This is a genomic window from Vibrio sp. 1CM24A (assembly GCF_023161725.1).
GTDB classification, from domain to species: domain Bacteria; phylum Pseudomonadota; class Gammaproteobacteria; order Enterobacterales; family Vibrionaceae; genus Vibrio; species Vibrio coralliirubri.
In genome coordinates this window covers 1-115343 of sequence record NZ_JALNTS010000009.1, presented here as the reverse complement: position 1 = coordinate 115343, position 115343 = coordinate 1, and the positions used below count along the sequence as shown (strand labels likewise).

Here is a 115343-nt window from a genome sequence, read left to right as displayed (position 1 = left end):
CAACACCAGAATCATGAGAAGCTGGGGCAACAATGGCCATTCAGTGATCTCATCAACATCGAGATCTTGCAAACTCATCCTGTTTTGCCTACTAATCTTATTTTGAAGGTTAGCCATGATGCGCCCCCTTCTCTTTTCTGCTCGCGGTTGTGTTGTCTAAAGACACAGGGCTAAACACAAAAGAGACCTTGAAGGTCTGAAACTCTTTATTAAAGCGCTTGCGGTTATGAACGATAGAGTGCATCTCGACCCCTTTCAGGGAATCTGAACGCTCGAGGTTATCCAGCATGGTGGCGAGACGAGCAGTACTGTCGCTGATGCCCGACATTTCAATCTCCTGACCATTCATCTTTATCTTGTCGACATATACGCCCTCAGGAATTAGCTCCGGCATCAGGTTCATAAAGTCGGTGGTCTTATTGCGGCCAAGCTGCAGCGACTCCACTACATCAAGACGAGTCAGAATGGCTTTGTGTTCTTGCTCTGCGACTTTTAACGACTGAATTTGTCGGTCGAGTTCAGCAATGTACTGATTGAGATAATTAAGACGAGCTTGCTGCTTGGCTTGTTGGTCGTGAAAATAGTGACCAACCGCCCATTGCCCTATAAGCGCAATGATGACGCCAAGAATAATCAGATGGATAAAACGCTTCTTGTGCTGAGCACGAATCTCATCACGCCACGGCAGCAGGTTAATTTGATGCAACATGCTTCTCTCCCTGCCACTTGAGTCCACTCATCGCCATACCTGCCGCGATACCAAAGTGTTGCCAGTCCATCGGCAGTCGGCGTCTCTTGGCGACCTTATTCTCAAACAGAGACAAAGGATTCAATGACTCACAGCTCAGCTGAAAATGACGTTCTAGCTCTTCGGTTACCATAGGAATGCTGGCGCCCTCGCCCATCAGCCAGATCCCTGAGATAGGTTGCTGCGCATTTCCCGAGGAATAGAGCTGTAATTGACGCTTGAGCTTCTCAATCAGGTTAACGATGAATTGATGTGTCTCTTCCATAGTACCGAACACACTCTCGATATCATTCGGGTCATCTGAGCTGCGAAGATCTTGAGTGCCAAAGGCGATGTCTTTATAGAAAGGCGCCGAATTCTGCGGGATAACCCCTAGCGAGGTTTGGTCGACTCCAACATCCACCAGCAACCAGTTTTTCTTATCGGGATACAGACGCGAGGCCAATTGCCAGATATTCAGTAGCCCATGCGCCTGTGTATCCACCACCACAGGTTTAAAACCAGCCTTAGTTAGTGCATCCGCTCGGCTATCCACCACTTCCTTACGAGTGGCGTATACCTGATAACTGCTTGTCGAACCTTTACCAAATCGTTTGTCTTCCAGCTTTACAAAATCTAAACTCAGCTCCTCGATAGGAAAGGGAGATTGATGGGCGAAGGTTTGATAGATAGAAAACTCTTTTTCTCTGTCTTCTAACTCACTCTCTATTTGCAGTACTTTGCTGATCACTGTGTTATCAGGTACCGAAATGGCGACGTTGCGACAGCCAAAAGGCAGTCCTTTCCTAAGTTCTTTAAGTTTCTTAACAGTTTTCTGATACTCCAAAGTATGGTTAGCTGTAAAAATGTCGTCCGAAATCGGCAGCTCTTTGTATCCCACTAGGGCATACAACTCCCCCACGGGTTTTAGTACCACGGCTTTGATGCTGTGATGATTTATATCTATACCTGTAATTAATGATGAACCCATGTGACCTAGCTCCTGAAGTGCCAAGCATTTCGTTGATTATCTAGGGGTTGTGATTATTAGTTAAATAAGCGTTAATAAACGAAAGCTAAGTTTTTAGCCTAGAGTACAAGGGTTTGCTGCTTATCAGCCTTAACTAATCAGGGATTATCCGGTGAAGTTCATAAAGCGATTATTCATATTTACATTGATTTGCATGATTCTTGGAGTCAGTACAATTTTCGGGTTTTATTATTACGTAAAACCAGAGTTGCCTGATGTTGCCACTTTGCGCGACGTAGAACTCCAAACGCCGATGCAAGTCTTCAGTCAAGACGGTAAGCTGATCTCTCAATTTGGTGAAAAGCGTCGTAATCCAGTCACTTATGACGAGATTCCTCGCCACTTAGTTGAGGCTCTGATTGCCACCGAAGATAGCCGTTTCTATGAACACCCAGGTATTGACCCAATCGGTATCACACGTGCAGCACTCGTGGTTGCCATGTCGGGTTCAGCCAAACAAGGTGCGAGTACTATTACTCAGCAGCTTGCGCGTAACTTCTTCTTATCTAATGAGAAAAAGATCATGCGTAAGATCAAAGAGATCTTCATTGCGATCCACATTGAGCAGCTTTTGAGTAAAGAAGAGATCATGGAGCTTTACGTCAACAAGATCTTCCTTGGTCACCGTTCGTATGGTTTTGGCGCGGCATCACGTGTTTACTTCGGGAAGGATCTTCCTGATCTAACGCTAAGTGAAATTGCGACGCTTGCGGGTATGCCAAAAGCACCTTCGACAATGAACCCTATTTACTCTGTTGAGCGCGCGACTAACCGTCGTAACGTTGTATTGCGTCGTATGTTAGACGAGAAATACATCACTCAAGCAGAGTTCGATGACGCTCGTAGCGAAGAAATTATCTCGAAATACCACGGTGCAGAGATCGAACTAAGCGCACCATATGTTGCTGAAGTTGCACGTGCTTGGATGGTGGAACGCTACGGTGAAGAAGCTTATACATCAGGCATGAAGGTCTACACGACCGTGGATTCGAAACTGCAAAAAGCAGCGAACCAAGCCGCGATTAAGAACCTACTTGGCTACGATGAGCGTCACGGCTACCGTGGTGCTGAAAAAGTATTGTGGCAGACTGCGCAATCAGCGTGGGATCAAGAACAAATCGTTAAACACCTTAAGTCTCAACCAACCTATGGTGACTTGGTTCCTGCTGTTGTTACCGCGGTTGATTCGAAAAGTGCGCAAATTTGGGTTAAGAACCAAGGTGAAGGCACTATCGAATGGCAAGGCATGAACTGGGCGCGTAAATTCCTAACGGATAACCGCCAAGGACCAGCGCCTTCTCAAGCGAAAGAGATTCTGGCGGTTGGTGAGCAAATCTGGGTTCGCCATGAAGCCGTTACCGGCGATGAAGTCTCTGAAGAGCCGACAGAAGAGTCAGCGACGGCAGAATCAGAAACACCGATTGTATGGCGACTAAGCCAAGTACCGAATGCGAACACCGCATTTGTTGCAATGAACCCGAACAACGGCGCGGTATTGTCGATGGTCGGTGGCTTTAACTTTGTTCACAACAAGTTCAACCGTGCAACGCAATCTATTCGTCAGGTGGGTTCTGGTATCAAACCCTTTATCTACTCAGCAGCGATTGAGAAAGGCTTAACGCTAGCCTCACTGATCAACGATGCACCAATTAACCAATGGGATAAGAGCCAAGGTACAGCATGGCGACCAAAGAACTCGCCGCCGACTTACGTGGGTCCAACTCGTTTACGTATTGGCTTAGCTCAGTCTAAAAACGTAATGGCGGTACGTGTACTGCGCGAAGTCGGCCTAGATGATACTCGTAACTACCTAACTCGATTTGGTTTTGATATTGACGAAGTACCGCGCTCTGAAACCATTGCTCTGGGTGCGGGTAGCTTAACGCCAATGAAAGTAGCTCAAGGTTACTCAGTATTCGCTAATGGCGGCTACTACGTTGAACCTTTCTACATCAGCCGCATTGAGACACCATTTGGTGAGACTGAATTTGAAGCGACACCGAAAGTGGTTTGTAAAGACGATTGCCAACAGCAAATCACCTCAGATCCTATGGCTGATGAGTTTGCCGAGCAAGATGTGGATGCCAAAGTACAATACGCACCTCAAGTTATCTCTGAACAGAACGCATTCCTTGTTCGTGAAATGATGTACAGCAACATCTGGGGTGGCGGTGATTGGAGCGCAGGTACGGGTTGGAACGGTACAGGTTGGCGTGCACAGCCATTGAAGCGTCGTGACATTGGCGGCAAAACGGGTACCACCAACGATTCGAAAGATACTTGGTACAGCGGTTACGGCCCTGGCATGGTTGCAACGGTATGGGTTGGTTTTGATAACCACAACCGCAACCTAGGACGTACTAAAGCGAACTCGAACCTTGGTAAAAATCAGATTACTGGTGCAGAAGCTGGCGCGAAAACAGCAGAACCTGCATGGGTTGATTTCATGGGTACGGCGTTAGCGGGTGTTCCTGCTGAGCGTAAAGAGATTCCTGAGAACATCGTTCGTGTTCGTATCGACCGTGAAACTGGCTTACTGACCAACAAGTTCGATAGCTCATCAATGTTCGAGTACTTCGAGAAAGGCACTGAGCCAACCGAGTACATCACTGAACGTTTCAATGATGACATCTACTCAACCTCATCAGGTGAAGCAATAGAAGAGCTGTTCTAACTAGGATTTGTAGAACCTAGTAACATGAACCAATAAAAAGGGTTGATATGCATTCATATCAACCCTTTTTTTATATCTATATCTGACCAGACTAGGATCTAAACTCAAGCGCTAAGCCGTCTTCTCCAGTTGAGTGCGAATCGTCTCAGCCAGTTGCTCGAAACGTCCCTTCAATGGAGAGCCCGGACGGTAAGCCACGACAATTCTACGTGAAGGTGTAGGATTCACCGCAGGTACGTAACACACACCATCTTTCTGCTTTTCCTTTGGCACCGATAACTGAGGTAGCAAGGTAATGCCCGCCCCCGCCGCGACCATGTTACGCAGCGTTTCTAAGCTGGTTGCCTTAAAACGTTCGTCATCTTTGGCACCCGCAGCAAAACAGAAGCCCAAGGCTTGGTCTCTTAAACAGTGGCCGTCACCTAGCGCCAGTACGGTTTGTCCATTTAGCTGCAGCATATCGACAGTGTCTTGCTGAGCCCACTCGTGGTCACATGGAACGGCAACACTTAATGGCTCGTCATACACATCAATCTCTTTAAACACCGCCGTTTCATCAACTGCAGCCAGTACCAAGCAATCAAGCTTGCCATCTTCAAGTTGACTCACTAACTGGTGGGTCTGAGCTTCATGCAGGTAAAGCTCAAGATCTGGGAAGCTCTCTTTAAGATGAGGAACAATCTTAGGCAAGATGTAAGGACCCACGGTTGGAATAAAACCAATGTGCATTGGCCCCGTCATCGCTTCACCGTGTCCACTCGCCATATCTTTAAAAGTTTTCACTTCATTGAGAATGCGCTTGGCTTGTTCAACAAGTTGTAACCCTGATTCTGTAAATATTACCTTCCTTGGACTACGCTCGGTTAACTGAAGTCCAATTTCATCTTCTAGTTTGCGTATTTGACCGCTTAGTGTCGGCTGACTGACAAAGCACGCTTCTGCCGCTTTTCGGAAGTGTTTATGCTCTGCGAGCGCCACCAAGTATTCAAAGTCACGAATGTTCATGATCAGTCTCTTACCTCAGGTTTTAATAAGAACAAGGGTTCTAATAGAAACATTTAAAAGAAAAAATGCTCTTGATAGAATTTACCTATCAAAACCATAACATCAAACGATTAGAGCTATCAAAGGATTTATCTAATAATGGGCTCAACGAAACGAAACAGAGCGAAGAAAAACGTTAAGCTCTTATAGAACAAAATTAAAAATACTATTTAAGGAAATCAATATGTTTGCATCTAAAGAAGGTCAATCAATCCCTCAAGTAACATTCCCAACTCGCCAAGGTGATGCATGGGTTAACGTAACGACTGAAGAGCTATTCAAAGACAAGACAGTTATCGTATTCAGCCTACCAGGTGCGTTTACACCAACATGTTCTTCAAGCCACCTACCTCGTTACAACGAGCTACACTCAGTATTCAAAGAGAACGGTGTTGATGACATTCTGTGTGTTTCAGTAAACGACACATTCGTAATGAACGCTTGGAAAGCAGACCAAGAAGCGGAAAACATCACATTCATCCCAGATGGTAACGGTGATTTCACAGGCGGCATGGGTATGCTAGTTGAGAAAAACGACATCGGCTTCGGCAAACGTTCATGGCGCTACAGCATGCTGGTTAAAAACGGCGTGGTAGAAAAAATGTTCATCGAAGAAGACGTACCAGGCGACCCGTTCAAGGTTTCTGATGCTGATACTATGCTTAACTACCTTGCTCCTGAGCACAAAGAGCAAGAGTCAATCACAGTATTCACTAAGCCAGGCTGTCCTTTCTGTATGAAAGCAAAACAGAACCTAATCGACAAAGGCCTGAACTACGAAGAAGTGGTTCTAGGTAAAGATGCAACAACAGTCAGCCTACGTGCAATCTCTGGTCGTACAACGGTTCCTCAAGTATTCATCGGTGGCAAACACATCGGTGGTAGCGAAGAACTAGAAACTTTCCTAGGCTAATCGCTTCATCGCCGATATAGGCTTAGAAGTAGCAGCTAACCCACCCTCTTGTGGGTTAGCTATTCCAAACACTCTTATCTGAGTTTTGGGAAAAAGAATATAGCTGGTGACTCGCCTGTCTTTTACTAACCTATAGTTAGCAATAAAAGCAGAGTCACAAGCTAAACCTAATAAAACAGAATCACAAAACTGACCCGCTATCCTGACTCTCAAGAAATCACCAGAGTTGGAGGGGTTCGTTCAAACCAAATTTAGCCATTGCGAGAAAATTATTATGAAACAAGTCAATGTAGATGTAGCAGTTATCGGGGGCGGTACGGCAGGTTTAGGTTCTTACCGCGCTGCAAAAGCACACACTGACAGTGTCGTGATGATTGAAGGCGGACCTTACGGTACAACCTGTGCTCGTGTTGGTTGTATGCCATCTAAACTGATTATTGCAGCTGCGGAAAGCGTACACCAAATCGAGAAAGCTCCGGCTTTTGGCGTTCACCCACAAGGTGATATCGTGATTAACGGCCGTGAAGTTATGGACAGAGTGAAGTTTGAGCGTGACCGTTTTGTTGGTTTTGTTTTAGAAGGTGTTGATGAAATCCCAGAGCAAGACAAGATCTCTGGCTACGCAAAATTTTTAAACGACAACACACTACAAATTGATGACCACACGGTTGTCACCGCTAAACGTATTGTTATCGCGACCGGTTCTCGCCCTGCATATCCAGCGGTTTGGAATGAGCTTGGTGACCGTCTGATCATTAACGACGACGTGTTCAGCTGGGATGATTTACCAGAATCGGTTGCAGTATTTGGCCCTGGCGTTATTGGTCTTGAGCTTGGTCAGTCACTGCACCGCTTAGGTGTGAAGACCAAACTGTTCGGTTTAGGTGGTCAAGTTGGTCCAGTGACCGACCCAGAGATCATGGCTTACGCAGATAAAGCCTTCAATGAAGAGTTCTATCTAGATGCAGACGTGAAAATCGAAAGCATGAAGCGCATTACCACTGAATCGGGTGAAGCTCGTGTCGAAATCCAGTTCATCAATAAACAAGGTGAATTAGAAACTAACGTCGTCGAATACGTACTCGCAGCAACAGGTCGTCGCCCTAACACTGACAAGCTTGGTTTAGAGAATACGTCTCTAGAACTTGATGAACGTGGTGTGCCAATCGCAGACCACTACACGCTACAAACATCGCTACCATCAGTATTTATCGCTGGTGATGCGAGTAACCAACTGCCTCTACTGCATGAAGCAGCAGACCAAGCGCGTATTGCGGGTGACAATGCAGGTCGCTTCCCAGAGATTCGTGCAGGCTTACGCCGCTCTAAAATCTCGGCAGTATTCTCTGACCCGCAAATCGCGATGGTTGGTGAAACCTACAAAGAGATCACCACACGCTTAGGCACATGTGGCTGTTTCGCAACGGGTGAAGTGTCTTTCGAAAACCAAGGTCGTTCTCGAGTGATGCTGCGCAACAAAGGTATTCTGCACGTATACGGCGAGCAAGGTACAGGCCGCTTCCTTGGTGCTGAAATGATGGGACCAAACGCAGAACACTTGGCTCACCTATTAGCTTGGGCACACCAGAACAAGATGACGGTTTCTGAAATGCTAGACATGCCGTTCTACCACCCAGTGATCGAAGAAGGTGTACGAACAGCGCTGCGTGACCTCAATGCGAAACTGCACCTAGGTCCAGAGATGGTGAAACACTGTCTAGATTGTGGCCCTGGTTGTTAATCGCAGATCATCAGGAAAGATAGCAGCTTGCTCTATTAACAGAAACTAGATACTAAAAAAGGAAAGCCATTGGCTTTCCTTTTTGTTTTTGGCAACGAGTAAACTATAGATTCCCGATTACGCTCCTTCGTCGCTCTCGGGAATGACAGCAATTTTCATACACGTCTAGGCGAAGCTAACCAGAATAACGGTGCTTTTCAAAACGCGTCTAAACTGAAGCAAATCAAAGTGACGCATCAGCTAAACCAAAACTAAACTCGTCATTCCAGAACCGAGGGACGAGGTATCTGGAATCTCTTGAAGCCATTGCTTGTCGCTAAAGACTTAGCTATTACTTCTCAGCAGCAATCACAGAGATCTCAACAAGTAGCGCTTCACGAGCCATGTCGCCAGTCACACATGCGCGAGCTGGAGCGTGACCTTCAGGAACCCATGCATCCCAAACTGCGTTCATTTCTTGGAAGTCTTTCATGTCTTTCAAGTAAATCGTTGCTGAAAGCATGTGCTCTTTGTCGCTGCCTGCTTGCTCAAGTAGGGCTTCCACTTTATCTAGCATCGTCTGTGTTTGCTCAGTGATGTCTTTGGTTGCATCAGCACACACTTGACCACATAGGTAGATAGTGCCGTTGTGTTTAACAATACGGCTCATGCGTTGTTTGGTTTCTTGGCGCTCAATCATCGACTTTCTCTCTCTGCGTCACCGTGATCCAATATCTTGTGACGTGTTATTATCAGGGCAACAAGCATAACGCGAATCAAACCCAAGATGACATGCATTCATTGCAATAAAAGTGAAAAAATCCGTAACAAACTCGGTCGTTGCCAGCGTTGCATGAATCAGCTGATGGTGTTGTCGATTTTGAGTTGGGGAGTATGGTGGCTGTTTTTCAGAGAAGACCCAAAAACCATCAATGCCATCGCTTTGATGATGGCCGCTTTCGCGTTCAGTGGCTTGCTTTCGTTGCATTGGGTCATGAAGTTTGTGGTGCTACCGTTAAAGGGCAAAAAACGTTAGCTGGAAGTCTTTATTGGATAAAGAGTAGTGATTAGAGACAGGGCTAAATAATCCGATAATTCATCATGATTTTCGAGTTATTGTCATTTCCCAAACAGCAGATAGAAAAAAGCCCCAGAACCAATCGATTCTAGGGCTTTCTTAGAAAATTCTAAGAAAAAGCAGTGGTACTTTAATAGACCGGACTTTTCTTAGTTTGTTCCCAAAAAAGATCATATTTTTGATCTTTTTTTTAGGAACTATAAAATCAATGCCTTATGCAACATTAACCTTAGCAATAATCTGCTCTACCAAGTTCACTTCCAACGCCACTTCATCACATGCATGTTGACGAGGACACTGGTCACAATCTTTCAGTACCTTCTCAGGCAGCAGAGATTTCGATGTTGGTAAGAAATCATGCTTCATGAAGAACTCTGGAGTACGAGTCAGCACAAATACCTTCTTAATGGCCATTTGTCGCGCTTTCTCAACCAAGTGCTGCACAATTGCGGTACCTTGACCTTGACCTTGCCAGCCAGCCTCAACACCGAGCGAGCGAATTTCCGCTAAGCCAGAGTCATACACATAGAGTGATGCACAACCTGTCACCTCACCATGATGCTCTGCGACCGCAAACGAGCCAATATCACGCACCAGTTCATTACGAGAACGAGGTAGGTTTTCACCCATGTTCGCCCAGTAAGCGACCATACCTTCTAACGCTTCAATATCGGTCAGACGAGCAGGACGAACCTTGACGATGGAAGTGTCACGCTGTGATAAACGTTTCTCAGCTTGGTCAACCGCGTAAGCCACTTGCTGTGGAGATACACCGCCTAGCGCGCTACGTTTTTCAAGACACGATTCAATGGTCAGGATGTCATACACATCCTCTTCAATCACCTCAGAGAACTCTTTCATCTCTGCGATGGTTAATTCTTCTAATGCGCAGCCTTTGGCAATCGCCGCTACTACTGTCACACCAACAATATGGTGAGCTTCACGGAAAGGAATGCCTTTCGCTACTAAGTAATCAGCCAGCTCTGTTGAGTTTGCATAACCTTGCTTCGCCGCTTCAAGTGTACGTTCGCCGTTCACTTTAATGCCGTCAAAACAGAGCGCTGCCATTTCCATACAGTCATTCCAAGTATCTAAAGCGTCGAACAGACCTTCTTTATCTTCTTGCATGTCTTTGTTGTATGCCAAAGGCAGAGCTTTTACTGTCATCATCATTGCCGCTAATGAACCGTATACACGGCCAGTTTTGCCACGGATAAGCTCTAGCGCATCTGGGTTTTTCTTTTGTGGCATCAGAGATGAACCTGATGTCACGGTATCCGCTAACTCGATGAAGTTTGATTCACCTGAGTTGTAGAAAATCATATCTTCTGCAAGACGCGAAAGATGAAGCATAGAGATAGAAGCAATCGACATTAGCTCCATCACATGGTCACGGTCAGAGACTGAATCTAGAGAGTTGCGCGTTGCACGACGGAAACCTAAGTTGTGAGCTAACTCTTCACGGTCCATCGGGTAAGCAGTTCCAGCAAGGGCACCAGAACCCAGCGGACATGTATCTAGACGCTTAATCGCATCATTCAAACGTGAATAGTCACGCTCAAGCATTTCAACGTAAGCCAAGCACCAGTGAGCAAAAGTTACCGGCTGAGCACGTTGTAAGTGAGTGTAGCCAGGCAGCACGGTTTCTTGATGCTGAGAAGCAACGTTCACCATTTGGCTTTGTAGGCGATCCAGTGCCAATAGCAGCTGGTTACCTTGCTGACGACACCATAGTTTCAGGTCGGTCGCCACTTGGTCGTTACGAGAACGGCCAGTGTGAAGTTTTTTGCCCAAGTCACCGACTTTGCCGATAAGTTGCTGCTCAACCCAGCTGTGAATATCTTCTGCATCAGAACGTAGAATCTGTTCAGGATCTTCCATCACCTCAAGTTTTAGCTCATTCAGCGCTAACTCAAGCTTCTGTTGCTCTTCTTCTGTTAATACGTTGACCGACAGTAGAGCTTTAGACCAGGCAATTGAGCCCACAATGTCTTGCTCAGCCAATCGGTAATCAAAACGAAGAGAATCGTTAAAATCTTTGAACCGGGTGTCTGCTGCTTGGGTAAATCTACCGCCCCATAATGCCATTGTGTATCTCCTAATTGCACAGTGCTCACTGTTTTTGCAAATGATAATTCTGATTAAGATTCAGTATTTTTCTGATGGTTTAAACTTACGGCAATTCAAAATGAAAATAAAGTATTAATTCATTATTTTCACATATTTATTCATCAAAGATTCAATCCATTGATTGTTTTTAGTGTGGAGCGCGAATTATATGCCATCCGATAGGAAAAACCGAAGCTGATTTATTAGGCAAATAGAAAGTAAAAAGCCCATTCACTAATCAATAGTGAATGGGCTTTGCATAATAATGTCTGTTGACTGACCTTCAACCTTTCGCTAAAGGCTAGCTCACTAACTCATTGTTAGGGTTACTTTTGGCTATTCAGAGCACGGATACGGCTTGATAGCGAGTAAAGACGGATGAAGCCTTCAGCGTGGCTTTGGTCGTAAACTTCATCTTCACCGAAGGTTGCAAACTCTTCTGAGTACAGGCTGTTGTCAGAACGCTTCTGAGTCACCGTTGCATGGCCTTTGTAAAGCTTGATAACCACTTCACCATTCACATCTTGTGCTAGCTCTTCTGTCGCGGCAAGGATTGACTTACATAGCGGAGTGAACCAACGACCATCGTATACAAGGTGAGAAGCCTTAACACCTAGCTCTTCACGGAATTCGAATGCCGCTTTATCAAGAACCAATTGCTCTACTGCACGCAGTGCTTCCATCATGATTGTGCCACCCGGAGTTTCGTAGCAACCACGAGACTTCATGCCAACAAGACGGTTCTCTACGATATCGATACGACCAACACCGTGCTTAGCACCCTTCTCGTTTAGGTAAACCAGTGCGTTGTATGGCGTCATTGTTTCGCCATCAACCGCAACCACTTCGCCTTTTTCAACTTTAAGTGTCACTGTTTCAGATTCGTTTGGCGCTTGTTCAGGGTCTACAGTCCAAGCCCAGCAATCTTCGTTAGGTGCATTCCATGTATTTTCAAGAACGCCGCCTTCTGTTGAGATGTGCCATGCGTTTGCATCACGCGAGTAAATCTTAGTAAGAGAAGCCGTACAAGGGATGTTACGCTCTGCTAGGTAATCTAGACACTCTTCACGACTCACTAGATCCCATTCACGCCATGGTGCAATGACGTGTAGGTCTGGTGCTAGTGCAGCAAATGCGCCTTCAAAACGAACTTGGTCGTTACCTTTACCAGTACAACCATGACACAGTGCGTCTGCACCTACTTTACGTGCGACTTCAACCTGTGCTTTCGCGATGATTGGACGCGCCATTGACGTACCTAGTAGGTATTTACCTTCGTAGTAAGCGCCTGTTTTCAGCGTTGGATAGATGTAGTCAGCAACCATCTCTTCTTTAAGGTCTGCGATGTAACACTCAGATGCACCAGAAGCTTTTGCTTTCTCTTCGATACCAATCAACTCTTCGTCGCCTTGACCAACATCCGCAACAAACGCAACCACTTCACAGTCATAGTTCTCTTTCAACCATGGAATGATTACTGATGTGTCTAGACCGCCAGAGTAGGCTACTACAACTTTCTTTACGTTAACTTTGCTCATTTTCTTTCTCCTAGTTTCCATACTGCACATGGCGGTCAGCGTTGGAAATGACTTCATAATTATATGTTTATTTAATTTGTCTAAATTCTTTAAGTAGTGACTCGTTGTGAGACCTACTGAGGTAAAAACTGTGTTCCTATGCTTTTACCTGAAAACAGTTGTGTTAGCTTTTCTGGGTATCGCCAAGTGGCAACTTCGATTGGTCGTCCAAGGTCGTTAGCGGCTTCTAGTGCGGCTTGAACCTTAACGATCATGCCGTCGGTAATCACTTTGCCTGTAATAAGGTCATCGGCTTGTTGTTGGTTAAGGCTTGGAATGAGGTGGCCTTTGCCATCCAACACACCACTTACATCAGAAAGCAGTACCAATTCAGCATCAAGTGCGCCCGCAACGGCAACCGCAGCTTGGTCGGCATTGACGTTCATCAGTTGACCTTGCTCAGTCAGACCAATTGAGCTAATGATTGGCAGTGCGCCCGCATTAAGAATTGCTTGCAGAACGGTTGAGTCGCCCGGCTCCGCTTTTCCTACTGCGCCCAACTCAGGGTTCAGTTCACTCACTTTGCATAAACCACCGTCTGCAAGGCTCAAACCAACGGCATTGATACCGTCTTTAATCGCCTGACCTTGAAGTAATTTATTCGCCGTGCCCGCTAATGCACCAGCGATCACTGGGATCTGATCATAAGGAGTAACACGTAGCCCTTCTTTCTTAACGGTTTCGAGGTTCAACTTATTCATCAAATCATCAACAAGGTAACCGCCACCGTGAACAATCACGATTGGTCGTTGTGCCTGTTGTTGGTAAGCTGAGATAGCACCAAATAACTTGCTAAGTGTTTCACCACAAGATAGCGCAGCGCCACCTAACTTTATGATTAATGGTTGATTATTAAGGCTCATATCTAGATTTCCTTACACTAACGCAGTTAATGGCGCAAAACCATAACGTAAATTCAAACACTGCATCGCTTGGCTAGATGCACCCTTTAATAAGTTATCAATCGCTGAAACAACGATGATGTGTTGACCTTGAACCTTCCAACCTAAGTCGCAGAAAGGCGTATGTTCTACATCTTGAATTCTTGGCAATGTCTCTTCGAGTAATCTCACCGCAGGTTTACCTTGGTAAGCTTGCTCAAAGGCATCTTGTATCTGCTGTTCTGTCACGCCTTCAGCCAATTTCATGGTGATGGTCGCTAAAATACCGCGCTTAAAGTTGCCGAGGTGTGGAGTAAAAATCACATCACATCCTAAATGTGCAGCCATTTCAGGTTGATGACGGTGATTGAAGACGCCATAAGCTTGCAAGCTTACTTCGCAGAAGCTGTTAACCATCGTCGCCTTGCGGCCGGCACCAGTAACACCGCTAGTCGCGTTAATCACTGGCCATTGGTTTTCATCCAGTAACTTGGCCTCAACCAAAGGTTTAATCGCCAGTTGTGATGCGGTTGGGTAACAACCCGCTACCGCAACAAGCTGAGCTTCTTTAATTTCTTGTTCGTTCCATTCCGCTAAACCGTAAGCCGCTTTGTCTAGCCATTGTTCGTGTTGATGTTCAAAACCGTAAAACTCTTGATAGAAGTTTTCGCCTTTAACTCTGAATGCACCCGATAGGTCGAAGACTTGGCAATCGTTCTCTAGAAAGATTGGCGCTAGGTCATGACTGACTTCGTGTGCCGTTGCTAAGAAAATCACATCAGACTGTTTAGCTACTTCTTCCGGATTTGTTAAAGGTTGTACTGGCATATCAATCAAGCCAGCTAACTTACCGTGCAGTGCTGCAATAGGTTTACCTGCGTCTACACTATTGGCTGAGACATATAAACCTGATAGCGTGAGCTCAGGGTGTCTGTTTATCATTAGAGCCAGTTCTGCTCCTGTGTAGCCGCTTGCGCCAATGATCGTGGTTTTCAACATCTCAACACATCCATTTCTGAGGTAAGTTACATTTCAAATTTGACTATTCATACTTAATTTTTAGCTTTATTTGATTTCTTATGCATTAAATATGATTTAATATGTGTTTTACCGACTTATGGTTTTCCTGTCAATAGTAGAAGTGAAGTTATTATGCAATTACCGAGTTTTCTTGAGGTCTACAAAGGCCTAATTTCCACAGACTCTATTAGCTCGACCGATCCAAGCTGGGATCATGGCAACGAGAAAGTGATCGAAAAAATGGCTCAATGGTTTAAAGACGTAGGCTTTAGCGTTGAAGTCGTGGAAGTCGAACCCGGCAAGCATAATATGGTCGCTAAGATGGGATCGGGCGAAGGTGGCTTGCTACTCGCAGGACACAGTGACACAGTGCCATTCGATGAAGGACGTTGGAACTTCGACCCTCACGTACTAACAGAACACAACAATCGCTTCTATGGATTAGGCACAGCCGATATGAAAGGCTTTTTCGCTTTCGTTTATGAAGCGGCAAAGAAGATGGATTGGAGCAAACAGACCAAGCCTCTTTATGTATTGGCCACCTGTGACGAAGAGACCACCATGCTGGGTGCGCGTCATTTCACTGAGAATGCGCCATTTAAACCGGATTACTGCATTATTGGTGAGCCAACCAGCCTTGTGCCGATTCGTGGTCATAAAGGCCATGTTGCCAATGCAGTGCGAGTAACGGGTAAATCAGGTCACTCTTCTGATCCTGCATTAGGTGTCAACGCCATCGAGATCATGCATGAAGTGTTGTTCGCTTTAATGCAGCTGCGTGACAAGCTAGTTAAAGAGTATCACCACCCGGGTTTCGCAATTCCAAGCCCCACTCTAAACCTTGGTCATATTCACGGTGGCGACAGTGCCAACCGTATCTGTGGTTGCTGTGAGCTGCACTATGATGTACGTCCTTTACCAGGCATCAGCCTAGATGGCTTGGATAACATGCTGCGCAGCGCACTCAAAGAAGTGGAAGCAAAATGGCCGGGCAGAATTGAGATTACACCTTTGCATGAACCTATCCCTGGTTACGAGTGCCAACACGACCATCCATTTATCGGTGGCATGGAATCCGTTTGTGAGATTGAATCACAAACCGTGAACTACTGTACTGAGGCGCCTTTCCTTCAAGAACTTTGCCCAACCTTAGTGCTGGGTCCGGGCTCAATCGACCAAGCTCACCAACCAGATGAGTTCCTAAGCTTCGATTTTATCGATCCAACGATTGATGTTCTGAGTAAATCTATCCGTAAATATTGTTTCTAGTTATTACTTTTCTTCCAATATTTTCGTATAAAAGCCACCCGAAAAGGTGGCTTTTATTCTGCCATCCCTGACACAGCCTGATCTTGTAATTAAATTTCACTTTAATTCCGAACTATTGGAAAATTTACTTCTCCCGCATTTCGAAAACTAATAATTGCAAACTTAGAATGCTTTATTTGACTAGATACAGCACTTTTCGCTAGATTGTGTACTTAACAAGGAACAATGGATGTAATTTTTTTACGAGGCAGGATGACAATGAACGAGAAATACGCCGCTCTCAAGAGTAACGTAAGCATGCTGGGACGCTTGCTAGGTAACACAATCCAAGATGCACATGGTGACGTTATCTTAGAGAAAGTGGAGACTATCCGTAAACTTTCCAAATCCGCCCGCGCAGGCAACAAAGCTGACCGTGACAGCCTAGTTGAAGAAATCAAAAACCTGCCGAACGAACAACTCACTCCTGTTGCTCGTGCATTTAACCAATTTCTCAACCTCACCAACATGGCAGAGCAGTACCACACAATATCTCGCCACTGTGAGGAGCATGTTTGCGAACCAGACGTGCTGCAATCTCTATTTTCCAAATTAAACCAGAATGACATCAGCAAGCTAGACGCGGCTCAAGCCGTTCGCGACCTGAACATTGAACTCGTTCTGACTGCACACCCAACAGAAATCACTCGTCGCACCATGATCAACAAGCTAGTTAAGATCAACGAGTGTCTCTCTAAATTAGAATTAAGCGACCTATCACACAAAGAACGTGTCAAAACAGAACGTCGCCTAGAGCAACTTATCGCTCAAGGTTGGCACTCAGATGTGATTCGTCAGCAACGCCCTACGCCACTTGATGAAGCGAAATGGGGCTTTGCGGTTGTTGAAAACTCACTTTGGGAAGCTGTACCAGATTTCCTACGTGAAATGGATGGCCGACTAAAAGGCTACCTTGGTGAAGGCCTGCCAATTGATGCGCGCCCAGTACACTTCTCATCTTGGATGGGCGGCGACCGCGATGGTAACCCATTCGTAACACACACCATCACCAAAGAAGTATTGCGCCTATCTCGCTGGAAAGCAGCTGATCTTTACCTAGGTGACGTAAACGAGCTGATTACCGAACTGTCGATGACTAAGTGTAATGATGCCGTTCGTGAGCTAGCGGGTGACGAGCACGAAGCTTACCGAGCAATTCTAAAGAGCCTACGTACTCTGCTGAACAACACGTTAGAAGTGCTTGATGCAAAACTGCATGATGCTGAAGTACCGAAGAAAGAAACACTACAGAACATCGACCAACTTTGGACACCGCTGTACGCGTGTTACCAATCGCTGCACGAATGTGGCATGGGCGTAATCGCAGACGGTTCTCTACTTGATACCTTGCGCCGCCTAAAAGCATTCGGTGTACACCTAGTGCGTCTCGATGTTCGTCAAGAAAGTACACGTCACTCAGATGTGCTGTCTGAACTGACTCGCTACCTAGGCATTGGCGACTACGACCAGTGGAGCGAGCAAGACAAGATTGCTTTCTTAACCAATGAATTAAGCTCAAAACGCCCACTACTTCCTCGTGATTGGGAGCCATCTGAACAGGTTAAAGAGGTTTTAGACACCTGTAAGGTCATTGCTGCTCAACCGCGTGAAGCCTTCGGTGCTTACGTAATTTCTATGGCTCGTACTGCATCGGATGTACTGGCTGTTCACTTGTTGCTGCAAGAGTGTGGTTGCCCGTACCGCATGGACGTATGTCCACTGTTCGAAACGCTAGACGACCTGAACAACTCAGAAGCGGTAATGAAGCAGCTAATGAGCATCGACTTGTACCGTGGCTTTATCCAAAACCATCAAATGGTGATGATCGGATACTCTGACTCAGCAAAAGATGCTGGCGTAATGTCTGCAGGTTGGGCTCAGTACGATGCGATGGACAAGCTGGTTAAGGTTTGCGACGAAGAAGGCATTGAACTGACTCTATTCCACGGTCGTGGCGGTACAGTTGGTCGTGGTGGTGCTCCGGCGCACGCTGCTCTTCTCTCTCAGCCACCTAAGAGCTTGAAAGGCGGTTTACGTGTAACTGAGCAAGGTGAAATGATCCGCTTTAAGCTTGGCTTGCCAGATGTTGCGGTAAACAGCTTCAACCTATACGCAAGTGCGATTCTAGAAGCGAACCTTCTACCGCCACCAGAACCAAAACAAGAGTGGCGCGACCTAATGGAAGTGCTGTCTCAAGTCTCTTGCGAGGCTTACCGTAACGTGGTTCGTGGTGAAGAGAAGTTTGTACCTTACTTCCGTCAAGCGACGCCTGAACTGGAGCTAGGTAAACTGCCTCTTGGTTCTCGCCCTGCGAAACGTAACCCGAATGGCGGCGTAGAAAGCCTACGTGCAATTCCATGGATCTTCTCTTGGAGCCAAAACCGTTTGGTACTTCCTGCATGGTTAGGTGCTGGTGAAGCGATTCAATACTCAGTTGACCAAGGCCATCAAGCGCTACTTGAAGAGATGTGTCGTGAGTGGCCATTCTTCTCAACTCGTCTGGGTATGTTGGAAATGGTGTACTCGAAGTGCAACATGGAAATTGCGAAGTACTACGATCAACGTCTTGTTGACGAAGAGCTATTACCTCTGGGTGAGTTACTGCGTGAACAGCTACAAAAAGACATCAAAGCGGTACTGAATGTAGAAAATAACGAGAACTTGATGCAAAGCGACCCTTGGGGGCTTGAGTCAATTCGCCTACGTAACATCTACGTTGAGCCACTAAACATGCTTCAAGCAGAACTGCTTTACCGTACTCGTAAGTGTGAAACACCACCAGCAGAGCTAGAAGAAGCGCTAATGGTGACGATTGCAGGCATTGCAGCAGGTATGCGAAACACTGGTTAATTAGTGATTCCTACTATAAAAAGAACAAAAGGTCGCCACGCGCGGCCTTTTTATTTTGTAAAATAACCGCTAGTGAGTATTTTGTCAGTTTTTTGGGTTATTTTGTCCATGTATTCTACTTTATGCTTATTATTTAGATATACTACTGCTCCGCTGCGGAAACACTCCAAAAAAATAATCTGCAGCAATTTGACCAATAAACTGGTCAACCTAGGTGATAAACGGCTTTGTAAGGTGACATAACCAACCGATGAGTTGGTGCTACTTAGACATAACCAATATAACGTGCCATTAGAAGCACACTTGTTGTTTAAGTATTTGTTTACTGTTTACCATTTGGATTTCAGACATGTCATTACCACACGTAATTCTAACCGTTTTAAGTACACGCGATGCTACTGGTTACGATATCACAAAAGAATTCTCCGCAAGCATTGGTTACTTCTGGAAAGCTAGCCATCAACAAGTTTACCGCGAGCTAAATAAAATGGCTCAGAACGACCAGGTAACTTGCGTGCTTGAGCCTCAAGAAGGCAAACCTGATCGTAAAGTTTACTCTATCACTGATGCTGGCCGTGGCGCGCTAGGTGAATGGTTTGAACAACCAACTGCACACCCAACCGTTCGTGACGAGTTCTCAGCTAAGCTAATGGCTTGTGCTGTACAACCTTCTGACGCTTACCGTGTACAACTTGCTGAGCTAGTAGAAGAGTCTCGCAAACTGGTTTCTCACTACAAAGAAATCGAAGCAGCTTACTACGCAACGCCATCGACACTAGACAAGCAAGCACGCCTTGAGCGTCTAACACTTCGTCGTAACCTACTTATCCGTGAAGCATGGATTGTATGGGCTGAAGAAGTACTGCTTGAACTTGGCGCTCTAGCTTAAGTTAAGCTAGAAGCTAGAAGCTAGAAGCTAGAAGCTAGAAAAGCAAAAGGCTTGAACTCTATGAGTCCAAGCCTTTTTTGTATCTATAGGATTTGAAATGTTACTGCCAGAGGCTTTTTACAAGTGCTCAGGCTTTACTTCTTAGACTTTGCTTAAAGCGCAGCGACTTGCGGACGAACGCCTAGCGTATGGCAAAGTGCGTAAGTCATTTCTGCACGATTTAGCGTGTAGAAGTGGAAATCTTTCACACCTTCACGGCTCAGCGTACGAACCATATCGATCGCTTGGCTAGCACCTACTAACTGACGAGTGGTTGGATCATCATCCAAACCTTCGAACTGCTTCGCCATCCAGCCAGGTACTTTTACGTTGTTCATCGCTGCAAAGCGCGACGCTTGCTTGAAATTAGAAACCGGTAAGATGCCCGGAACAATCTCAACATCCACACCTGCCGCTACACAACGGTCACGAAAACGTAGGTAGCTTTCTACATCGAAGAAGAACTGAGTGATTGCACGGTTAGCACCCGCATCCACTTTACGTTTTAGGTTAATAAGGTCAGATTGAGCGCTTTTTGCTTCAGGGTGAACCTCAGGGAATGCCGCTACTGAGATATCAAAATCGTGGCGAGATTTAAGTAGCTCAACCAAATCAGATGCGTACATCTCTGGCGCGCCGCCGCCTGCTGGAATGTCACCACGCAGCGCAACAATACTCTCGATACCATTTGCCCAGTAATCGTCGGCAATTTGAATCAGCTCTTCGCGACTCGCATCAATACACGTTAAGTGCGGTGCAGCCACTAGGCCAGTTTGGTTCTTAATTTCTTTAATGATTGAGTGGGTACGGTCACGTTCGCCCGAGTTTGCACCGTAAGTTACCGATACAAATTTTGGTTGAAGTGTTTTAAGACGGTGAACAGAGTTCCACAGGGTCTCTTCCATCTTCTCACTGCTCGGTGGAAAAAACTCAAATGACACATTGATGTTGTCAGAAAGCTCAGCGATATTCTGATTTAAAGCGTCGATATGACTAGCGTGTGTGTATCCCATCTTACTCTCCCTGTGGCAAAAGCAACCACTAAAAACTCAAATCCTTAAACGACGTTTAGACGTCTATATGTCTGTAGAATGTATTGAATACGATTTAATGTCAACAGATCCATTATGAATTTTTCTCAAGTAGATCGTGAGTAAAACTCAAGTCGTTAGATGGGTCGCAAAGCAGAAATAATGTAGAAAAAAGGCTGAAAAACACATCGTGCTTTCAGCCTTATTTATCTTAGTGAATAGTATGCTATTTACGCGCTAAAACAATTGATCTGAGTATTAAACCAATCGATCTGAAAATCAAAACAGGCTAGACATTCTGTTTAAGTCAGATTGAATTGCGCCAGCAGTGACTTCACGTCCTGCACCTGGACCACGAATCACCAATGGATTATCTTTGTACCATTTGCTCTCAATCGCAAAGATGTTGTCGCAAGGCAACAGGTTCGCCAGAGCATGTTCTTTAGACAGTGCTTCAACGCCTACGGTTGCCTTACCGTTCTTCTCCAAACGCGCTACGTAACGCAGAACTTTCTGTTGAGAGTGCGCTTTCTCTAAGCGCTCAGCCAACTCTTCACTTAGCACAGAAGCTTTGTCGAAGAAGTCATCCACAGATAGCTCTTGCAGCTCTGCAGGTACGAGCGATTCCACTTTTACGTTTTCAGGTTCGATATCCAAACCCGATTCACGCGCCAGAATCACCAACTTACGCATGACGTCTGAGCCATCTAGGTCAGCACGCGGGTCTGGTTCCGTAAGGCCTTGTTGCCACGCTAAGTCGACCAACTCACTGAATGGTACCGTGCCATCAAACTGCTGGAACAACCAAGACAGCGTGCCTGAGAAGATGCCTGACAACGCAATAATGTCATCGCCGCTTTCACGCAGGTCTCGTACTGTGTGGTTAATCGGTAAGCCTGCACCCACTGTCGCGTTGTACAACCAATGACGGCTGATCTTAGCGAAAGCATCTTGTACTTGATGGTAATACTCGCTCGATGCAGAACCAGCCACCTTGTTAGCCGAAATCAGATGAATACCTTGTTGTGCAATTTGCAGGTACTTTGCTGCAAGCACAGGGCTTGCGGTGACATCGAGTACCACAGCTTCATCGTAACCCTGAATAGAACCCAAACGCTCTAACCAGTCGTTCCCATTGTTGGCAATCGCTTCATCGTCAAAGCGCTTGCTCACTGAGGTCGCATCAATGCCTTGATCGTCGAACCAATAGGTTTGACTATCAACCACGGCAACCAATTCAAAGTTCATTCCACGGCGCTTTTCAAGTTCCGCTTTTTGTTCAGCAAACAGACTTAACCAACTTGAACCAATGTTGCCCTTACCACATAAGGCAATCGCAACACGCTTCTGCGCTTGGAACAGTTGAGAGTGAATGCCTTTCACTAGGCTTGATGTTTCACTCTTACGAATCACAGCCACCAAGCTTAAGCCAGAGTTCGCTTCTGAGATGAACTCAACCGGTGAGCTCTTAAGCTGCTGGTAGAAGCCGTAGCAATGGTTCGGGTTCTTAGTCACACCCGCACCCACTGCAGCAATCAGAGAGAAACCTTCTTTTAGCTTAATCTCAGCTTCAATAGCATGGTCTTGGAGATATTCTAATGCACCACCAGCGATCTCTTCCGTGTAGGCAAGACGCAAACAGTGTTGATCCGGTTCAAGCTCATAAGCCAGCGGCTCAAGTTGAGCACGCTTAAGCCCTTCAAGCACTTCACTCTCTAGACGGTCGAAATCATGGCCGTGACCAAAGGTCAGTTGCACGATAAGCACTTCATCCAGAGAGGTAATTATTTTTGCGCCACGACCCGATGCCAGTACACGCTCTATCTGTGTAGAGCCCGCCTCCGGCTGATAGCTGCAACGTAAGCTGAGATCCATAGCACTTTGAGCCACAGGCTGTAGCGTTCGGCTATGAAGCACTGGAGCAGCAAGACGAGCCAATTCACTGGCTTCATCAAGGCGAAGTAGAGGCAGTAAACACGCATCTGAAACCAGACGAGGGTCAGCGCTGTAAACGCCCGCCACATCACTCCAAATCGTCACGCGTTCAACTTCAGCCAAAGCACCAATCACGGTTGCTGAGTAATCCGAACCGTTACGACCAAGCAGTACCGTTTCACCCTCGCAGTTCTGAGCCATAAAGCCCGTAATCACCACGCGGCAATGGGCATGCTGCGCCAGAGCTTCTTTAATCAGAGGGTAAGAACGTGCGCGGTCGACTTCAGGCTGAGCGCCTACTTCTGCACGTAAAAAAGCACGCGCATCTTGAGCAACCGCTTGTAAGTCATGCTGGCACAACAAAGCAGCGAGTAGACGTGAAGACCAAACCTCACCGTGTCCAAGCACTTTTGCTTTTTGTGCTTCGCTCAAGGGAGCCGTTAGCTCACCCAAAGCGGTAAATTCTTGTTGAATGGTTGCAGTAAGTTGTGCGGCTGATTCACCCTCAAGCAGTGCTTCAATCAGATCGAGTTGGAACTGACGAAGTGCTTGTAGGCATTCATGGGCAATACGACCATCTTTGTCGAGCGCTTCAACGAACTCAATTAAGCGGTTGGTTGTTTTGCCTGCTGCCGATACCACCACCAAATCAGATGCTGATGAGTATTCTCTAAGAATGTTGACCACACGTTGGTAACATTCAGGATTTGCTAAACTGCTGCCACCAAATTTATGTAGCTGGCGAAAGGTTGCCATTATTAACCCTCCCCTTCAGCGATAAAGCGCTGTGTTCTTTCAAACGCTTGCTTGAGGTCATCGATTAGGTCTTCTGCATCTTCAAGGCCAACAGATAGACGCAGTAGTTGCTGAGAAACACCGGCTTCTGCTAATGCTTCTTCGCCCATCGCGCGGTGAGTCATAGACGCAGGGTGACAAATCAGGCTTTCAACACCGCCCAATGATTCTGCCAAAGAAAACAGCTCTAACTTATCAACAAAGTATTTAAGCGCCACGAATGAGCCCGCAAACTCAAAGCTGAGCATTGAGCCAAAGCCCGATTGCTGTTTCTTCGCGATATCATGACCCGGATGTTCAGGAAGGCTTGGGTGGTAAATAGTGCCGACGAGATCTTGTTGCTGTAGAGACGCTAGAATCTCACGCGAACTTTCTTCGTGAACTCGCATACGCGCACCTAGCGTACGAATACCACGTAAAGTCATGTAGCTATCAAATGGTGTGCCGGTCGCACCAATACAGTTGCCCCACCATGCTAGCTCTTCAGCGTGCTCTTCTGTCTTAGTGACCACAACGCCACCAATCACATCTGAGTGTCCATTGATGTACTTGGTTGTAGAGTGGATAACAAAATCCGCACCCAGCTCTAAAGGCTTTTGGAACACAGGTGTCAAAAACGTGTTGTCGACAGCAACCAGAGCACCAACCTCTTTCGCTTTGCGGCAAGTTTCTGCAATATCAACCACACGAACCAGTGGATTCGATGGGGTTTCGATTAAGATCAACTTTGGCTTAAGCGCGATCGCCGCATCCAGTGCCGCTTGATCCGATTGATCAACGAACAGAACTTTGAAGTCACCTTTTAGCGAGCGAGTGTTAAACAGACGGTAAGTACCGCCGTAGCAATCGTGCGGTGCAATAATAAGATCATCGCCGCCTAAGAAAGCCGAAACCCATAAGTTAAGCGCCGAAGTACCACAGTTAGTCACAACCGCGCCTTTACCTGATTCAAGCTCAAACAGTGCCGTCTCTAATAAACCGCGATTTGGGTTACCAGAACGGGTGTAATCGTACTTTGGCACTTCACCAAAAGCGGGAAACCCATAGTTAGTCGAAAGATAAATGGGTGGGACAACGGCATGGTGTTGCGTGTCTGACTCGATACCAGTACGTACTGCGATTGTTGCTGGCTTCCGGCTGCTCATAGGTGCTTCCTTACAAGTTTTGCGTCTGAGAATCACAGCTGCTTGTCGGCATTTTGCGGCTGTGTTAGATATATGTTATTCACTTTACTTTCATAAACGTGAGACGTCAACACTTCTAGACGTCTATATGTCTTTGCTTATGGCAGTAAATCCCGCTAAAATCACCACTATTAATTTATTCTAACAACTAAAGTGATGAAGGTACGCAATGGCCGACTGGAATGGTGAATACATAAGCCCATATGCTGAGCATGGAAAGAAAAGCGAACAAGTAAAGAAAATTACAGTTTCTATCCCTCTAAAAGTGTTAAAGGTTCTTACTGACGAGCGTACTCGCCGCCAGATTAATAACCTACGCCATGCAACAAACAGTGAGCTACTGTGCGAAGCCTTTCTACATGCGTACACAGGCCAACCACTACCAACGGATGAAGACCTTCGTAAAGATCGTCCTGACGATATCCCTGCTGAAGTGAAAAAACTGATGACAGAAATGGGTATCGAGTTCGAAGCGTTTGACGAAGAATAAAAACAACTCAGTCACTGCCTTCATTATTGATTCGCTATAGCTGACCCTATTTATCACATCACGCATTGCGTTTTTATGACTGCGCTGTGAATGATAGACATAAAAAAACCGACTCCAGATGAGTCGGTTTTTTATTATTCTTTTTCGCTCAATAGAGCAACAGCTATTAAGCCATATAGTTAGCAGGCATCTCGATACGAGCTACGCCAGATTCAACAGCCGCTTCCGCAACTGCTCGTGCTACGCGAGGAAGTAGACGTGGATCCATTGGCTTAGGAATGATGTAACCCTTACCGAACTCCAGTGCAGTCTCGCCCGCAGCTGCTAGTACTTCAGCTGGAACTTCTTCTTTCGCCAGTTCACGAATCGCTTTAACCGCCGCCAGCTTCATTTCGTCATTAATTTCGCTCGCACGCACGTCTAGAGCACCACGGAAAATGAATGGGAAACAAAGTACGTTGTTTACTTGGTTAGGGTAATCACTACGGCCTGTACCCATGATTAGGTCAGAACGAACTTCGTGTGCAAGCTCAGGCTTGATCTCTGGATCTGGATTTGAACATGCAAACACAACAGGCTTATCAGCCATCAGCGTTAGTGCTTCAGCAGGCAGTAGATTAGGGCCCGATACACCCAAGAACAGGTCAGCGCCTTCGATAACATCTTCAAGCGTGCGCTTGTCAGTGTTATTTGCGAACAGCTCTTTATATTCGTTTAGGTCATCACGACGAGTGTGGATCACACCTTTACGGTCAAGCATGTAGATTTTTTCACGCTGAGCGCCACACTTAATCAGCAGTTCCATACAAGCAACCGCTGCTGCGCCAGCACCTAAACAAACGATCTTACACTCTTCAAGTTTCTTACCTTGAAGCTCGATCGCGTTCAGCATACCCGCTGCCGTTACAATCGCAGTACCGTGTTGGTCATCGTGGAATACCGGAACATCACAACGTTCAATCAGGCGACGTTCAATCTCAAAACAGTCTGGTGCTTTGATGTCTTCCAGGTTAATACCGCCGAATGTATCTGCGATATTCGCAACCGTATCAACGAACTCATCGATTGTGCGGTGTTTTACTTCAATATCGATAGAATCTAAACCAGCAAAACGCTTAAACAGGAGCGCTTTACCTTCCATAACTGGTTTAGAGGCAATAGGGCCAAGGTTACCTAGGCCAAGAATCGCTGTACCGTTAGAGATAACTGCAACCATGTTGCCTTTACCTGTGTACTTATAAACGTTATCAACGTTCTGTGCGATCTCGCGAACAGGCTCAGCCACGCCTGGGCTGTATGCAAGTGCTAGGTCTTCTGCAGAGTTTGCAGGCTTCGTCAGTTCTACGGCAATTTTGCCTGGAATTGGGAACTCATGGTAATCAAGAGCTTGCTGACGGAATTGTTCTTGAGGTGATAATTCTTGAGAGGATTGAGCTTGGCTGCTGTCTTCAGACATAGGTGTAGGTTCCTAGGATATTATTATTTGGGGGATCTTGTTCATGTTAATGGATGTACTTCAAAGTTCCTAGGTGGTTGAAGCCTCTGTCTCATTAAAAAACGAGATTTCACTACTAATAAGACCAGTGAGCAGTTGAAATTACTATCGCTTGTTGAAGTTTCGTTCTGAATTTTGGGGAAGAGAGATACGCAAGGAATTGCCCTGAAATAGAATAGAGAGGTAACTTATCGTTAGGCGGGATTGAAGCTTGAATGAAAGTCAGTGCTTTCTCAAATTACAGGCAACAAAAAAGGACACCGAAGTGTCCTTTTTCATGTCTAAATAGCGAGAATTACTTCTTGCTAGAAAGAGCACCGAAACGCTTGTTGAAGCGATCAACACGGCCGCCAGTATCTACGATACGTTGCTTACCAGTGTAGAACGGGTGACATTTGTCACATACGTCTAGGTGGATTGATTCTTTTGCTAGCGTTGAGTTGAACTCAAATGTGTTGCCGCAAGAACAAGTTGCAGTAACTGCTTTGTATTCTGGGTGGATTCCAGCTTTCATGGGATAACCTCAAGTAGGCCGTGTCGCTATACGATTCTAAGCCGCACACCACACGTAGTTTAAAAAAAGAAATAAAGACACCGCATCGACACAAAAGAGTGATGAAGCCATACCTTTAAGGCGCAGTATAGTAATGAATCTATAAGGCAGGATCAACCGATTTGATACATTTTTCACCAATTCTCTCTTTATTTCCTTTATCGGCCTGAGATTTCGGGCTGTCGTTGTCGGTATACGCTAACTCGCCGCCTTCATCCAAACTGCTTCTCGAATTTAACCGCCTTATCCTTTAGACTGTTCGCTCTCGTCAACTCAGATAAAGCCGTCCCTTTATGCGTCCAATGATTGCCCGCGTGGCACTGCCTGTTCCACTCGACAAGCAGTTCGATTATAAGATTCCAAGCCACCTATTTCCGATTATTGGTGGACGAGTCTCTGTACCTTTTGGACGACAAACCTTAACCGGCATTGTCACGGCTCTGGTTAACGAATCTGAATTCGAGCTAGACAAACTCAAACCCATTAAAGCCTTGTTAGATAATCAGCCTGTTTGGCCGGAATCTGTCTATTCACTGTTAATGTGGTGCAGTCAGTTTTATCAGTACCCGCTTGGCGAAACCTTTGCTAACGCCCTTCCGAGCGCCCTAAGAAAAGGCAAAGCCGCCGACTTCGCGACGTTGGTTGAGTGGCAGTTAACGCCATCAGGCAAAGACCAGCTGATGCAAGGTTTTGGTCGCGCGGTAAAGCAAGCCAAAGTAATGCACATGCTTGAGCACGGCCCGGTTCCTCATCAAGAATTCATTGATGAAGAAGTTGGCAGCGCCGTACTCAAGACGCTAGAAGAGAAAGGCTGGATTGAATCGGTAGAGAAAAAGCCAAAGCGTCAGCCGTGGCCAGTTGATCTTGAAAACGACCAAGACAAGCCTAAACTCAATGGCGAACAAGCCATCGCGATTGCGACCGTAAATAGCCAAACCGACTTTGGTTGCTTCCTGTTAGAGGGCGTTACTGGCTCAGGTAAGACCGAGGTTTACCTGAATATGATTAAGCCGATTCTCGACCAAGGTAAACAAGCGTTAGTGCTCGTGCCCGAGATTGGTCTCACCCCTCAAACGATTAACCGCTTTAAGCGACGCTTTAATGTGCCTGTTGAGGTTATCCACTCGGGTTTAAACGATTCTGAGCGACTGAATGCTTGGTTATCGGCGCGCGATAAAATAGCAGGCATCGTGATTGGTACCCGTTCGGCTCTGTTCACGCCGTTTGCTGACCTAGGCATTATCATTGTCGACGAAGAGCACGATGCTTCTTATAAACAGCAAGATAGTCTGCGCTACCACGCTCGTGATGTGGCGATCATGCGTGCTCATAAAGCGCAGATTCCAGTAGTGTTAGGCTCGGCGACTCCGGCCTTTGAAACACTGCACAACGCTCAGATCGGCAAATACAGTTATCTCACCCTGACTTCACGTGCGGGTGTCGCACTGCCGACCACCAATAAGGTGTTGGATGTTAAAGGTGAATATCTAGAAAGTGGTTTGTCTGCGTCGTTAATTGCAGAGATGCAAAGACACCTCAAAGCTGGCAACCAGGTGATGCTGTTCCTCAATCGTCGAGGGTTTTCTCCGGCATTAATGTGTCACGATTGTGGTTGGACAGCCGAGTGTAAACGTTGCGATGCTTACTACACCTATCACCAATACAGCAATGAGATGCGCTGCCACCACTGTGGTTCTCAGCAGCATATCGTGCACAATTGCCAAGGCTGTGGATCTGCAAACTTAGTGACAGTGGGTGTCGGGACCGAGCAGTTAGAAGCTCAACTTGGTCAACTATTCCCAGAATACAAAACCATTCGTATTGACCGCGACAGCACCCGCCGTAAAGGCAGCTTAGAAAGCGCACTAGAGTCGATTCGTAAGGGTGAATTCCAAATTCTTATCGGCACTCAGATGCTTGCTAAGGGTCACCATTTCCCTGACGTGACACTTGTGGCGTTATTGGATGTGGATGGCTCTTTATATAGCAGTGACTTCCGAGCGTCTGAACGTCTTGCCCAGTTATTCATCCAAGTTGCGGGACGCGCAGGTCGTGCTAGCAAGCCCGGTGAGGTGATCTTACAGACTCACCATCCAGAACATGGGTTGCTGCAAGCCTTGCTGCATAAAGACTATAACCATTTTGCTCAGACGGCACTGGCAGAGCGTAAGCAGGCAATGTTACCACCCTATACCTTTATGACGCTGTTTAGAGCAGAAGCTAACGACACTCGCTTGGTGGAAGAGTTCTTGCGTCAGGTTCGTCACACATTGGAATCGCACCCGCTGTTTGACCAATATTGCATGGTGTTAGGGCCAACCCCGGCTCCGTTAGCAAAACGAGCGGGTAAATCGCGCTGGCAGTTAATCTTACAAACTCAGACGCGCTCGTTAATGCAGAAGCTATTAATGAGTGCCAAGCCGGCCATCAATATGTTACCTGCTGCGAAAAAAGTTCGCTGGTCACTCGATATTGAGCCGCAAGATTTGAGCTAAACCCACTTGGGTTAAAACTAATGATAAGTTTGTTCACAAATATTTCATATTTCTCGTGAGCAACTTCACACTAGTCATGTGATTTTTGTTAATCTAGCCGTAACTTTACACGGATTAAACGAATAAAATATTGCAATAAAAAAAGTGTTAGCAACACTTTCATAATATCTATTCGATTACATTTATTATTCACGCCTTAGATACTTAGGCGACAAAGGAACTTAAAAGAGGGTTTAATTTATGGCGACAATGAAGGATGTTGCCCAGCTAGCAGGCGTCTCAACAGCCACGGTATCACGTGCATTGATGAACCCTGAGAAAGTCTCAGTTTCAACTCGCAAACGAGTGGAAACAGCAGTACTTGAAGCTGGATACTCACCCAATACATTAGCTAGAAACTTACGTCGCAACGAATCAAAAACCATCATCACTATTGTTCCTGATATCTGTGACCCTTATTTCGCCGAGATCATTCGTGGTATCGAAGATGCCGCAGTAGAAAATGATTACCTTGTTCTACTGGGTGATAGCGGCCAGCAAAAGAAGCGCGAGTCTTCATTTGTTAACTTAGTGTTCACCAAACAAGCTGACGGCATGTTACTGCTGGGCACGGACCATCCGTTTGATGTCAGCAAACCTGAACAAAAGAATTTACCGCCAATGGTGATGGCGTGTGAGTTTGCCCCTGAGCTTGAACTGCCTACGGTACACATCGATAACCTGACCTCTGCCTTTGAAGCGGTTAACTACCTAGCTCAACTGGGTCATAAGCGTATTGCTCAAATCTCAGGCCCAGTATCGGCAACACTGTGTAAGTTCCGCCAACAAGGCTACCAACAAGCGCTGCGCCGCGCTGGAGTCTCTATGAATCCAGCTTACAGTACGGTCGGTGACTTCACCTTTGAAGCGGGCGCTCAAGCGGTTCGTCAATTACTGGCTCTGCCTGAACAGCCAACCGCTATTTTCTGTCACAACGATGCGATGGCGATTGGTGCGATTCAAGAAGCTAAGAAGCTGGGCTTACGCGTTCCTCAAGACCTATCGATTGTCGGCTTCGATGACATCCAATTCGCTCAATACTGCGATCCACCGCTAACCACTATTTCTCAGCCTCGTTATGAGATTGGACGCCAAGCGATGTTGATGATGCTTGATCTATTGAAGGGCAACGATGTGCAAGCAGGTTCGCGTCTGCTTGAAGCTAAATTAGTGGTTCGAGGCAGTACAGCGCCACCTCGAATGTAACCCTCAGAAATACCCTTACAAATCTGCGGCACATTTTGATGTGCCGCTTCCATTTCTGCACTATTATCCTCGCGCAATCTGGATTACCATGAGGGCAGAATCAGCAACTATTGAATTGTCTTGTGGCTAATAGAGATTATGTAAAGCGTGGTCGTGGCACGAAAAAACCAACCAAAAAACAAGTCCCTCGCCGTAAACCTTGGCGCAGTGGTCTTTTGGCGATCCTCCTTGCCGGTGGTTTTGGTTACGGACTTTACCTATTGAGTAATGATCCTGAGCCGCCAGCACCAACGCCTGTGGCAACCAAACCAAAACCTAAGCCAAAACCAGCGAAAGTGATTCCGCCGCCTCCTGAAGAGAAGTGGGATTACGTTGAAACGCTGCCAAGCCGCGAGATTGAAGTAAAAGCCAAAGAGCAACAGATCTCTAAGATCCCTTACATCATGCAGTGTGGCGCTTACAAAACCTCGTCGCAGGCAGAAGCACGTAAGTTGGATATTGCCTTCCAAGGTATCTCGAGTGAGATCCGCAAGAAAGATGGCAGTAGCTGGTACCGTGTGGTTCTAGGGCCATACAAGCTGAAGCGTGACGCAGAACGCGACCGCCATAAGCTGCAACGAGCGAAAATTGAACCTTGTGCTATTTGGAAAGACACCGAGTAGTTTTAGATTCCGCGGCAGTCTTTGTCTTAATAAAAGCCGAAAATCAAACAGCGAAAGCCTCCCATTGTGGAGGTTTTCTTTTATCCCCCTCCCCTTTAACCAAATTTCGTTACAACTTCCGCCGATAAGTTTGCACGACATCACTCACCCTTCCTTGAATTATCCGAGCACCATCCTCATATACTTTTTATACCCAAAGATAAGAAATATTAAGAGGCCCTACTCGTGACTACCATTGTATCTGTACGTCGTAATAATAAAGTCGTCATCGCGGGTGATGGACAAGTATCTCTAGGCAATACTGTAATGAAGGGCAATGCCCGTAAAGTACGTCGCCTATACAACAACAAAGTACTGGCAGGTTTTGCTGGCGGTACTGCTGATGCTTTCACGCTATTCGAAAAATTTGAAAGCAAGCTACAAATGCACCAAGGCCACCTGACCAAAGCTGCCGTTGAGCTAGCGAAGGATTGGCGTAGCGACCGTGCTCTACGTAAGTTAGAAGCACTGTTAGCAGTAGCGGATGAGACCGCTTCACTGATCATCACAGGTAACGGTGACGTAGTTCAACCTGAGAACGACCTGATTGCGATCGGTTCGGGCGGTAACTTCGCTCAAGCAGCCGCTACTGCACTATTAGAAAATACTGATTTAGATGCGCGTGAAATCGCAGAGAAGTCGCTGAACATTGCGGGCGATATCTGTGTCTTCACCAACCATCACCACACTATTGAAGAACTAGAAAGCACCGTTGAGCTGCCAAAGCCAGAGTAACGACCGCTTCCATCAATAACGTTGTATTCAACAGTGATTAAAGAATTAAGGAAAAACCATGTCTGAAATGACTCCTCGCGAAATTGTTCACGAACTCAATCGCCACATTATCGGCCAAGACAACGCTAAGCGTTCAGTGGCTATCGCTCTGCGTAACCGCTGGCGTCGTATGCAGCTTGAAGAAAGCCTGCGGGTTGAAGTATCACCAAAGAACATTCTAATGATTGGCCCAACGGGTGTCGGTAAAACTGAAATTGCTCGCCGTCTAGCGAAACTAGCAAACGCGCCTTTCATCAAGGTAGAAGCGACTAAGTTCACCGAAGTTGGCTACGTTGGTAAAGAAGTAGAGACCATCATCCGTGATCTCACGGACGTTGCAATCAAGATGACACACCAACAAGCGATGGAAAAAGTACAATACCGCGCAGAAGAGCAAGCTGAAGAACGTATTCTTGATGCCCTTCTACCACCAGCACGTGATGCTTGGGGTCAGAACGAGCAATCAACTGAAGACACCACATCTTCAAACACTCGTCAGATTTTCCGCAAGAAACTGCGTGAAGGTAAGCTAGACGACAAAGAGATCGAAGTTGATGTAGCCGCGCCGCAAATGGGCGTTGAAATCATGTCACCTCCAGGCATGGAAGAGATGACAAACCAGCTGCAAGGCATGTTCCAAAACCTAGCAGGCGACACCAAGAAAAAGCGTAAGATGAAAATCAAAGACGCATTCAAAGCACTGACGGAAGAAGAAGCTTCAAAGCTTGTGAACCAAGAAGAGCTAAAAGAGAACGCGATCTTCAACGCTGAAAACAACGGCATCGTATTCATCGATGAGATCGACAAAATCTGTAAGCGTGGCGACAGCTCAGGCCCAGACGTATCTCGCGAAGGTGTTCAGCGTGACCTACTGCCTCTTATCGAAGGCAGCACAGTATCAACCAAGCACGGCATGGTTAAAACTGACCACATCTTGTTTATCACATCAGGCGCATTCCAAGTGGCTAAGCCATCTGATCTGATCCCTGAGCTACAAGGTCGTCTGCCAATCCGCGTAGAACTTGAAGCACTATCAGCACATGACTTCAAACGCATCCTAACTGAGCCAAAAGCATCGCTAACAGAGCAATACATTGCCCTAATGAAAACAGAAGATGTCAGCATTGAGTTCACTGAAGATGGCATCAACCAGATTGCGGACGCAGCATGGCGCGTAAACGAAACCACTGAGAACATCGGTGCGCGTCGTCTACACACAGTGATGGAGCGTCTAATGGATGAGATTTCATTCGAAGCAACAGACAAAGCTGGCAGCAAACTAGTGATCGATGAAGCTTACGTAACATCGAAACTTGGCGAATTCGTTGAAGACGAAGACCTAAGCCGTTTCATCCTGTAGCACACGAAACTCCAACTTATTGCTCTATCTCAAAGAAATAGCAGCTAATAAGCGAATTCAAGGCCCACTTTCGAGTGGGCTTTTTATTACCCGAAAAATGGGCGTATACTCAAATCACAGTATGAAACGAAGACTTACAAAGAATTAGACCTACGATGAAACAATCTCTACTGATCTGGCTTGATGCCGCACGACCAAAAACTCTGCCTCTCGCACTTGTCTCTATTCTTACAGGAAGTAGTTTAGCGTTCGCCGGTGGTCAGTTTTCTTTATCGATAGCCCTACTGGCATTTTTAACCGCCACCCTATTACAGATTTTATCGAATCTAGCCAATGACTATGGCGACGCCGTAAAAGGCACAGACAACGAAAATCGTCTGGGGCCAACACGTGCCATGCAATCTGGCGCAGTGACGGCGAAAACCATGAAGCAAGCGATCATCCTCAACATCGTGTTTACCATGGTCGCTGGGCTTATTCTTATTTTCCATGCCTTAACCTCGATTGAAAGTATCTTATCTTTCATTGCGTTAGGCGTATTAGCCATTGTTGCTGCCATCGCTTACACCGTCGGTAATAAGCCTTATGGCTATATCGGCCTTGGCGACTTGTCGGTGTTTATCTTCTTTGGTTTGTTAGGTGTTTCAGGGACTTACTTCTTACACACTGGTCATGTTGAACCAAGCCTATTCCTTCCGGCATTGGGCTGTGGCTTGATGGCGGTTGCGGTACTCAATATCAACAACATGCGTGATATCGAAAATGACAGCGAATGTGGTAAGCGCACCATGGCGGTTCGCCTTGGACAACGCAAAGCCAAGCATTATCATTTTGCTCTGCTTGGCCTCGCCCTTGCTTCTTTCGCTATCTACCTGCTTATTCAAGAAAAACCAGTCTGGATCAGCCTGCCGTTTTTGCTGAGCATTATTATTGTTTACAAGCATGGCAAAGCTGTTTGGGAAACCGAAAAGCCAGCGCAAATTGCACCAATGATGCCCGTGATTGTGAAATGCTCACTGGTCACTAACCTATTGTTTGCAGGGGTTGTCGTAGCTCAAACTCTATTGAGTTAAATGAGACTAATCATTGCAAAGGGATCAAGCGCCGATATACTCAAAGTAAGCTCATTGTTCAAAAGGTATACTAATGGAATACAACACTTCAGCACTGTGCGACATATATTTGGATCAAGTTGATGTCGTGGAGCCAATGTTCAGCAACTTCGGTGGACGTGCATCCTTCGCAGGACAGATCACGACATTAAAGTGTTTTGAAGACAACGCTTTGATTCGCTCTGTACTAGAGCAAGACGGTCTGGGGCGTGTGTTGTTAATCGATGGTGGCGGCTCACTGCGTAAAGCGCTGATCGATGCTGAGATTGCCCTACTTGCCGAAGACAATGAGTGGGAAGGGATTGTGGTTTACGGCTGCGTTCGTGAAGTCGATGAGCTTGAAGACATGAACCTAGGCATTCAAGCCTTAGCTTCTATCCCTGTTGGTGCGAGCCAAGAAGGTGTCGGTGAGTTAGACGTTCCTGTGAACTTTGGCAGCGTGACCTTCTTACCCGAAGATTACCTCTACGCAGACAACACCGGCATCATTCTTTCTGCCGAACCTTTAGATGTAGAACTTGATCTGGATGTTGAAGAAGAAGAGGTCGAGTAACTCTCACTCAGCTTCAAATCATAAGAACACGAAGCATAAGAACACAAACAAAAACGCCCGCTACTAAGTAGCGGGCGTTTTTTTTAAATCTGAAGAGTCGATTACTCTACTTCATCCATTTTACCAAGAAGGTTACGGATGCGATCTTGCCATGCTGAATGCTCTTCCTGCATTTGCTGAGTTTTTTGCTCTAGCTCGTGACGGCTTGCTTTAAGCTCACCAGCTTCTGTTGCTAGTGCTTGTTTCTCTTCTTTAAGCTCTTCCACTTCCATTTGAAGAAGTGCAATTGTATCTACTGCTGTTTGAATTTTTGCTTCTAGCTGCTCTAGTACTTCAAAAGACATTCTGGCCTACCTTTAAGTTATCCGTTTGATGGTGAAGGTTCACTCCACTTATTTCCCCATTCTACTCAGCAGAGCAAGGATAAACACTCAATATATTCGATATTTTGCGCCATTCGATGAAAAAAACAGCGCTTTTTACCGAATATTGACGTGAACGATTACCACCACAACGGCAAACCGATTATTTTGATGAATAATAACTGTTTTCCACTGCGAATTGATCGAGAGCAATCTCCAAAAAACAAAAAGGCAAACGTTTCCTTTTGGATATGGTAAAATTCGCCGCGAAATTTCTATTCCCCCTTTGAAAATTTTGGAGTCCGCATGAAACGCGATTTAGCAATGTCATTCTCTCGTGTCACAGAAGGTGCAGCACTAGCTGGTTACAAGTGGCTTGGCCGTGGCGATAAAAACGCTGCAGATGGCGCTGCTGTAGAAGTAATGCGTAGCCTATTAAACAAAACCGAAATTAGCGGTGAGATTGTTATCGGCGAAGGTGAAATCGATGATGCACCTATGCTGTACATCGGCGAAAACGTAGGTGTGGGCGGCGATGCTGTCGACATCGCAGTTGACCCAATTGAAGGGACACGCATGACAGCAATGGGCCAATCAAATGCATTGGCTGTATTGGCGGCAGGCGAAAAAGGCAGCTTCCTTAAAGCGCCTGATATGTACATGGAAAAGTTGGTTGTTGGCCCTGGCGCTAAAGGCGTGATTGACCTAGAACTGCCACTAACAGAAAACCTAGAAAACATCGCTAAAGCACTAGGTAAAACACTCGATACTCTAGTCGTAACCACACTTGCTAAGCCTCGTCATGATCAAATCATCGCCGATATGCAAGCAATGGGCGTTCGTGTATTTGCTGTGCCAGACGGTGATGTTGCGGCTTCTATCCTAACGTGTATGCCAGACAGCGAAGTCGACGTCATGTACTGCATCGGCGGCGCACCTGAAGGTGTGGTTTCGGCTGCTGTTATTCGCGCACTCGACGGCGACATGCACGGTCGTCTTCTACCTCGCCATGAAGTTAAAGGCGACACAGAAGAAAACCGCAAGCACGGTGAACTTGAACTTGAGCGCTGCGCAGAAATGGGCGTAACGGCGGGTATCGTGTTGAAGATGGAAGACATGGCACGCAGCGACAACGTTGTATTCTCAGCAACAGGCATCACTAAAGGTGACTTGCTAGAAGGCATTTCTCGTCAAGGCAATATCGCAACCACAGAAACTCTGCTTATCCGTGGCCGCTGCCGTACGATTCGCCGCATCAAATCTATCCACTACCTAGAGCGTAAAGATCCAGAAGTAGTAGGTCATATCCTGTAAGCCAAAACTCGGTGAAACAGAATATTCGAAGGCTGATACCAAGTATCAGCCTTTTGTTTTATTGGCGCAGCAGAATCTCACCATGGCTGCCGATAGAGTAAAACGCTATCTATAGAGTAAATTACTATCAATATAGTAAATGGTTTGCTTTATAAACACCTTGCCTCATAATAGTAAGGTTAATGAGGTAGGGATAGTATGAAAACAAGCGACAAAATCTTACAGACCATTAAGCGTCAAGGCGCGGTAACCGCGAAACAACTGTCAGAAGAGTTTGGCATGACGACAATGGGTGCAAGGCAACACCTGCAAAGCCTGGAAGATGACGGTATTCTTGCGTTTCATGACGTGAAAGTGAAAGTGGGTCGCCCGACTCGCCACTGGTCTTTGACTCAACAAGGCCATAGCCAATTTACAGACCGACATGGTGAACTCACTATTCAAGTGATTGATGCTGTGGAGAATCTATTTGGTAAAGAAGGACTGGCTAAGGTTGCTGCCGAGCGTGAACAACACACACTCAAGCAGTATCAAACTGCATTGTCTGACTGTAATTCACTCATCAGCAAGCTTAAAAAACTTACCCAGCTTCGTGAAGACGAAGGCTACATGGCTGAGCTTCAAGAGCATGATGATCACTACATCTTGATTGAGAACCACTGCCCTATCTGTAAGGCTGCAACTCGATGCCCTAGCCTGTGCCAATCTGAGCTCAATGTATTTACTGAGCTACTAAAAGATGAGTGCCATGTGAGCCGTACAGAGCACATCATTGCTGGCGAACGACGCTGTACTTACACCTTAACACCCGCACTTTGATTGTAACGGTAAGCGATTAATACCGTCTCAATATTGAGAAAATACAAATAGATTAAAATTTGTACAGATTTCTTTCTTAAGCTTAGAGCATATGAAACACGCTTAATGCTAAGGAAGGAATGATGGCGCATCCACAACCCTCTCAAAAACTGCCACCCTTTGATGAACTTGTCCAACTCGCGAAAAGCGATCCGAAAGCATTCAATCAATTCAAACACGAGATGTGCGAACAGATGATATGTTCGGCTTCAGACGTGATGCAAGACCGACTTCGCGCCCAACAAAGTCACATCGACTTAGTGGTTAGCCGTTGTAAAAACCCACACCATGCTAATGTCGTACTCATGCAAGAGCTACGCTGTCAGGTCTGTAAGTTCCAAGATGCACTCGAAGGGCGCTGCGGCTTTGAAGAATCTCTGCCTGAAAATGTCGTGCCTTTTAAGCCGAATACCGAACCTAAAATGTACTGAAAGTAGCAAAGCATTAAAAAGAAAAAAGGGAGCGTAATGCTCCCTTCTTATTGATTCGCTGTTCAATATTTACATGGGTCTTCGCCGTAGTCATTACGGCCTTCTGTGCCTTTCAACAAGCCACACTCAATTAGAATCCACAAACCACACACTAATGCCGCGACGGTTGCCACCATATGAATTGGCGATACCGGCTCTGTCGTCGTTGCAGCCATTGGCGAAGCTAAACGACCCAAGACTAATGGTACATTCAATAGTAGCCAGTAATTAGACTTATTGCGGTCATGCCAGCGCTTAGCGGTTACCGCAAGGTCTGGGATCACAAGCATCAATAGGAAGATTGGTAGCAGGATATAAGAGTAAGCAGGGAACAACACAGAGATACCAGAAGCAAAACCGGTAATCGCTATGTAGTAGAAAATATTCCAAATCCAGTAAGTCTTACGACCAATTCTCCCCTTGAAAGAGAGCAGTAATTCTTTCATCGACATCTTAAATACTCAAATTTATACGCCGCTAAAAGTCAGCAGCAATGGTTAGTTTATTACTTTTTGAAAGCAACTTTTATCCATATCACGAATATTCACCGTTAAGCTTCTTACATGACTCGCTTGTTCTTGCAGGACCTGCATTAACGATCGTGACAATTCTCGCTTTTGCTCTTCCGTTCGTCCCGAAAGTAACTCAAAGCTGATATGAATAAAGTCTACACTATCTTCCTCATCACCGACCAACCAATTATGGCAGCGCAATGAACGAGACTTCACTGACGGCACATCAAACAAGCCACATGTGAGAGCTACTTGGTGAAGATCTTCCAGTAAGCCTTGGATATTTACTCGCTCATCCACTGAATTGGAGTACTCTAGAACTAGATTCGGCATTGTTACTTCCTGTTGTTAACGCAATCGTTTGTCCCTTAATAACAACTAACGATGAAAAATCCGAGAAGTTAGCTATTATTCTGTCTGCCGGATCACTGATATATGCTCAAAATCTACTCTGACCATTGAGTAAGATCCAAGAAAGTCATGACCACAGTCATGATCTGTTGATATTAATCTGTTATATTATTTCGTAATAAAGTTTACTTTTTTACATTCGATTTATTTAAATACTTTGGAGATATTCCTATGCGTCATCCTGTAGTTATGGGTAACTGGAAACTAAACGGCAGCAAAGAAATGGTTGTTGATCTACTAAACGGTCTTAACGCTGAACTTGAAGGCGTAACAGGCGTAGACGTAGCAGTTGCTCCACCAGCACTTTTCGTTGATCTTGCTGAGCGTACGCTTACTGAAGCGGGCAGCGCGATCATCCTAGGTGCTCAAAACTCTGACCTAAACAACAGCGGTGCATTCACTGGCGACATGTCTCCAGCAATGCTTAAAGAGTTCGGCGCATCTCACATCATCATCGGTCACTCTGAGCGTCGTGAATACCACAACGAATCAGATGAGTTCGTAGCTAAGAAATTCGCATTCCTAAAAGAGAACGGCCTAACTCCAGTTCTTTGTATCGGTGAATCTGAAGCACAAAACGAAGCAGGCGAAACTGTTGCAGTATGTGCTCGTCAACTTGACGCTGTTATTAACACTCAAGGTGTTGAAGCTCTTGAAGGCGCTATCATCGCTTACGAACCGATCTGGGCTATCGGTACTGGTAAAGCAGCTACAGCTGAAGATGCACAACGCATCCACGCTCAAATCCGTGCACACATCGCAGAGAAATCTGAAGAAGTTGCTAAGAAAGTTGTTATCCAATACGGCGGTTCTGTTAAGCCAGAAAACGCAGCAGCTTACTTCGCACAACCAGACATCGACGGTGCTCTAGTTGGCGGCGCAGCTCTAGACGCGAAAAGCTTCGCAGCTATCGCTAAAGCAGCAGCTGAAGCAAAAGCTTAATTTAAACTTCACCGTTTAGATTAGATGAAAGGTCAACTTAGGTTGGCCTTTTTTATTGCCTGTCATTCCAAAAACCTCAAACGGCAGGCACAAAAAAACCGCTGAACAATCAGCGGTTTTTAAATTCTTTAAGCGAACGCTAAGCGTGGCTTAGAACAACTCTTCTGCAACGCGGAACAGCTCAGAACGGTCTGGGTTCTGCATGTTCTCGATACAGTCGATGATGTCGTGGTGAACAAGTTCTTCTTTCTCGATACCAACACAACGACCACCGTGGCCTTCTTGAAGAAGGTGAACAGCGTAGTTACCCATGCGAGAAGCAAGTACACGGTCAAATGCAGTAGGACGACCACCACGTTGGATGTGACCAAGAACCGTTGCACGAGTTTCACGACCAGTTGAAGATTCGATCTCTTTAGCCAGTTCGTTAGCATCCATCATTAGCTCAGTTAGAGCGATGATTGCGTGCTTCTTACCTTTCGCAATGCCATCTTGGATGTTGCTGATAAGCTGTTCTTTATCTAGGCCAGTCTCTGGAGTAATGATGTACTCACAACCACCCGCGATTGCTGACATAAGCGTAAGGTCACCACAGTGACGGCCCATGATTTCAACAATAGAAATACGTTGGTGAGAAGAAGACGTGTCACGTAGACGGTCGATTGAATCAATAACAGTGTTAAGCGCTGTTAGGTAACCGATTGTGTAGTCAGTACCCGCGATATCGTTATCGATTGTGCCTGGAAGACCAATACATGGGTAACCCATTTCAGTCAGCTTCTTAGCACCCATGTAAGAACCGTCACCACCGATAACAACAAGTGCTTCGATACCGTGCTTCTTAAGGTTCTCAATGCCTTTCTCACGAACAGCAACGTCTTTAAATTCAGGGAAACGTGCAGAACCTAAGAAAGTACCACCACGGTTGATCACGTCAGATACGCTTGAACGGTCAAGCTTTTCGATACGGTCTTCAACAAGGCCTTGGTAGCCATCGTAAATACCGTAAACTTCAATGCCAACTGATAACGCAGTACGAACAACGCCGCGAACTGCTGCGTTCATACCTGGAGCGTCACCACCACTGGTCAAAACACCGATCTTCTTAATCATGCTCACCCTCGATTTTTGGGAATCTATTATTCAATTCTTGTTCTTGCTGATTGTATATCAACAAGATTTTAAATCTATATTTGTGCGTTATGTTACATTTCCTCAACAGGAATAGCACTCAAATCGCGTAAAATTATGTAACATTTCTACTTCTGTAAGAGTATTACAGTTTTACTCAATAACTTTGTTGATTCACATCAGAATCAACATTAATTGTTACTAAGGTGGTTTTTGAATCACCTAACAGTTAATAATTTTTACTCACTTTAGTTCAAAAGCCACTCACTTACCATTTGCCCGCTGATTTTTAGCACGCATTACCACGAGTGGAATTTCTGCTGCTTCTCTGGTCCAAATACGACCGAATACGGGTCTTGGTGAATTAATACATCAGCATCAGGGAACACGGAGATAAGCTTAGCCTCTACTTCGTCAGAAATGCGATGCGCTTCAATAAGTGGGATATTATCTTCCAATTCTAGATGCAGTTGAATGAAGCGTATTGGCCCCGAGCGACGCGTTCGTAATTGATGCACACCCAACACGCCTTCCACGCTCAATGATGTCTCTTTAATCTGTTTCAGCTCATCATCTGGCAGCTTATGATCAAGCAGAGACTGAACCGCTTCCATCGCCATTTGATAAGCGCTGTACAGAATGTAGATACCGATACCGACCGCGAATACTGAGTCCGCCTGACCAATCCCAAACCAGCTCAATGCCAGTGCCAGCATGATCGCAGCGTTCATATAAAGGTCTGATTGATAGTGCAGAGAGTCAGCCGCAATAGCTTGGCTGCCCGTTTTGTTGACCACATGCTTTTGGAATCGAACCAAACCGAAGGTCATCACCATCGCAAATAAGCTGACATAGATACCAATCTCTGGAGAGTTCAATTCATGAGGTCGGAAGAAGCGCTCAATACCATTGAGAATAAGGAAACATGCAGAGCCTGAAATAAACATCGCCTGCGCTAATGCAGCAAGAGATTCAGCCTTACCATGACCAAAGGTGTGCTCTTTGTCGGCAGGCTGCAGAGAATAGCGAACCACGATAAGGTTAACGACAGAGGCCGCGATATCCAGCATTGAATCCACAACGGAAGCCAACAGACTCACGGAACCTGTCACCCACCACGCTGCGACTTTCACTATCAATAAAATAGTGGCGATGGTGGTGGCTGCCCAAGCGGCGAGCGTAACTAAACGTGCGTATTCTTGTTTCATAACTTGGCTATAAAGTGACTGATAGCACAAAGTATAACCTGCAAACAACCAATTGAATATGACAGCTATGATGTAAAACATTCATTTTTAAGGATCAAAAAAAGCGGCACTCGGCCGCTTCTTTCTAAACACTTTCATTCAACGCTGATTTCTCAAGCAATGAATTACTTGTCTTTGTTCATGCGCTTTTCCATTTTGTCAGCACACTTAGTCATGCGCTCTTGTTGGATTTCTTTCAGTTGAGTCTTTTGCTCAGCCGTTAGTACGCTCATCATTTCGTGTTGCTTCTTAAGCATTGCTACGCGACGCTCAGTTTGCTTCTCAACCATTTGGCTTGCTAAGTCGTTTGCTGCTGCTTCATCGAAGTTGTCAGCCAGCACCAATGCTTGAACTTTCTCTTGGTGCGCTTTCATTTTCGCCATTTTATCGGCTTTATTGCCAGCGTGTTTTTCTTTCATCTCTGCACGATTCGCTTCGCGCATCTCTTTCAATTCTGTTTTTTGTGCATCAGTCAGATCTAGTTGACGCATCACTTTCTTATCGAAGCCGCCACATTTACCGTGCATGCCTTTGTGGTCGCCTTTATCGCCGCCGCCATATGCGAACGCGCTTGCTGTACCTAACATTAGTGGAAGTGCCGCAGCTGCTAGTACAAGTTTCTTAGTCATTTTCATAATTGTTGCCTCAATTCGGTATAATAAGTCATGTGTTGCGTCTGTTTCTCAGCGCTTAGATATAGATTAGTCTTTCCCTCGTAAAGTGACGTTTAGAAAGCGTAAAGAATCGTAAAGAGTGAAAGTTGACGAATAATTAGCAGTATTATTAACCTGTAAATAGTAGATAACCGATTAAGGCTTCCCAATGGCGAACATTCTTCTTATTGATGACGACACCGAGTTAACCAGCTTACTCAAAGACATTCTGAGCTTTGAGGGCTTCACTGTTTCCGAAGCCAATGATGGCTATGCAGGACTTGAAGCTATCAATGATGAGATAGACCTGATTCTTTTGGATGTGATGATGCCGCGTCTTAATGGCATGGAAACACTAAAGAAACTGAGAGAAAATTGGGAAACGCCAGTGCTGATGCTGACCGCAAAAGGCGAAGAGATCGACCGTGTGATTGGTCTTGAGCTTGGCGCGGACGATTACCTGCCTAAACCTTTCAGTGACCGAGAGTTGTTAGCGCGTATTCGAGCTATCTTGCGTCGAACTCAAACCGCCACCGCGCCTAAAGCGGCCAGTGATAGAGTTCAATATCAAGACATCGAGGTTTTCCCGGGTAAACAAGAAGCCTACTGCAATGGTGAGCTCATCGACCTCACCACAACCGAGTTCGCACTATTGAGTCACCTTATCCAAAACCCAGGGCAAGTGATCACCAAAGAAGCATTGAGCCTAGATGTGTTAGGTAAAAGGCTCGCAGCGTTTGACCGTGCGATAGACATGCACATCTCCAACCTGCGTAAGAAAATTCCCGAGCGCACTGACGGCAAATCACGCATCAAAACCTTACGAGGCCGTGGCTACTTATTGGTAGAGGAAGATTAATGCGTATACCTAAAATCACCAGCTTATATGGACGTATCTTTGCTATCTTTTGGTTCACCATGTTACTGGTGCTTTTGTCGGTGCTGTCACTTCCCCATTTAGACCCTCGAGTCGCGCGAGATGTGCCCGCAGATCACCTCGATAAACTCGAACGTATCGCTAAAATCACAGAGAAACGCTACGCCAAAGAACCAAATCTGGGCAAAATTGTCTTCCAACTTGAGGCTCCACGCAGCCGCAAGGATTCTCGCGCTCGCATCTACCTGACCGACCTTGAGGGCGCAGTCCTTACCTCGAAAAGGCATTCAGACTACAAACTTAAAGCGATTCGCAACTTTGTTACCTCGATAGATAACCCTGAAGTGCCGAAACAAAAACTGTACGGACACTACATGGTGGCAGGTCCAGTACCGATCAAACTCGCGGGTGAAGAGTTGTTGATGTACGCCGGAATAAAGTGGACTCAACCACCGCCATTCTTGTTACGCCTGTTTGATAGACCTCTGCAGTTACTGCTGGCGGTTATGCTGGCGAGTACCCCGCTATTGCTTTGGCTAGCTTGGGCACTGAGTCAACCTGCTCGCAGGCTAGAACGCGCGGCACAACGCGTGGCGAAAGGTCAATTCGAGGTCGATCCAACACTCGAAAAAGGTACTTCAGAGTTCAGACAAGCGGGTGAAAGCTTTAACCAGATGGTAGAAGCGGTAAACCAGATGATTTCGGGGCAACAACGCCTGCTCTCTGATATCTCACACGAGCTCCGCTCGCCACTGACACGTCTTCGCATGGCCAATGCACTGGCGATTCGTAAACAAGGCGAGAGCCAAGAGTTAGAACGCATTGATACCGAAGCACAGCGTTTGGAACAGATGATCAGTGAGCTGCTGACGCTATCTCGTATGCAGGTCGACAGCCATATTACTCGTGAGGTTCAGCCTATCTCGAGCCTATGGGAAGAGATCTTAAAAGACGCAGAGTTTGAAGCCGAACAGATGGGCAAACAACTGACGTTCTCGGAGATCCCAGAACGCTCTATTTCGGGCAACCCTAAACTGCTGATGAGTGCGCTAGACAACATTACACGCAATGCCATCTACTATGGTAAAGACCAAGTCGATGTACAGTTCCACGTTGTACAAGATCAGCTGACGATTTGTGTGAACGATAATGGCGATGGTGTACCTGATGATGAATTGGATTCTATCTTCAGACCTTTCTATCGCGTTTCCACTGCCCGTGATCGTAATTCTGGCGGCACTGGGCTTGGGCTCACCATTACCGAGAGTGCGATTCGCCAACACAGCGGAACCATCACGGCGACCCGCAGCCAGCTCGGTGGATTACAACTCGAAATCACCCTGCCTATCTTACCGGTGTAATACCCCCACAAAGCTCATAGTTGATAATGATTGTTATTATCATTATGGTAAATCCTCTAATTATGGAGGATTTACCATGTCGCACACTTTCCCTGCTTTACCCTACGCTTACGATGCCCTAGAACCTTACATTGACGCTAAGACGATGGAAGTGCATTACAGCAAGCACCATAGAACCTACTACGATAAGTTTGTTGCGGCGGTGTCTGGCAGCGAGCTAGAACAGCAATCTCTGACCGAGATCTTCGCCAACATCTCTCAGCACAGCCCGGCCGTGCGTAACAATGGCGGCGGCTACTACAATCACATCTTGTATTGGAACTGCATGTCGCAAGACGGCGGTGGTGAAGCGACAGGCACGCTTGGCGAGGCTATCAAGAATACCTTCGGAGATTTCGAGACATTCCAAGATCAGTTCGCTCAAGCAGCGATCAATACCTTTGGTTCGGGCTTTGCTTGGCTAGTGGTAGAGCAAGGACAACTGAAGATCATCTCAACCTCGAACCAAGATAATCCGTGGATGGATACCGTAGCCAGTGATGGCGAACCGATTCTTGCGCTCGATGTTTGGGAACACGCCTACTACATCAGCTACCAAAACCGTCGCCCTGATTACATCAATGCATGGTGGAACGTGGTGAATTGGAATGCAGTATCTGAAAACTACGCGCAAGCACTAGCGAACCAAGCTTAAGAGAATGGTGACGGTGGCGAACTGTACTCACTCAGCTTGCCACCGTATACTCGGGCTATCTTTGATTATTCTTGTGAACCAACATGTTTGATATCGCTCTATACGAACCAGAAATTGCACCCAATACGGGTAACATCATCCGCCTATGTGCTAACTGCGGCGCAAACCTGCACCTGATTGAACCGCTAGGCTTTGATTTTGAAGAGAAGAAGGTCCGTCGTGCTGGCTTGGATTACCACGACCTTGCACGAGTTAAGCGTCACAAGAACCTAGAAGCTTTCCTTAAGTATCTTGAGAATGAACGCGAGGGTGACTTCCGCATCTTTGCTTGCACCACTAAAACGACAGGCCACCACGTTGATGTGAAATTCCAACAAGGTGATGTGTTGATGTTTGGCCCAGAAACTCGCGGCCTGCCTGCTGAGTTCATCGAAAGCATGCCAATGGAACAACGTATTCGTATTCCAATGATGCCAGACGCGCGCAGCCTCAACCTGTCTAACGCAGTGGCAATCATTGCGTTTGAAGCATGGCGACAAATGGGTTTTGAAGGCGCGGTATAACCGAACACTCAAGCTTATCTGTTATCTGTTATCTGTTATCTGTTATCAACAGTAAAAAGTAAGTAATAGCAGGCGACAGACAATAAAAAAAGGCTCTTACCATTATCACTTTCTTGCGAAGGATAAAGGTAAGAGCCTTTTCTGTTTTTCCTCTATATAAAGAGAGAAAAGATTAATTAGTTTAAGCGGTTACGATCGTTGTCGTCGTCTTTCTTCTCAAACTCACCCTCAAAGGTGTTGCCGTCTTTTGATTGGTCAGATGGATCGCGATTGAATGGGTCTTGCCCAAATGGGCTCTGGCCAAAACCAGCTTGTCCACCGGTATGGAAACCACCAGACATATTGGTCACGACCATTTTTTCCATCATTTTCTTGGCAATCATCGCTCTTGGTGCTGGCAGTAATACCAACATACCGAGTGCGTCCGTCATAAAACCCGGAGTCAGCAGCAATACACCGGCAACTGCAAGCATCACGCCTTCAAGAATCTGTTGTGCTGGCATTTCGCCTTGTTGCAAGCGACCTTGCACAGACATAAGTGTCTGAATGCCTTGGCTACGAACCAACGATGCACCCACAAATGCAGTGATCAAAACCAACGCAATAGTTGGCCACAATCCTAAGAAGCCACCAACTTGAATAAATAGCCCAATCTCAATGATGGGTACGAAGATAAATAGTAATAATAAGATAGGAAACACACGCCCTCCTTTGTTACTTGCAGTTTACGCTGAAAGCCCTAACAATCTCAAATTTATCCTGTAAATAAGCGTGTTTATTGACCAAGAATAACTTTGCAAAATATTGACTAAACAAAACCGAAAAAGGTGATCCACTTAATATTTTTATGCGCTAAGTACAGTATCATGTGCCACATAAGTCAGGACGGATTTATCAGCCCAATATTCTAGCGAACGGAGTATTTGCACACAGAATAGGCTAATAACTAACTATATAATCAGAATAATTCTCTAAGGATCCTGTTATGGCTACTCAATCAGAAGCTCAAGTTGAAGCTCCTCAAGCTACTCGTCTCGAAGAAGATCTATTAGGTCAACGTCATGTTCCGGCTGATGCTTACTACGGCATCCACACTCTACGCGCAGTTGAAAACTTCAACATCTCAAATGTAACGATCTCAGATGTACCTGAATTCGTTCGCGGTATGGTGATGACTAAGAAAGCGGCGGCTTTAGCAAACAAAGAGTTAGGTGTAATTCCAAGCGAAGTGGCTAAATACATCATCCAAGCTTGTGACCTAATTCTAGACACGGGCAAGTGCATGGATCAGTTCCCATCGGACGTTTTCCAAGGTGGTGCTGGTACTTCTGTAAACATGAACGCAAACGAAGTTGTTGCGAACGTGGCTCTTGAACTTATGGGCAAAGAAAAAGGCCAATACGAGTTCATCAACCCGAATGACCACGTAAACCGCAGCCAATCTACAAACTGTGCTTACCCAACTGGCTTCCGTATCTCTGTTTACAACAGCGTTCGTAAACTGATTGATGCGATCGAATACCTAAAAGGTGCATTCGAGCTTAAGAGCCAAGAATTCAACACGATTTTGAAGATGGGTCGTACTCAGCTTCAAGACGCAGTTCCAATGACGGTTGGCCAAGAGTTCCACGCTTGGGCTGTAACCATCAATGAAGAAATCAAAAACCTAGAATACACTTCAAAACTACTACTTGAAGTAAACCTAGGCGCAACGGCTATCGGTACAGGTCTGAACGCAGCACCAGGTTACCAAGGCCTAGCAGTTAAACACCTAGCAGAAGTAACTGGCCTAGAGTGTGTAGCGGCTGAAGATTTAATCGAAGCAACATCTGACTGTGGCGCATACGTAATGACGCACGGCGCACTTAAGCGTCTAGCTGTGAAACTGTCTAAAATTTGTAACGATTTGCGTCTGCTTTCTTCAGGTCCACGTACTGGTCTGAACGAGCTAAACCTACCTGAACTGCAAGCCGGCTCTTCAATTATGCCTGCTAAAGTAAACCCAGTTGTTCCTGAAGTAGTAAACCAAGTTTGCTTCAAAGTTCTAGGTAACGACAACACGGTTTCTTTCGCTGCAGAAGGCGGTCAACTGCAACTGAACGTAATGGAACCCGTTATTGCACAAAGCATGTTTGAGTCTCTAGACATCCTAACAAACGCTTGTGTGAACCTACGCGACAAGTGTGTAGACGGCATTACAGTGAACAAAGAAGTATGTGAATCACACGTATTTAACTCTATCGGTATCGTCACTTACCTAAACCCATACATTGGCCACCACGAGGGTGACATTGTTGGTAAGATCTGTGCTGAGACAGGTAAGAGCGTTCGTGATGTGGTTCTAGAGCGCGGTTTATTAACCGAAGAAGAACTTGATGACATTTTCTCTGTTGAAAATTTGATGCATCCTCAGTATAAAGCGAAGCGCTACGAATAAAGTTAGCGAGAAAGGGCTCCAAACGGAGCCCTTTTTTAGGCTCCAATACGGTTAACCATGATTATTTTGTGGATTTCCGTTGGTTGCGCTTTTGCAAAATTGAATCTAAACCATAGAACTATTATGTGAACATTCCAGCGGCGAATGTTCACATAATAAAATCTAAATGAGGTGTTACTTATGATTGCAGTAGAACTGTTTGTCGTCCTGCTCTTTATCTTTTTGGGGGCCAGAATTGGCGGTATCGGTATTGGTTTTGCCGGTGGTGCTGGTGTTATTGCCCTTTCACTTATTCTTGGCGTTCCAACAAGCCAATCTTTCATCCCGATCGACGTAATCTTGATCATCATGTCAGTTATCACCGCAATTGCTGCAATGCAAGTTGCTGGCGGTATGGACTGGTTGGTACAAATTGCAGAAAACTTTTTGCGTAAACACCCTGAACGCATCACCTTTTACGCGCCGATTGTGACCTTTGTAATGACACTGATGGCGGGTACTGGTCACACAGCATTCTCTACGCTTCCTGTTATTGCAGAAGTAGCGAAAGGCCAAGGCGTTCGTCCTTCTCGTCCACTGTCTATCGCAGTTGTCGCTTCTCAAATTGCTATCACAGCTTCGCCAATCTCGGCTGCAGTTGTGGCTTTCGCAGCAATGTTGGCGCCATTTGGTGTTGATTACCTAACGCTATTGATGATTTGTATCCCAACAACCTTCATCGCTTGTATGGTTGGTGCGGTTGTTGCTAACTACATGGGTAGCGAACTGAAAGACGATCCTGTTTACCAAGAGCGTCTAGAGAAAGGCCTAATCAAACTGGCGACAGAAGAGAAACGTGAAATCCTTCCAACAGCGAAGAAAGCAACGTACATCTTCCTAGCAGCGATTGGTTTCGTGGTTTGTTACGCAGCGGCTATCTCTAGCTCTGTTGGCCTAATTGAAAACCCAGCGCTAGGTCGTAACGAAGCGATCATGTCTGTGATGCTGGCAGCAGCAGCGGCTATCGTGATGTTCACTAAGATTGATGCAGCGAAGATTTCTTCAGCACCAACGTTCCGTTCTGGTATGACGGCATGTGTATGTGTACTTGGCGTGGCTTGGTTAGGTTCAACGTTTGTAAACGCACACGTTGCTGAAATCAAAGATGTAGCAGGCGCTCTACTGGCTGACTACCCATGGATGCTGGCTCTTGTTCTGTTCTTCGCTTCTATGCTGCTTTACTCTCAAGGCGCAACAACGGTTGCACTGATGCCTGCAGCACTAGCGATTGGCGTAGCACCACTAACAGCCGTTGCTTCTTTTGCTGCGGTAAGTGCGCTGTTCGTACTTCCAACTTACCCTACGCTACTAGCAGCTGTTGAGATGGATGACACAGGCTCAACGCGTATCGGTAACTACGTATTCAACCACCCATTCTTCATTCCAGGTGTGGTAACAATCAGTACTGCGGTAGCACTAGGCTTCGCATTCGGCGGTCTGTTTATCTAACATTCGCTGGTGATTGAACATTAAAAAGGAAGCTTCGGCTTCCTTTTTTGTTTTCTGCTCAATGTGTTATTTGATACGCATCAAATAACCATTATAAACTTTAAGAACCGCCTAAAAATAAAGTTTGAATAAAATTCCAAGATTATTCAAATCGATCATAAACAACACCTATCAAATCAATCTTCTTCCACTTCCAGTTAATCCACAACGAATATTAATCCAAGCTAACTAACCAAAAAACCTAGACGATTTTCTGCCATTTTTCAGCCCGTTCATTAGCCATTATTTTTGTGAACAGCACCAAACTTAAATACCAAAGTAAGGAATAAAATAACCGCAGCTAAATTAAATCTAACTTCATTTGGATTAGTAAATATAAAAACAAACTTAATTTAAAGTCAGCAACTTTATATCGTTGAGTGCTTTATAAGTGTCTGTGTATTTACAATCTATAAATCATTAGTCGCTAATTCACATCACTTCTATTTAAGATGATGTAAGGAGATAGCCATGACAGCTCAAACGATACCAAGCGAGAAAAAAAAGGGCGGCTTCTTTGCCAACTTTAAATTCCCTTCTGCCTACACCATTCTATTTATTCTGATTGCGTTCGTCGCTCTGCTTACCTGGATTGTTCCAGCAGGCCAATACGACCGTGCAATGAATGAAGAGTTGGGCCGAGAAGTACCCGTAACCGGAACCTATCAAGCAGTAGAAGGTAACCCTCAAGGCGTGATTGATGTACTGCTCGCGCCTATTGATGGCTTCTATGACCACAATAGCTATGAAGCGGCGGCTATCGACGTTTCGCTGTTCATCTTAATCATTGGTGGCTTCTTAGGGCTAGTAACCAAAACGGGTGCCATTGATGCCGGTATCGAACGCGTCACCGCCCGCTTAGAAGGGCGAGAAGAGCTAATGATACCAATACTGATGGCGCTGTTTGCCGCAGGTGGTACCGTCTACGGCATGGCCGAAGAATCACTTCCCTTCTATACATTGCTCGTGCCGGTAATGATGGCAGCTCGCTTTGACCCTCTAGTTGCCGCTGCAACCGTGCTGCTTGGCGCAGGTATTGGGGTGCTGGGTTCAACGATTAACCCATTCGCAACCGTGATCGCTGCCAACGCCTCTGGTATTCCATTTACAGACGGTATCGTGTTGCGCATTGCGATGTTGATTATTGGTTGGGGTATTTGTGTTGCCTACGTGATGCGTTACGCAAGAATGGTTCAAGCCGATCCAACAACATCAATTGTCTACGACAAATACGAAGAGAACAAAGCGCACTTCTTAGGTAATGCGAGCGGCGAAAAACTTGAATTCACCGCGACTCGCAAACTGATTCTGACCATTTTTGGTGGCTCGTTCGCTGTGATGATTTACGGTGTATCCGTTGCTGGATGGTGGATGGCTGAGATCTCAGCGATGTTCCTAGCAGCAACCATCATCGTTGGTATTGTGGCTCGTATGAGCGAAGAAGAGTTTACCACCAGCTTCATTGATGGTGCCCGCGACCTACTTGGTGTTGCGCTTATCATAGGTATTGCACGTGGTATCGTAGTGGTGATGGACCGCGGTATGATCACCGATACCATTCTCTTCTCTGCAGAACAGATGGTAACGGGGCTTTCTTCGGTTATCTTCATTAACGTGATGTTCTTCTTAGAGATTCTACTGTCGTTCTTAGTGCCATCGACCTCTGGCTTAGCGGTACTTACCATGCCAATCATGGCACCACTGGCTGACTTTGCTGGCGTAGGTCGTGACCTGGTTATCACCGCGTACCAATCTGCATCTGGCTTGGTGAACCTAATCACCCCAACCTCCGCTGTGGTGATGGGTGGCTTGGCGATTGCTCGCGTCCCTTACGTGCGCTGGGTTAAATGGGTGATGCCACTAGTCGGTATATTGATGGTGTTCTGCATTGTTGTACTGAGTATTGGTGCGCTTATCTAACTACCAGCACTTCACACCTATCTCATCCAAAGCCGCTTCTCACAGCGGCTTTTTTATTGTTCCCTCTCAATGTAACCCTCTGCTACTGAAACAGCTCCTCAAAGCCATACACGCGATATTCAAGGTATCTTCTGTTCGTAGCCAAGCTCAGCCAAACTCAAAGTGCTTGCAATAGAAGAATCAATCCTACTTTTTAACATCCAATTTTCTTGATGAAATAACACTCTATTTTCAACATGATGTTTAAACAAATAGTTAGTCACTTATTAGCGTTAATTATATTTAAAGTAATTCACAGCCTAATAAATAGACGAGGGTTAATGCCCTTTTTTATCAAAAAACACACTTAAATAGCCGATTTTAAAATGTGATCACAACAGCTTTATTCGCATTTACTTTGTTAATAAATAATTAATTCCACATTCAAAATTAAATATCTAAATAAAAACACTGCATACTTCCAAGCTAAGTACACTCTTATCAATAAAACTATTATGAATATAATCCCTCGTAAATTAGATTCTAGTAAGTTTCGTCAAAAAAGCGTGCATAAAGTTCCCTAACTGCTAACTATTTAGAATGTATTAGTCATGACTGAAAGTGCATAAAGTTTGTTAAAACCCTTAATTTTAAAGGGCTGCGGGATAAAAAACGATTTGTGATAGATCTCTAAGAATACCTGACTAGCAGGCGTAATATTAATTCCAGACAAGAGATATGAATAAATAATTCATTCTTCTCAACTGAAAATAAATAATTACTCTTAGCGATAAAAGTAATTCAAATATATAAGAGAGAGACGATCATGAGTAAGTTCTATGTAGGTTCTGAAATAGGTCAATTACGCCGCGTTCTAGTCCACCGTCCACGACGCGCACTGACTCACCTAACACCCTCTAACTGTCACGATTTACTATTTGATGACGTACTGGCTGTTGAGCGTGCAGGTAAAGAGCATGACGCATTTACTCAAACGCTACGTGATCAAGGTGTTGAAGTTCTTCTTCTTACTGACCTACTAGCAGACACGCTAGCAGTGCCAGAAGCGAAAGATTGGCTTTTGAATCATCAAGTTTCTGATTACCGCTTAGGCAAAACTTTTGCTAACGACGTGCGTTGCTACTTGGGCGACTTACCAAACCTAGAGCTAGCAAAAATCCTAACGGGCGGTCTGTCTTACGCTGAGATGCCAATGAAATCGTCTTCAATGATGCAAGGCATGCACGCACCAACCGACTTCATTATCGAACCTCTACCAAACCACCTATTTACTCGTGACACATCTTGCTGGGTATACGGTGGTGTATCCATCAACCCGATGGCGAAACCAGCTCGTCAACGTGAAACCAACCACGTTCGCGCTATTTACCGCTGGCACCCAACATTCGCTGGCCAAGACTTCATTAAATACTTCGGCGATGAAGAAAACATCAGCTATGACAACTCAACGATTGAAGGCGGTGACGTTCTTGTAATCGGTCGTGGCACGGTGCTTATCGGTATGTCTGAACGTACAACAGCACAAGGTGTTGAGCACTTAGCATCTAGCCTATTCAAACACGGTCAAGCGAAACAAGTTATCGCAATGCAGCTACCAAAACACCGCTCTTGCATGCACTTAGACACCGTGATGACGCACATGAACGAAGATACGTTCTCTGTTTACCCTGAAGTGGTGAGTAAAGACGTGCAGTGTTGGAACCTAACTGGCGATGAGTCTGGCGCAGTGAAAGTGAAAGAAGAGGGCTACTTCGTAACAGCTATCGAAAAAGCACTTGGCGTAGACAAGCTAAACCTAATCACAACCGGTGGTGACAACTTCCATGCAGAGCGTGAGCAGTGGAACGATGCAAACAATGTTCTAACGGTTAAACCTGGCGTCGTGATTGGCTACGAAGGCAACACCTACACCAATGAAAAATACGACAAAGCAGGCATCACGGTTCTTCCGATTCCAGGAGACGAACTTGGCCGCGGTCGCGGTGGCGCACGCTGCATGAGCTGCCCAATTGAGCGTGATGGTATCTAATCACTAAGACGAAACGGCCAAGTTGAACGATCTTAAATAATCTCAGCTTGGCCAAAATGAGAGAACACAATTATGACTAAGCAAACTGTTGTTGTTGCACTCGGCGGTAACGCCCTACTTCGTCGCGGTGAGCCGTTAGAAGCCGATGTTCAACGCCGTAATATTGAAACAGCGGTTAAAACCATCTCTGAAATCGCGAAAGTGTACAACGTGGTTCTAGTACACGGTAATGGCCCACAAGTTGGTTTACTGGCTCTGCAAGGTTTGGAATACAAAAAAGTAAATCCATATCCGCTAGATGTGTTGGGCAGTGAGACTCAAGGCATGATCGGCTACATGCTGATGCAAGAGTTCAAGAACTATCTGCCTAACCGCAACATCTCGTGCATGTTGACGCAAATGACCGTTGATCCAAACGATCCTGCATTCGCAGATCCAACTAAGCCGATTGGCCCGATCTATGAAGAAGCGGAAGCGCGTGAATTGGCGGAGAAATTCCACTGGATCGTCAAACCAGACGGCCAACACTTCCGTCGCGTTGTGCCAAGCCCACGCCCTACAGGCATTGTTGAGCACGAAGCGATCACCCAACTTATCGATGCAGGCCACCTCGTAATTTGTACTGGCGGCGGCGGCATCCCAGTGAAAAAAGAGAACGGCAAATTAGTGGGTGTTGAAGCAGTTATCGACAAAGACATGTCAGCGGCTTTCTTAGCGAAACAACTGGATGCGGATGCGCTGCTTATTTTGACCGACGCGGACGCTGTTTACCTTGATTGGGGCAAACCGACTCAACACGCACTGCGCAGCACTACACCAAGTGAACTGGCGCAATTCGAATTTGATGCAGGCTCAATGGGGCCAAAAATTGAAGCGTCGTGCGAATTCATTCAGCAAGGCGGCAAGGTTGTAGGTATCGGTGCACTCGAAGATGGTTTGCAAATCCTGCAAGGCCAAGCGGGCACCAATATCACCAGAGGTTAACGCACTAACAAGCATCTATAACCTAGTAAAAACAGAATTAAACGAAACAAACAGAACCGAACAAATTTAACTTAAAAATTGAATCGCGCTTTCTTGAATTTTCTTTCCCTGTAACAAGAAAGCGCCTAAATCTAAGAAGGAATACATCATGGCTTTTAACCTACGCAATCGTAACTTCCTAAAACTACTAGATTTCACTCCACGCGAAATTCAACACTTGTTAGATCTTTCTATGGAGCTAAAAAAAGCGAAGTACAACGGTTACGAACAGCCAACACTGACTGGCAAAAACATTGCGCTTATCTTTGAAAAAACCTCAACTCGTACTCGCTGCGCATTTGAAGTTGCCGCATTCGACCAAGGCGCTCGAGTGTCTTACTTAGGCCCATCTGGCTCTCAAATTGGCCACAAAGAATCAATGAAAGATACCGCTCGCGTTCTAGGCCGTATGTACGATGGCATTGAATACCGCGGCTTCGGTCAAGAAATCGTTGAAGAGCTCGGCGCTTACGCTGGAGTTCCAGTATGGAATGGTCTGACTGACGAATTCCACCCAACACAAATCCTAGCTGACTTCCTAACCATGACGGAATACGGCCGTGGTAAACAACTGCATGAAATCAGCTTTGCTTACCTAGGTGATGCTCGCAACAACATGGGTAACTCTCTAATGGTTGGCGCTGCGAAAATGGGTATGGACATTCGCCTTGTTGCTCCAAAACAATTCTGGCCACAAGAAGAGCTACTGGCTCAATGTCGTGAAATCGCAGAACACACTGGCGGCAAAATCACGCTAACAGAAGATGTTCAAGAAGGCGTGCAAGGTTGTGACTTCCTATACACCGACGTTTGGGTATCAATGGGCGAAGCAAAAGAAGCATGGGCTGAGCGTATTAACCTAATGATGCCTTACCAAGTGAACATGGAAATGATCAAAGCAACAGGCAACCCACATGTGAAATTCATGCACTGCCTACCCGCTTTCCACGGCGAAGATACAACAGTCGGCAAACAACTTGCTGCTGAATATCCGCAGCTTAAAGATGGCGTAGAAGTGACGGATGAAGTGGTCGAGTCTGAATACTCAATCGTGTTCGATGAAGCAGAAAACCGCATGCACACCATCAAAGCAGTAATGGTTGCGACACTAGGCAGCTAATAAATTTAAAAGTTACGAAGTTAAAAAGTTAAGCACGCACTTGTTCGCAATACATTGACAAGCTAAGTGCAATAACAGGGAAATGCGGGTGGCGTTCTTGGGATTTTGACCTTGGATAAAACCCGCATTTTTTTTCATGTCCTTGAAAAGATTATTACCTGAAAAAGCCTGAGATTCGCAGTTCCAACAAAGGCTTAAATAGAAGCTAGAAATCGATACTATTTCGCATAAAAATCCATTAAATGAATACTTTACAGAAAGTATTGCATGGCCTTTTTATCTGAGTATAATCCTCCGCAATTTGTCTAAAGAGAGCAAAAAATGAACCGCAATTCTGTCGCACATAATTGTCAAACTACACGCCAAAGAGTGGCGTTGGTGTCATTTTTATTTTGCTCTATTGATCGTTTCGAAGCCTCCTATTTTTAGGGGGCTTTTTTTTTGTCCGCAATTTGACTGTATGCATAGAAAAAGGAAGACCCGTTATGGCGCATTCGTTATTTAACAAGCACATCATCTCCATTCCAGAGCTCTCTCGTGATGAACTGGAGCTTATCGTCGATACTGCCGCAAGACTCAAAGCAGAACCAAATCCAGAGCTGCTGAAAAATAAGGTGGTGGCGAGCTGTTTCTTTGAGCCGTCAACTCGAACTCGCCTTTCATTTGAAACCGCAGTTCAACGCCTAGGTGGCACGGTCATCGGTTTTGATAATGGCGGTAACACATCGCTGGCGAAAAAAGGCGAAACACTTGCCGATTCGGTGCAGGTTATCTCTTCTTACGTTGACGCCTTTGTGATGCGCCACCCACAAGAAGGCGCAGCACGTTTAGCCTCTGAGTTCTCTAACGGTGTACCAATTGTGAATGGTGGCGACGGTGCCAATCAGCACCCAACACAAACCTTGTTGGATCTGTTCTCGATTTACGAGACGCAAGGCACGCTCGACAACCTCAATGTGGCATTCGTTGGTGACCTAAAATATGGCCGTACCGTACACTCATTGACGCAAGCACTATCAAAATTCAACAACGTGCGTTTCTTCTTTATCGCGCCAGAAGTGTTAGCGATGCCGGATTACATCTGTGAAGAACTGGAAGAGATGGGCATCCAATACAGCACACATAGCAGCATTGAAGAAGTGGTGCCTGAGCTTGATGTTCTGTACATGACTCGCGTACAGAAAGAGCGCTTTGATGCGTCAGAATACGCGCACATGAAATCGGCTTACATTCTAACAGCCGATACCCTGAAAGATGCACGCCAAAACATGAAGGTGCTTCACCCACTACCACGTGTCGATGAAATCACAACCGACGTAGATAAAACGCCACACGCTTACTACTTCGAGCAAGCTGAAAACGGTGTGTATGCTCGCGAAGCCCTATTAGCCCTAGTTCTAAACGACACTTTATAAGCAGGAGAAACAGTCATGGTTAAACAAACTCAGCTACAAGTAGAAGCTATTCGTAACGGCAGCGTCATTGACCACATCCCTGCTCACCTTGGGATCAAAATCCTCAAGTTGTTTAAATTGCACAAGACCGAGCAGCGCATCACGATGGGATTAAATCTGCCATCATCAGCGCTGGGACACAAAGACCTAATCAAGATTGAGAACATCTTTTTGACTAAGGAACAAGCCAACCAATTGGCTCTGTACGCCCCGCAAGCGACGGTCAATCAGATTGAAGAGTACAAGGTGGTGAACAAGCTAACATTAGTGCTGCCAGACCAAATCAACAGTGTCTACTCTTGCCCGAATAGCAACTGTATTTCACACGGAGAGCCAGTAGAAAGCAGCTTTAAAGTGCAGCTAAAACAGGAAAACGTGCAGCTAAAATGTCACTACTGTGAAAAAGTATTCTCTCGCGAGATCATGAGTGAAATTCGCTAACCCTTAGCGCCATTATCACGGTCTCCAAAGCACCCTAATACCGATGGATATTTATGCCAAACTTGGAATAAATATCCATTTAACAAAAGAATAAAACTCCAAAATAGAAGCAATTAACTAGAATTTTATTTGGTGATCCCCTTCAAAAAGATAACTATCCTTTAGTGGTAGACTCAATGGATAGACGATCATACATCACGCATACCTTCCCTCTTTATTTCGGGATTCATCGGTAAGCCCTATTTAACAATCGTACTCTACGGCTTTGGGAGTACGCTCGGCGCTATGGACAAGCGATAACCACATGTTGACCTTAAGGAGTTGTTCATGAACCCAATCACTGAGCACGGTTGCTTGTATTCAGCTGAAGATAAAACACTGACTGCAGCGTGCAAACGCTTACTACAACAACAAAGCTTCTCGACCCAAAATCAACTGCGAGAGAAACTCGTCGATATTGGCTATACAGGTATCAGCCAATCGACCGTATCTCGTATTTTGTCACAGCTTGGCGTGGTAAAAATTCAGAATGCTTGTGGTAAAAAGGTTTACTGCATCACGGTTGAAAGTGCACCGGTTCGTGTCGATGCATCCATCTCATCGCAAATCGAATTCATCACTCATAACCAAGCGATGGTCATCGTAAAAACTCATCCAGGTTGTGCGCAATTAGTCGCAAGATTAGTTGATATCGACCCACACACCGAGATTATCGGCACCGTTGGCGGCAATGATACTGTGCTCATCATTCCAAAAGATACGATGAATATTGATGCTTGCGAACAAGTCGTAAAAGCACGCTTGGGTGTTGCCTAAATGTCTCTTTGGCAAGCGCAAGCAACTCAAGTTGAACTACAGATCCACTCTCGGTTACCCAATAAAATCGCTATCCCGCCTTAGGGGATATTTGTTTGCCGATGAAACTAATAGCAAACTATTACGGTCTGATTGAGTTAAGATACCTTCAACTCCATTTTGATGACTAAATAGTATGCGACGACTTGCCACATTACTTTTTGTTTGTGTTTCCCTATTCACCCAGCCTGCGTGGGCGCTATTTGGAAACGACAACGCCGAGCCAAGCTTCGGAGGCAATAACAATGGTTTTGTCCCTGTAGACCAAGCTTTCCCTTTCAATTACTACCAGCAAGACGGCAAAGTCCTTCTCGACTGGCAAGTAAAAGAGGGCTACTACCTCTATCAACATAGCCTCTCGTTCACCGGGCAAAATCTCGCTATCGGTAATGTTGAATTAGAAGATGGTAAGCCACACCAAGATGAATTCTTCGGTGAAGTGAGCATTTATACTCAGCCGTTATTCGTGCAAGTTCCTCTACAGAGTTACCAAGATGGCTCACAGCTGATCGTTAAGTATCAAGGCTGTGCGGACGCAGGGTTCTGCTACCCACCAGAGATTCGTGTCATCGACATTGAACCTTTCACAGCAACAGGTTCTGCTAATTCGCAAGGTAGTGACTCACAAGCTTCATCTTCTGCTAGCAACGAGACCGATGTTTCTACGCAACCAACGTCTCCGAAAGCAGACGTTGTAAGTAACACGACTCAACAGCCAAATGCCCCTGTTTCAAAAGAAGCAGGCTTAGCCGATAAGCTCGGTGACAGTTGGTGGACCCCTCTATTATTCTTAGCACTCGGTGTTGGTTTAGCCTTTACGCCGTGTGTACTGCCTATGTATCCGATTCTAACGGGTATCGTTTTAGGTGGTGGCAAGCTCAGCCAAGGTCGCGCGCTGATGCTGTCCTTTATTTACGTACAAGGCATGGCGTTAACCTACACCTTATTAGGTTTAGTGGTTGCTTCAGCAGGCATGCAGTTCCAAGCCGCTATGCAGCACCCTTACGTGCTGATCGCGCTGAGTGTTCTGTTCGTGGCGTTAGCAATGTCGATGTTTGGCGTTTATAACCTGCAACTGCCAAGCAGTATTCAAACTTGGCTCAACAATCAAAGCAATAAGCAGCAAGGTGGCAATACCTTGGGCGTGTTCGCGATGGGTGCTATCTCTGGCTTGGTGTGTTCACCTTGTACCACGGCGCCACTGTCAGGTGCGCTGCTGTATGTGGCTCAGAGTGGCGACCTATTTACCGGTGCGATTGCTCTGTACGCGTTAGCGATGGGTATGGGTATCCCACTGATTTTGGTGGCAGTGTTTGGTAATAAGCTATTGCCTAAAGCGGGCAGCTGGATGGACAAGGTGAAGATCGTATTCGGCTTTATCTTGCTTGCCGCGCCTATCTTCCTGCTAGAGCGAATCATTCCTGAATTGTGGGCAACCGTGCTTTGGTCTGGCCTTGGCTTCATCGCCTTTGGTTGGCTTTACCACAGCAAGAATGCACTGCCATTTGGTGGCTGGAAGCAAAGCGCTGTGGGCATCATTGCGATGCTTGGCCTGTTCGCATCAGCTCAACCTGCACTCAATTACTGGTTTGCAGAAAAGAGCGTAACGGTAGAACAGCACATCCAATTTGCGCGCATCAACACGGTTGAAGAGTTAGAAATCCAGCTCATCGAAGCGAAGAAACTCGGTAAGCCTGTGATGCTCGACTTCTACGCCGATTGGTGTGTGGCGTGTAAAGAATTCGAGAAGTACACCTTCCATCAAGCTGATGTGGAAAACAAGCTTTCTGACTTCGTACTGCTACAAGCCGATGTAACGAGAAACATGCCTCAAGACATTGAACTGCTTAAACAATTACAGGTACTTGGTTTACCGACGATTGAGTTCTGGGATGGCGAGGGTAACCATGTTCCAAATGCTCGTGTAACCGGTTTTATGCCTGCCGATGTATTCTTAGAACACATGCAAAACCACCAGCTATAACGGCAATATTCACTAAAATATAAGCCGAATCGAAAGCCGTACCGCCTCTCCGTAACGAGATGGCAGTGCGGCTTTTTTGCTATTCAGAGTAACGCTTTCTTAATCCGGGGATAAAAGTCGATATGGTTCAGACTTTTAATGCATAGATATTGTCCACATACTCAATCAGGATGATAATAAATATTAACTAAATTGTTAAAAGTATGAACGTCATGGACTCGACCTATACCATCATCATTGCTGATGACCACCCTCTCTTTCGCAACGCCCTGTTTCAGTCAGTTCATATGGCGATCAGTGGTGCGAACCTGCTTGAGGCCGATTCTCTCGATGCCTTACTGACTCTGCTAAAGAAGGAAGACGAGCCGGATCTATTACTGCTCGATCTGAAAATGCCGGGTGCAAACGGCATGTCAGGCTTAATTCAACTGCGCGCTGAATACCCAGACTTACCGATAGTGGTGGTCTCTGCCAGTGAAGATGCCAGCGTGGTCACTCAGGTGAAGAGCCACGGTGCCTTTGGCTTTATTCCTAAGTCGAGTGATATGCGTGAGTTGGTGAGTGCACTGAATCAAGTGCTGAATGGCGATCCGTTCTTCCCTGAAGGGCTTATCACCAATAATGCAGCGTGTAGCGACCTTGCGGAAAAGATTTCCACACTGACGCCTCAGCAGTACAAGGTATTAGGGATGCTTTCTGACGGCTTGCTTAACAAGCAAATCGCGTATGAATTGAATGTTTCGGAAGCGACCATCAAAGCACATATGACGGCCATCTTCCGTAAACTGGATGTGAAAAATCGTACTCAAGCGGTTATCTTGCTACAAGAAGTCCACAATTAAGCTTCACTGATATCCTCTTCTAAAGTCGTCTTCGGTAAACATAAGCCCAACCTGACGACTTTATGATCATCTATCTCTGCAACGACCCAAGTGATGTCATGCCACTCGAAGCTATCGCCCAATACAGAGTGTGCGCCAAGCTCTTGAGCAACCAATTGTTTTAGCGTCATTTCTCGCTCTTCTTCCGAGCCAAGTTCAATACCATAACAATCACTCACTGCCGCAACTGATAGCTCAACATCCAAGAAGAAGTCACCAAAGAATCGTGCAGCTTCTTCTGCTAGAGGCGCCTCACTGAACAACGAACTTAAGCTGTCCAAATCTTTGTCTTGACCAAGCACGCATAAGATATCGTTCGCCTCTAACACGGTACTGCCTGATGGGTGAAGCATGGCATCTTGTCGAAACAGTGCCGTAATGCGCGTCCCTTCTGGCATAGATAAGCGTTTAAGCGGCTCGCCGACACACCACTTCTCGTCTTTCAATTTGTAAACAAACATCTCCCACTCACTGGTCGGATAAATTTCCATACCAGTACGAGAAATCGGCGTTGGCGTCGGTGGTAAAGTCACTTGAGCGAGTCTTGCAACTTTCATCAAGCTACCACCTTGAACAATCAGCGAAACCATAACCACGAAGAAGGCGATATTGAAATACAGCTGAGCATTGGGCAGGCCAGCCATCATCGGGAATACCGCTAAGATGATTGGTACTGCACCACGCAAACCTACCCAAGAAACAAACCAGCGTTCTTTGGTGGTAAAGCTTCTGAACGGCAGTAAACCCAACCAAACCGACAGCGGACGAGCAAACAAAATCATACCGAAAGCCAGTGCTAGCGCAGGCAGAGCAATGTCCATCAACGTTGATGGCGTCACCAATAAACCCAGCACCAAGAACATCACGATCTGGCTTAGCCACGTCATGCCATCAAGAACATTAAGAATAGAGTGTCGAGAGCGCGTCGGACGGTTACCAATGAACAGGCCTACAAGGTAGATCGATAAGATACCGCTGCCGCCAAGCATGTTAGAGAACGCAAACAGCGCCACACCACCACTGAGCACCAAAATAGAGTAAAGGCCGTCAGCCAGTTGCACTCGATTGATAAGACTCCATAGAAGCCAACCACCGCCAATGCCGACAAGGGTGCCGATACCAAACTGCATCGCAAAGCTTTTCAGTAGGAAGTTCATCCCCATTTCAGCATCAGGCGTGCCCAGCAGCGCAATTAAGGTCACCGTTAGGAACACCGCCATTGGGTCGTTGGTGCCTGATTCAATTTCTAGGGTTGAGCCAACACGCTCATTGAGGCTCTGCCCTTTCAGCAAAGAAAATACCGCAGCCGCATCGGTCGAGCCCACAATCGCGCCAACCAAGATGCCCTGCATCAATGACAAATCGAACAGCCACGCGGCCATTAAACCAGTGAGAGTCGCGGTACATGCCACGCCTATTGTCGCGAGCGAGAGAGACGGCCAAAAAGCGACCTTAAAACTCGCGACCTTGGTTCGCATACCGCCATCAAGCAAGATCACAGCAAGCGCAAGGTTACTCACCAAGTAAGTGAGTGAGTAATCATCAAAATTAATGCCACCGGGTCCATCTTCACCGGCTAGCATGCCAACGAAAAGGAAGATCAAAAGAATAGGAACGCCCAAGCGAGAGGACACTTGCGAAAAAAGCACACTGATAGCGATGAGCACCGCACCAGTTAAAAATAAGTGGTTAATAGTTATTGCGTCCAATTCGTCCCCCCAAAGAATAAAACCCGAGCTTTAAGCATGTTGATCTTCTGCCGTTAAGCAAGGCGCGGTCGGTAAAAGTGCCGCTGATACTATAACAAACTTATGTTTCGCTTCGTGTCATATGCAGGACTAAATACCGTTTCTCGGTCATTTAGTTGTTAAATTTTATGACTCGCATACTAATTCATGCGCTTTTGTTAGACCTTAGGCTAATTTAACAACATTGTAACATCACATTTTTCTATGGTTATGTCTTCCAACGCCCATATTTCAGTGAATTAGCGCTAATAGTGTCCCGACTAAAGTTGCACAGATCCCTTTACTTATCCTTGCTACATTCTAAATCGTAACATTGCGTTAACACAACCATTTACAAAAACGGTTTCTACGAAAACGGAATAAAGGAGAAGGCAATGGCGTTCGAATCTACGGAACATGCTCAAGCCTACTGGAAGGAAAACTTGGGAATTATGGGAACACTGCTCGCGGTTTGGTTTGCAGTGTCTTACGGCGCTGGCATCTTATTTGTGGATGCCCTCAATACCGTTCAGTTTGGCGGGTTCAAGCTAGGATTTTGGTTCGCTCAGCAAGGTTCGATATACACCTTCGTGGCGCTGATATTTATTTACGTTGTTCGCATGAATGCGCTCGACAAAAAATACAACGTACAGGAAGACTAGAGGCTAGAACATGGATATTCAAACTTGGACGTTTATTCTCGTCGGTATTACTTTCGCGGTATATATCGGCATCGCAATCTGGGCTCGTGCAGGGTCTACGAGTGAGTTCTACGTTGCTGGCGGTGGCGTACACCCAGTGGCAAACGGCATGGCGACTGCCGCTGACTGGATGTCGGCAGCGTCATTCATCTCAATGGCAGGTATCATCTCATTCGTTGGTTACGACGGTGCGGTTTACCTAATGGGTTGGACAGGTGGTTATGTACTACTTGCGCTATGTTTAGCACCTTACCTACGTAAGTTCGGTCAGTTTACGGTTCCTGATTTTATCGGTGAGCGTTACTACTCGAAAACAGCCCGTATGGTAGCGGTATTCTGTGCAATCTTCGTATCGTTTACGTACGTTGCAGGTCAGATGCGTGGTGTAGGCGTTGTATTCTCTCGTTTCCTAGAAGTCGACATTAACCTAGGCATCATCATTGGTATGGGTATTGTGTTCTTCTACGCAGTGCTTGGTGGCATGAAAGGCATCACTTATACGCAGGTAGCTCAATTCTGTGTCCTCATTTTCGCCTTCCTTGTTCCAGCAATCTTTACCTCAATCATGATGACAGGTAACCCACTTCCACAAGTTGGTATGGGCTCTACGTTATCAGGTACGGATGTTTACTTACTTGATAAACTGGATGGACTCACCGAAGAACTCGGATTTACCGCCTATACCGAAGGTAACAAGAGCATGGTGGATGTATTCTTTATCTGTGCGGCTCTAATGGTCGGTACAGCAGGTCTTCCACACGTGATCATTCGTTTCTTCACTGTACCAAAAGTACGTGATGCTCGTATCTCAGCGGGTTGGGCTCTACTGTTCATCTCATTGCTATACACAACAGCACCAGGTGTTGCAGCATTCGCTCGTGTAAACATGATCGAAACAATCAACGGCCCTGACATGCAAGGTGTCGCAGCAGCAGACGCACCAAGCTGGTACAAAAACTGGGAAAGCACTGGCCTAGTAGGTTGGGAAGATAAGAACGGCGATGGAAAAATGTTCTACTCGGGCGATGAACGCAACGAGATGAAGATTAACCGTGACATCATCGTATTGGCTTCTCCAGAGCTAGCGAAACTACCAAACTGGGTTGTAGCACTGCTTGCAGCCGGTGGCCTAGCAGCCGCACTATCAACTGCCGCAGGTCTGCTACTGGTAATCTCGACGTCGATTTCACATGACTTGTTGAAGAAAGGCTTCAGACCAAACATGACCGACAAGCAGGAGCTGTTAGCCGCTCGTTTGGCAGCTATGGTCGCGATTGTAGGTGCAGGTTACTTGGGGATTAACCCACCAGGCTTCGTAGCACAGGTAGTAGCTTTTGCCTTCGGCTTAGCCGCAGCATCCTTCTTCCCAGCGATTATCCTAGGTATCTTCTACAAGAAGATGAACAAGGAAGGCGCAATTGCAGGTATGTTGTCAGGTATTGCCTTCACAGCAAGCTACATCATCTACTTCAAGTTCATTAACCCAGCAGCAAGCACACCTGAAAACTGGTGGTTTGGTATCAGCCCAGAGGGCATCGGTACGCTAGGTATGTGTCTAAACTTTGTAGTATCAATTGCAGTGAACAAAGTGACCGCTGAAGTTCCAGAAGATGTACAAGAGATGGTTGAGAACATCCGTTACCCGAAAGGTGCAGGTGAAGCTCACGACCACTAAGCACAACCACTAACAAAGATGTTTAGCAAAAAATGAATCAGTGCTTACATTGTAGGGATTAGGTACTGACTCCAGAAAGCCGATACTTTATGTATCGGCTTTTTCTTTTTCTGCTCACTTTATAAAAAGAGAAACAAAGGGTTGTTTTTAAAATCTCATTTGATAATAATTATCATTAACATCCAATAAAGAGATCCAGATGATGATGAAAGAGCAGCAGGTTCTCTATTCGAGGTTTTACAAAGCACAGGATCGCTTTGCTTCATTAGAACAAGTTCAAGGCCATGAGCCGTTTGTAATTCGAGAGTATATCGAATGTGCACTCACGCTTTCGGCTTACTATGAAAAGCATGCCGCTCAAGAAAACATCTTGTTGTGCGAGCTGTATCTACGCCAAGTTTTCTTTCATTTGATTGAAGCGATTGAGTCGCCTGAGCGCAGTTTCGCCTTTCGTCATATCTGCCTAGACTCTATTCACTCACCACTATTTTATTTGAAGCGCCACTACTGCCAGCAACCTCAAGGCCAAGCGCGTTTTTTGAATCTCAGCCAAACACTACAACAAGTCCAAGCCCCACTTGGCTAACAAGGATAGAACATGACCCTACAATTTCGGATTGAAAAAGACAGCATGGGCGAAGTGAAAGTCCCTGCCGATGCGCTATACCAAGCACAAACTCAGCGTGCAGCGGATAACTTCGCGTTTAGCTCGCACAAGATGCCGACCAGTTTTATTCAAGCACTGGCGTTAATTAAACAGGCAGCGGCAGATACCAATGCTCAGTTGGGTCTACTGGAGGGTGATATTGCCAATGCGATAGCCGAAGCCAGCCAAGAGATCATTGAGGGCAAACACCTCGATCAATTCCCGATCGATGTTTACCAAACCGGTTCTGGTACCAGCTCCAACATGAATGCCAACGAAGTGATTGCTACGCTTGCCTCAAGAAGCTTACAAGGCGACGTGAACCCCAATGATCACGTCAACATGGGCCAAAGCAGTAACGATGTGGTGCCAACAGCAATTCAAGTGAGCATTGCTTTGATGGCAGAAAACAAGTTGTTACCTGCATTAACTCACCTTTCTGAAGCACTCACTATCAAACAGCAGGAACTTGCGGAGGTCGTGAAGACAGGTCGCACCCATCTAATGGATGCGATGCCAATGACCTTTGCTCAAGAGCTAGGTGGTTGGAAATTTCAGATAGAACACGCTAAGCAAGCAATAGAGAACACCCTGCCCGCTATCAAGGCTTTAGCACAAGGTGGCACTGCGGTTGGAACAGGGATCAATGCTGACCCACGCTTTGCCGATAAGTTTGCGAGTAACCTGTCTCAATCGACAAAGATCAGTTTTAGCTCGAGTGAAAACTTCTTTTTTAACCTCAGCAGTCAAGACGCGATCGTTGCGCTCTCTGGTCAGCTCAAAACTGCAGCAGTTGCGATCATGAAGATCTCAAACGATCTTCGCTGGATGAACTCTGGTCCGTTGGCTGGCTTAGGGGAAATTGAATTACAGGCGCTACAACCAGGCTCATCTATCATGCCTGGAAAAGTAAACCCTGTAATTCCAGAAGCAGCGGCTATGGCGGCGGCGCAAGTCATTGGCAACGACACCACCATTACCGTAGCTGGACAATCAGGTAACTTCCAACTGAATGTGATGCTGCCAGTGATTGCTCATAACGTTCTAGAAAGCATTGAGCTGTTGGCAAATAGCTCAGTCGCTTTAGCGGACAAAGCCATCGCGACCTTCACGGTACGCCAAGACAATCTTGATTTGGCACTGTCAAAGAACCCAATTCTAGTGACCGCACTTAACCCTGTGATTGGCTACTTAAAGGCGGCTGATATTGCCAAGAAAGCTTATAAAGAAGGCCTACCAATTCTGGATGTAGCAGAAAGAGAAACCGATCTTAGCCGAGAAGAGCTCAGCAAGCTGCTTGATCCAACCACACTGACACAGGGTGGCATTGCGGGTTAGTTATTGAATTAACAAGCGAATAGTCATCCACAGAAACAAAAAAGGCCTCACCTGAGGCCTTTTTAATCTCTAAGAGTTAATTAAACTAACTCACCCGATTCAAGACCGCTCTTAACTTGAGTGGCTTCACTGGCTTGGCAATAAAGCTAAAGCTGTTGGCCTTTATCGCTGCCAACATGTCATCGGTTCTATCGGCACTGATGATGACCCCTTCAAAAGAATCTCCAAGGCGCAAGCGACACTGCTGTAATACTTCGAGACCCGTTCTGCCATTATCCAAACGGTAATCTGAGAAAATGACATCTGGCAGCCAACCTTCATCTAGGCACTGCAAACTTTCGACCAGATCAACCGCCGTCTTAACCTCACAGCCCCAGCGGCCAATCAGGTTTTCCATGCCGACTAAGATTTCTCGTTCATTGTCGACACACAATATCTTCAGATGTTCGATGTCACTGGTCGCCATTGGCGTCGAAGCTTGCACAACTGGAGCCACTTTTTCCGCTCGAGCTAAGGTGATAGAAAAGACACTGCCTTGGCCCGGCCATGAGCGCATCGAAATTTGATGGCCAAGCACATGAGCAATACCTTTCGAGATAGCCAGCCCTAACCCCAATCCTTGATCGGCTCGCACTTGGCTGCCACGAGTAAACTCTTCAAAGATCTCTTGTTGCTTGTCTTCATCGATACCGGTTCCGTTATCCCACACATCGATTCGAACCTGTCCATTCACTCTTCTCGCACCCAGTACCACTTTCCCTTCCGGGTTATAGCGGAACGCATTGGTCAAAAAGTTCTGAATCACACGCCTTAACAGCTTAGGGTCAGAGTGAATGAACAATGACGATGGAATCATCTTAAACTCAATTTTCTGTTGTCTCGCTAAGGCACTAAATTCCGCATTTAAGTTGGTTAGCACATCGTGCACGGCAATCGCGTGAATGTTGGTTTCTAACTTTCCGGACTCCAATCGAGAGATATCCAACAAGTCACCAATCAAATCTTCTGCGGCGCCAAGTGCACTCTCGATGTGAGATGATAATTGCTTCACCTCTTGCTCTTTTGCTACCTCAGAAAGTGACGAAGCAAATAGACGTGCGGCATTGAGTGGCTGCATCAAATCGTGGCTGACCGCGGCTAGAAAACGACTCTTAGATTGTGATTCTTGATCCGAAATCTGCGTGGCTTTTACCAAGCGATGATTGAGTTTTTCGAGCTCTTGAGTTCGCTCATGCACTCTCGATTCCAAGCTTTCATTGGCATCTTTTAGGGCTTGCTCTGCTTGTCGGAATACAGTGATGTCGGTAAAGCTCATCACAAAACCACCACTTGGCATTGGGTTACCTTGCACCTCAATTACTCGGCCATCAGGACGAATACGAGAAGAGGTGTGTCGAGTGCCTTGCTCAAGGTGATAAACACGGCGACGAACGTGATCTTCTGGGTCACCCGGACCACACAAACCCTGTTCGGCATTATGGCGAATCACATCGGAAATGGGTCGCCCAACCTGAATCAAACCCGCAGGAAATTCAAACAGCTCTAAGTAACGTTGATTCCACGCCACCAGCCTCATCTGTTTATCGATCACGGCAATGCCTTGGCCAATATGTTCAATCGCGCCTTGCAGTAAACCACGGCTGAAGTCGTACAGTTCCGAAGCTTCATCCACGATGGTCGCGACTTCTTCAAGCTGCATGTTTCTTCCTTGCAAAGCGGAAGTGAGCACTAACTTAGCAGACGAAGCACCGAATACTCCGGCGAGTACGCGCTCTGCGTGTCGAATCAAACTGGCAGGCGCTTGTTGATTGGGAAGCAGCGGTTGCCCGTGTTGTTGCCAATAGCTGTGTAAGGCACTTTTGGCACGCTTACGACCCACAAAACGCGACGCCAACATCTCTAATTCAGCGACTGTCACACGGTTCTGATAGAGGCTGATATTCTCGTTTTCAGGCAGTGGCGTACCAACAAATGCCGCTGATTGTAAGCGCTCACTTAAGCTTGGTCTGGTCGTCATCGAAACCACGGCATAGCACAAGGTATTGAGCACAATACTCAGCACAATTCCCCAGTTTGAGCTGCTGATATCCCAACTGCTGAGCAACTCTGGCGGCGTAATAATCCACAGTAAAAGGTTACTTTCACTGTCGCCTGCCAACATACTGGTTTGGCTCATCAAGGTAATCAGCCAAATCAACGAGCCCACCATTAAGCCGACATACACGCCCTTGCGGTTACCCGGGCGCCAGTACAAACCACCAATAAGTGCGGGCGCGAATTGAGCAATCGCGGCAAAAGAAAGAAAGCCAATCGCTGACAGAGAGTGAATGGTATCGAGCGCCTGATAAAACAGCCAAGCACCCAATAACAGCAGTAAAATTAGCCCACGGCGAATCACCAATAACAGGCCAGAAAAGTGTCGATGGGTTCTTTGGGTTAGGCGCATACGGCGCAGTAACAGTGGCATTACTAAATCGTTCGACACCATGATCGCCAAGGCGATGGTCGAAACAATTACCATGCCGCTCGCAGCCGAAGTACCACCAAGGAAAGCCAGCAAAGCAATGTGATTAGCGCCTTCTGCCATTGGCACACTGATCACGTAGGTATCCGCAGGCATGCCAGTAAGTAGCCCTTGTCCTGCCCAAGCAATTGGTAGCACGAACAGTCCCATCAAAATCAGGTAAAGCGGAAACAACCAGCGAGCGGTATGAAGGTCTTGAGGACGTTCGTTCTCTACCACCATGGTATGGAACTGGCGTGGCAAACAGACAATCGCCAACATGGTCAAAACGGTATGAATAATTAAGGTCGGAATATTGGGTGATTCGTAGGTGGAAGCCGCCACATCAAGCAGGTCGATTTTGTCGCTGCTCATCGCCAGATACATGATGAACAGGCCAACGATCAGGAATGCCGCGAGCTTAACGATGGATTCAAACGCCACCGCCATCATCATGCCACGGTGATGTTCTGTGTTATCGATATGCCTAGTACCAAACAACATAGTAAAAATGGCCAAAGCACCGACCACAAACCAAGAGACGTGATAGTCCTGATAACCGAAGTCAGCCGCTAGGTTGGGCGCAACAATATCCAACCCCATGGTAATACCACGCAGTTGCAGAGCGATATAAGGAAGGATACCGACCACGGCGATAACCGTCACCGCCACAGCTAAGCCCTGAGATTTTCCGTAACGAGCCGCGATAAAGTCGGCAATGGAGGTGATGTGCTCCCGCTTCGCAATCAGGATCAGCCGCGCCAAGATCCGCCAGCCTAGTGTAAAGACCAGAATCGGGGCGAGATAAATGGGTAAAAAAGACCAAGGGTTATTGCTCGCCTGCCCGACCGTTCCATAGAAGGTCCAAGAGGTACAATACACGGCAATCGAAAGGCTATAGATCCACGGACGCCAACGCGATAGCCAACGAACCTGCCTGTCTCCATACCAAGCGATCAGAAATAACACGCCCAAGTAGGCTAAAGAGACTGGAATTACTATCCATCCTTGCATTGAAAACCCTTTTTTCATCCATAAAAAAACCTCTCCATAAGGGAGAGGTTTCATTTAACTAAGGATGGGTGATTAACTCAATCGCATCGCTTAAATTCTGTGCTTTAGACTCTAATTATCAGCATTTGCTGTGAGATTCTGACTGTTCCGAATCTGATTGATTAATCTCAATCACTGAACTTCTTTCATCCAACTTGATGAACAGAGCAAGTGCACCCATTGCAGCCATACCCCAGAAGATATTTGCGCCCCAAAGCTCATAACCCCAGCCACTTAAGGTGGTCATCAGTGCAATAAAGGCACCCAATGGAATCGCGTTATACAGGGCTTGTAGCGCAACCATCTTGTTTTGTTCTTCAGATTGGATGTATTGAATCGCGGCGATGTGTGCCATAGCAAAGGTCACACCGTGCAGCAACTGCACCATAACCAATGCGAAAATCGCTGTCGTTGATGCGGTAATACCCCAACGCGCCATCACCCCAATAGCCGCGACGACAAACAAAGTACGCAGTGACCAACCTGAGAATAATCGCTTGCTCAGAGCAAATACGGCCACTTCAGCAACAACACCTAAACTCCACAAGTAACCGATGATCGCTTCTGAGTGACCCGCTTCTTTCCAATAAATCGCACTAAAACTGTAGTAAGCCGCATGACTACCTTGCAGCAGCGCCATCAAGGCTAAAAATTTTACCACTGACGACTCACGCAGCAGTTCACCTAGTTTTGGTCGCGCCGCTTGTTGCTCAGATTGCGTTACTGGCATCACGTTAGGATTTCTCATCGCCAGAATCAATGACAACAACATGCCCGCAAGTGCAGTATACAAAATCATGTCGGTGCCAAATTGTGCCACCAAATAGCCAACAACCGTTGAACCTGCGATAAAGGCAATTGAACCCCAAAGGCGAGTTCGGCCGTAGTCGAGCATTTTCAAACGACTGTAATGGTTAGCCATCGCATCAGAAAGAGGAATGATCGGCCCACAACAGAGGTTAAACAGTACCGTTGCCAACAACATCAGTACAAAACTGCCACCAGTGAAGAAGTGGAAGCCGACAAACAGCAGCGCAGCGAAACTCAAACAGCGTAGCGCTGGCATCAAGTGTTCCACTTTATGGATACGCGGCGTAATCACTAAGTTGGCCACACAACGAGTCGCAAAGCCGATACCAATCAATACGCCAATATCACCAGCAGACACGCCTTGGTCTTCAAACCACAACGCCCAAAATGGCAAATACACGCCATACGCAAAAAAGAAACCAAGAAAATACTGAGAGATCCAGCCATAGGGTGAAGGGCTAAACATAAATGACCTATAAAGTGTGCGGAAAAAGGCAACACCAATTATGCCTATCTCGCATACGATGAAAAAGGGAATTATTATTGGGATAGTATTCCCATATTCAGTGGGTCTGAATATCGCATTTCCACAAGAGATTTCACGCTCATTAATCCCCACACTCGCATTTAGACTAAAGTCGTCTGGAGCTTCGCTGGTATTTTGTCAGACTGATAAAGACTCCCATTTCTTCTTGTGATGCTTATGCCTGACAAATTTAATATGCAGCACCCACCCTTCGATAGCCTGTCCGACGCCGAACAGTTGAAGCTGCGCTCTTCATTAGACGTGGTGTATTACCGATCCCAAGAAGTGATACTGGAAGCTCAAAGGCCGAGCCGACACCTGCACATTTTGATCAAAGGGGCTGTTGAAGAGCGCGCGAGCAGTGATGGTGAGATTTACGCACACTATGCCAATGACGATATTTTTGATGTTCGAAGCCAGTTTGAACCTCACACCAAACACCAATATATCGCACTCGAAGATACATTAAGTTATCTGCTGCCCACCGATATTTTTCTTGAGCTTTACCACGCCAATGGCCAATTCGCGGCCTACTTTGATAGCAACCTCTCGACAAGAAAAGCTTTGATAGAAGCCGCCCAGCAGCAACAGAATCTTGCCGAGTTTATATTGACCAAAGTGGATGACTCTATCTATCACCCACCACTGATACTTGAACCAAACCAACCGATCAACCAAGTCACTCAAACCCTTAAAGAACAAGGCTTAGACTCGGCCCTAGTTCATTTGGAACATAATGTTCCAAAAGCTTTTGGATCATCATGTTCCTTGCCGTATGGAATCGTCACTCGAACCAATTTATTGCATGCTGTGATGCTCGATAATTTCCCACTGGATGCGCCTGTCGGTGAGATCGCAACGTTTCCGGTGATGCACGTGAACCAAGGCGATTTCTTATTTAACGCCATGATTACCATGACCAGAAATCGAGTAAAAAGGTTGATGGTTTGTGATGGTAAAAATGCGGTTGGCATGGTGGATATGACACAGATCCTCAGTGCATTCTCCACACACTCCCACGTTCTTACTTTGCGTATTGCGCGCGCCACCAGCGTTGAAGAATTGGCAATGGCCTCTAACAAACAACGTCAACTGGTCGAGAGCTTGCTCAGTAATGGGATTCGCACACGCTTTATCATGGAGCTGATTTCTGCGGTCAACGAACAGATCATAGAGAAGGCTTTTGAGTTGGTTATCCCACCTGCACTGCATAATCATTGCTGCCTAATCGTGTTGGGTTCCGAAGGCCGTGGCGAACAAATTCTCAAAACCGATCAAGACAACGCGCTAATAATTCAAGATGGTTTGGAGTGGCATCAATGTCAAAGTGCCATGAACGACCTCACCCATACCCTTCAACAATTGGGTTACCCACTGTGCCCGGGCAACGTAATGGTCAACAATCCGAAATGGGTGCATTCAGAACAAGAGTGGAAACAAACCCTCACCCATTGGGTAAAAAAAGCCACGCCAGACACCGTGATGGATATTGCGATCATGGCAGATGCACACGCTGTGGCGGGGAATAGAGAGCTATTAAAACCAGTCAAACAGCACCTCAGTGATTTAATGCTCGGACAAGAATTGATTCTGACGGAGTTCTGCCGCCCAGCGCTGAACTTCTCGGTCCCCCTCACCCTATTTGGCAATGTGAAGCAATCCAAGTCAGGGCTCGATATCAAACAAGGTGGTATTTTCCCTATCGTGCATGGTGTGAGAGCACTTTGTCTTGAGCATGGTGTCACCGTAAACAACACCTTCGAACGCATTGAGCAACTGGTCAGCAAGAAAGTGCTTGAGCAAAGTACTGCCGATAATCTCAGTGAAGCACTCAAGCAATTCTTTAAGTGGCGCTTAACCCAAAGGCTTTCTCAGCAGCACAGCAGCAACAAGATTAACGTCAAACTGATGGAGCGAGCAGACAGAGATCTGCTTCGTCATAGCCTGCACGTGGTGAAGAAATTCAAGCAATGGCTCGGCTACCACTATCAGATACGGGATTAGGCGATTGAACGATGAATAGGTTGGTTCGCTATTACTGGCATCACAAGCTCAAAGGCTCTCTCTATCAGCCTCTGTTTACTGCGCCTATTGATCATGAATATGTATCGCTCGATTGTGAAACCACCAGCCTAGACCCCAATCAGGCAGAATTGGTCACTATTGCCGCGACCAAGATCATCGGTAACCGAATCATTACCAGCCAACCTTTTGAAGTCCGATTGCGCGCCCCGCAATCGCTTGATTGCAATTCAATAAAAATCCACCGCATTCGTCATCAAGATCTAAAGCATGGCATCGAAGAAAAACAGGCTTTAATCGAGCTACTGAACTTCATTGGAAATCGTCCTTTAGTCGGCTATCACATCCGCTATGATAAAAAAATTCTCGACCGCGCCTGTTTAAAACAACTTGGATTTCCACTGCCTAACCGATTAGTCGAAGTGAGCCAACTCTACCAAGACAAACTCGAAAGACAGCTGCCCAATGCCTATTTTGATCTCAGTATGGACGCCATCTGTCGCCAACTCGATTTACCTATCCCGGTAAATAAACATGATGCATTACAAGACGCTATCTCCGCTGCGCTGATCTTTGTGCGCCTGAAACATGGTGACCTGCCCCGTTTCAACTCTTCTTATTCTTAATTCAACCACTGGCGCTTCACATAGAGAGCAACATCTCAAAATTGAACTTAACTCGCTATTTTGTAAGTGAAAAGCAGCGTCTCATCCTAAAGTCTAATTGTGGAAATCGCCGTCCTAGTCGAGAGTGATAACACAAAGACGGTTCTGTAATAGACCTAGAAACTGAACACAAAGGAAGTTGCCAGTTCATTAGGAATGTAGGCACAAGGAGAGATGCAATGAGTGAAGCCCACGTTTATCCGGTAAAAGAAAATATTAAATCAACCACACACGCGGATAATGACACTTACCTAGCCATGTACCAGCAATCTGTTTCTGACCCTGAAGGCTTTTGGGGTGAACACGGAAAAATCGTTGATTGGATCAAACCTTTCACACAAGTAAAAAACACCTCTTTCGACCCTGGCCACATTGATATTCGCTGGTTTGAAGATGGCACGCTTAACGTTTCGGCTAACTGTATCGACCGCCACCTTGCTGAGCGCGGTGATGAAGTCGCTATCATCTGGGAAGGCGATGACCCGGCAGACGACAAAACTCTAACTTTTAATGAACTGCACAAAGAAGTGTGCCTGTTTTCGAATGCTCTAAAAGAGCAAGGCGTGCGCAAAGGTGATGTGGTTTGTTTATACATGCCAATGGTGCCAGAAGCGGCAGTAGCCATGCTGGCGTGTACCCGTATCGGGGCGGTTCACACAGTCGTATTTGGTGGTTTCTCACCAGAAGCACTGTCTGGTCGTATTATCGATTCAAACTCTAAAGTCGTTATCACTGCCGATGAAGGCGTGCGTGGCGGCCGTGCGGTGCCACTGAAGAAGAATGTTGATGAAGCGCTGACGAACCCTGAAGTGAAAAACATCGAGAAGGTTGTGGTATTCAAACGCACTGGCGGTGATGTTGCATGGCACGAACACCGCGATGTGTGGTGGCACGATGCTATTGCTAACGTATCTGCAGATTGCCCACCAGAAGAGATGAACGCAGAAGATCCACTATTTATCCTTTATACGTCAGGCTCAACGGGTAAACCTAAGGGTGTTATGCACACCACAGGTGGTTACCTTGTTTATGCAGCAATGACATTCAAATACGTATTCGATTACCAAGAAGGCGAGACTTTCTGGTGTACAGCCGATGTGGGTTGGATTACCGGCCACACATACCTTGTTTACGGGCCGCTTGCTAATGGCGCAAAAACGATTCTGTTTGAAGGCGTGCCAAATTACCCGAACACCAGCCGCATGAGTGAAGTGGTCGATAAGCACCAAGTTAATATTCTTTATACTGCGCCAACGGCTATTCGTGCATTGATGGCGAAAGGAAATGAAGCCGTTGAAGGTACTTCTCGTGACAGCCTAAGAATCATGGGCTCAGTGGGTGAACCTATCAACCCAGAGGCATGGGAGTGGTACTACAAAACAATCGGTAATGAGCAATCTCCAATTGTTGATACATGGTGGCAAACGGAAACGGGCGGTATCTTAATTGCACCGCTACCGGGCGCAACAGACCTGAAACCGGGCTCGGCAACTCGTCCATTCTTCGGTGTGCAACCGGCGTTGGTTGATAACATGGGTAACATCATTGAGGGTGCAACAGACGGCAACCTAGTGATTCTTGACTCTTGGCCAGGCCAAATGCGTACCGTTCATGGCGATCATGACCGCTTCGAACAGACTTACTTCTCGACCTTTAAAGGCATGTACTTTACCAGTGATGGCGCTCGTCGTGATGAAGACGGTTACTACTGGATTACGGGTCGTGTCGATGACGTGCTTAACGTATCAGGTCACCGTATGGGTACTGCTGAGATTGAATCGGCTCTAGTCGCGTTCGATAAGATTGCTGAGGCTGCGATTGTGGGCATCCCTCATGATATTAAAGGCCAAGCGATTTACGCTTACATCACGCTGAATGATGGTGAGTTCCCAACCGCAGAGCTTCATAAAGAAGTGAAAGACTGGGTACGTAAAGAGATTGGCCCAATTGCAACGCCAGATGTACTGCACTGGACCGACTCTCTACCAAAAACTCGTTCGGGTAAAATCATGCGTCGTATCCTGCGTAAAATCGCGACTGGCGATACAGGTAACCTAGGTGATACCTCGACACTGGCCGACCCAAGCGTGGTTGATAAGCTGATTGCCGAGAAAGCAGAGCTGGCATAAGCAACCAGTCACAGCAGCTAATCACTGTTTAAAACAGCACTTTCTAAACCGTCACCTATGTGGCGGTTTTTTTATGGCTGATCTTGATCTCAAATATCCCGCCCCAAATTAAGGCTAAGACGCTTTTTTGTTAAGTTGGTAACAATTCCAAGCGGTATCAATAGGAGATTAGACCAGTAAATTGCTGCGATTTGCGCTGAATTAGCTATAATCTGGTTCTAATTTTTAAATTTGGTTTTTTCTCACTAGAAATTAACCGCAAATTTTCAATAAAATGGCAACATTCACGTTCGTAAACACGATAAAGGAAGATAGCCCCACGATGTCTACAAAGTTTCGCATTCTAGTTTTAAATGGCCCAAACCTTAACCTGTTAGGCCTTAGAGAGCCTGCACACTACGGTTCTCAAACACTTGACCAGATTATTAGCTCACTGACCGAGCAAGCGAAAGCACACGATGTTGAGCTATCTCACTTACAGTCAAATCGTGAGTATGAACTGATTGAAGCTATCCATAGTGCTTATCAAAATGTTGATTTTATTATTATCAACCCAGCAGCCTTTACACATACCAGTGTGGCCCTGCGTGATGCACTACTTGGCGTTGCAATCCCATTTATTGAGGTTCATCTATCGAATGTTCACGCACGTGAACCATTCCGTCACCACTCTTACCTATCTGATAAAGCAGAAGGTGTGATTTGTGGCTTAGGTGCCCAAGGTTATCAATTTGCTTTGACCGCTGCGCTCAGCAAGCTCAACTCAAAGTAAACATAAACAACGAACTATTACTAACCTACTCAGTCATAGAGTAAGTTCAATTAACAGATAAAGAGAAAGAAACAATGGATATTCGCAAAATCAAAAAGCTAATCGAATTGGTTGAAGAGTCTGGTATTTCTGAGCTAGAAATCTCTGAAGGTGAAGAGTCAGTACGAATCAGTCGTAACAGCACTGCACCTGTAGCACCTGTTCAATATGCAGCTGCTCCAGCACCTGTAGCGGCAGCAGCTCCTGCGGCGGCACCTGTAGCAGCAGAAGCAGCGGCTCCTGCAGTTCCAGCTGGTCACCAAGTTCTTTCTCCAATGGTTGGTACTTTCTACGGCGCTCCAAGCCCAGACGCAAAACCATTCGTTAAAGTTGGTCAATCTGTAACTGCTGGCGAAACGCTATGTATCGTTGAAGCAATGAAGATGATGAACCAAATCGAAGCTGATAAATCTGGTGTTGTAACAGCTATCCTAGTTGAAGACGGTCAACCAGTAGAATTCGACCAAGCTCTAGTAATTATCGAATAATAGAGAGCACTCATTATGTTAGATAAATTAGTAATCGCGAACCGTGGTGAGATTGCACTACGTATTCTGCGTGCATGTAAAGAGCTTGGCATTAAAACGGTAGCGGTTCACTCAACTGCTGACCGTGACCTTAAGCACGTACTGCTTGCAGACGAAACCATTTGTATCGGTCCAGCTCGTGGTATCGATAGCTACCTAAACATCCCTCGTATCATCAGCGCAGCTGAAGTTACAGGTGCAGTAGCTGTTCACCCTGGCTACGGCTTCCTATCTGAAAATGCAGACTTCGCAGAACAGGTAGAGCGCAGTGGCTTTATCTTTGTTGGCCCTAAAGCTGAAACCATTCGCATGATGGGTGACAAAGTGTCAGCTATCACGTCAATGAAGAAAGCTGGCGTACCTTGTGTACCAGGTTCTGACGGCCCTCTTGATGACGACGAAGCGAAAAACAAAGCGCACGCTAAGCGCATTGGCTTCCCAGTTATCATCAAGGCATCTGGCGGCGGCGGCGGTCGTGGTATGCGTGTTGTTCGTTCTGAAGCAGAACTAACAGAAGCTATCGCGATGACTCGTGCAGAAGCAAAAGCATGTTTCAACAACGACATGGTTTACATGGAGAAATTCCTAGAAAACCCACGTCACATTGAAGTACAAGTGCTTGCAGATGGCCAAGGTAATGCTATCCACCTAGGTGAGCGTGACTGTTCAATGCAGCGTCGTCACCAGAAAGTTGTGGAAGAAGCGCCAGCTCCAGGTATCACTGAAGAGATGCGTAAGTACATCGGCGAACGCTGTACTCGTGCATGTATTGAGATCGGTTACCGCGGTGCAGGTACATTTGAATTCCTATACGAGAACGGTGAGTTCTACTTCATCGAGATGAACACTCGTATCCAGGTTGAACACACGATTACTGAAATGGTAACGGGTATCGACCTAGTGAAAGAACAGCTACGTATTGCAGCTGGTCAGCCTCTATCATTCACTCAGGATGACATTAAGCTGCGCGGCCACTCAATCGAATGTCGTATCAATGCTGAAGATCCAGTTCGTTTCCTACCTTCACCAGGTAAGATTGAACGTTTCCACGCACCGGGCGGCATGGGCGTACGTTGGGAATCTCACATCTACACTGGTTACACAGTGCCACCACACTACGATTCAATGATTGGTAAGCTGATCACTTACGGTGAGAACCGTGATGTTGCTATCGCTCGTATGAAGAACGCATTGGGTGAAATGATTGTTGAAGGTATTAACGTTAATACCGAGCTTCAACTGTCTATTATGAACGACGAAAACTTCCAACACGGTGGTGCAAACATCCACTACCTTGAGAAGAAACTTGGTTTGTCATAATCCGTTCGTTTAAGAACAGTCAAAATGCTCACTTCGGTGAGCATTTTTGTTTTTAAGCCGCCGAAAAAATCAATCTTTAATCCCCATTATATTCCGTGGGGTTTTGGTGAATTTGCTCATATTTTCTGCTAGACTCGCCATCCAATTTTTCTCATATAGAAGATGCAGCCATGCCTTGGATTCAAATCAAGCTTAATGCTACCAATGAAAATGCCGAACAAATCGGCGACATGTTAATGGAAGAGACTGGTGCTCTTTCTGTAACTTTCCTGGATGCACAAGATACCCCTGTATTTGAGCCTCTGCCGGGCGAAACTCGCCTTTGGGGTGATACTGACATTCTCGCGCTTTACGACGCTGAGACTGATACTGGTGTCGTTCTAGCGCAGATTAAAGCAAGCAACATGTTCCCTGCAGACTTTGCTCATAAAGTAGAGCAAATTGAAGACAAGGATTGGGAACGTGAATGGATGGATAACTTCCACCCAATGAAGTTTGGTGAGCGTTTGTGGATCTGCCCTAGCTGGCGCGATATCCCTGAACCTGACGCTGTAAACGTAATGCTAGACCCAGGCCTTGCATTTGGTACAGGTACTCACCCGACAACGGCATTGTGTCTTGAGTGGCTTGAAGGCTTAGACCTTGCAGGCAAAACCGTGATCGACTTCGGTTGTGGCTCAGGCATCCTAGCGATCGCTGCGATCAAACTAGGCGCGGCAAAAGTTATCGGGATCGACATTGATCCTCAAGCTCTGCTTGCATCAAAAGACAACGCACAACGCAATGGCGTTGCTGAGCAACTAGAGGTGTTCTTGCCACAAGATCAACCGGAAGGTTTGCTAGCAGACGTTGTTGTAGCCAACATTCTTGCAGGTCCATTACGCGACCTTTCTGGCATCATCAAGGGCCTAGTTAAGCCAAATGGTGTACTTGCGATGTCGGGTGTTTTAGATACACAAGCAGAAGATGTTGCGACTTATTATCGTGATGAGCTTCACATTGATCCGATCATCGAACAACAAGAATGGTGTCGAATCTCAGGTCGCAAGCAAGGCTAGACAAGACTTTGGGCGCTAATTGACTGAAATTTAAACAAATTACAAAAACAAATTGTAAATGCTCAAATATTAGTCTTTTCACGCAGCGAAAAAATGCGTAAAATGCGCGCCCTTGCTGGTACAGAACTGTGATGACATTTTTTGAAAATCGGAAATTATCAACTTAAGAACAATCTAATCGTCGCTCCTATGGCTGGCGTAACGGATAGACCATTCCGTGAGTTGTGTCTTCGCTACGGTGCGGGGATGGCAGTCAGTGAAATGATGTCCTCCAATCCGAAAGTTTGGAAAACGTCAAAGTCTCAGCAGCGCATGGTACATGAAGGCGAATCGGGCATTCGTTCAGTACAAATCGCTGGTGCAGATCCACAGCTTATGGCCGAGGCTGCTCAATTTAATGTCGATAACGGTGCGCAAATCATCGATATCAACATGGGTTGTCCAGCCAAAAAAGTGAATAAGAAGCTTGCGGGCTCAGCCTTACTACAGCATCCAGAACTCATTGAAGACATTCTGAAAGCGGTGGTAAATGCTGTCGACGTTCCAGTAACGTTGAAAACGCGCACAGGCTGGGATACAGACAATAGAAACTGTGTCCAAATCGCGAAAATAGCCGAAGACTGCGGCATACAAGCTCTTGCGCTCCATGGAAGAACTCGCGCTTGTATGTACAAAGGTGAGGCAGAATACAAACACATTAAAGCAGCGAAACAAGCAGTATCTATTCCGGTTATCGCTAACGGTGATATCGATAGTCCGGAAAAAGCGAAGTTTGTGCTGGAGTACACCGGCGCTGATGCTTTAATGATAGGTCGACCTGCCCAAGGACGTCCTTGGATTTTTAACGAAATCCTACACTATTTGGAAAACGGCACCACGATGGACCCGCTCCCGATTTCGGAAGTGAAAGACATCATGCTTGGTCATGTGCACGCTCTACATGAATTTTATGGAGAGTTTTTAGGCCCTCGCATCGCTCGTAAGCATGTGGGTTGGTATCTAAAAGAACATGAACAAGCGAGTGAGTTTCGCCGTACCTTCAACGCATTCGAAGCAGGTGATCTGCAGCTTGAAGCGCTAGAAGGTTTTTTTGATAACGTTGCACCATAATTACGAGAAGAGCTAGACCGAATATGTTCGAACAAAATCTGACTTCAGAAGCATTGACAGTAACTACAGTTACATCACAAGACCAAATCACGCAGAAGCCACTACGTGACTCAGTTAAAGCATCATTGAAAAATTACCTTGCTCAATTAAACGGTCAAGAAGTCAGCGAGTTATACGAATTAGTATTAGCTGAAGTTGAACAGCCACTACTAGACACTATCATGCAGTACACTCGCGGTAACCAAACTCGCGCAGCAACCATGATGGGTATTAACCGCGGTACTCTTCGCAAGAAACTTAAAAAATACGGCATGAACTAATCGTTCTTTCGTAATTTATTGAATTGAAAGCCAAGCTCATTGTTGAGTTTGGCTTTTTTTGGCTCGTCGAACCGTGATAGGTGGCTGATTACTCTCCAGTACGACAACAGCGCCCTTTGTCGACATTTGCTGAATCCAAGGCTGCCAGAATAGAACAATGGCTTGCATCGTCGTCTACGTGCCCACAACACGCATCATTAATCTTTTTAAGTGCGGTGCGAATCTTAGTTAACTCGGTAATCTTTTCATCAATCATCTCTAATTTCGCAGAGGTAATCGACTTCACTTCAGCGCAACTGTGCTGCGTGGCCTCGAGTCGAATCTCAAGCAATTCTTTAATCTCGTCCAAACTCAGCCCCAATGCTTTAGATTTGAGAATAAAGGTCACCTGTTTTTGGTTGTTTTCATCATACAGACGATAACCCGACTCACTGCGACTGGCTGGCGCGATCAGGTTATTCTTCTCATAAAATCGCAAGGTATCGGCTGTCACACCGCATCGTTTCGCTAATTCACCGATCTGGAACATGTTTTTTCCTACTGTTTCGTCCATTCCACAATTAACCTTATCGTTACTTTTCAGGCTGAAATGGCACTTTTCATAATTAATTTTGAGATGCCAAACGATTGCGCGAGCTTTTTTGTAATAAATTAGTTAGAATCTGCGCCATCAAATTTGGAGTTGGTTATCTTATAGCTTAATCATAAGACTAACCCAAAAGGTCTTTACCAAAACTGGCCAATATTTTATCTCTTACTGGTATCTAAGATAATCCACGCTAAGAAGATAGAAACAAGTTCTTTTTTGGCAAATATCTTTATTTTAACCCCATGAATTTGAGGAAGATGGAAGCATGAATAACGCTCGTCCAATTCGCCGCGCTCTAATCAGCGTATCAGACAAAACTGGTATCGTTGAATTTGCACAAGCTCTTGCTAACCGTGGTGTAGATATCCTATCTACCGGTGGCACTGCTCGCCTGCTTGCTGAAAAAGGCATCTCTGTTACAGAAGTATCTGACTACACTGGTTTCCCAGAAATGATGGATGGCCGTGTTAAGACTCTGCACCCAAAAGTTCATGGTGGTGTTCTAGGCCGTCGTGGTCAAGATGATGACGTGATGGAAACTCACGGTATCAACCCTATCGATATGGTTGTTGTAAACCTATACCCATTCGCAGAAACCGTTGCTAAAGAAGGTTGTACCCTTGCTGACGCTGTTGAGAACATCGACATCGGCGGTCCAACAATGGTTCGCTCTGCAGCGAAAAACCACAAAGACGTGACTATCGTTGTTAACGCACACGACTACGAGCGTGTTGTCGCTGAAATGGACGCGAACGAGCAATCTCTAACACTAGAGACTCGCTTCGACCTCGCTATCGCAGCATTCGAACACACGGCTTCTTACGACGGCATGATCGCAAACTACTTCGGTACTATGGTTCCTAGCTACGGTGAGAACAAGGAAGGCGACGAAGAGTCTAAATTCCCTCGCACGTTCAACCAACAGTTCGAGAAAAAACAAGACATGCGCTACGGTGAGAACAGCCACCAAGCAGCAGCATTCTACGTTGAAGCAAACCCTGAAGAAGCATCAGTTTCTACAGCTCGCCAAATTCAAGGTAAAGCCCTTTCTTACAACAACATCGCTGACACTGACGCAGCACTTGAGTGTGTAAAAGAGTTCGACCAGCCAGCATGTGTGATCGTTAAGCACGCTAACCCATGTGGTGTTGCACTAGGTGAAGACATCCTAGAAGCCTACGACCGTGCATTCAAAACAGACCCAACATCTGCATTTGGCGGCATCATTGCTTTCAACCGTGAGCTAGACGCTGCAACAGCAACGGCTATCACTGAGCGTCAATTCGTTGAAGTTATCATTGCACCATCAGTTTCTGCTGAAGCAGTAGCAATCGTAGCGGCTAAGAAAAACCTTCGCCTACTTGAGTGTGGTGAGTGGACGACTAAGACAACTGGCTTTGACGTGAAACGCGTTAACGGTGGTTTGCTAGTTCAAGACCGCGACCAAGGCATGGTGTCTGAAAATGACCTTAAAGTGGTTTCTAAGCGCCAACCTACAGCTGAAGAACTAAAAGATGCCCTATTCTGCTGGAAAGTAGCGAAGTACGTTAAATCTAACGCTATCGTTTACTCGAAAGGTGACATGACAATTGGTGTAGGCGCTGGCCAAATGAGCCGCGTTTACTCTGCGAAAATCGCAGGCATCAAAGCTGCAGACGAAGGTCTACAGGTTGAAGGTTGTGTGATGGCATCTGACGCGTTCTTCCCATTCCGTGACGGTATCGACGCGGCAGCAGAAGCTGGCATCAAGTGTGTTATCCAACCAGGCGGCTCTATGCGTGATGACGAAGTTATCGCAGCGGCAGACGAACACGGCATGGCGATGATCTTTACGGGCATGCGTCACTTCCGCCACTAATATTTAGTTCATCTAAACAATTAGTAGCTATCGAGCCTCTCAATTTTGAGGGGCTTTTAAGAATTAAAGACTTAAGGATTGAAACATGAACGTATTAATCATCGGTGCTGGCGGTAGAGAACATGCTTTGGGTTGGAAAGCGGCACAAAACCCAAACGTTGAAACAGTATTCATCGCTCCAGGTAACGCAGGTACTGCACTTGAGCCTAAACTTGAGAACGTAAACATCGGCGTTGAAGACATCGCTGGTTTAGTGGCGTTTGCTCAAGAGAAAAAAATCGAACTGACTATCGTTGGCCCTGAAGCGCCATTAGTTATTGGTGTGGTTGACGCATTCCGCGAAGTAGGTCTTCCTATCTTTGGTCCAACTCAAGCAGCAGCACAGCTTGAAGGTTCGAAAGCATTCACTAAAGATTTCCTAGCTCGTCATGACATCCCAACGGGTTACTACGCAAACTTCACTGAGATTGAGCCAGCTATCGCTTACGTACGTGAGCAAGGCGCTCCAATCGTAGTAAAAGCTGACGGTCTTGCGGCGGGTAAAGGCGTTATCGTTGCGATGACCCTTGAAGAAGCTGAAGACGCAATCAAAGACATGCTAGCGGGCAACGCATTTGGCGAAGCTGGCAGCCGCGTGGTTATCGAAGAGTTCCTTGAAGGCGAAGAAGCAAGCTTCATCGTAATGGTTGACGGTTCTAGCGTTCTTCCTATGGCCACCAGCCAAGATCACAAACGTGTTGGCGACAAAGACACTGGTCCTAATACTGGCGGCATGGGTGCTTACTCTCCAGCTCCAGTTGTGACGCCTGAAATCCACAACCGTATCCTTGAAGAGGTTATCTACCCAACGGTACGTGGTATGGATGCAGAAGGCGCACCTTACACAGGTTTCCTTTACGCTGGCCTAATGATCGATGCTGACGGCACACCTAAGGTTATCGAATACAACTGCCGCTTCGGCGATCCAGAGACGCAACCTATCATGATGCGTATGGAGTCAGACCTTGTTGAGCTTTGCCTAATGGCTATCGACGAGAAACTAGACGAAGCAGAATCGAAGTGGGATCCACGCGCTTCAATCGGTGTTGTTCTTGCGGCTGGCGGTTACCCTGCTGACTACGCAAAAGGTGACGTAATTTCACTACCAACAAGCGAAGTTGAAGGCCAAAAGGTTTTCCACGCGGGTACGACAAATAACGAAGCTGGCGATGTGGTGACAAACGGTGGCCGCGTACTTTGTGCAACGGCACTGGGTAACACGGTTTCTGAAGCTCAAGAGCGTGCTTACGCGTTGACGAAGCAAGTTAGCTGGAATGGTATGTTCCACCGCAATGACATTGGTTACCGTGCGATTGCGCGCGAGCAAGAGCAGTAATCAATATTGTTACTCGCTTACTTTCCATAACAGTAAGCAAATGACAGCAAGCGAATAACAGCAAAAGGCGCCTCGATAGGCGCCTTTTTTATTACTCAATCTTTCTAAGAATCCGCGTCTGTACAGACAAATCAGTACTTGGCCTACAGTAGGCCAAACACTCTCAATCCTCTGATTACTCGCTATTCTTTCAACAATGATGGCCTAACGACACAATCATGGCTGTCTTCAGCCAGCATCAGTAACTCTTCCACACTCATCTTACCCAGTGAATCACTGCCAAGAAACGCCGCATAGCTTTCCACTGATGCTAATCGGTCGATCACGAAGCTTGGTAAGGTCTGGTTAAATTCAATGCGATCAAATTCACCACCAGCGCACGTCTTAAAAGAGCTGCCATCCCAGTAACCCTGAACCAGTCTGAGCCCTTCGTCATTCTGCTTCATCGTAGTCTCTAGAACCGACTTAGCTTCTTTCTGGTAGTTTTCGAGTTGCTTGGATTGGATAGGTAAGATTTTGCTATCAATGCGGTACTGTTGATACACAGCTTCGCCTGACTTATTGAAACGCACATGGACACGATAAGGAACCAGCTCATTAGAAGAGTTACGCTGCTCGCCTTCACGAATGAATTCTCGAAGCACGCCTTCTGACCAAGCATAGTCAGTTTGGTACCAGCCGTAATCGCCGACAGTAACGTAGTCAGCTGAAGTATGAGGTTGTGTTAGCTTGTTTGTAACCCAGTAGAAACTTGTCGCGTCGCCCATGACTTGGCCGCCGGTGTGAGTCTCAAATTGCTCTAGGTTTTTGCGAGGGCTTGTTGAAGAACAGCCAATAAGAAATGTAGATAATAGTGAAACGAGAAGAAATGCTTTTTTCATAAAAACCTGTACCGAGGTGGAATACGACTACCTCGGTACAGTTTAGATTATTTCACTGAATCTTTCAGCGCTTTACCTGCAACAAATGCTGGAACATTTGCAGCAGCGATTTGGATCTCATCACCAGTTTTTGGGTTACGACCAGTGCGAGCTGCACGGTGGTTTACTTTAAAAGTACCAAAACCAATTAGCTGAACTTGATCGCCATCTTTAAGAGCATCTGTAACACCGCCAAGAGTCGCTTCTAGAGCAGCTTTAGCTTGTGCTTTAGAAAGGTCCGCTTTTTCAGCAATAAAGTCGATTAATTGAGTCTTGTTCATTTTAGGTTTCCCTTCTTTGTATTTTTGAATTCAATTCACTCTAAAACATAAATGCCCCATCTGGCAAAGGTTTGTCGTCGATCTTTAGCTCTAATGCCGTAGTTTTAGCCATAATATGAGTAATAACTCACAATTTGTTACTGATTTTATTAAGCAAGCCCTTGTTTAAAAGGGGCTGAGAGCAAAATTAATGATGACCTAGCCACTACTTTTTCACTATAATCCACGCTGAATCGCTGCTAAAGCGTACAATTTAATTTAAGGGCAAACATGCTGCTGCTAACTATTTACGTCTCCATTGCTATTGGAGTCTCTTTCATTTGTTCTGTTTTGGAAGCTGTACTTTTGAGTATTAGTCCGAGCTACATTGCTCAACTAAAACAAAATGGGCACCCTGCAGCAGAGTCTTTAGACAAACTGAAAACAGATATTGACCGCCCGCTTGCGTCAATTTTAACGCTCAACACCATCGCGCATACTATCGGTGCTGCGACAGCAGGTGCACAAGCGGCTGTCGTTTTTGGTAGCCAATGGTTAGGTGTCTTCTCTGCCGTACTAACGCTGGGTATCTTGGTATTGTCTGAGATTGTTCCAAAGACCATTGGTGCAACCTACTGGCGTCAACTTGCTCCTGCTTCGGCAAGCGTGCTTCGTTGGATGGTGTTCTTCCTAACACCGTTTGTCTGGTTCTCAGAACAGATCACCAAACGTCTTGCTCGTGGCCACCAGGCACCAAAAATGCGTGATGAGTTATCTGCAATGGCGATTTTGGCAAAAGAGAGCGGTGAATTTGCAGAAGGCGAGTCAAAAATCCTGAGTAACCTACTGGGTATTCAAGATGTACCCGTGACTCAGGTAATGACGCCGCGCCCAGTGGTATTCCGTGTTGATGCAGAAATGAGTGTGAATACGTTCCTAGAACAACATAAAGACACGCCGTTCTCACGTCCGCTGGTTTACAGCGAGCAGAGTGACAACATCATCGGTTTTGTTCACCGCCTAGAGCTGTTTAGATTGCAGCAAGCCGGTTGTGGTGAAAAAGCTCTGGGTGAGGTAATGCGCCCTATCCACGTGTTGCTGAACAACATGGGCTTGGCTAAGGCCTTTGACCAGATGATGGCAAACCGCCTGCAACTGTCTTTAGTTGTGGACGAATACGGCACTATTCAGGGCATCATCACCCTAGAAGACATCTTTGAGCACCTAGTAGGCGAAGAGATTGTCGATGAAGCGGATAAGACGACTGACATGCAAGAACTGGCGTTCCAACGCTGGGAAAAGTGGAAAGAGACACACGGCGTTATCGAAAACCGCGATGACGAGGACGAGCTAGAGGAAGCAACTCCAGCAGACAACGACTCTTCAGATGCAAAATCAACGGATGACGACGACGCCTCAAAAGATAAGGCATCAAAAGACAAAGCGCAGAACGAAGACAAAAAAGACGCTTAATCTAAATTTGATACCGTCAGATACAACAAAGGCTCCCTAGGGAGCCTTTATTTTTATTCGTACCTTGGTGCGTTAGCGAATTATAGCGCAACACCAATGTTACTGACTGGGTCTTCACGCAGTTCGTGGCGTAGGTCTTTGATCAACTCTAAGTCACGCTCAGTCGTTTCACGTAGAGGTCGGAAAATGGCCCACTGAACGTCCCACTCTTCACATACCGCTTCGTTTTCTTTCTGGTTTTCGTTCGTCACTTCTTCAGCGCCTTGAGCAAACTCAAGCTCAGCAACCGTCTTCACCGATTGTTGACTCACTTTAATTACCGCTTCCAACATATGTTCACGGTCAAGCAAACCATGAATTAGCGTTGCTAGGCCTTGGCATGCGTCCATTGCTGGGTAAACACCATAAAAATCAAAATCATCACCGCTAGGGAATAGCTCTTCAACCTTCTCAAGTTGACGCTCAAAGTTCACCTTTGCTGTTTTAACCGTCAGGATTTCCCAAATGCTATCCAAAACATCACGATAGATTCGAGCTTCCGCAAATTCTGTATTCTCACAAAACATGGCATAGTTAGGGTACATACGCTCACATAGACACGCCATAAAGGTAATTTGTTGCCAAGGTTCTAACTTTTCTAGACGAACCTGCAGTGGATTCTGAAGCATAGTCACTCAATAATTGCAGAAAAAGACAGCGAAAGTGTACTTGATAAACCCTGGGGGGAAAAGGTAAGCCGATGAACAATTTTACGAATAAGCTCTATATTCTTACTGAGCATGACGATACCTATACGCAACTGATTCTAAACCAGGATTTACCCGACCTAGAAATCACTCAAAACCCCGAATCAGCACAGATTGTCTTGGCGTCACCACCTCTAATCGCAGAGCGCCTCGGCGAGTTTAAAGAGCTAGACTGGGTACAGAGTACCTATGCCGGAATCAATAAACTCACTCAGCCAGATCTGCGTCAGGACTATACGCTAACCAACGTTAAAGGCATCTTTGGCCCGGCTATCGCAGAATACGTATTGGGTTACACAATCAGTCACTGTAGACACTTCCCTCATTACCACCAGCATCAACAACAACGAAACTGGCAGCCACAGCTTTATACTAGCCTAACTGACAAAACTATGGTGATTTTAGGAACAGGTTCAATCGGCAGTCATTTGGCAAAAACCGCGGCGGCTTTTGGCATTCATACCATTGGTGTCAACCGTACCGGCATCCCATCCAAACAAGAAACCTTTAAAGAGACCTTCCACATCAATGAGATAGAGGCTGCACTCAAGCAGGCCGATATTGTGGTCAACACCTTGCCATCAACCGCTGAAACCTATCAGCTGTTGAACCAAACCACGTTAGGTTACTGCTCTAATGTGTTGCTGTTTAATGTCGGTCGAGGGGAAAGCATCGACAATAAAGCCTTGTTGCTCGCCATAAAAAACAGATGGGTAGAACACGCATTTTTAGATGTGTTTGAAAGTGAGCCCCTCTCTCAGGAACACCCTTTATGGAAGCTACCACAAGTCACCATCACCCCACACATCGCTGCACTCAGTGAGCCAAGACAAGTCGTCGAGATCTTCGCAGAGAATTACAAACAGTGGCGAGATGGCTTTACGCTTAATCATGTCATCGATTTTGACAAAGGTTACTGATGTCCTCTTCGTTACTTAAAGAGATTCGACAATGCCGAGCTTGTGAGCCTCACCTATCACACGGTGCCAACCCGGTGATTCAAGCGCATCCAAACGCACGCTTGCTGATCATAGGTCAAGCGCCGGGTATCAAGGTGCATGAGTCGTCGATCCCTTGGAATGACGCTAGTGGCGAACGATTAAGAGGATGGTTAGGGATAGATAGCGATACTTTTTACGACGAGCAAAAAGTCGCGATTGTGCCTATGGGGTTTTGTTATCCGGGGAAAGGGAAAAGTGGTGATCTTCCACCACGCAAAGAGTGCGCGGAGCTTTGGCACAACAAAGTGCTGCAATCTCTACCCAATATTCAAATGACACTGCTGATTGGCCAGTACGCACAAAACCATTACCTAACAAACAAAGCCACCAGCACATTGACCGAAACCGTGCGTGATTGGCAAAGGTGGGCGCCTGAGTTTTTGCCTCTACCTCACCCTTCGCCACGCAATAATATCTGGCTCAAGAAGAACCCTTGGTTTGAAAATGAAGTCATTCCTTATATCAGGAAACACATCTCAGAGCATTTGGCCTACCATGATCCAAATACCTAATTAACTGCACACAATAAGATTGAACTGCTATCAAATGCCAATTTCAGGCAATAAAAAAGCGCCGTTGGTTTCCCAACAGCGCTTTCAATCATCTTACTCAGAATTACTTGTGGTAAGGCTTAGACAATTCGTGAACAGCGTCAACGAATACACCAGCGTTCTCTGGAGGTACATCTAAGTGGATACCGTGGCCTAGGTTAAATACATGACCTGTACCACCGTCGCCGAAGCCTTCAAGGATGCTGCCCACTTCTTCGCGAATACGTTCAGGCTGAGCGTACAGCATTGAAGGATCCATGTTACCTTGCAGAGCAACTTTGTCGCCGATGCGAGCTTTTGCATCTGCGATGTTGATTGTCCAGTCTAGACCAACCGCATCACAACCTGTTGCTGCGATAGACTCAAGCCACATGCCACCGTTCTTAGTGAACAGAGTAACCGGTACTCGACGACCTTCGTTTTCACGGATTAGGCCATCAACGATTTTGTGCATGTATTGCAGTGAGAATAGGTTGTAGTCGCGAGGAGTCAGTACACCACCCCATGTATCAAATACCATTACCGATTGAGCACCCGCTTTAATTTGCGCGTTCAGGTATTCGATAACACTGTCAGCCAGCTTGTCTAGAAGCAGGTGCAGCGTTTGTGGTTCTGCGTACATCATCTTCTTGATCTTAGTGAATGCTTTAGAGCTTCCACCTTCAACCATGTATGTCGCTAGAGTCCATGGGCTACCAGAGAAACCAATCAGTGGCACTTCGCCGTTCAGGTCTTTACGGATCTGACGAACGGCATTCATTACGTATTGAAGCTCACCTTCTGGATCAGGTAGGCCAATCTTCTCTACGTCAGCTTTACACGTGATAGGACGCTCAAACTTAGGACCTTCACCTGTTTCAAAGTACAAACCTAAGCCCATTGCATCAGGGATAGTTAGGATGTCTGAGAACAAGATTGCCGCATCAAGCGGGAAACGACGTAAAGGTTGAAGTGTTACTTCTGATGCCAGTTCCGCGTTTTTGCACAAAGACATGAAATCGCCCGCTTCAGCGCGCGTTGCTTTGTATTCAGGAAGATAGCGGCCAGCTTGGCGCATCATCCATACCGGTGTGTAATCAACAGGCTGTTTTAAAAGTGCGCGTAAATAGCGATCGTTTTTTAATTCGGTCATTCCGTTAAATTCCAATTCAATCTTGTCTAGTTTTGATGGCAAGTATTCTAACACTGATTGAAGGGTAAAAGCTGTGTGCTTTGCAACCTAGATCAAGTTATTAACTTTTAAATCAATGCTTAATTTGCACCCAATTACGGGAGCATGTTAAAAATTTGTTCGCTAGCGAAAATTACAATTATAACATCTGAGTAGTCACTACTCAGCATCTCATAACGACATCTTACTTACCCCCTCCACTTGTGGAGGGTTTTTTTTAGCTTTTGACCACCCATAGGCCAAATACTATCACAGGAAAATTAGTGCTCTAGCATCTGCTCCGTCACACCATCTTTCATCACGTCATCAACGGTTTTCTCAATCAACTGTCTCGCAATGGTTCCAACAGGAGCAACATCAGGTAGGCTTGTTACGTCAAACCATTGAGCATCCGATAGCTCGCTGTAATCAGGCTTAAGCGTACCACCAGCATAATCTGCGAGAAAGCCCATCATCATACTCGATGGAAACGCCCATGGCTGGCTGCCAAAATAACGAATATTATCGACATCGATACCCGTTTCTTCTTTGACTTCTCTTGCCACACACTGCTCTAAGGTCTCTCCAACCTCTAGGAAGCCCGCTATCACGGTATACATGCCTGTTTTATGTCTTGGGTGCTGCGCAAGCAATATCTTGTTGTCGTTTCGCACAGCGACAATGATGCACGGGAATATACGAGGATAATGAAGTGTGCGGCAATCTCCACACTGCATCGCCACCTGGTTATGGTTGAGATGATTTCGACCACCACACTGAGGGCAAAAACGCATACTTTGAGTCATATGCCCATATTGGATGGCTTTGCTTGCAGTCAAGAAACTCGCTTCAGGCCAGTGCAGTAACTCTCTTAGGCTAACCATGCTCAGCTCATTCTCCACATCACAATCGTTGAGCCAATACACCTTGCGACCTTGATGCTGACCAATACAGATTGCATGCTCCACACTCAGCCCTAGCTCTTCAGCAGAGCCAAACGGAAACTGATCATTATTAACCCAAATATCACTACCAGAAACGACGCACCAATAAGCTTGCTCTGTCATTTTGTTATCACTTTTTTTTAACATCCCTATGCCTCATTGCTTGCAGTTCGTTCATTTTACTGGCAATCTAATTTCATACTAGAGTTGTAGCAGAGAATATTTCAAGCTATTACTTTTAGTAGCTACCAATAAAACGGACCCTGCTTAGGCAATTACTTGATCACAAGGTTGTGATCAGATCATGAGGACATGGTCATGCTAAATAAATTCAAACAAATACAAGAACAATGGGGTGGCTCTAATGAGGTCATCGATCATTGGCTCGAAACTCGACAGTCTCTAATCGTTGAGTATTGTAAGCTAGGTGCCTTGCAGCCAGCTAGCAACGGGCAATCAAACGTTGTTGAACTCCCTTCTCCTAAAGAAATAAGCTCATTCTGCGATCATGTTGTCGATTATATCTCAGAGGGTCATTTTAAGATCTACGATATGGTCATGAAAAAATGGCAAGCAACAGGCTTTAAAACCAATGACGAGATTGATACAACTTACGCGAAGATCGTACTTACAACCGAGCCGCTTCTAGAGTTCAATGATAAGTACGTTAAAGTAAATGCAGACGATGAGTTGCCTAACTTCGAAGGAGATATGTCAAAAGTAGGTGAACTACTCGAAGTACGTTTTGAAGTAGAAGATAATCTTATCCAGCTTATTGCAGACAGTTTAGCGATTCCACCTGGCGCTTAGTTAGCCGAATCCTTAATAAGCTTGCCTCTGTGCAAGCTTTTTGTTTTGTCTGTAAGCTTATCCAAACTACCCAGAACCTTTCAGACAGAGCTTACTCGCTCGCCCTGACCTTTAGCCATAAGCATATGGTTACAGCCCTAATCAGCCTAATCATCTCTACCCTTTATCTTACTGGCCTCAAAGAGCACTCTTCAGGACATAAATCCAACCCCACCAGCTAGATAAGCACACCTATCACTTTATAAGTTCATAGCTAAATACCAATACGCCAGATACAAAAAAGGCACCCGAAGGTGCCTTTTTCTTATCTCTTAGAGACTACTCGTAGAGCTTACTCTTCTGAAGAGAAACCAGCGTTTAGAAGTGCTGCTAGATTGTCAGTAGCTTGTTCAGCTGAAGGACCTTCTTGCTCTTCTTCACGTTGCTTTTGACGCTCTTGGTGGTATGCGAAACCAGTACCAGCTGGGATCAGACGACCAACAATTACGTTCTCTTTCAGACCGCGAAGGTCATCACGCTTACCAGAAACCGCAGCTTCTGTTAGTACGCGAGTCGTTTCTTGGAACGATGCAGCTGAGATAAATGACTCAGTTGCAAGAGATGCTTTAGTAATACCTAGTAGATCACGTTCGAAACGTACTAGTTCTTTACCTTCAGCTTCTAGCTTACGGTTAGCAATCTTAACATTGTGGTACTCAACTTGTTCGCCAGGTAGGAACGGAGAGTCACCAGAATGAGTGATTGTACACTTACGTAGCATTTGACGAACGATAGTCTCGATGTGCTTATCGTTAATCTTTACGCCTTGTAAGCGGTAAACTTCTTGAACTTCGTTCGCGATGTACTGAGTTACTGCGTGGATACCACGTAGACGCAGGATATCGTGTGGAGTTTCAGGACCGTCGGCGATTACATCACCACGTTCAATCTTCTCACCTTCGAACACGTTCAATTGACGATGCTTAGGAATCATCTCTTCGTAAGCGTCACCGCCTTCACGAGTGATAACTAGACGACGCTTACCTTTCGTTTCTTTACCGAAAGACACAGTACCTGTGTGCTCAGCAAGGATCGCAGGCTCTTTAGGCTTACGAGCTTCGAATAGGTCAGCTACGCGTGGTAGACCACCGGTGATATCTTTGTTTCCGCTCGATTTTTGAGGGATACGAGATAGTGTGTCACCGATGCCAACTTCAGCGCCATCTTCGATGTTTACAATCGCTTTGCCAGGTAGGAAGTAGTGAGCTGGCATATCAGTACCAGGGATCATTACGTCGTTACCCTGCTCATCAACAAGTTTGATAGCTGGACGCATATCTTTACCTGCTGCTGGGCGAGCTGCTGCGTCTGTAACTTCACTTGAAGAAAGACCCGTTAGATCGTCAGTTTGACGAGAAACTGTAATACCATCGATCATATCTACGAATTGGATACGACCTGCCACTTCAGTGATGATTGGCATGGTATGCGCTTCCCAGTTAGCTACAACTTCACCAGCAGTAACTGCTGCGTTGTCGCCTTTGGTTAGCATCGAACCGTAAGGAAGTTTGTGCTTCTCTTTAGTACGGCCGAATTCATCAATAATCGTCATCTCAGATGCACGAGAAGTGATAACCAGTTTCTTATCTTTGTTAACTACGAACTTAGCATTGTGAAGTTTCACAGTACCAGTTGTCTTAGCTTGGATGCTGTTCTCTGCTGCTGCAGTAGATGCCGCACCACCGATGTGGAACGTACGCATCGTTAGCTGTGTACCCGGTTCACCGATAGATTGTGCAGCGATAACACCAACTGCTTCACCTTGGTTCACTAGGTGACCACGTGCTAGGTCACGACCGTAACACTGTGCACAACAACCGAAGTCTGCATCACAGGTAACAACAGAGCGCACTTTCATGCTATCTACTGAGTTGTCTTCCATGATTTGACACCACTTCTCATCAATCAGAGTATTACGTGGAATCAGTACATCTTCGGTACCAGGCTTAAGAACGTCTTCAGCTACTACACGACCTAGAGCAAGCTCAGAAAGTGCAACTTTAACGTCACCACCTTCGATGTGAGGCATCATGTCGATACCTTCATGCGTGCCACAGTCATGTTCGTGTACTACAACGTCTTGAGCAACGTCTACTAGACGACGAGTTAGGTAACCCGAGTTTGCTGTTTTCAGTGCCGTATCCGCAAGACCCTTACGAGCACCGTGCGTTGAGATAAAGTACTGAAGGACGTTTAGACCTTCTTTAAAGTTCGCTGTGATCGGCGTTTCGATGATTGAACCATCTGGACGCGCCATCAGACCACGCATACCTGCTAGCTGACGAATCTGAGCTGCAGAACCACGTGCGCCCGAGTCGGCCATCATGTAGATGCTGTTGAACGATTCTTGCTGTTCTTCTTCGCCGTCACGGTTGATAACTGTTTCAGAAGATAGGTTATCCATCATTGCTTTCGCAACGCGGTCATTCGTAGATGCCCAGATATCGATAACTTTGTTGTAACGCTCACCCGCAGTAACAAGACCAGATTGGAATTGCTCTTGGATTTCGCGAACTTCTTCTTCAGCAGATTCAATTTCATCGTATTTCGCTTGAGGTACAACCATATCGTCGATACCTACAGAAACACCAGAAAGTGCAGCGTATGCAAAACCTGCGTACATGATTTGGTCAGCAAATACTACTGTATCTTTTAGACCAAGCTTACGGTAACACTCGTTAAGAAGAGTAGAGATCTGCTTCTTACCTAACTTTTGGTTAACGATGCTGTACGGTAGGCCAGCTGGAACGATTTGCCATAGCATTGCACGGCCGACAGTTGTATCAACCATCTTCGTTTCAGTAGTGCTGTTACCATCTTCGTCCACTACAGTCTCGGTGATACGTACTTTAACGCGAGCGTGTAGCTCAGCAGTCTTAGTACGGTATGCCTTTTCAGCCTCAGCAGGGCCAGCAAGGTACATACCTTCGCCTTTCACGTTGATCTTGTCACGTGTCATGTAATAAAGACCCAATACAACGTCCTGAGAAGGTACGATGATCGGATCACCTGACGCTGGCGACAGAATGTTATTCGTCGACATCATCAGTGTACGTGCTTCAAGCTGTGCTTCTAGAGTTAGAGGCACGTGTACCGCCATTTGGTCACCATCGAAGTCGGCGTTGTATGCCGCACACACTAGTGGGTGAAGCTGAATCGCTTTACCTTCGATTAGTACTGGTTCAAACGCTTGGATACCTAGACGGTGAAGTGTAGGTGCACGGTTAAGCAGTACTGGGTGTTCGCGGATTACTTCGTCTAGGATATCCCAAACGATAGCTTCTTCGCGCTCTACCATCTTCTTAGCAGCTTTGATTGTCGTAGCCATGCCACGAGTTTCTAGCTTGCTGTAGATGAACGGCTTAAATAGCTCAAGTGCCATCTTCTTAGGAAGACCACACTGATGTAGACGAAGGTATGGACCTACTGTGATTACAGAACGGCCAGAGTAGTCTACACGTTTACCCAGAAGGTTCTGACGGAAACGACCTTGTTTACCCTTGATCATATCAGCAAGAGATTTCAGAGGACGCTTGTTAGAACCAGTGATAGCACGACCACGACGACCGTTATCTAGAAGTGCATCAACAGACTCTTGCAGCATACGCTTTTCGTTACGTACGATGATGTCCGGAGCAGCTAGCTCTAGAAGACGCTTCAAACGGTTGTTACGGTTGATCACACGACGGTAAAGGTCGTTCAGATCTGAAGTCGCAAAACGACCGCCATCTAGTGGTACTAGAGGACGTAGATCTGGCGGCAGAACCGGAAGTACAGTCAGAATCATCCATTGCGGATCGTTACCCGATGCAATGAACGCTTCAACTAGCTTCAGGCGCTTAGTAACTTTTTTACGCTTAGTTTCTGAGTTAGTTGTTTCTAACTCTTCGCGCATTTCTTCCACTTCTTGATGAAGGTCCATTGTTGCAAGCAGATCTTTGATCGCTTCAGCACCCATCTTAGCAGTGAATTCGTCACCCCACTCTTCTAGACGATCCAGATACTCTTCTTCAGTAAGCATCTGAGATTTTTCTAGATCAGTCATACCTGGTTCAGTTACTACGTACATCTCGAAGTAAAGAACACGTTCGATATCACGTAGAGGGATATCCATTAGCAGACCGATACGAGACGGCAGTGATTTTAGGAACCAGATGTGAGCAACTGGTGAAGCTAGCTCGATGTGGCCCATGCGGTCACGACGAACTTTAGTTTGTGTAACTTCAACGCCACACTTCTCACAGATAACACCACGGTGCTTCAGGCGCTTGTATTTGCCACAAAGACATTCGTAGTCTTTAACTGGACCAAAAATACGTGCACAGAACAGACCATCACGTTCAGGTTTGAACGTACGATAGTTAATTGTTTCCGGCTTTTTAACTTCACCAAAAGACCATGAACGGATCATGTCTGGTGAAGATAGACCGATTTTGATTGCATCAAATTCTTCGGTCTTATGCTGTGCTTTTAGAAAGTTTAATAAGTCTTTCACATTCAGCTCCTGTAAGGAGTTAAAGGAGCTCACTGCTGTAGCAAGCTCCCTTTTACCAAATAATCCTATCTTCTTTTAAAAAGAGGAGGGATTACTCTTCGTCTTCTAGCTCGATGTTGATACCTAGCGAGCGAATCTCTTTCAACAGTACGTTGAACGACTCAGGCATACCAGGTTCCATGCTATGGTTACCGTCTACGATGTTCTTATACATCTTAGTACGGCCGTTAACGTCATCTGACTTAACTGTTAGCATTTCTTGTAGAGTATATGCAGCACCGTATGCTTCTAGTGCCCATACTTCCATCTCACCGAAACGCTGACCACCGAACTGAGCTTTACCACCAAGTGGTTGCTGAGTTACTAGGCTGTAAGAACCAGTTGAACGAGCATGCATCTTGTCATCAACCAAGTGGTTCAGTTTCAGCATGTACATGTAACCAACAGTTACAGGACGCTCAAACGAATCACCAGTACGACCATCAAACAGTTTAAGCTGACCAGATTCTGGCAGATCACCCAGTTTAAGTAGTTCTTTGATTAGAGACTCAGAAGCACCGTCGAACACAGGAGTAGCAATCGGTAGACCGCCACGTAGGTTCTTGATCAGTGTACGAACTTGATCATCAGACAGTTCAGCAATATCAACTTTCTGACGAGTATCACCAAGATCGTAAACCTTCTGTAGGAACTCACGGAACTTATGCAGTTCTTGTTGTTCCTTAACCATTTGGTTGATCTTGTCACCGATACCTTTCGCAGCCAAACCTAAGTGAACTTCTAGGATCTGACCGATGTTCATACGCGATGGTACACCCAGCGGGTTAAGTACGATGTCTACAGGCTGACCTTTCTCATCGTATGGCATGTCTTCAACAGGGTTAATCTTAGAGATTACACCTTTGTTACCGTGACGACCGGCCATCTTATCACCAGGCTGGATACGACGTTTAACCGCTAGGTAAACTTTAACAATCTTAAGAACGCCAGGCGCTAGATCATCACCTTGAGTGATTTTACGACGCTTAGTTTCAAACTTCTTATCGAAGTCTGCTTTTAGCTCATCCCACTGCTCAGCAAGTTGCTCAAGCTGTGTTTGTAGCGCATCGTCTTCTAGAACTTGCTCTAGCCATTGCTTACGACCGATAGTATCAAGCTTAGCTTCAGAGTAACCACCAGACAGAAGTACAGCTTTAACACGGTTAAGAAGGCCACCCTCAAGAATTTGGAACTCTTCAGTTAGGTCTTTCTTAGCTTCTTTAAGCTGCATCTGTTCGATTTCAAGTGCACGCTTGTCTTTCTCTACGCCATCGCGAGTGAAGACTTGTACATCGATGATAGTACCCGAAACAGAGTTTGGTACACGTAGAGAAGTATCTTTAACATCAGATGCTTTCTCACCGAAGATAGCACGTAGTAGCTTCTCTTCAGGAGTCAGTTGAGTTTCACCTTTAGGGGTTACTTTACCAACTAGGATGTCGCCACCCTTAACTTCAGCACCAATGTAAACGATACCTGACTCGTCTAGTTTAGACAGAGCAGACTCACCTACGTTTGGAATATCAGCTGTGATCTCTTCAGAACCCAGCTTAGTATCACGAGCCACACAAGATAGTTCTTGAATGTGGATTGTCGTGAAACGGTCTTCTTGAACTACGCGCTCAGATACTAAGATCGAGTCTTCGAAGTTGTAACCGTTCCAAGGCATGAATGCGATACGCATGTTTTGGCCAAGAGCTAGTTCACCAAGGTCTGTTGAAGGACCATCAGCAAGAACATCGCCGCGTGCAACTGGTTCACCAGGAAGTACAGTTGGACGTTGGTTAATACATGTGTTTTGGTTCGAACGCGTGTACTTAGTTAGGTTGTAAATATCGATACCAGCTTCGCCAGGTACCAATTCATCTTCGTTAACCTTAACTACGATACGAGAAGCGTCTACAGACTGAACTTGACCACCACGTTTAGCAACCGCTGTAACACCAGAGTCAACTGCGATGTTACGTTCGATACCAGTACCGACTAGAGGCTTATCAGCCTTAAGTGTTGGTACAGCTTGACGTTGCATGTTGGCACCCATCAATGCACGGTTCGCATCATCGTGTTCTAGGAACGGGATAAGCGAAGCAGCGATAGATACTACTTGGTTTGTCGCAACGTCCATGTAGTCAACGTGATCGCGTGGGTGAAGACCAGATTCACCTTTTTGACGAGCTGTGATTAGCTCATCTGCAAACGTACCTTCTTCAGTAAGAATGGTGTTTGCTTGCGCGATTACGAATTGACCTTCCTGGATTGCAGACAGGTAATCAACTTCTTCTGTTACTACACCATCTACTACACGACGGTACGGAGTTTCTAGGAAACCGTAATCGTTACAACGTGCAAACGCAGATAGCGAGTTAATTAGACCGATGTTTGGACCTTCAGGCGTTTCGATCGGACATAGACGACCGTAGTGAGTTACGTGAACGTCACGTACTTCGAAGCCTGCGCGCTCACGAGTAAGACCACCAGGACCTAAAGCAGAGATACGACGTTTGTGCGTAACTTCTGACAATGGGTTGTTTTGGTCCATGAACTGTGAAAGCTGTGAAGAGCCAAAGAATTCTTTAACTGCAGCAGAGATCGGCTTAGCGTTGATAAGATCTTGAGGCATGATTGCATCAAGGTCACCAAGACTTAGGCGCTCTTTAACGGCACGTTCTACACGAACTAGACCAACACGGAATTGGTTTTCTGCCATTTCACCTACAGAACGGATACGACGGTTGCCAAGGTGGTCGATATCGTCCACTTCACCAATACCGTTACGGATACCAATCAGTTTCTTCATCACTTCGATGATGTCTGATTCATCCAGAGTACCGCGCTCTTCTTCTTCTTCACGCTCGATAGAGCTGTTGAACTTCATACGGCCTACAGTTGATAGGTCGTAACGTTCTTCAGAGAAGAATAGGCTTTCGAATAGAGACTCTGCAGCTTCTTTCGTTGGTGGCTCGCCAGGACGCATCATGCGGTAGATTTCTACCAATGCAGAGATGCGATCTACTGTGCTATCTGCACGTAGAGTGTCTGACATGAATGGACCGTGATCTAGGTCATTCGTGAACAGAGTTTGTAGAGCCTTGTGACCTGCTTGAGACAGGTTAGCAAGTGCTTCTAAGCTAATCTCTTGGTTCGCGCCAACGATGATCTCGCCAGTTGCTTCATTGATGTAATCTTTAGATGCAACTTTACCAACGATGTACTCTACTGGTACTTCGATGTGCTCAACGCCATCTTTTTCAAGTTGACGGATATGACGAGCAGTAACACGACGACCAGTCTCAACGTAAGTTTTGCCGTTTGCTTCGATGTCGAATGACGCAGTTTCACCACGTAGACGATCAGGAACCAACTCCATAAGAAGAGTTTGGTCTTTAACTTCGAAGTTCACTTTGTCGAAGAATAGATCTAGGATCTCTTCAGTCGATTTACCAAGCGCACGAAGAATAATCGATGCTGGTAGCTTACGACGACGGTCGATACGTACGAATAAGTTATCCTTAGGATCGAACTCAAAGTCTAACCATGAGCCACGGTAAGGAATTACACGTGCGTTATAAAGAACTTTACCTGATGAGTGGGTCTTACCCTTATCACTGTCGAAGAACACGCCTGGGCTTCGGTGCAGCTGGGATACGATAACCCTCTCGGTACCATTAATTACGAAAGTACCATTGTCTGTCATAAGCGGAATTTCGCCCATGTAGACTTCTTGTTCTTTAATGTCTTTTACAGTACCTGCTGGTGCATCTCGATCAAAGATAACTAGACGTAGTTTTACGCGTAGTGGCTTTGAGTAAGTAACACCGCGGATTTGACATTCTTTAACGTCAAAAACTGGCTCACCAAGACGGTAGCTAACGTATTGCAGCTCAGAATTGCCGTTGTAGCTCTGAATTGGAAATACAGAACGGAAAGCAGCTTCAAGACCGTATTGACCTTCTGGATCCTGTTCGATGAATTTGTCGAAAGAATCAAGCTGGATCGATAACAGGTATGGAATGTCCAAAACTTGTGGACGAGTACCAAAATCCTTACGGATGCGCTTTTTCTCGGTATAAGAGTAAACCATGGGGTTCCTCAGCTCGCTGATAAGTGACCCAAACCACCCAAAACACTCTTCAAGAGGGGGCGGTGACAAACAGCTGTTTACTGTAGTGAACAATCATTTCGAAAAAATGACTGTTTTTTTGCTCGGATTATGACGGTTAAACAGCGGAAAATTCGTCATAGCCCTACAGCGCAAAAAGGCCGGTGGTTAATAAACCACCAGCCATTAGCCTTGCGGCTAAGAAATTAAGTAATAATTACTTGATTTCAACAGAAGCGCCAGCTTCTTCTAGCTGTGCTTTAAGAGCTTCAGCTTCAGCTTTGTCAACGCCTTCTTTAAGCGCTGCAGGAGCTGAGTCTACAAGACCTTTAGCTTCTTTAAGACCTAGGCCAGTTGCGCCACGTACAGCTTTGATAACTTGTACTTTGTTAGCGCCAGCAGCAGTTAGGATAACGTCGAATTCAGTTTGCTCAGCAGCAGCGTCGCCGCCAGCTGCGCCGCCAGCTACAACAGCAGCAGCTGCAGTAACGCCGAATTTCTCTTCCATAGCTTCGATAAGCTCAACAACTTGCATTACAGACATTTCTGCAACTGCGTCTAGGATTTGCTCGTTAGTAATAGACATAACAATTCTCTTTTAAGTCAACAATAAGTTTAAATAGCAACCAGTGAAAAGCAAGGCTTATGCCGCAGCTTCTTCTTTTTGGTCGCGAACAGCAGCGATAGTACGAACCAGCTTGCCAGCAGAAGCTTCTTTCATGCACATCATTAGGCGTGCGATAGCTTCGTCGTAAGTTGGTAGTGTCGCTAGTACTTCAGCATCAGTAACTGCGCCTTCAAATGCAGCAGCTTTGATCTCGAAATCTTTATTCTCTTTAGCGAAGTCTTTGAAAAGACGCGCTGCAGCACCTGGGTGCTCATTAGAGAATGCGATCAGAGTTGGACCAGTGAAAGTGTCTACTAGACACTCGTAGTCTGTACCCTGAACCGCACGGCGTGCTAGTGTGTTACGAACAACTTTCATGTAAACACCCGCTTCGCGAGCTTGTTTACGTAGAGAAGTCATTGCGCCAACTTCAACGCCACGAGAATCAGCTACAACTGCAGAAAGTGCACCACTGGCAGCTTCGTTGACTTCAGCAACAATTGCTTTTTTGTCTTGAAGATTTAAAGCCATTTGGATTAACCTCTGGTTGTGATTACAGCACTCAATACAAAATGTAATGAGCGTTTACGATGTTATTTAAAAATGAATAAATTCATTTCAAACCACAACATCGCCTACGTAGGTTTTATTAAGCTATCAATAATCTAATGAAAATCGACAGCGCCTACGGTCTTGGGATAGATGATTTCAAATTGCTTTAAAACCACCCAACCACAAATATTAGGCGCAGAAGTATACACTAAATCTGCGCCTAAGCAAATTAGTTTGCTTGAGTGTCAAGACTAGCTTGATCAACAGCAACACCAGCACCCATCGTAGTAGAGATGCTTACTTTCTTCAGGTAAGAACCCTTAGCTGAAGAAGGCTTAGCTTTCTTAAGAGCAACTAGAAGAGCTTCTAGGTTCTCTTGAAGCTGGCTAGCTTCGAAAGATGCTTTACCGATAGTAGTGTGGATGATGCCGTTCTTGTCGTTACGGTAACGAACCTGACCAGCTTTAGCGTTCTTAACCGCTTCAGCAACGTTAGGAGTTACAGTACCAACTTTAGGGTTTGGCATAAGGCCGCGTGGACCTAGGATTGTACCTAGTTGACCAACAACACGCATTGCATCTGGAGAAGCAACAACTACGTCGAAGTTCATTTCGCCTTTTTTCACTTGCTCAGCAAGATCTTCCATACCAACGATATCTGCGCCAGCAGCTTTAGCAGCTTCTGCGTTTGCACCTTGAGTGAAAACAGCAACGCGGATGTCACGGCCAGTACCGTGAGGTAGCACTGTTGCGCCACGAACGTTTTGGTCAGATTTACGAGCATCGATGCCTAGGTTAACAGCAACATCTACAGACTCAACGAATTTAGCAGTCGCTAGTTCTTTAAGAAGAGCAACAGCTTCGCTGATTTCGTATTCTTTAGTTGAGTCAACTTTGTCGCGGATTACGCGCATACGCTTAGTAAGTTTAGCCATGATCTTATCCCTCTACCACTAGGCCCATTGAACGAGCAGTACCAGCAATAGAACGTTTCATTGCTTCGATGTCAGCACCAGTCATATCAGCAGCTTTAGTTTCTGCGATTTCCTGAACTTGAGCGTCAGTAACAGTACCAACTTTCTCAGTGTTTGGACGACCTGAACCAGACTTAACGCCAGCAGCTTTCTTAAGAAGAACAGCAGCAGGTGGAGTCTTAGTTACGAACGTGAAAGAACGGTCGTTGTAAACAGTAATAACTACTGGAGTAGGTAGACCTTTCTCAACAGATTCTGTTTTTGCGTTGAACGCTTTACAGAATTCCATGATGTTCACGCCGTGTTGACCTAGAGCAGGACCAACCGGTGGACTTGGGTTTGCCATACCAGCTGCAACTTGCAGTTTGATATAAGCTTCAACTTTCTTAGCCATGATATTTCCTAATATTTTGGGTACATGCGCTAGCCGCAAGGCGAGCTCCCCATAAATTCAATTAACTCTTTTTCACTTCCACAGAAGCAAAAAGGCGCGAAATTATAATCATAATTCGCGCCTTTAACAACCCTAAAAAGGTGATTTTTTATACTCTTTTATTTTGAACAACTTATGAAGCATTTATCCACAGCTTGTTCAAAATTTAGAGTTTTAGTCCAGTTTTTCAACCTGACCAAATTCAAGCTCAACCGGTGTTGCACGACCAAAGATCGATACAGATACCTTAATGCGGCTTTTCTCGTAATCTACTTCTTCAACAGTACCGTTGAAGTCAGCAAATGGACCATCGTTCACACGAACCACTTCACCCGCTTCGAACATTGTCTTAGGACGTGGAGACTCGCTCGCTTTCTCTAGACGGTTCAAGATAGCATCAGCTTCTTTATCAGTGATTGGTGCAGGACGATCAGAGGTACCACCAATGAAGCCCATAACACGCGGAATGCTGCGTACTAAGTGCCATGATTCATCATTCATGATCATTTGAACTAATACGTAGCCAGGGAAGAATTTACGTTCACTTTTACGGCGTTGGCCTGCACGCATTTCCACTACTTCTTCAGTAGGTACTAGCACATCGCCAAATAGTTCTTCCATGTTGTGCATTTTAATATGCTCGCGTAGCGACTGTGCAACACGACCTTCAAAGCCAGAAAAGGCTTGAACTACATACCAACGTTTTTTTGGAGCTTCACTCATGAATCAGAACCCTCTACACCCCAGTTGCTAGAGAAACTAGACGGACCATAATGCCGTCAATTCCCCAAAGCACTAGAGACATAACAATACATACAGCTAAAACGATCAATGTAGTTTGCATAGTTTCTTGGCGAGTAGGCCAAACAACTTTACGAATCTCCATACGAGATTCTTTTGCAAAATCGATCGCAGCTTTACCTTTAGTTGTTGTTGCTGCAACGCCTAGTGCGGCAGCAATCAGCACAACTACACCTGCAGCGCGAATTACAACAGACAATTCACCATACAGGTAATTACCCACAACAGCAGTAGCCAACAGAACAAAAGCGACAATCCACTTCATTGTATCTGCTGCACCTGAGCTATCAGGAGTTTCAGCGTTTGCTTTCATAAAACCAACCTGTGATAAGTCTTAAATATAGACGACAATAACCCCGCTGTTGCAGGGCACATTCCTTTGCGTTGCAAAACAACACATCTAACAGTCATTTTAGTCAAAAAGACCGTTTAATTCTTTGCTAAGAGCAAAAATCGATGTCAAAACATCCAACTCTTTTTTTAGCGCAGAAAAAGGGCATCAAATGATGCCCTTTTTACTAGTGGTTCGTCAAATCTTATGCAAAGATTTTAGCTACAACACCAGCACCAACTGTACGGCCACCTTCGCGGATTGCGAAACGTAGACCTTCGTCCATTGCGATTGGAGCGATTAGCTCAACAGTCATTTGAACGTTGTCACCTGGCATTACCATTTCTACGCCTTCTGGTAGAGTGATGTCGCCTGTTACGTCAGTTGTACGGAAGTAGAACTGTGGACGGTAACCTTTGAAGAAAGGAGTGTGACGGCCGCCTTCGTCTTTAGAAAGTACGTATACTTCAGACTCAAACTTAGTGTGTGGGTTGATAGAACCTTTCGCAGAAAGTACTTGACCACGTTCAACGTCATCACGCTTAGTACCACGTAGAAGTGCACCAACGTTCTCACCTGCACGACCTTCGTCAAGCAGTTTACGGAACATTTCAACACCAGTACAAGTAGTAAGAGTAGTCTCTTTGATACCAACGATTTCTACTTCGTCACCTACACGTAGGATACCGCGCTCGATACGACCAGTTACAACAGTACCACGACCTTGGATTGAGAATACATCTTCAATTGGTAGTAGGAACGGTTGGTCAACTGCACGCTCTGGCTCAGGAATGTAAGAATCTAGTGCTTCTGCAAGCTCAACGATCTTATCTTCCCACTGCTTCTCGCCGTTTAGTGCGCCAAGTGCAGAACCTTGGATAACTGGTAGGTCATCACCAGGGAAGTCGTATTCAGAAAGAAGTTCACGAACTTCCATCTCAACTAGCTCAAGTAGCTCTTCGTCATCTACCATGTCACATTTGTTCATGAATACGATGATGTAAGGGATACCAACTTGACGACCAAGTAGGATGTGCTCACGAGTTTGAGGCATAGGGCCGTCAGTCGCAGCAACAACTAGGATACCGCCGTCCATTTGTGCAGCACCAGTGATCATGTTTTTAACATAATCCGCGTGTCCTGGACAGTCTACGTGTGCGTAGTGACGTGCTGGAGTATCGTACTCAACGTGAGAAGTTGCGATTGTGATACCGCGCTCGCGCTCTTCTGGAGCGTTATCGATAGATGCGAAATCTTTAGCAACACCACCGTACACTTTTGCAAGTGTAGTACAGATAGCAGCAGTTAGAGTTGTTTTACCGTGGTCAACGTGGCCGATAGTACCAACGTTTACGTGCGGTTTCGTACGTTCAAATTTTTCTTTAGACATGGGGTGTCCCTCTAGGTACGGATTAGGTGGCTTAAAATAAGACCACGCAACCAAAAAAAATGGTTTTCTTTATTAAAGGAGAAGAAGCTTTAGACTGGTGCTAATACCCAGAGTCGAACTGGGGACCTCACCCTTACCAAGGGTGCGCTCTACCGACTGAGCTATATCAGCACACAAAATGAGTTGGAGCGTGCAGCGGGAATCGAACCCGCATCATCAGCTTGGAAGGCTGAGGTAATAGCCATTATACGATGCACGCAACACGTAACTCTGTTTGAGCTATTTAACCTTTAGAATATGGTGGAGAGGGACGGATTCGAACCATCGAAGGCAGTGCCAACAGATTTACAGTCTGCTCCCTTTGGCCACTCGGGAACCTCTCCAAATTTTGAGCTTTCTCTCGCTTTCCTAAAAGGAAGGGAGAAAGTGGTGCCGACTACCGGAATCGAACTGGTGACCTACTGATTACAAGTCAGTTGCTCTACCTACTGAGCTAAGTCGGCACAAGTGGGGCGCATTTTATTGAATGATTTTCCACCTTGCAATAGTAAATTGAAAAAAAGTGCAAAATTCTCTGACCAAACTCCTACATACGGCTATTTAGCTCAAGGTTTACGTCTTTAACCCGCATCTAGTACAGGAAGATATTTTATTTATCTATCGCTTGATGTATTTTCCATGCACTTGTTTTGTTATCCACTATAGAGTTTTGTATGAGCCCATTTATGTCATTTGACCGCGAACGTTGGTCTGAGCTAAGGAATTTAGTTCCGATGACACTTTCTGAGAGCGACTTAAAAGAGCTTCAAGGCATCAATGAAAAGCTCACAATGGAAGAGGCAGTAGAGATCTATCTACCGTTATCTCGTCTATTGAACCTCTATGTGGCAGCCAGACAGAATAGAAACTCGGTACTCCACCAATTTCTAGATAAGAAAGAGAAAGCGCCACCTTTTATCATCGGTATTGCGGGTAGCGTAGCCGTTGGCAAAAGTACCACTGCGCGTCTGCTTAAAGCCCTACTCTCTCGCTGGGAAAACCACCCAAAAGTTGAGCTAGTGACAACCGATGGCTTTTTATATCCAAACGAGGTCTTAGAAGAGAAAGGCTTGATGAGCAAAAAGGGCTTTCCGGAGTCTTACGATATCAAGCGTTTAGTGAACTTTGTTTCGGATGTAAAGGCATGCAAGAGAAATGTTACAGCCCCTGTTTACTCGCATCTTACGTACAACATTACTGATGACGTTAAGTGCGTCGACCTACCAGATGTGCTTATTATTGAAGGGCTTAATGTCTTACAAACCGGAATGAATTATCCACACGAACCACATCGCGTGTTTATTTCAGACTTCCTTGATTTCTCACTCTATGTTGACGCTGATAGCCAACAAATCAAAGAGTGGTACGTCAATCGTTTTATGAAATTCCGCGATGGTGCGTTTACTAAGCCTGGCTCTTACTTTAGTCATTACACTAAATTATCGAACCAAGCCGCATTAGATAAAGCGGAAGGTATCTGGAGTTCAATTAATGGCTTGAACCTTGAACAAAATATCCTTCCGACAAGAGAAAGGGCTCACCTGATTCTACGTAAAGGCGCAGATCATATGGTTGAAGAAGTGTTACTAAGAAAATAGTAACGCCTTAATCGCCTTTTCTTAGCGATATCTCGCCACCAATATAGCTCTCGACACCATTCTCAGTTTTGAGCAATACAGCGCCTTGTTCATCGATACCTTGAACAACACCTTCAATTTCTCTAGGTCCAATGATCAACCTAACATTGCGACCTAAGAAATTATCCAATCGGTTCCAACGCTCTACAAAGTTGGACATTCCTTTCAACTCATAATCGGCAAGAGATTTATCCCAAGCATTGATCAAAGCCTGCGCTAACTGGTTACGGTCTGGCACCTTCCCATCACACACTTCTTTAAGGGAAGTCCATGGTTGCCCAATACCTGATGTTGTTGGATCCATGGATAGGTTTAGCCCTAAACCAATCACAATATGCGCAGCGCCACCAGACTGCCCTGACAGCTCGACCAAGATACCTGCAAGCTTCTTATCATTATGGTAGAGGTCGTTCGGCCATTTGAGCTTTACACCTTCTACACCCATTTCTTCCAAAGCTTCAACAACAGCAACACCAACCACAAGGCTTAAGCCCATCGCAGCAGCCATCCCTGCGTCAAGTCTCCAATACATTGAAAGATAGAGGTTTGCACCGAATGGTGATACCCACTCTCGTCCACGGCGTCCACGGCCCGCCGCTTGATATTCCGCAATGCAGACAGAACCCGATTCAAGGGTGTTAGTACGCTCTAATAGGTGCTGGTTTGTAGAACCTATGATTGGAATCAACTCAAGAGAAGCATCGCGACTAACTGCAGACAATTTTTCTTGGTCAAGCATATCTAATCGACTGGCTAGCTTGTAGCCCTTGCCTTGTACTCGGTAGATATCTACCCCCCACTCTTGAATACCTTTAATGTGCTTACTGATAGCCGCTCGTGATACACCAATCATTTCACCTAGGTCTTCACCTGAATGAAACTCACCGTCAGCAAGGCATCTCAATAGTGCAAGCTTGGTACTGTGCTCTCTCATGCCAATGACTCCAAAGCCTTGTCTAGGTTTGTCTCGCAGTCTCGTCCCATAAAACGCACTTCATGTTCCAATCGAATATCGAATTTATTCAAAACGGACTGGCGTACTCGCTCTGCAAGCTTAAGGATATCCACGGCAGAAGCCTCATCATAATTGATGATAACCAATGCTTGGTTAGGGTGAACCTGAGCGCCACCTTCAGTCACGCCTTTGAACTGGCATTGATCAATCAGCCAACCAGCAGCGACTTTGATCATGTCATTACTCTCATAGCCGACAATGTTTGGGTATAGAGCTAACAGGCGATCAAAATGATCTTTGGTGATCACAGGGTTTTTGAAGAAACTGCCCGCATTCCCTTGTACTCTAGGGTCTGGTAGCTTACTTGAACGGATAGCACACACTTCATCAAATATAGTGCGAGGAGAGAGCGTATCGGCTGCTAGGCTTTTTAACGGGCCATAGTGATTGCATGGCTGCCACTCTTTCGACAACGTTAAACCAATCGCAACAACAATCGCTTTACCGTAGAGAGCGTGTTTGAAAATAGAATCTCGGTAACCAAAGAGACACTCTTCTTTGCTTAATCGCTTAACTGTATAAGTATCCAGACACAGAATATCGACATACTCGCATACATCTTGCAGCTCAACACCATACGCACCAATATTCTGAATCGGAGCAGAGCCTGAACAGCCGGGTATCATTGCTAGGTTTTCTAGGCCACCCAACCCCTTATCCACACTCCACTTAACCAAGCTTGGCCAATCCTCGCCACCACTTACATGCAGTAGGTGATGACTGTCCGTCTCGGTCAGCTCAATCCCGGCTAATTTATTCACAATGACCAGGCCAGCGAAGTGCTCCGTAAAAAGCATATTACTGCCCTTACCCAGTATCAACTTAGGCAAAGCTGACCATTTAGGGTCTTTGTAAAGCGAAATCAGTTCTTCGGTAGTGGTGACTTCAACCAACGCATCACACGTCTGATCGATGGAAAAAGTATGAACATTTTTTAAACTAGCATTGAGATGGAATTGCATGGCGATATTCAATTAACTTACACTGCGGTCATTCTACAGCAGATAAACCAATGGCGCAGTGACTGAATGAACAATGTCATCATTACTCAATTAGACCCAGTAAAGGTTCCCCTAGTTAAACGTTTCTATAAAGAACACTACCCAACGGGAAAAGCGAATAAGAGTGAACTGATCTACTCGTTATTACTGGATAACGAGCTGTGCGGTGTCGTGCGTTTTCGTACAATAGAAAATAGTCGCTTACTTACCGGTATGGCTATATCAAAACAACATCGTGGTCAGCAATTAGGCTCCCAGCTTATGGATTATTGTGCGCAACATACGCTTACGGAAGACGATTACTGCTTTGCGTACGCTCATCTCACCAATTTTTACGCGCGACACAAATTCGTACAAGTAGACCCTAAAGATCTACCAAATGGTTTAAGACTTTTATACGAGCGCTATTCGAATAGCGGAAAAGATCTCATTCCTATGCATTATCAGCAAATTTGTTAGAGAATGCCTCGATTATCTAGTATTTGGTGCTATCCCTTTGGTAAAATTAAAGGTTCGCAATTTTGCATATTTTTAAGGTAAAACAGTCAATATGATTGCCAGTAGGAATCCATTCATACAGTTGCCAACCATAGCGCAGAATCCTGACAAGTTTGAAGTACTACTATCAGCGAAAGAGTTTCGAACTCGCCTACTTGATGAGATATCTCGCGCAACGACTCGTATTAGTTTAGTCGCTTTGTACCTTGAAGATGATGAAGCTGGCCGTGAGATCCTAACTGCCTTATATGAAGCAAAGCAAAAGAATCCAGAATTAGACGTGAGCGTTTGTGTCGATTGGCACCGAGCGCAGCGCGGATTGATTGGTGCAGAGTCTTCTGAAGGCAATGCAGCCATGTATAAAGAGTTTGCAGAAAAATATCAACATTCTGTGCCTGTCTATGGCATTCCCGTTCGCGGCAAAGAAGTCTTTGGCGTATTGCACTTAAAAGGCTTTATCGTCGATGACAGCGTGATATACAGCGGTGCAAGCCTTAACAATATCTACCTGAATTACCATGACCGCTATCGCTTTGATCGTTACCACGTTTTAAACAACGCGGCTCTTGCTGACTCAATGTTTGCCTACGTACACGAACAGATGGTTGCGGACAGCGCTGTTTATGACCTGGCTGATAAGAACAAGCCTGCGACCAAAGAACTGAAACCAGCGATTCGTCAGTTTCGTGCATCATTAGCAAGATCTCAGTATCAATTCGAAGGGCAAGAGGTTTCAGCAGACCAAGTGGCTGTAACACCCTTGGTTGGTATCGGTAAAAGACGTAACCGTCTGAATCAGGGAATCAATCAACTCGTAGCGCAAGCTAAAGATGAAATCTTTATCTGCACACCTTACTTCAACTTCCCACCTAGCCTAGCTAAAGAAGTGAAGAAAGCACTCAAGCGTGGCGTAAAGGTCAGCATTGTTGTTGGCGATAAGACAGCGAATGATTTCTTTATCTCGCCAGAAGAAGAGTTTAAAACGATTGGTGGTTTGCCATACCTTTACGAACTGAACTTACGCCGTTTCGCTAAAGCGAATGAAGCTCATATTGCTAGCCGTAATCTATCAATTCGACTTTGGCAACACGATTCCAATAGCTTCCACCTAAAGGGCATATGGGTAGATAAGCGCTACATGCTACTAACAGGTAATAACCTAAACCCACGCGCATGGAAGCTGGATCTGGAGAACGGTATCTTTATCCAAGATAACTACCATCACCTAACTGATAAATTCCAGGCTGAAGTGGATAATATCCTTCAACACACTCAGCTTATCTGTACTTATAAGCAGCTAGATAAGGTAGAGAGCTACCCGATGGAAGTTCAGAAGTTGATTCGTAAGATCACTCGTGTGAAAGCCGACAGAGTACTCAAACAAATACTGTAGTCGGTGTATTAGAAACACTATTTATCAACGCCTAGCAAACGCTAGGCGTTTTTATATCTACGAGATAGCGAGATAGCGAGATAGCGAGATAGCGAGATAGCGAGATAGGTTTACTTAATGGTCCTTTAAGTCACCATCTCTATTTATTCATAGTGATTGTGATAGCTGGAAGTATTAAACACCGTACCTTTTCCTTAGTCAGTCTAAGAGTTTCAGATACGTGTATCTGGTATGGTTTAGAGAGCAGTTAAACGAGTCCCAATACGAACATAATCGACAATTATCCTATACGTACCAAAAGCAATAATGTTCGTCATTCCCTAAAGCAAAGTGCGAGCGTAATGGGGAATCTCACATAGTAAAGCCCTCAGGTTGATGCTCTGCTCTATTTTAGCTCAACTACCAGAGTTAGAAGTAACCGCTTATATTCCCAAGAAGCACCTCCTGACGGCCAGAGAGACATCTCATGGATAGTGATAAGAATCTGTAGCCAATATCCCAAACACATACGCCAGAAACGACGAAAGCCTAGTCGTCAGACTAGGCTTTCTAATATGTGCCGGAATAACATGAAGTGCAGGGGCTCGGTGCCTTTACAGCACTCATACAATTTAACCACAAAACACTTTTCTTCAAATGTAAAAAAGCCCTGCTATTTCTAGCAGGGCTTCTCTAATAAGTGGCGGAGTGGACGGGACTCGAACCCGCGACCCCCGGCGTGACAGGCCGGTATTC

The 115343-nt window shown here is 45.8% G+C and carries 97 protein-coding genes, 4 tRNA genes and 1 pseudogene (1 of these 102 running past the window's edge); 57 read left to right on the top strand and 45 right to left on the bottom strand.

From position 1 onward, the window contains the following. The 3 genes in view from pilO to pilM are tightly spaced (each overlapping or abutting the next) and all read right to left on the bottom strand, a layout consistent with a single transcriptional unit that may run on beyond the window. A protein-coding gene (pilO, locus tag MSG38_RS19375; protein ID WP_248402428.1) for a type 4a pilus biogenesis protein PilO crosses the window boundary here: on the bottom strand, nt 1–117 show its start. 513 nt of this gene lie to the left of the window's left edge; 117 of the gene's 630 nt are visible here — the first part of the coding sequence; the start codon lies at nt 115–117; its stop codon lies beyond the left edge, outside the window. Continuing rightward, nucleotides 110–709: a PilN domain-containing protein gene (locus MSG38_RS19370; RefSeq protein WP_248402427.1), complete on the bottom strand. Its 600-nt coding sequence runs from the start codon at nt 707–709 to the stop codon at nt 110–112. The genes pilO and MSG38_RS19370 overlap by 8 nt, the downstream gene beginning before the upstream one ends. After that, nucleotides 693–1718, bottom strand: a complete 1026-nt coding sequence (gene pilM / locus MSG38_RS19365) for a type IV pilus assembly protein PilM (protein ID WP_248402426.1) — start codon at nt 1716–1718, stop codon at nt 693–695. The genes MSG38_RS19370 and pilM overlap by 17 nt, the downstream gene beginning before the upstream one ends. Nucleotides 1719–1869: 151 nt before the next feature. Between pilM and MSG38_RS19360 the strand changes: the two genes are divergently transcribed. Then, nucleotides 1870–4431 carry a PBP1A family penicillin-binding protein gene (locus MSG38_RS19360; RefSeq protein WP_248402425.1) on the top strand — a complete coding sequence of 854 codons (2562 nt, stop codon included), beginning with the start codon at nt 1870–1872 and terminating at the stop codon, nt 4429–4431. A gap of 111 nt (nt 4432–4542) precedes the next feature. Here MSG38_RS19360 and oxyR read toward each other — a convergent pair whose 3' ends face one another. Then, nucleotides 4543–5436 (bottom strand): DNA-binding transcriptional regulator OxyR, encoded by an 894-nt coding sequence (oxyR, locus tag MSG38_RS19355; RefSeq protein ID WP_017061132.1) that lies wholly within the window; start codon nt 5434–5436, stop codon nt 4543–4545. Between oxyR and MSG38_RS19350 the strand changes: the two are divergent. The 3 genes and pseudogenes from MSG38_RS19350 to MSG38_RS19340 all read left to right on the top strand — a co-directional run bounded on the left by MSG38_RS19350 (nt 5435) and on the right by MSG38_RS19340 (nt 8129). After that, a pseudogene (locus MSG38_RS19350) lies at nt 5435–5615 on the top strand (hypothetical protein). The gene oxyR and the pseudogene MSG38_RS19350 sit on opposite strands and share 2 nt — an antisense overlap. A 44-nt stretch (nt 5616–5659) precedes the next feature. Beyond that, complete coding sequence (locus MSG38_RS19345) at nt 5660–6388, top strand: glutathione peroxidase (RefSeq protein WP_060983397.1); 729 nt, start codon at nt 5660–5662, stop codon at nt 6386–6388. 274 nt (nt 6389–6662) lie between these two features. Continuing rightward, nucleotides 6663–8129, top strand: a complete 1467-nt coding sequence (locus MSG38_RS19340; protein WP_248402424.1) for a dihydrolipoyl dehydrogenase — start codon at nt 6663–6665, stop codon at nt 8127–8129. Between the two features lie 331 nt (nt 8130–8460). Here the strand turns inward: MSG38_RS19340 and MSG38_RS19335 are convergent, their stop codons facing one another. Next, nucleotides 8461–8808 carry a RidA family protein gene (locus tag MSG38_RS19335; RefSeq protein ID WP_004729674.1) on the bottom strand — a complete coding sequence of 116 codons (348 nt, stop codon included), beginning with the start codon at nt 8806–8808 and terminating at the stop codon, nt 8461–8463. Nucleotides 8809–8895: 87 nt separating this feature from the next. Between MSG38_RS19335 and MSG38_RS19330 the strand changes: the two genes are divergently transcribed. Beyond that, the gene (locus MSG38_RS19330; protein WP_029235423.1) at nt 8896–9144 is read left to right on the top strand and encodes a DUF3624 domain-containing protein; all 249 of its coding nucleotides are present in this window, start codon (nt 8896–8898) and stop codon (nt 9142–9144) included. Between the two features lie 255 nt (nt 9145–9399). On the opposite strand, the gene argH is transcribed toward MSG38_RS19330, so the two are convergent. The 4 genes from argH to argC all read right to left on the bottom strand — a co-directional run bounded on the left by argH (nt 9400) and on the right by argC (nt 14752). Then, the gene (gene argH / locus MSG38_RS19325) at nt 9400–11274 is read right to left on the bottom strand and encodes an argininosuccinate lyase (RefSeq protein WP_017061136.1); all 1875 of its coding nucleotides are present in this window, start codon (nt 11272–11274) and stop codon (nt 9400–9402) included. A 347-nt stretch (nt 11275–11621) separates the two neighbouring features. Then, complete coding sequence (locus tag MSG38_RS19320) at nt 11622–12833, bottom strand: argininosuccinate synthase (RefSeq protein ID WP_017061137.1); 1212 nt, start codon at nt 12831–12833, stop codon at nt 11622–11624. Nucleotides 12834–12946: 113 nt separating this feature from the next. Further along, nucleotides 12947–13735, bottom strand: a complete 789-nt coding sequence (gene argB, locus MSG38_RS19315) for an acetylglutamate kinase (protein ID WP_017061138.1) — start codon at nt 13733–13735, stop codon at nt 12947–12949. Nucleotides 13736–13747: 12 nt separating this feature from the next. After that, complete coding sequence (gene argC / locus MSG38_RS19310; RefSeq protein WP_248402423.1) at nt 13748–14752, bottom strand: N-acetyl-gamma-glutamyl-phosphate reductase; 1005 nt, start codon at nt 14750–14752, stop codon at nt 13748–13750. Between the two features lie 153 nt (nt 14753–14905). On the opposite strand from argC, the gene argE reads away from it, so the two are divergent. The 3 genes from argE to MSG38_RS19295 all read left to right on the top strand — a co-directional run bounded on the left by argE (nt 14906) and on the right by MSG38_RS19295 (nt 19820). Then, the gene (gene argE, locus MSG38_RS19305) at nt 14906–16042 is read left to right on the top strand and encodes an acetylornithine deacetylase (protein WP_248402422.1); all 1137 of its coding nucleotides are present in this window, start codon (nt 14906–14908) and stop codon (nt 16040–16042) included. A 252-nt stretch (nt 16043–16294) separates the two neighbouring features. Beyond that, nucleotides 16295–18931, top strand: a complete 2637-nt coding sequence (gene ppc / locus MSG38_RS19300) for a phosphoenolpyruvate carboxylase (protein WP_017063683.1) — start codon at nt 16295–16297, stop codon at nt 18929–18931. Between the two features lie 349 nt (nt 18932–19280). Continuing rightward, a complete protein-coding gene (locus MSG38_RS19295; protein WP_010435321.1) occupies nt 19281–19820 on the top strand; it encodes a PadR family transcriptional regulator in 540 nt (179 codons plus the stop codon). A 152-nt stretch (nt 19821–19972) separates the two neighbouring features. On the opposite strand, the gene metF is transcribed toward MSG38_RS19295, so the two are convergent. The 3 genes from metF to MSG38_RS19280 all read right to left on the bottom strand — a co-directional run bounded on the left by metF (nt 19973) and on the right by MSG38_RS19280 (nt 24765). Further along, nucleotides 19973–20872: a methylenetetrahydrofolate reductase gene (gene metF / locus MSG38_RS19290; protein WP_004729683.1), complete on the bottom strand. Its 900-nt coding sequence runs from the start codon at nt 20870–20872 to the stop codon at nt 19973–19975. A gap of 297 nt (nt 20873–21169) precedes the next feature. Then, complete coding sequence (locus MSG38_RS19285; RefSeq protein ID WP_048612372.1) at nt 21170–23581, bottom strand: bifunctional aspartate kinase/homoserine dehydrogenase II; 2412 nt, start codon at nt 23579–23581, stop codon at nt 21170–21172. 2 nt (nt 23582–23583) lie between these two features. Beyond that, a complete protein-coding gene (locus MSG38_RS19280; RefSeq protein ID WP_248402421.1) occupies nt 23584–24765 on the bottom strand; it encodes an O-succinylhomoserine (thiol)-lyase in 1182 nt (393 codons plus the stop codon). 208 nt (nt 24766–24973) lie between these two features. Between MSG38_RS19280 and metJ the strand changes: the two genes are divergently transcribed. Then, entirely contained in the window at nt 24974–25294 is a 321-nt protein-coding gene (gene metJ, locus MSG38_RS19275) for a met regulon transcriptional regulator MetJ (protein ID WP_004415993.1), read from the top strand. A gap of 166 nt (nt 25295–25460) precedes the next feature. On the opposite strand, the gene MSG38_RS19270 is transcribed toward metJ, so the two are convergent. Together MSG38_RS19270 and rpmE are read right to left on the bottom strand one after the other, a co-directional pair. Continuing rightward, nucleotides 25461–26750, bottom strand: coding sequence for a malic enzyme-like NAD(P)-binding protein (locus MSG38_RS19270; RefSeq protein ID WP_017061144.1), 1290 nt, complete (start codon nt 26748–26750; stop codon nt 25461–25463). 334 nt (nt 26751–27084) lie between these two features. Beyond that, nucleotides 27085–27303 (bottom strand): 50S ribosomal protein L31, encoded by a 219-nt coding sequence (rpmE, locus tag MSG38_RS19265; protein ID WP_004737142.1) that lies wholly within the window; start codon nt 27301–27303, stop codon nt 27085–27087. A 332-nt stretch (nt 27304–27635) separates the two neighbouring features. Here rpmE and priA point away from each other — a divergent pair, with 332 nt between their 5' ends. From priA to rraA, 7 genes are all read left to right on the top strand, one after another. Continuing rightward, entirely contained in the window at nt 27636–29837 is a 2202-nt protein-coding gene (gene priA, locus MSG38_RS19260; protein ID WP_248402420.1) for a primosomal protein N', read from the top strand. 240 nt (nt 29838–30077) lie between these two features. Then, nucleotides 30078–31082 carry a DNA-binding transcriptional regulator CytR gene (gene cytR / locus MSG38_RS19255; RefSeq protein WP_017103629.1) on the top strand — a complete coding sequence of 335 codons (1005 nt, stop codon included), beginning with the start codon at nt 30078–30080 and terminating at the stop codon, nt 31080–31082. A gap of 122 nt (nt 31083–31204) precedes the next feature. Then, on the top strand, nt 31205–31744 hold the full coding sequence (locus tag MSG38_RS19250; protein ID WP_248402419.1) for an SPOR domain-containing protein: 540 nt from the start codon (nt 31205–31207) through the stop codon (nt 31742–31744). A gap of 225 nt (nt 31745–31969) precedes the next feature. Continuing rightward, a complete protein-coding gene (hslV, locus tag MSG38_RS19245; RefSeq protein ID WP_004729692.1) occupies nt 31970–32518 on the top strand; it encodes an ATP-dependent protease subunit HslV in 549 nt (182 codons plus the stop codon). Between the two features lie 58 nt (nt 32519–32576). After that, nucleotides 32577–33917 (top strand): HslU--HslV peptidase ATPase subunit, encoded by a 1341-nt coding sequence (hslU, locus tag MSG38_RS19240; protein ID WP_048605412.1) that lies wholly within the window; start codon nt 32577–32579, stop codon nt 33915–33917. 155 nt (nt 33918–34072) lie between these two features. Continuing rightward, nucleotides 34073–34990: a 1,4-dihydroxy-2-naphthoate polyprenyltransferase gene (locus MSG38_RS19235; protein WP_050632401.1), complete on the top strand. Its 918-nt coding sequence runs from the start codon at nt 34073–34075 to the stop codon at nt 34988–34990. A 73-nt stretch (nt 34991–35063) separates the two neighbouring features. Further along, nucleotides 35064–35582 (top strand): ribonuclease E activity regulator RraA, encoded by a 519-nt coding sequence (gene rraA / locus MSG38_RS19230; protein WP_017071322.1) that lies wholly within the window; start codon nt 35064–35066, stop codon nt 35580–35582. A 101-nt stretch (nt 35583–35683) separates the two neighbouring features. Here rraA and zapB read toward each other — a convergent pair whose 3' ends face one another. Then, nucleotides 35684–35926 (bottom strand): cell division protein ZapB, encoded by a 243-nt coding sequence (gene zapB / locus MSG38_RS19225; RefSeq protein WP_008219652.1) that lies wholly within the window; start codon nt 35924–35926, stop codon nt 35684–35686. A 324-nt stretch (nt 35927–36250) separates the two neighbouring features. On the opposite strand from zapB, the gene glpX reads away from it, so the two are divergent. The 3 genes from glpX to MSG38_RS19210 all read left to right on the top strand — a co-directional run bounded on the left by glpX (nt 36251) and on the right by MSG38_RS19210 (nt 38547). Next, nucleotides 36251–37258: a class II fructose-bisphosphatase gene (glpX, locus tag MSG38_RS19220; protein ID WP_048605418.1), complete on the top strand. Its 1008-nt coding sequence runs from the start codon at nt 36251–36253 to the stop codon at nt 37256–37258. A 198-nt stretch (nt 37259–37456) separates the two neighbouring features. Next, complete coding sequence (locus MSG38_RS19215) at nt 37457–38077, top strand: metalloregulator ArsR/SmtB family transcription factor (protein ID WP_248384889.1); 621 nt, start codon at nt 37457–37459, stop codon at nt 38075–38077. Nucleotides 38078–38199: 122 nt separating this feature from the next. After that, the gene (locus MSG38_RS19210) at nt 38200–38547 is read left to right on the top strand and encodes a DUF3135 domain-containing protein (protein WP_048614960.1); all 348 of its coding nucleotides are present in this window, start codon (nt 38200–38202) and stop codon (nt 38545–38547) included. Between the two features lie 62 nt (nt 38548–38609). On the opposite strand, the gene MSG38_RS19205 is transcribed toward MSG38_RS19210, so the two are convergent. Beyond that, nucleotides 38610–39038, bottom strand: coding sequence for a DUF805 domain-containing protein (locus MSG38_RS19205; RefSeq protein ID WP_248402418.1), 429 nt, complete (start codon nt 39036–39038; stop codon nt 38610–38612). 45 nt (nt 39039–39083) lie between these two features. After that, nucleotides 39084–39431, bottom strand: coding sequence for a 5-carboxymethyl-2-hydroxymuconate isomerase (locus MSG38_RS19200; RefSeq protein WP_050632402.1), 348 nt, complete (start codon nt 39429–39431; stop codon nt 39084–39086). Between the two features lie 249 nt (nt 39432–39680). On the opposite strand from MSG38_RS19200, the gene tpiA reads away from it, so the two are divergent. Then, nucleotides 39681–40451, top strand: a complete 771-nt coding sequence (gene tpiA / locus MSG38_RS19195) for a triose-phosphate isomerase (RefSeq protein WP_017061158.1) — start codon at nt 39681–39683, stop codon at nt 40449–40451. Between the two features lie 150 nt (nt 40452–40601). Here tpiA and pfkA read toward each other — a convergent pair whose 3' ends face one another. The 3 genes from pfkA to MSG38_RS19180 form a co-directional block, all read right to left on the bottom strand. Beyond that, the gene (pfkA, locus tag MSG38_RS19190; RefSeq protein WP_017061160.1) at nt 40602–41564 is read right to left on the bottom strand and encodes a 6-phosphofructokinase; all 963 of its coding nucleotides are present in this window, start codon (nt 41562–41564) and stop codon (nt 40602–40604) included. A 317-nt stretch (nt 41565–41881) separates the two neighbouring features. Next, nucleotides 41882–42790 carry a CDF family cation-efflux transporter FieF gene (gene fieF / locus MSG38_RS19185; RefSeq protein WP_029235400.1) on the bottom strand — a complete coding sequence of 303 codons (909 nt, stop codon included), beginning with the start codon at nt 42788–42790 and terminating at the stop codon, nt 41882–41884. Between the two features lie 164 nt (nt 42791–42954). Beyond that, nucleotides 42955–43464, bottom strand: a complete 510-nt coding sequence (locus tag MSG38_RS19180; protein WP_017061162.1) for a CpxP family protein — start codon at nt 43462–43464, stop codon at nt 42955–42957. Between the two features lie 187 nt (nt 43465–43651). On the opposite strand from MSG38_RS19180, the gene MSG38_RS19175 reads away from it, so the two are divergent. The 4 genes from MSG38_RS19175 to trmL all read left to right on the top strand — a co-directional run bounded on the left by MSG38_RS19175 (nt 43652) and on the right by trmL (nt 46977). After that, nucleotides 43652–44341 (top strand): response regulator, encoded by a 690-nt coding sequence (locus tag MSG38_RS19175; RefSeq protein WP_017063670.1) that lies wholly within the window; start codon nt 43652–43654, stop codon nt 44339–44341. Further along, nucleotides 44341–45720: an envelope stress sensor histidine kinase CpxA gene (cpxA, locus tag MSG38_RS19170; protein WP_048605430.1), complete on the top strand. Its 1380-nt coding sequence runs from the start codon at nt 44341–44343 to the stop codon at nt 45718–45720. Before MSG38_RS19175 ends, cpxA begins: the two co-directional genes overlap by 1 nt. A 76-nt stretch (nt 45721–45796) precedes the next feature. Further along, nucleotides 45797–46414, top strand: coding sequence for a superoxide dismutase (locus MSG38_RS19165; protein ID WP_248402417.1), 618 nt, complete (start codon nt 45797–45799; stop codon nt 46412–46414). An 83-nt stretch (nt 46415–46497) separates the two neighbouring features. Then, nucleotides 46498–46977, top strand: coding sequence for a tRNA (uridine(34)/cytosine(34)/5-carboxymethylaminomethyluridine(34)-2'-O)-methyltransferase TrmL (gene trmL, locus MSG38_RS19160; protein ID WP_248402416.1), 480 nt, complete (start codon nt 46498–46500; stop codon nt 46975–46977). 176 nt (nt 46978–47153) lie between these two features. Here trmL and MSG38_RS19155 read toward each other — a convergent pair whose 3' ends face one another. Then, nucleotides 47154–47678 (bottom strand): FxsA family protein, encoded by a 525-nt coding sequence (locus MSG38_RS19155; protein ID WP_248402415.1) that lies wholly within the window; start codon nt 47676–47678, stop codon nt 47154–47156. 284 nt (nt 47679–47962) lie between these two features. On the opposite strand from MSG38_RS19155, the gene aspA reads away from it, so the two are divergent. The 11 genes from aspA to MSG38_RS19100 all read left to right on the top strand — a co-directional run bounded on the left by aspA (nt 47963) and on the right by MSG38_RS19100 (nt 62609). Then, nucleotides 47963–49414: an aspartate ammonia-lyase gene (aspA, locus tag MSG38_RS19150; protein ID WP_019821539.1), complete on the top strand. Its 1452-nt coding sequence runs from the start codon at nt 47963–47965 to the stop codon at nt 49412–49414. A gap of 180 nt (nt 49415–49594) precedes the next feature. Continuing rightward, nucleotides 49595–50902 carry an anaerobic C4-dicarboxylate transporter gene (locus MSG38_RS19145; RefSeq protein WP_248402414.1) on the top strand — a complete coding sequence of 436 codons (1308 nt, stop codon included), beginning with the start codon at nt 49595–49597 and terminating at the stop codon, nt 50900–50902. Nucleotides 50903–51412: 510 nt separating this feature from the next. Next, nucleotides 51413–52861 (top strand): YfcC family protein, encoded by a 1449-nt coding sequence (locus MSG38_RS19140; protein ID WP_052880307.1) that lies wholly within the window; start codon nt 51413–51415, stop codon nt 52859–52861. Nucleotides 52862–53666: 805 nt separating this feature from the next. Beyond that, complete coding sequence (arcA, locus tag MSG38_RS19135) at nt 53667–54890, top strand: arginine deiminase (RefSeq protein ID WP_017062724.1); 1224 nt, start codon at nt 53667–53669, stop codon at nt 54888–54890. Between the two features lie 72 nt (nt 54891–54962). Further along, on the top strand, nt 54963–55874 hold the full coding sequence (arcC, locus tag MSG38_RS19130) for a carbamate kinase (protein WP_048612384.1): 912 nt from the start codon (nt 54963–54965) through the stop codon (nt 55872–55874). A gap of 148 nt (nt 55875–56022) precedes the next feature. Further along, a complete protein-coding gene (locus MSG38_RS19125; protein ID WP_017063666.1) occupies nt 56023–57033 on the top strand; it encodes an ornithine carbamoyltransferase in 1011 nt (336 codons plus the stop codon). Between the two features lie 485 nt (nt 57034–57518). Next, nucleotides 57519–58448 carry an aspartate carbamoyltransferase gene (gene pyrB / locus MSG38_RS19120; RefSeq protein WP_004729720.1) on the top strand — a complete coding sequence of 310 codons (930 nt, stop codon included), beginning with the start codon at nt 57519–57521 and terminating at the stop codon, nt 58446–58448. 15 nt (nt 58449–58463) lie between these two features. Further along, entirely contained in the window at nt 58464–58928 is a 465-nt protein-coding gene (gene pyrI / locus MSG38_RS19115) for an aspartate carbamoyltransferase regulatory subunit (protein WP_048605441.1), read from the top strand. A gap of 327 nt (nt 58929–59255) precedes the next feature. Then, nucleotides 59256–59744 (top strand): arginine repressor, encoded by a 489-nt coding sequence (locus MSG38_RS19110; protein WP_017063664.1) that lies wholly within the window; start codon nt 59256–59258, stop codon nt 59742–59744. A gap of 175 nt (nt 59745–59919) precedes the next feature. Beyond that, entirely contained in the window at nt 59920–61767 is a 1848-nt protein-coding gene (locus MSG38_RS19105; RefSeq protein ID WP_248402413.1) for a protein-disulfide reductase DsbD, read from the top strand. A gap of 212 nt (nt 61768–61979) precedes the next feature. Next, nucleotides 61980–62609 (top strand): response regulator transcription factor, encoded by a 630-nt coding sequence (locus tag MSG38_RS19100; protein ID WP_048605445.1) that lies wholly within the window; start codon nt 61980–61982, stop codon nt 62607–62609. On the opposite strand, the gene MSG38_RS19095 is transcribed toward MSG38_RS19100, so the two are convergent. After that, complete coding sequence (locus tag MSG38_RS19095) at nt 62606–64357, bottom strand: potassium/proton antiporter (RefSeq protein WP_048612387.1); 1752 nt, start codon at nt 64355–64357, stop codon at nt 62606–62608. The genes MSG38_RS19100 and MSG38_RS19095 overlap by 4 nt on opposite strands. Nucleotides 64358–64770: 413 nt before the next feature. On the opposite strand from MSG38_RS19095, the gene MSG38_RS19090 reads away from it, so the two are divergent. The 4 genes from MSG38_RS19090 to MSG38_RS19075 all read left to right on the top strand — a co-directional run bounded on the left by MSG38_RS19090 (nt 64771) and on the right by MSG38_RS19075 (nt 68735). After that, nucleotides 64771–65037 (top strand): DUF4212 domain-containing protein, encoded by a 267-nt coding sequence (locus tag MSG38_RS19090; RefSeq protein WP_010435433.1) that lies wholly within the window; start codon nt 64771–64773, stop codon nt 65035–65037. Between the two features lie 10 nt (nt 65038–65047). Continuing rightward, nucleotides 65048–66751: a sodium:solute symporter family protein gene (locus tag MSG38_RS19085; protein WP_065677172.1), complete on the top strand. Its 1704-nt coding sequence runs from the start codon at nt 65048–65050 to the stop codon at nt 66749–66751. Nucleotides 66752–66950: 199 nt separating this feature from the next. After that, complete coding sequence (locus MSG38_RS19080; protein WP_081090254.1) at nt 66951–67337, top strand: hypothetical protein; 387 nt, start codon at nt 66951–66953, stop codon at nt 67335–67337. Between the two features lie 12 nt (nt 67338–67349). Continuing rightward, the gene (locus MSG38_RS19075; protein ID WP_248402412.1) at nt 67350–68735 is read left to right on the top strand and encodes a class II fumarate hydratase; all 1386 of its coding nucleotides are present in this window, start codon (nt 67350–67352) and stop codon (nt 68733–68735) included. Between the two features lie 85 nt (nt 68736–68820). Here the strand turns inward: MSG38_RS19075 and MSG38_RS19070 are convergent, their stop codons facing one another. Together MSG38_RS19070 and MSG38_RS19065 are read right to left on the bottom strand one after the other, a co-directional pair. Next, entirely contained in the window at nt 68821–72252 is a 3432-nt protein-coding gene (locus MSG38_RS19070; protein WP_061039573.1) for a PAS domain-containing hybrid sensor histidine kinase/response regulator, read from the bottom strand. 118 nt (nt 72253–72370) lie between these two features. Continuing rightward, nucleotides 72371–73567: a 3-phenylpropionate MFS transporter gene (locus MSG38_RS19065; protein ID WP_248402411.1), complete on the bottom strand. Its 1197-nt coding sequence runs from the start codon at nt 73565–73567 to the stop codon at nt 72371–72373. A 231-nt stretch (nt 73568–73798) separates the two neighbouring features. On the opposite strand from MSG38_RS19065, the gene MSG38_RS19060 reads away from it, so the two are divergent. The 9 genes from MSG38_RS19060 to fis all read left to right on the top strand — a co-directional run bounded on the left by MSG38_RS19060 (nt 73799) and on the right by fis (nt 83589). Next, on the top strand, nt 73799–75631 hold the full coding sequence (locus MSG38_RS19060) for a DUF294 nucleotidyltransferase-like domain-containing protein (RefSeq protein ID WP_248402465.1): 1833 nt from the start codon (nt 73799–73801) through the stop codon (nt 75629–75631). An 11-nt stretch (nt 75632–75642) separates the two neighbouring features. Further along, complete coding sequence (locus tag MSG38_RS19055) at nt 75643–76275, top strand: 3'-5' exonuclease (RefSeq protein WP_017062708.1); 633 nt, start codon at nt 75643–75645, stop codon at nt 76273–76275. Between the two features lie 218 nt (nt 76276–76493). After that, nucleotides 76494–78443, top strand: coding sequence for an acetate--CoA ligase (gene acs / locus MSG38_RS19050; RefSeq protein WP_009844693.1), 1950 nt, complete (start codon nt 76494–76496; stop codon nt 78441–78443). 322 nt (nt 78444–78765) lie between these two features. Continuing rightward, nucleotides 78766–79215, top strand: coding sequence for a type II 3-dehydroquinate dehydratase (aroQ, locus tag MSG38_RS19045; protein ID WP_010435475.1), 450 nt, complete (start codon nt 78766–78768; stop codon nt 79213–79215). A gap of 74 nt (nt 79216–79289) precedes the next feature. Continuing rightward, nucleotides 79290–79742 carry an acetyl-CoA carboxylase biotin carboxyl carrier protein gene (gene accB, locus MSG38_RS19040; RefSeq protein WP_017062707.1) on the top strand — a complete coding sequence of 151 codons (453 nt, stop codon included), beginning with the start codon at nt 79290–79292 and terminating at the stop codon, nt 79740–79742. Between the two features lie 15 nt (nt 79743–79757). Next, nucleotides 79758–81101, top strand: coding sequence for an acetyl-CoA carboxylase biotin carboxylase subunit (gene accC / locus MSG38_RS19035; protein ID WP_017062706.1), 1344 nt, complete (start codon nt 79758–79760; stop codon nt 81099–81101). A gap of 170 nt (nt 81102–81271) precedes the next feature. After that, nucleotides 81272–82159 (top strand): 50S ribosomal protein L11 methyltransferase, encoded by an 888-nt coding sequence (gene prmA / locus MSG38_RS19030; protein ID WP_017055901.1) that lies wholly within the window; start codon nt 81272–81274, stop codon nt 82157–82159. Between the two features lie 141 nt (nt 82160–82300). Beyond that, on the top strand, nt 82301–83269 hold the full coding sequence (dusB, locus tag MSG38_RS19025) for a tRNA dihydrouridine synthase DusB (protein ID WP_032546269.1): 969 nt from the start codon (nt 82301–82303) through the stop codon (nt 83267–83269). A gap of 23 nt (nt 83270–83292) precedes the next feature. Further along, nucleotides 83293–83589 carry a DNA-binding transcriptional regulator Fis gene (gene fis, locus MSG38_RS19020; RefSeq protein WP_004729744.1) on the top strand — a complete coding sequence of 99 codons (297 nt, stop codon included), beginning with the start codon at nt 83293–83295 and terminating at the stop codon, nt 83587–83589. Between the two features lie 88 nt (nt 83590–83677). Here fis and zntR read toward each other — a convergent pair whose 3' ends face one another. Beyond that, on the bottom strand, nt 83678–84118 hold the full coding sequence (gene zntR / locus MSG38_RS19015; protein WP_048612394.1) for a Zn(2+)-responsive transcriptional regulator: 441 nt from the start codon (nt 84116–84118) through the stop codon (nt 83678–83680). Nucleotides 84119–84443: 325 nt separating this feature from the next. Here zntR and purH point away from each other — a divergent pair, with 325 nt between their 5' ends. Beyond that, entirely contained in the window at nt 84444–86036 is a 1593-nt protein-coding gene (purH, locus tag MSG38_RS19010; RefSeq protein ID WP_248402410.1) for a bifunctional phosphoribosylaminoimidazolecarboxamide formyltransferase/IMP cyclohydrolase, read from the top strand. An 85-nt stretch (nt 86037–86121) separates the two neighbouring features. Beyond that, the gene (gene purD / locus MSG38_RS19005; RefSeq protein WP_048612396.1) at nt 86122–87411 is read left to right on the top strand and encodes a phosphoribosylamine--glycine ligase; all 1290 of its coding nucleotides are present in this window, start codon (nt 86122–86124) and stop codon (nt 87409–87411) included. Between the two features lie 182 nt (nt 87412–87593). On the opposite strand, the gene MSG38_RS19000 is transcribed toward purD, so the two are convergent. Further along, nucleotides 87594–88292 (bottom strand): DUF1481 domain-containing protein, encoded by a 699-nt coding sequence (locus MSG38_RS19000; RefSeq protein ID WP_248402409.1) that lies wholly within the window; start codon nt 88290–88292, stop codon nt 87594–87596. A 47-nt stretch (nt 88293–88339) separates the two neighbouring features. Further along, the gene (gene hupA, locus MSG38_RS18995) at nt 88340–88612 is read right to left on the bottom strand and encodes a nucleoid-associated protein HU-alpha (protein ID WP_004729753.1); all 273 of its coding nucleotides are present in this window, start codon (nt 88610–88612) and stop codon (nt 88340–88342) included. A 270-nt stretch (nt 88613–88882) separates the two neighbouring features. Between hupA and MSG38_RS18990 the strand changes: the two genes are divergently transcribed. Beyond that, nucleotides 88883–90064 (top strand): hemolysin family protein, encoded by a 1182-nt coding sequence (locus MSG38_RS18990; RefSeq protein ID WP_048614994.1) that lies wholly within the window; start codon nt 88883–88885, stop codon nt 90062–90064. Between the two features lie 80 nt (nt 90065–90144). Here MSG38_RS18990 and MSG38_RS18985 read toward each other — a convergent pair whose 3' ends face one another. Continuing rightward, nucleotides 90145–90732, bottom strand: a complete 588-nt coding sequence (locus tag MSG38_RS18985; protein ID WP_017062699.1) for a DUF416 family protein — start codon at nt 90730–90732, stop codon at nt 90145–90147. Nucleotides 90733–90803: 71 nt separating this feature from the next. Between MSG38_RS18985 and MSG38_RS18980 the strand changes: the two genes are divergently transcribed. Together MSG38_RS18980 and MSG38_RS18975 are read left to right on the top strand one after the other, a co-directional pair. Then, nucleotides 90804–91730, top strand: coding sequence for a D-2-hydroxyacid dehydrogenase (locus MSG38_RS18980; RefSeq protein WP_248402408.1), 927 nt, complete (start codon nt 90804–90806; stop codon nt 91728–91730). Then, the gene (locus MSG38_RS18975; RefSeq protein ID WP_050649600.1) at nt 91730–92323 is read left to right on the top strand and encodes a uracil-DNA glycosylase family protein; all 594 of its coding nucleotides are present in this window, start codon (nt 91730–91732) and stop codon (nt 92321–92323) included. Before MSG38_RS18980 ends, MSG38_RS18975 begins: the two co-directional genes overlap by 1 nt. A gap of 103 nt (nt 92324–92426) precedes the next feature. On the opposite strand, the gene hemE is transcribed toward MSG38_RS18975, so the two are convergent. After that, entirely contained in the window at nt 92427–93494 is a 1068-nt protein-coding gene (gene hemE, locus MSG38_RS18970) for a uroporphyrinogen decarboxylase (protein ID WP_059021917.1), read from the bottom strand. Between the two features lie 299 nt (nt 93495–93793). After that, a complete protein-coding gene (nudC, locus tag MSG38_RS18965) occupies nt 93794–94603 on the bottom strand; it encodes an NAD(+) diphosphatase (protein ID WP_050642895.1) in 810 nt (269 codons plus the stop codon). Between the two features lie 165 nt (nt 94604–94768). On the opposite strand from nudC, the gene MSG38_RS18960 reads away from it, so the two are divergent. Further along, nucleotides 94769–95266 (top strand): Rsd/AlgQ family anti-sigma factor, encoded by a 498-nt coding sequence (locus MSG38_RS18960; RefSeq protein WP_017096512.1) that lies wholly within the window; start codon nt 94769–94771, stop codon nt 95264–95266. A 331-nt stretch (nt 95267–95597) separates the two neighbouring features. Here MSG38_RS18960 and rpoC read toward each other — a convergent pair whose 3' ends face one another. The 13 genes from rpoC to MSG38_RS18895 form a co-directional block, all read right to left on the bottom strand. Beyond that, nucleotides 95598–99800 carry a DNA-directed RNA polymerase subunit beta' gene (rpoC, locus tag MSG38_RS18955; RefSeq protein WP_017060527.1) on the bottom strand — a complete coding sequence of 1401 codons (4203 nt, stop codon included), beginning with the start codon at nt 99798–99800 and terminating at the stop codon, nt 95598–95600. 91 nt (nt 99801–99891) lie between these two features. Further along, entirely contained in the window at nt 99892–103920 is a 4029-nt protein-coding gene (gene rpoB, locus MSG38_RS18950; protein WP_017060526.1) for a DNA-directed RNA polymerase subunit beta, read from the bottom strand. 235 nt (nt 103921–104155) lie between these two features. Continuing rightward, nucleotides 104156–104524 carry a 50S ribosomal protein L7/L12 gene (gene rplL, locus MSG38_RS18945; protein ID WP_017631516.1) on the bottom strand — a complete coding sequence of 123 codons (369 nt, stop codon included), beginning with the start codon at nt 104522–104524 and terminating at the stop codon, nt 104156–104158. Nucleotides 104525–104581: 57 nt separating this feature from the next. Continuing rightward, nucleotides 104582–105076 carry a 50S ribosomal protein L10 gene (gene rplJ / locus MSG38_RS18940; protein WP_010435550.1) on the bottom strand — a complete coding sequence of 165 codons (495 nt, stop codon included), beginning with the start codon at nt 105074–105076 and terminating at the stop codon, nt 104582–104584. A 250-nt stretch (nt 105077–105326) separates the two neighbouring features. Then, nucleotides 105327–106031 (bottom strand): 50S ribosomal protein L1, encoded by a 705-nt coding sequence (rplA, locus tag MSG38_RS18935; RefSeq protein ID WP_017060523.1) that lies wholly within the window; start codon nt 106029–106031, stop codon nt 105327–105329. A 4-nt stretch (nt 106032–106035) separates the two neighbouring features. Further along, a complete protein-coding gene (gene rplK / locus MSG38_RS18930) occupies nt 106036–106464 on the bottom strand; it encodes a 50S ribosomal protein L11 (protein WP_010435555.1) in 429 nt (142 codons plus the stop codon). Nucleotides 106465–106677: 213 nt separating this feature from the next. Continuing rightward, nucleotides 106678–107226: a transcription termination/antitermination protein NusG gene (gene nusG / locus MSG38_RS18925; protein WP_010435556.1), complete on the bottom strand. Its 549-nt coding sequence runs from the start codon at nt 107224–107226 to the stop codon at nt 106678–106680. Nucleotides 107227–107239: 13 nt separating this feature from the next. Then, nucleotides 107240–107617 (bottom strand): preprotein translocase subunit SecE, encoded by a 378-nt coding sequence (gene secE / locus MSG38_RS18920; RefSeq protein WP_059021913.1) that lies wholly within the window; start codon nt 107615–107617, stop codon nt 107240–107242. A 223-nt stretch (nt 107618–107840) separates the two neighbouring features. Continuing rightward, nucleotides 107841–109025, bottom strand: coding sequence for an elongation factor Tu (tuf, locus tag MSG38_RS18915; RefSeq protein ID WP_010435158.1), 1185 nt, complete (start codon nt 109023–109025; stop codon nt 107841–107843). Between the two features lie 95 nt (nt 109026–109120). Next, nucleotides 109121–109196: transfer RNA gene (locus tag MSG38_RS18910), tRNA-Thr, on the bottom strand. A 13-nt stretch (nt 109197–109209) separates the two neighbouring features. Beyond that, nucleotides 109210–109284 (bottom strand) — tRNA-Gly (locus tag MSG38_RS18905). 39 nt (nt 109285–109323) lie between these two features. Next, nucleotides 109324–109408, bottom strand: a tRNA-Tyr gene (locus tag MSG38_RS18900). A 44-nt stretch (nt 109409–109452) separates the two neighbouring features. Beyond that, nucleotides 109453–109528: transfer RNA gene (locus MSG38_RS18895), tRNA-Thr, on the bottom strand. A 210-nt stretch (nt 109529–109738) separates the two neighbouring features. Between MSG38_RS18895 and coaA the strand changes: the two genes are divergently transcribed. Next, nucleotides 109739–110662: a type I pantothenate kinase gene (gene coaA / locus MSG38_RS18890; protein ID WP_017066910.1), complete on the top strand. Its 924-nt coding sequence runs from the start codon at nt 109739–109741 to the stop codon at nt 110660–110662. 7 nt (nt 110663–110669) lie between these two features. Here coaA and birA read toward each other — a convergent pair whose 3' ends face one another. After that, the gene (birA, locus tag MSG38_RS18885; RefSeq protein WP_248402407.1) at nt 110670–111635 is read right to left on the bottom strand and encodes a bifunctional biotin--[acetyl-CoA-carboxylase] ligase/biotin operon repressor BirA; all 966 of its coding nucleotides are present in this window, start codon (nt 111633–111635) and stop codon (nt 110670–110672) included. Next, complete coding sequence (gene murB / locus MSG38_RS18880) at nt 111632–112678, bottom strand: UDP-N-acetylmuramate dehydrogenase (RefSeq protein WP_050642983.1); 1047 nt, start codon at nt 112676–112678, stop codon at nt 111632–111634. The genes birA and murB overlap by 4 nt, the downstream gene beginning before the upstream one ends. Nucleotides 112679–112744: 66 nt before the next feature. On the opposite strand from murB, the gene MSG38_RS18875 reads away from it, so the two are divergent. Beyond that, a complete protein-coding gene (locus tag MSG38_RS18875) occupies nt 112745–113176 on the top strand; it encodes a GNAT family N-acetyltransferase (protein WP_248402406.1) in 432 nt (143 codons plus the stop codon). A gap of 91 nt (nt 113177–113267) precedes the next feature. Beyond that, nucleotides 113268–114608, top strand: a complete 1341-nt coding sequence (pssA, locus tag MSG38_RS18870; protein WP_086971616.1) for a CDP-diacylglycerol--serine O-phosphatidyltransferase — start codon at nt 113268–113270, stop codon at nt 114606–114608. The last annotated feature ends 735 nt before the right edge of the window (nt 114609–115343 follow it).

Bases quoted from the DNA above. Each gene is read 5' to 3' on its own strand.
- MSG38_RS19370 (WP_248402427.1), bottom strand. From the start codon at position 709: ATGTTGCATCAAATTAACCTGCTGCCGTGGCGTGATGAGATTCGTGCT.
- pilM (WP_248402426.1), bottom strand. From the start codon at position 1,718: ATGGGTTCATCATTAATTACAGGTATAGATATAAATCATCACAGCATC.
- oxyR (WP_017061132.1), bottom strand. From the start codon at position 5,436: ATGAACATTCGTGACTTTGAATACTTGGTGGCGCTCGCAGAGCATAAA.
- MSG38_RS19345 (WP_060983397.1), top strand. From the start codon at position 5,660: ATGTTTGCATCTAAAGAAGGTCAATCAATCCCTCAAGTAACATTCCCA.
- MSG38_RS19340 (WP_248402424.1), top strand. From the start codon at position 6,663: ATGAAACAAGTCAATGTAGATGTAGCAGTTATCGGGGGCGGTACGGCA.
- MSG38_RS19335 (WP_004729674.1), bottom strand. From the start codon at position 8,808: ATGATTGAGCGCCAAGAAACCAAACAACGCATGAGCCGTATTGTTAAA.
- MSG38_RS19330 (WP_029235423.1), top strand. From the start codon at position 8,896: ATGACATGCATTCATTGCAATAAAAGTGAAAAAATCCGTAACAAACTC.
- argH (WP_017061136.1), bottom strand. From the start codon at position 11,274: ATGGCATTATGGGGCGGTAGATTTACCCAAGCAGCAGACACCCGGTTC.
- MSG38_RS19320 (WP_017061137.1), bottom strand. From the start codon at position 12,833: ATGAGCAAAGTTAACGTAAAGAAAGTTGTAGTAGCCTACTCTGGCGGT.
- argB (WP_017061138.1), bottom strand. From the start codon at position 13,735: ATGAGCCTTAATAATCAACCATTAATCATAAAGTTAGGTGGCGCTGCG.
- argC (WP_248402423.1), bottom strand. From the start codon at position 14,752: ATGTTGAAAACCACGATCATTGGCGCAAGCGGCTACACAGGAGCAGAA.
- argE (WP_248402422.1), top strand. From the start codon at position 14,906: ATGCAATTACCGAGTTTTCTTGAGGTCTACAAAGGCCTAATTTCCACA.
- ppc (WP_017063683.1), top strand. From the start codon at position 16,295: ATGACAATGAACGAGAAATACGCCGCTCTCAAGAGTAACGTAAGCATG.
- MSG38_RS19295 (WP_010435321.1), top strand. From the start codon at position 19,281: ATGTCATTACCACACGTAATTCTAACCGTTTTAAGTACACGCGATGCT.
- metF (WP_004729683.1), bottom strand. From the start codon at position 20,872: ATGGGATACACACACGCTAGTCATATCGACGCTTTAAATCAGAATATC.
- MSG38_RS19285 (WP_048612372.1), bottom strand. From the start codon at position 23,581: ATGGCAACCTTTCGCCAGCTACATAAATTTGGTGGCAGCAGTTTAGCA.
- MSG38_RS19280 (WP_248402421.1), bottom strand. From the start codon at position 24,765: ATGAGCAGCCGGAAGCCAGCAACAATCGCAGTACGTACTGGTATCGAG.
- metJ (WP_004415993.1), top strand. From the start codon at position 24,974: ATGGCCGACTGGAATGGTGAATACATAAGCCCATATGCTGAGCATGGA.
- MSG38_RS19270 (WP_017061144.1), bottom strand. From the start codon at position 26,750: ATGTCTGAAGACAGCAGCCAAGCTCAATCCTCTCAAGAATTATCACCT.
- rpmE (WP_004737142.1), bottom strand. From the start codon at position 27,303: ATGAAAGCTGGAATCCACCCAGAATACAAAGCAGTTACTGCAACTTGT.
- priA (WP_248402420.1), top strand. From the start codon at position 27,636: ATGCGTCCAATGATTGCCCGCGTGGCACTGCCTGTTCCACTCGACAAG.
- cytR (WP_017103629.1), top strand. From the start codon at position 30,078: ATGGCGACAATGAAGGATGTTGCCCAGCTAGCAGGCGTCTCAACAGCC.
- hslU (WP_048605412.1), top strand. From the start codon at position 32,577: ATGTCTGAAATGACTCCTCGCGAAATTGTTCACGAACTCAATCGCCAC.
- MSG38_RS19235 (WP_050632401.1), top strand. From the start codon at position 34,073: ATGAAACAATCTCTACTGATCTGGCTTGATGCCGCACGACCAAAAACT.
- rraA (WP_017071322.1), top strand. From the start codon at position 35,064: ATGGAATACAACACTTCAGCACTGTGCGACATATATTTGGATCAAGTT.
- zapB (WP_008219652.1), bottom strand. From the start codon at position 35,926: ATGTCTTTTGAAGTACTAGAGCAGCTAGAAGCAAAAATTCAAACAGCA.
- glpX (WP_048605418.1), top strand. From the start codon at position 36,251: ATGAAACGCGATTTAGCAATGTCATTCTCTCGTGTCACAGAAGGTGCA.
- MSG38_RS19215 (WP_248384889.1), top strand. From the start codon at position 37,457: ATGAAAACAAGCGACAAAATCTTACAGACCATTAAGCGTCAAGGCGCG.
- MSG38_RS19210 (WP_048614960.1), top strand. From the start codon at position 38,200: ATGGCGCATCCACAACCCTCTCAAAAACTGCCACCCTTTGATGAACTT.
- MSG38_RS19205 (WP_248402418.1), bottom strand. From the start codon at position 39,038: ATGTCGATGAAAGAATTACTGCTCTCTTTCAAGGGGAGAATTGGTCGT.
- MSG38_RS19200 (WP_050632402.1), bottom strand. From the start codon at position 39,431: ATGCCGAATCTAGTTCTAGAGTACTCCAATTCAGTGGATGAGCGAGTA.
- tpiA (WP_017061158.1), top strand. From the start codon at position 39,681: ATGCGTCATCCTGTAGTTATGGGTAACTGGAAACTAAACGGCAGCAAA.
- pfkA (WP_017061160.1), bottom strand. From the start codon at position 41,564: ATGATTAAGAAGATCGGTGTTTTGACCAGTGGTGGTGACGCTCCAGGT.
- fieF (WP_029235400.1), bottom strand. From the start codon at position 42,790: ATGAAACAAGAATACGCACGTTTAGTTACGCTCGCCGCTTGGGCAGCC.
- MSG38_RS19180 (WP_017061162.1), bottom strand. From the start codon at position 43,464: ATGAAAATGACTAAGAAACTTGTACTAGCAGCTGCGGCACTTCCACTA.
- MSG38_RS19175 (WP_017063670.1), top strand. From the start codon at position 43,652: ATGGCGAACATTCTTCTTATTGATGACGACACCGAGTTAACCAGCTTA.
- cpxA (WP_048605430.1), top strand. From the start codon at position 44,341: ATGCGTATACCTAAAATCACCAGCTTATATGGACGTATCTTTGCTATC.
- MSG38_RS19165 (WP_248402417.1), top strand. From the start codon at position 45,797: ATGTCGCACACTTTCCCTGCTTTACCCTACGCTTACGATGCCCTAGAA.
- trmL (WP_248402416.1), top strand. From the start codon at position 46,498: ATGTTTGATATCGCTCTATACGAACCAGAAATTGCACCCAATACGGGT.
- aspA (WP_019821539.1), top strand. From the start codon at position 47,963: ATGGCTACTCAATCAGAAGCTCAAGTTGAAGCTCCTCAAGCTACTCGT.
- MSG38_RS19145 (WP_248402414.1), top strand. From the start codon at position 49,595: ATGATTGCAGTAGAACTGTTTGTCGTCCTGCTCTTTATCTTTTTGGGG.
- MSG38_RS19140 (WP_052880307.1), top strand. From the start codon at position 51,413: ATGACAGCTCAAACGATACCAAGCGAGAAAAAAAAGGGCGGCTTCTTT.
- arcA (WP_017062724.1), top strand. From the start codon at position 53,667: ATGAGTAAGTTCTATGTAGGTTCTGAAATAGGTCAATTACGCCGCGTT.
- arcC (WP_048612384.1), top strand. From the start codon at position 54,963: ATGACTAAGCAAACTGTTGTTGTTGCACTCGGCGGTAACGCCCTACTT.
- MSG38_RS19125 (WP_017063666.1), top strand. From the start codon at position 56,023: ATGGCTTTTAACCTACGCAATCGTAACTTCCTAAAACTACTAGATTTC.
- pyrB (WP_004729720.1), top strand. From the start codon at position 57,519: ATGGCGCATTCGTTATTTAACAAGCACATCATCTCCATTCCAGAGCTC.
- pyrI (WP_048605441.1), top strand. From the start codon at position 58,464: ATGGTTAAACAAACTCAGCTACAAGTAGAAGCTATTCGTAACGGCAGC.
- MSG38_RS19110 (WP_017063664.1), top strand. From the start codon at position 59,256: ATGAACCCAATCACTGAGCACGGTTGCTTGTATTCAGCTGAAGATAAA.
- MSG38_RS19105 (WP_248402413.1), top strand. From the start codon at position 59,920: ATGCGACGACTTGCCACATTACTTTTTGTTTGTGTTTCCCTATTCACC.
- MSG38_RS19100 (WP_048605445.1), top strand. From the start codon at position 61,980: ATGGACTCGACCTATACCATCATCATTGCTGATGACCACCCTCTCTTT.
- MSG38_RS19090 (WP_010435433.1), top strand. From the start codon at position 64,771: ATGGCGTTCGAATCTACGGAACATGCTCAAGCCTACTGGAAGGAAAAC.
- MSG38_RS19085 (WP_065677172.1), top strand. From the start codon at position 65,048: ATGGATATTCAAACTTGGACGTTTATTCTCGTCGGTATTACTTTCGCG.
- MSG38_RS19080 (WP_081090254.1), top strand. From the start codon at position 66,951: ATGATGATGAAAGAGCAGCAGGTTCTCTATTCGAGGTTTTACAAAGCA.
- MSG38_RS19075 (WP_248402412.1), top strand. From the start codon at position 67,350: ATGACCCTACAATTTCGGATTGAAAAAGACAGCATGGGCGAAGTGAAA.
- MSG38_RS19070 (WP_061039573.1), bottom strand. From the start codon at position 72,252: ATGCAAGGATGGATAGTAATTCCAGTCTCTTTAGCCTACTTGGGCGTG.
- MSG38_RS19065 (WP_248402411.1), bottom strand. From the start codon at position 73,567: ATGTTTAGCCCTTCACCCTATGGCTGGATCTCTCAGTATTTTCTTGGT.
- MSG38_RS19060 (WP_248402465.1), top strand. From the start codon at position 73,799: ATGCTTATGCCTGACAAATTTAATATGCAGCACCCACCCTTCGATAGC.
- MSG38_RS19055 (WP_017062708.1), top strand. From the start codon at position 75,643: ATGAATAGGTTGGTTCGCTATTACTGGCATCACAAGCTCAAAGGCTCT.
- acs (WP_009844693.1), top strand. From the start codon at position 76,494: ATGAGTGAAGCCCACGTTTATCCGGTAAAAGAAAATATTAAATCAACC.
- aroQ (WP_010435475.1), top strand. From the start codon at position 78,766: ATGTCTACAAAGTTTCGCATTCTAGTTTTAAATGGCCCAAACCTTAAC.
- accB (WP_017062707.1), top strand. From the start codon at position 79,290: ATGGATATTCGCAAAATCAAAAAGCTAATCGAATTGGTTGAAGAGTCT.
- accC (WP_017062706.1), top strand. From the start codon at position 79,758: ATGTTAGATAAATTAGTAATCGCGAACCGTGGTGAGATTGCACTACGT.
- prmA (WP_017055901.1), top strand. From the start codon at position 81,272: ATGCCTTGGATTCAAATCAAGCTTAATGCTACCAATGAAAATGCCGAA.
- fis (WP_004729744.1), top strand. From the start codon at position 83,293: ATGTTCGAACAAAATCTGACTTCAGAAGCATTGACAGTAACTACAGTT.
- zntR (WP_048612394.1), bottom strand. From the start codon at position 84,118: ATGTTCCAGATCGGTGAATTAGCGAAACGATGCGGTGTGACAGCCGAT.
- purH (WP_248402410.1), top strand. From the start codon at position 84,444: ATGAATAACGCTCGTCCAATTCGCCGCGCTCTAATCAGCGTATCAGAC.
- purD (WP_048612396.1), top strand. From the start codon at position 86,122: ATGAACGTATTAATCATCGGTGCTGGCGGTAGAGAACATGCTTTGGGT.
- MSG38_RS19000 (WP_248402409.1), bottom strand. From the start codon at position 88,292: ATGAAAAAAGCATTTCTTCTCGTTTCACTATTATCTACATTTCTTATT.
- hupA (WP_004729753.1), bottom strand. From the start codon at position 88,612: ATGAACAAGACTCAATTAATCGACTTTATTGCTGAAAAAGCGGACCTT.
- MSG38_RS18990 (WP_048614994.1), top strand. From the start codon at position 88,883: ATGCTGCTGCTAACTATTTACGTCTCCATTGCTATTGGAGTCTCTTTC.
- MSG38_RS18985 (WP_017062699.1), bottom strand. From the start codon at position 90,732: ATGCTTCAGAATCCACTGCAGGTTCGTCTAGAAAAGTTAGAACCTTGG.
- MSG38_RS18980 (WP_248402408.1), top strand. From the start codon at position 90,804: ATGAACAATTTTACGAATAAGCTCTATATTCTTACTGAGCATGACGAT.
- MSG38_RS18975 (WP_050649600.1), top strand. From the start codon at position 91,730: ATGTCCTCTTCGTTACTTAAAGAGATTCGACAATGCCGAGCTTGTGAG.
- hemE (WP_059021917.1), bottom strand. From the start codon at position 93,494: ATGACCGAATTAAAAAACGATCGCTATTTACGCGCACTTTTAAAACAG.
- nudC (WP_050642895.1), bottom strand. From the start codon at position 94,603: ATGTTAAAAAAAAGTGATAACAAAATGACAGAGCAAGCTTATTGGTGC.
- MSG38_RS18960 (WP_017096512.1), top strand. From the start codon at position 94,769: ATGGTCATGCTAAATAAATTCAAACAAATACAAGAACAATGGGGTGGC.
- rpoB (WP_017060526.1), bottom strand. From the start codon at position 103,920: ATGGTTTACTCTTATACCGAGAAAAAGCGCATCCGTAAGGATTTTGGT.
- rplL (WP_017631516.1), bottom strand. From the start codon at position 104,524: ATGTCTATTACTAACGAGCAAATCCTAGACGCAGTTGCAGAAATGTCT.
- rplJ (WP_010435550.1), bottom strand. From the start codon at position 105,076: ATGGCTTTAAATCTTCAAGACAAAAAAGCAATTGTTGCTGAAGTCAAC.
- rplA (WP_017060523.1), bottom strand. From the start codon at position 106,031: ATGGCTAAACTTACTAAGCGTATGCGCGTAATCCGCGACAAAGTTGAC.
- rplK (WP_010435555.1), bottom strand. From the start codon at position 106,464: ATGGCTAAGAAAGTTGAAGCTTATATCAAACTGCAAGTTGCAGCTGGT.
- nusG (WP_010435556.1), bottom strand. From the start codon at position 107,226: ATGAGTGAAGCTCCAAAAAAACGTTGGTATGTAGTTCAAGCCTTTTCT.
- secE (WP_059021913.1), bottom strand. From the start codon at position 107,617: ATGAAAGCAAACGCTGAAACTCCTGATAGCTCAGGTGCAGCAGATACA.
- tuf (WP_010435158.1), bottom strand. From the start codon at position 109,025: ATGTCTAAAGAAAAATTTGAACGTACGAAACCGCACGTAAACGTTGGT.
- coaA (WP_017066910.1), top strand. From the start codon at position 109,739: ATGAGCCCATTTATGTCATTTGACCGCGAACGTTGGTCTGAGCTAAGG.
- birA (WP_248402407.1), bottom strand. From the start codon at position 111,635: ATGAGAGAGCACAGTACCAAGCTTGCACTATTGAGATGCCTTGCTGAC.
- murB (WP_050642983.1), bottom strand. From the start codon at position 112,678: ATGCAATTCCATCTCAATGCTAGTTTAAAAAATGTTCATACTTTTTCC.
- MSG38_RS18875 (WP_248402406.1), top strand. From the start codon at position 112,745: ATGAACAATGTCATCATTACTCAATTAGACCCAGTAAAGGTTCCCCTA.
- pssA (WP_086971616.1), top strand. From the start codon at position 113,268: ATGATTGCCAGTAGGAATCCATTCATACAGTTGCCAACCATAGCGCAG.